This window comes from Microbacterium sp. OR16 (genome assembly GCF_047306725.1).
In the GTDB taxonomy this organism is placed as follows: Bacteria; Actinomycetota; Actinomycetes; order Actinomycetales; family Microbacteriaceae; genus Microbacterium.
Genome location: NZ_JAZEXK010000002.1, coordinates 57,672 through 173,014, shown reverse-complemented (window position 1 = coordinate 173,014; position 115,343 = coordinate 57,672). Strand labels below are relative to the sequence as shown.

87 protein-coding genes, 2 tRNA genes and 5 pseudogenes (2 of these 94 cut by a window edge) are annotated in these 115,343 nt (G+C 68.3%); 60 read left to right on the top strand and 34 right to left on the bottom strand.

The window, feature by feature from the left end:
* The 7 genes from V2S05_RS11390 to V2S05_RS11360 form a co-directional block, all read left to right on the top strand.
* On the top strand, positions 1 to 583 hold the 3' portion of the coding sequence (locus V2S05_RS11390) for an inositol monophosphatase family protein (RefSeq protein ID WP_271638496.1). Its footprint begins 212 nt before the window's first position; 583 of the gene's 795 nt are visible here — the last part of the coding sequence; the start codon falls outside the window, past its left edge; its stop codon occupies positions 581 to 583.
* Between the two features lie 199 nt (positions 584 to 782).
* The gene (locus V2S05_RS11385; protein ID WP_413635444.1) at positions 783 to 2,018 is read left to right on the top strand and encodes a M23 family metallopeptidase; all 1,236 of its coding nucleotides are present in this window, start codon (positions 783 to 785) and stop codon (positions 2,016 to 2,018) included.
* Positions 2,019 to 2,084: 66 nt separating this feature from the next.
* A tRNA-Thr gene (locus V2S05_RS11380) sits at positions 2,085 to 2,156 on the top strand.
* A 32-nt stretch (positions 2,157 to 2,188) separates the two neighbouring features.
* Positions 2,189 to 2,262: transfer RNA gene (locus V2S05_RS11375), tRNA-Met, on the top strand.
* A gap of 365 nt (positions 2,263 to 2,627) precedes the next feature.
* The gene (locus tag V2S05_RS11370; RefSeq protein WP_413635442.1) at positions 2,628 to 4,097 is read left to right on the top strand and encodes a DUF3375 domain-containing protein; all 1,470 of its coding nucleotides are present in this window, start codon (positions 2,628 to 2,630) and stop codon (positions 4,095 to 4,097) included.
* Positions 4,090 to 5,064: a DUF4194 domain-containing protein gene (locus tag V2S05_RS11365; protein ID WP_413635440.1), complete on the top strand. Its 975-nt coding sequence runs from the start codon at positions 4,090 to 4,092 to the stop codon at positions 5,062 to 5,064. The genes V2S05_RS11370 and V2S05_RS11365 overlap by 8 nt, the downstream gene beginning before the upstream one ends.
* On the top strand, positions 5,061 to 8,408 hold the full coding sequence (locus V2S05_RS11360; protein ID WP_413635439.1) for an ATP-binding protein: 3,348 nt from the start codon (positions 5,061 to 5,063) through the stop codon (positions 8,406 to 8,408). The genes V2S05_RS11365 and V2S05_RS11360 overlap by 4 nt, the downstream gene beginning before the upstream one ends.
* A gap of 213 nt (positions 8,409 to 8,621) precedes the next feature.
* Here V2S05_RS11360 and V2S05_RS11355 read toward each other — a convergent pair whose 3' ends face one another.
* On the bottom strand, positions 8,622 to 9,995 hold the full coding sequence (locus tag V2S05_RS11355; RefSeq protein ID WP_413635437.1) for a DUF222 domain-containing protein: 1,374 nt from the start codon (positions 9,993 to 9,995) through the stop codon (positions 8,622 to 8,624).
* 172 nt (positions 9,996 to 10,167) lie between these two features.
* Here V2S05_RS11355 and truA point away from each other — a divergent pair, with 172 nt between their 5' ends.
* The 6 genes from truA (at position 10,168) to V2S05_RS11325 (ending at position 16,471) form a co-directional block, all read left to right on the top strand.
* Positions 10,168 to 11,016 (top strand): tRNA pseudouridine(38-40) synthase TruA, encoded by an 849-nt coding sequence (truA, locus tag V2S05_RS11350; protein WP_413635435.1) that lies wholly within the window; start codon positions 10,168 to 10,170, stop codon positions 11,014 to 11,016.
* A gap of 64 nt (positions 11,017 to 11,080) precedes the next feature.
* Entirely contained in the window at positions 11,081 to 11,749 is a 669-nt protein-coding gene (locus V2S05_RS11345) for an endonuclease/exonuclease/phosphatase family protein (protein ID WP_413635433.1), read from the top strand.
* 177 nt (positions 11,750 to 11,926) lie between these two features.
* Complete coding sequence (rplM, locus tag V2S05_RS11340) at positions 11,927 to 12,373, top strand: 50S ribosomal protein L13 (RefSeq protein WP_182252391.1); 447 nt, start codon at positions 11,927 to 11,929, stop codon at positions 12,371 to 12,373.
* Between the two features lie 27 nt (positions 12,374 to 12,400).
* Positions 12,401 to 12,886, top strand: coding sequence for a 30S ribosomal protein S9 (gene rpsI, locus V2S05_RS11335; RefSeq protein ID WP_099195945.1), 486 nt, complete (start codon positions 12,401 to 12,403; stop codon positions 12,884 to 12,886).
* Between the two features lie 17 nt (positions 12,887 to 12,903).
* Entirely contained in the window at positions 12,904 to 14,268 is a 1,365-nt protein-coding gene (gene glmM / locus V2S05_RS11330; RefSeq protein ID WP_413635432.1) for a phosphoglucosamine mutase, read from the top strand.
* A gap of 430 nt (positions 14,269 to 14,698) precedes the next feature.
* Complete coding sequence (locus tag V2S05_RS11325; RefSeq protein ID WP_413635430.1) at positions 14,699 to 16,471, top strand: right-handed parallel beta-helix repeat-containing protein; 1,773 nt, start codon at positions 14,699 to 14,701, stop codon at positions 16,469 to 16,471.
* A gap of 78 nt (positions 16,472 to 16,549) precedes the next feature.
* On the opposite strand, the gene V2S05_RS11320 is transcribed toward V2S05_RS11325, so the two are convergent.
* Together V2S05_RS11320 and V2S05_RS11315 are read right to left on the bottom strand one after the other, a co-directional pair.
* Positions 16,550 to 18,286, bottom strand: coding sequence for a polysaccharide deacetylase family protein (locus V2S05_RS11320; protein WP_413635429.1), 1,737 nt, complete (start codon positions 18,284 to 18,286; stop codon positions 16,550 to 16,552).
* Positions 18,283 to 20,286, bottom strand: a complete 2,004-nt coding sequence (locus V2S05_RS11315) for a glycosyltransferase family 4 protein (RefSeq protein WP_413635428.1) — start codon at positions 20,284 to 20,286, stop codon at positions 18,283 to 18,285. The genes V2S05_RS11320 and V2S05_RS11315 overlap by 4 nt, the downstream gene beginning before the upstream one ends.
* A gap of 336 nt (positions 20,287 to 20,622) precedes the next feature.
* On the opposite strand from V2S05_RS11315, the gene V2S05_RS11310 reads away from it, so the two are divergent.
* From V2S05_RS11310 to V2S05_RS11295, 4 genes are all read left to right on the top strand, one after another.
* On the top strand, positions 20,623 to 21,357 hold the full coding sequence (locus tag V2S05_RS11310) for a CDP-alcohol phosphatidyltransferase family protein (RefSeq protein ID WP_413635426.1): 735 nt from the start codon (positions 20,623 to 20,625) through the stop codon (positions 21,355 to 21,357).
* Positions 21,357 to 22,274, top strand: a complete 918-nt coding sequence (locus V2S05_RS11305) for a glycosyltransferase (protein WP_413635425.1) — start codon at positions 21,357 to 21,359, stop codon at positions 22,272 to 22,274. The genes V2S05_RS11310 and V2S05_RS11305 overlap by 1 nt, the downstream gene beginning before the upstream one ends.
* 119 nt (positions 22,275 to 22,393) lie before the next feature.
* Complete coding sequence (locus V2S05_RS11300) at positions 22,394 to 23,020, top strand: hypothetical protein (protein ID WP_413635424.1); 627 nt, start codon at positions 22,394 to 22,396, stop codon at positions 23,018 to 23,020.
* Between the two features lie 187 nt (positions 23,021 to 23,207).
* Positions 23,208 to 28,907: a PKD domain-containing protein gene (locus V2S05_RS11295; RefSeq protein WP_413635423.1), complete on the top strand. Its 5,700-nt coding sequence runs from the start codon at positions 23,208 to 23,210 to the stop codon at positions 28,905 to 28,907.
* A gap of 62 nt (positions 28,908 to 28,969) precedes the next feature.
* Here the strand turns inward: V2S05_RS11295 and V2S05_RS11290 are convergent, their stop codons facing one another.
* The 4 genes from V2S05_RS11290 to V2S05_RS11275 are packed head-to-tail and all read right to left on the bottom strand — an operon-like array spanning position 28,970 to position 34,227.
* Positions 28,970 to 30,190: a hypothetical protein gene (locus V2S05_RS11290; RefSeq protein WP_413635422.1), complete on the bottom strand. Its 1,221-nt coding sequence runs from the start codon at positions 30,188 to 30,190 to the stop codon at positions 28,970 to 28,972.
* A complete protein-coding gene (locus V2S05_RS11285) occupies positions 30,187 to 31,503 on the bottom strand; it encodes a hypothetical protein (RefSeq protein ID WP_413635421.1) in 1,317 nt (438 codons plus the stop codon). The genes V2S05_RS11290 and V2S05_RS11285 overlap by 4 nt, the downstream gene beginning before the upstream one ends.
* Positions 31,500 to 32,978, bottom strand: coding sequence for a polysaccharide biosynthesis tyrosine autokinase (locus tag V2S05_RS11280; RefSeq protein WP_413635420.1), 1,479 nt, complete (start codon positions 32,976 to 32,978; stop codon positions 31,500 to 31,502). The genes V2S05_RS11285 and V2S05_RS11280 overlap by 4 nt, the downstream gene beginning before the upstream one ends.
* Positions 32,979 to 33,033: 55 nt before the next feature.
* A complete protein-coding gene (locus V2S05_RS11275; protein ID WP_413635419.1) occupies positions 33,034 to 34,227 on the bottom strand; it encodes a glycosyltransferase in 1,194 nt (397 codons plus the stop codon).
* A gap of 166 nt (positions 34,228 to 34,393) precedes the next feature.
* On the opposite strand from V2S05_RS11275, the gene V2S05_RS11270 reads away from it, so the two are divergent.
* Positions 34,394 to 34,987 (top strand): hypothetical protein, encoded by a 594-nt coding sequence (locus tag V2S05_RS11270; RefSeq protein WP_413635417.1) that lies wholly within the window; start codon positions 34,394 to 34,396, stop codon positions 34,985 to 34,987.
* 41 nt (positions 34,988 to 35,028) lie between these two features.
* Here the strand turns inward: V2S05_RS11270 and V2S05_RS11265 are convergent, their stop codons facing one another.
* From V2S05_RS11265 to V2S05_RS11255, 3 genes are all read right to left on the bottom strand, one after another.
* Positions 35,029 to 36,180, bottom strand: coding sequence for a glycosyltransferase (locus V2S05_RS11265; protein WP_413635416.1), 1,152 nt, complete (start codon positions 36,178 to 36,180; stop codon positions 35,029 to 35,031).
* A gap of 3 nt (positions 36,181 to 36,183) precedes the next feature.
* The gene (locus tag V2S05_RS11260; protein ID WP_413635414.1) at positions 36,184 to 37,716 is read right to left on the bottom strand and encodes a sugar transferase; all 1,533 of its coding nucleotides are present in this window, start codon (positions 37,714 to 37,716) and stop codon (positions 36,184 to 36,186) included.
* 234 nt (positions 37,717 to 37,950) lie between these two features.
* Positions 37,951 to 38,394: an adenylyltransferase/cytidyltransferase family protein gene (locus V2S05_RS11255; protein ID WP_413635412.1), complete on the bottom strand. Its 444-nt coding sequence runs from the start codon at positions 38,392 to 38,394 to the stop codon at positions 37,951 to 37,953.
* Positions 38,395 to 38,621: 227 nt separating this feature from the next.
* Between V2S05_RS11255 and V2S05_RS11250 the strand changes: the two are divergent.
* Positions 38,622 to 38,819, top strand: a pseudogene (locus tag V2S05_RS11250) (sugar phosphate nucleotidyltransferase); the annotation flags it as partial.
* Positions 38,815 to 38,925 (top strand): annotated as a pseudogene (locus V2S05_RS11245) (dTDP-4-keto-6-deoxy-D-glucose epimerase); the annotation flags it as partial. The pseudogenes V2S05_RS11250 and V2S05_RS11245, both read left to right, overlap by 5 nt.
* A gap of 142 nt (positions 38,926 to 39,067) precedes the next feature.
* On the opposite strand, the gene galE reads toward V2S05_RS11245, so the two are convergent.
* A complete protein-coding gene (gene galE / locus V2S05_RS11240; RefSeq protein WP_413635410.1) occupies positions 39,068 to 40,093 on the bottom strand; it encodes a UDP-glucose 4-epimerase GalE in 1,026 nt (341 codons plus the stop codon).
* Here galE and V2S05_RS11235 point away from each other — a divergent pair.
* Positions 40,086 to 40,535, top strand: a pseudogene (locus V2S05_RS11235) (VanZ family protein); the annotation flags it as partial. The gene galE and the pseudogene V2S05_RS11235 overlap by 8 nt on opposite strands.
* A 105-nt stretch (positions 40,536 to 40,640) precedes the next feature.
* Here V2S05_RS11235 and V2S05_RS11230 read toward each other — a convergent pair.
* From V2S05_RS11230 to V2S05_RS11215, 4 genes are read right to left on the bottom strand one after another with little or no spacing between them, the layout of a single operon-like run.
* Positions 40,641 to 41,321: a low molecular weight phosphatase family protein gene (locus V2S05_RS11230; RefSeq protein WP_413635409.1), complete on the bottom strand. Its 681-nt coding sequence runs from the start codon at positions 41,319 to 41,321 to the stop codon at positions 40,641 to 40,643.
* Positions 41,322 to 41,359: 38 nt separating this feature from the next.
* Complete coding sequence (locus tag V2S05_RS11225; protein ID WP_413635407.1) at positions 41,360 to 43,123, bottom strand: DUF4012 domain-containing protein; 1,764 nt, start codon at positions 43,121 to 43,123, stop codon at positions 41,360 to 41,362.
* The gene (locus V2S05_RS11220) at positions 43,120 to 44,010 is read right to left on the bottom strand and encodes a hypothetical protein (RefSeq protein WP_413635405.1); all 891 of its coding nucleotides are present in this window, start codon (positions 44,008 to 44,010) and stop codon (positions 43,120 to 43,122) included. The genes V2S05_RS11225 and V2S05_RS11220 overlap by 4 nt, the downstream gene beginning before the upstream one ends.
* Positions 44,011 to 44,016: 6 nt before the next feature.
* A complete protein-coding gene (locus V2S05_RS11215) occupies positions 44,017 to 45,444 on the bottom strand; it encodes a polysaccharide biosynthesis tyrosine autokinase (protein WP_413635403.1) in 1,428 nt (475 codons plus the stop codon).
* Between the two features lie 70 nt (positions 45,445 to 45,514).
* Between V2S05_RS11215 and V2S05_RS11210 the strand changes: the two genes are divergently transcribed.
* The 12 genes from V2S05_RS11210 (at position 45,515) to V2S05_RS11155 (ending at position 57,522) form a co-directional block, all read left to right on the top strand.
* Positions 45,515 to 46,270 (top strand): type II CAAX prenyl endopeptidase Rce1 family protein, encoded by a 756-nt coding sequence (locus V2S05_RS11210; protein WP_413635401.1) that lies wholly within the window; start codon positions 45,515 to 45,517, stop codon positions 46,268 to 46,270.
* Between the two features lie 133 nt (positions 46,271 to 46,403).
* Positions 46,404 to 46,955 (top strand): hypothetical protein, encoded by a 552-nt coding sequence (locus tag V2S05_RS11205; RefSeq protein ID WP_413635399.1) that lies wholly within the window; start codon positions 46,404 to 46,406, stop codon positions 46,953 to 46,955.
* 71 nt (positions 46,956 to 47,026) lie between these two features.
* Positions 47,027 to 47,692, top strand: a complete 666-nt coding sequence (locus V2S05_RS11200; RefSeq protein ID WP_413635397.1) for a CPBP family intramembrane glutamic endopeptidase — start codon at positions 47,027 to 47,029, stop codon at positions 47,690 to 47,692.
* 115 nt (positions 47,693 to 47,807) lie between these two features.
* Positions 47,808 to 49,700 carry a polysaccharide biosynthesis protein gene (locus V2S05_RS11195; protein WP_413635396.1) on the top strand — a complete coding sequence of 631 codons (1,893 nt, stop codon included), beginning with the start codon at positions 47,808 to 47,810 and terminating at the stop codon, positions 49,698 to 49,700.
* Positions 49,693 to 50,823, top strand: coding sequence for a DegT/DnrJ/EryC1/StrS family aminotransferase (locus V2S05_RS11190; protein WP_413635395.1), 1,131 nt, complete (start codon positions 49,693 to 49,695; stop codon positions 50,821 to 50,823). Before V2S05_RS11195 ends, V2S05_RS11190 begins: the two co-directional genes overlap by 8 nt.
* The gene (locus tag V2S05_RS11185; protein ID WP_413635394.1) at positions 50,820 to 51,437 is read left to right on the top strand and encodes a sugar transferase; all 618 of its coding nucleotides are present in this window, start codon (positions 50,820 to 50,822) and stop codon (positions 51,435 to 51,437) included. Before V2S05_RS11190 ends, V2S05_RS11185 begins: the two co-directional genes overlap by 4 nt.
* Positions 51,430 to 52,089: an acetyltransferase gene (locus V2S05_RS11180; RefSeq protein WP_413635393.1), complete on the top strand. Its 660-nt coding sequence runs from the start codon at positions 51,430 to 51,432 to the stop codon at positions 52,087 to 52,089. Before V2S05_RS11185 ends, V2S05_RS11180 begins: the two co-directional genes overlap by 8 nt.
* Entirely contained in the window at positions 52,086 to 53,213 is a 1,128-nt protein-coding gene (locus V2S05_RS11175; RefSeq protein WP_413635391.1) for a glycosyltransferase family 4 protein, read from the top strand. Before V2S05_RS11180 ends, V2S05_RS11175 begins: the two co-directional genes overlap by 4 nt.
* Positions 53,214 to 53,773: 560 nt before the next feature.
* On the top strand, positions 53,774 to 54,643 hold the full coding sequence (locus V2S05_RS11170; RefSeq protein WP_413635389.1) for an ATP-grasp fold amidoligase family protein: 870 nt from the start codon (positions 53,774 to 53,776) through the stop codon (positions 54,641 to 54,643).
* 27 nt (positions 54,644 to 54,670) lie between these two features.
* Complete coding sequence (locus V2S05_RS11165; protein ID WP_413635388.1) at positions 54,671 to 55,825, top strand: lipopolysaccharide biosynthesis protein; 1,155 nt, start codon at positions 54,671 to 54,673, stop codon at positions 55,823 to 55,825.
* Between the two features lie 154 nt (positions 55,826 to 55,979).
* Complete coding sequence (locus tag V2S05_RS11160; protein WP_413635387.1) at positions 55,980 to 57,179, top strand: hypothetical protein; 1,200 nt, start codon at positions 55,980 to 55,982, stop codon at positions 57,177 to 57,179.
* A gap of 40 nt (positions 57,180 to 57,219) precedes the next feature.
* Entirely contained in the window at positions 57,220 to 57,522 is a 303-nt protein-coding gene (locus V2S05_RS11155; RefSeq protein WP_413635385.1) for a transposase, read from the top strand.
* Here the strand turns inward: V2S05_RS11155 and V2S05_RS11150 are convergent.
* Complete coding sequence (locus tag V2S05_RS11150) at positions 57,506 to 57,760, bottom strand: integrase core domain-containing protein (RefSeq protein WP_413635928.1); 255 nt, start codon at positions 57,758 to 57,760, stop codon at positions 57,506 to 57,508. The genes V2S05_RS11155 and V2S05_RS11150 overlap by 17 nt on opposite strands.
* A gap of 139 nt (positions 57,761 to 57,899) precedes the next feature.
* Here V2S05_RS11150 and V2S05_RS11145 point away from each other — a divergent pair.
* Positions 57,900 to 59,101: pseudogene (locus tag V2S05_RS11145) on the top strand (IS30 family transposase).
* 54 nt (positions 59,102 to 59,155) lie between these two features.
* Positions 59,156 to 59,549: pseudogene (locus tag V2S05_RS11140) on the top strand (transposase); the annotation flags it as partial.
* A gap of 63 nt (positions 59,550 to 59,612) precedes the next feature.
* Here the strand turns inward: V2S05_RS11140 and V2S05_RS11135 are convergent.
* The 3 genes from V2S05_RS11135 to V2S05_RS11125 all read right to left on the bottom strand — a co-directional run bounded on the left by V2S05_RS11135 (position 59,613) and on the right by V2S05_RS11125 (position 63,320).
* Positions 59,613 to 60,845: a glycosyltransferase family 4 protein gene (locus V2S05_RS11135; protein WP_413635384.1), complete on the bottom strand. Its 1,233-nt coding sequence runs from the start codon at positions 60,843 to 60,845 to the stop codon at positions 59,613 to 59,615.
* A 24-nt stretch (positions 60,846 to 60,869) separates the two neighbouring features.
* The gene (locus tag V2S05_RS11130; RefSeq protein ID WP_413635383.1) at positions 60,870 to 62,135 is read right to left on the bottom strand and encodes a nucleotide sugar dehydrogenase; all 1,266 of its coding nucleotides are present in this window, start codon (positions 62,133 to 62,135) and stop codon (positions 60,870 to 60,872) included.
* Between the two features lie 696 nt (positions 62,136 to 62,831).
* The gene (locus V2S05_RS11125) at positions 62,832 to 63,320 is read right to left on the bottom strand and encodes a VanZ family protein (protein ID WP_413635381.1); all 489 of its coding nucleotides are present in this window, start codon (positions 63,318 to 63,320) and stop codon (positions 62,832 to 62,834) included.
* Between the two features lie 72 nt (positions 63,321 to 63,392).
* Here V2S05_RS11125 and coaA point away from each other — a divergent pair, with 72 nt between their 5' ends.
* Complete coding sequence (gene coaA / locus V2S05_RS11120) at positions 63,393 to 64,346, top strand: type I pantothenate kinase (RefSeq protein WP_413635926.1); 954 nt, start codon at positions 63,393 to 63,395, stop codon at positions 64,344 to 64,346.
* A gap of 519 nt (positions 64,347 to 64,865) precedes the next feature.
* A complete protein-coding gene (locus V2S05_RS11115) occupies positions 64,866 to 69,944 on the top strand; it encodes an isopeptide-forming domain-containing fimbrial protein (RefSeq protein WP_413635380.1) in 5,079 nt (1,692 codons plus the stop codon).
* Positions 69,945 to 70,047: 103 nt separating this feature from the next.
* Here the strand turns inward: V2S05_RS11115 and V2S05_RS11110 are convergent, their stop codons facing one another.
* Entirely contained in the window at positions 70,048 to 71,637 is a 1,590-nt protein-coding gene (locus tag V2S05_RS11110) for a response regulator transcription factor (protein ID WP_413635378.1), read from the bottom strand.
* Between the two features lie 155 nt (positions 71,638 to 71,792).
* On the opposite strand from V2S05_RS11110, the gene V2S05_RS11105 reads away from it, so the two are divergent.
* The 3 genes from V2S05_RS11105 to V2S05_RS11095 all read left to right on the top strand — a co-directional run bounded on the left by V2S05_RS11105 (position 71,793) and on the right by V2S05_RS11095 (position 74,846).
* Entirely contained in the window at positions 71,793 to 72,401 is a 609-nt protein-coding gene (locus V2S05_RS11105) for a hypothetical protein (protein ID WP_413635377.1), read from the top strand.
* Between the two features lie 124 nt (positions 72,402 to 72,525).
* A complete protein-coding gene (locus tag V2S05_RS11100; RefSeq protein WP_413635375.1) occupies positions 72,526 to 73,239 on the top strand; it encodes a fructose 1,6-bisphosphatase in 714 nt (237 codons plus the stop codon).
* Between the two features lie 128 nt (positions 73,240 to 73,367).
* Positions 73,368 to 74,846, top strand: coding sequence for a glycosyltransferase family 2 protein (locus V2S05_RS11095; protein ID WP_413635374.1), 1,479 nt, complete (start codon positions 73,368 to 73,370; stop codon positions 74,844 to 74,846).
* Positions 74,847 to 74,864: 18 nt separating this feature from the next.
* Here V2S05_RS11095 and V2S05_RS11090 read toward each other — a convergent pair whose 3' ends face one another.
* Together V2S05_RS11090 and V2S05_RS11085 are read right to left on the bottom strand one after the other, a co-directional pair.
* Entirely contained in the window at positions 74,865 to 75,908 is a 1,044-nt protein-coding gene (locus V2S05_RS11090) for a response regulator (protein WP_413635373.1), read from the bottom strand.
* Positions 75,909 to 75,989: 81 nt separating this feature from the next.
* Complete coding sequence (locus tag V2S05_RS11085; RefSeq protein WP_413635371.1) at positions 75,990 to 77,054, bottom strand: glycoside hydrolase family 6 protein; 1,065 nt, start codon at positions 77,052 to 77,054, stop codon at positions 75,990 to 75,992.
* Between the two features lie 90 nt (positions 77,055 to 77,144).
* On the opposite strand from V2S05_RS11085, the gene glmS reads away from it, so the two are divergent.
* Positions 77,145 to 78,992: a glutamine--fructose-6-phosphate transaminase (isomerizing) gene (gene glmS, locus V2S05_RS11080; RefSeq protein ID WP_413635369.1), complete on the top strand. Its 1,848-nt coding sequence runs from the start codon at positions 77,145 to 77,147 to the stop codon at positions 78,990 to 78,992.
* 251 nt (positions 78,993 to 79,243) lie between these two features.
* Here glmS and V2S05_RS11075 read toward each other — a convergent pair whose 3' ends face one another.
* Positions 79,244 to 80,080, bottom strand: a complete 837-nt coding sequence (locus V2S05_RS11075; protein ID WP_413635367.1) for an endonuclease domain-containing protein — start codon at positions 80,078 to 80,080, stop codon at positions 79,244 to 79,246.
* A 265-nt stretch (positions 80,081 to 80,345) separates the two neighbouring features.
* On the opposite strand from V2S05_RS11075, the gene V2S05_RS11070 reads away from it, so the two are divergent.
* From V2S05_RS11070 to tsaE, 3 genes are all read left to right on the top strand, one after another.
* Positions 80,346 to 80,705 carry a holo-ACP synthase gene (locus V2S05_RS11070; protein ID WP_271638443.1) on the top strand — a complete coding sequence of 120 codons (360 nt, stop codon included), beginning with the start codon at positions 80,346 to 80,348 and terminating at the stop codon, positions 80,703 to 80,705.
* Positions 80,706 to 80,844: 139 nt separating this feature from the next.
* Positions 80,845 to 81,948: an alanine racemase gene (gene alr / locus V2S05_RS11065; RefSeq protein ID WP_413635365.1), complete on the top strand. Its 1,104-nt coding sequence runs from the start codon at positions 80,845 to 80,847 to the stop codon at positions 81,946 to 81,948.
* Complete coding sequence (tsaE, locus tag V2S05_RS11060) at positions 81,945 to 82,427, top strand: tRNA (adenosine(37)-N6)-threonylcarbamoyltransferase complex ATPase subunit type 1 TsaE (RefSeq protein ID WP_413635363.1); 483 nt, start codon at positions 81,945 to 81,947, stop codon at positions 82,425 to 82,427. Before alr ends, tsaE begins: the two co-directional genes overlap by 4 nt.
* 202 nt (positions 82,428 to 82,629) lie before the next feature.
* Here the strand turns inward: tsaE and V2S05_RS11055 are convergent, their stop codons facing one another.
* From V2S05_RS11055 to V2S05_RS11040, 4 genes are read right to left on the bottom strand one after another with little or no spacing between them, the layout of a single operon-like run.
* Positions 82,630 to 84,303 (bottom strand): MFS transporter, encoded by a 1,674-nt coding sequence (locus tag V2S05_RS11055; protein WP_413635362.1) that lies wholly within the window; start codon positions 84,301 to 84,303, stop codon positions 82,630 to 82,632.
* A gap of 29 nt (positions 84,304 to 84,332) precedes the next feature.
* On the bottom strand, positions 84,333 to 84,950 hold the full coding sequence (locus tag V2S05_RS11050) for a response regulator (RefSeq protein ID WP_413635361.1): 618 nt from the start codon (positions 84,948 to 84,950) through the stop codon (positions 84,333 to 84,335).
* A complete protein-coding gene (locus tag V2S05_RS11045) occupies positions 84,947 to 86,470 on the bottom strand; it encodes a sensor histidine kinase (protein WP_413635360.1) in 1,524 nt (507 codons plus the stop codon). Before V2S05_RS11045 ends, V2S05_RS11050 begins: the two co-directional genes overlap by 4 nt.
* Positions 86,436 to 88,550 carry an MMPL family transporter gene (locus V2S05_RS11040; protein WP_413635359.1) on the bottom strand — a complete coding sequence of 705 codons (2,115 nt, stop codon included), beginning with the start codon at positions 88,548 to 88,550 and terminating at the stop codon, positions 86,436 to 86,438. The genes V2S05_RS11045 and V2S05_RS11040 overlap by 35 nt, the downstream gene beginning before the upstream one ends.
* Before the next feature lie 428 nt (positions 88,551 to 88,978).
* Between V2S05_RS11040 and V2S05_RS11035 the strand changes: the two genes are divergently transcribed.
* Genes V2S05_RS11035 through V2S05_RS10995 form a run of 9 tightly spaced genes read left to right on the top strand, consistent with a single transcriptional unit; the run spans position 88,979 to position 97,700 of the window.
* Positions 88,979 to 89,842, top strand: coding sequence for a response regulator transcription factor (locus tag V2S05_RS11035; RefSeq protein ID WP_413635357.1), 864 nt, complete (start codon positions 88,979 to 88,981; stop codon positions 89,840 to 89,842).
* Positions 89,843 to 89,886: 44 nt separating this feature from the next.
* Positions 89,887 to 91,515 carry a sensor histidine kinase gene (locus V2S05_RS11030; RefSeq protein ID WP_413635355.1) on the top strand — a complete coding sequence of 543 codons (1,629 nt, stop codon included), beginning with the start codon at positions 89,887 to 89,889 and terminating at the stop codon, positions 91,513 to 91,515.
* Positions 91,516 to 91,523: 8 nt separating this feature from the next.
* Positions 91,524 to 92,699: a hypothetical protein gene (locus tag V2S05_RS11025; protein WP_413635354.1), complete on the top strand. Its 1,176-nt coding sequence runs from the start codon at positions 91,524 to 91,526 to the stop codon at positions 92,697 to 92,699.
* Positions 92,696 to 93,283 (top strand): tRNA (adenosine(37)-N6)-threonylcarbamoyltransferase complex dimerization subunit type 1 TsaB, encoded by a 588-nt coding sequence (tsaB, locus tag V2S05_RS11020; RefSeq protein ID WP_413635352.1) that lies wholly within the window; start codon positions 92,696 to 92,698, stop codon positions 93,281 to 93,283. Before V2S05_RS11025 ends, tsaB begins: the two co-directional genes overlap by 4 nt.
* Positions 93,280 to 93,789 (top strand): ribosomal protein S18-alanine N-acetyltransferase, encoded by a 510-nt coding sequence (gene rimI, locus V2S05_RS11015; protein ID WP_413635351.1) that lies wholly within the window; start codon positions 93,280 to 93,282, stop codon positions 93,787 to 93,789. Before tsaB ends, rimI begins: the two co-directional genes overlap by 4 nt.
* Positions 93,786 to 94,853, top strand: a complete 1,068-nt coding sequence (gene tsaD, locus V2S05_RS11010) for a tRNA (adenosine(37)-N6)-threonylcarbamoyltransferase complex transferase subunit TsaD (protein WP_413635349.1) — start codon at positions 93,786 to 93,788, stop codon at positions 94,851 to 94,853. Before rimI ends, tsaD begins: the two co-directional genes overlap by 4 nt.
* A complete protein-coding gene (locus tag V2S05_RS11005) occupies positions 94,850 to 95,290 on the top strand; it encodes a hypothetical protein (protein WP_413635347.1) in 441 nt (146 codons plus the stop codon). Before tsaD ends, V2S05_RS11005 begins: the two co-directional genes overlap by 4 nt.
* A 3-nt stretch (positions 95,291 to 95,293) precedes the next feature.
* Positions 95,294 to 96,511, top strand: a complete 1,218-nt coding sequence (locus V2S05_RS11000; RefSeq protein WP_413635346.1) for a hypothetical protein — start codon at positions 95,294 to 95,296, stop codon at positions 96,509 to 96,511.
* A 4-nt stretch (positions 96,512 to 96,515) separates the two neighbouring features.
* Positions 96,516 to 97,700, top strand: a complete 1,185-nt coding sequence (locus tag V2S05_RS10995; RefSeq protein ID WP_413635345.1) for a hypothetical protein — start codon at positions 96,516 to 96,518, stop codon at positions 97,698 to 97,700.
* On the opposite strand, the gene V2S05_RS10990 is transcribed toward V2S05_RS10995, so the two are convergent.
* Positions 97,701 to 98,882, bottom strand: a complete 1,182-nt coding sequence (locus V2S05_RS10990; RefSeq protein ID WP_413635343.1) for a THUMP-like domain-containing protein — start codon at positions 98,880 to 98,882, stop codon at positions 97,701 to 97,703.
* A 185-nt stretch (positions 98,883 to 99,067) separates the two neighbouring features.
* Between V2S05_RS10990 and groES the strand changes: the two genes are divergently transcribed.
* From groES to V2S05_RS10965, 5 genes are all read left to right on the top strand, one after another.
* A complete protein-coding gene (gene groES, locus V2S05_RS10985) occupies positions 99,068 to 99,364 on the top strand; it encodes a co-chaperone GroES (protein WP_099196502.1) in 297 nt (98 codons plus the stop codon).
* A 221-nt stretch (positions 99,365 to 99,585) separates the two neighbouring features.
* Complete coding sequence (locus V2S05_RS10980; RefSeq protein ID WP_413635341.1) at positions 99,586 to 100,773, top strand: hypothetical protein; 1,188 nt, start codon at positions 99,586 to 99,588, stop codon at positions 100,771 to 100,773.
* Between the two features lie 94 nt (positions 100,774 to 100,867).
* Positions 100,868 to 101,080, top strand: coding sequence for a hypothetical protein (locus V2S05_RS10975; protein ID WP_271638396.1), 213 nt, complete (start codon positions 100,868 to 100,870; stop codon positions 101,078 to 101,080).
* A gap of 31 nt (positions 101,081 to 101,111) precedes the next feature.
* Complete coding sequence (locus V2S05_RS10970) at positions 101,112 to 102,980, top strand: dynamin family protein (protein WP_413635340.1); 1,869 nt, start codon at positions 101,112 to 101,114, stop codon at positions 102,978 to 102,980.
* Positions 102,980 to 104,611, top strand: coding sequence for a dynamin family protein (locus V2S05_RS10965; RefSeq protein WP_413635338.1), 1,632 nt, complete (start codon positions 102,980 to 102,982; stop codon positions 104,609 to 104,611). The genes V2S05_RS10970 and V2S05_RS10965 overlap by 1 nt, the downstream gene beginning before the upstream one ends.
* Before the next feature lie 463 nt (positions 104,612 to 105,074).
* On the opposite strand, the gene V2S05_RS10960 is transcribed toward V2S05_RS10965, so the two are convergent.
* The 3 genes from V2S05_RS10960 to V2S05_RS10950 all read right to left on the bottom strand — a co-directional run bounded on the left by V2S05_RS10960 (position 105,075) and on the right by V2S05_RS10950 (position 110,518).
* Positions 105,075 to 105,932, bottom strand: a complete 858-nt coding sequence (locus tag V2S05_RS10960) for an IniB N-terminal domain-containing protein (protein ID WP_413635336.1) — start codon at positions 105,930 to 105,932, stop codon at positions 105,075 to 105,077.
* A 147-nt stretch (positions 105,933 to 106,079) separates the two neighbouring features.
* Complete coding sequence (locus V2S05_RS10955; protein WP_413635334.1) at positions 106,080 to 108,623, bottom strand: LuxR C-terminal-related transcriptional regulator; 2,544 nt, start codon at positions 108,621 to 108,623, stop codon at positions 106,080 to 106,082.
* Between the two features lie 20 nt (positions 108,624 to 108,643).
* Complete coding sequence (locus tag V2S05_RS10950; protein ID WP_413635332.1) at positions 108,644 to 110,518, bottom strand: Hsp70 family protein; 1,875 nt, start codon at positions 110,516 to 110,518, stop codon at positions 108,644 to 108,646.
* A gap of 161 nt (positions 110,519 to 110,679) precedes the next feature.
* Here V2S05_RS10950 and rarD point away from each other — a divergent pair, with 161 nt between their 5' ends.
* The gene (gene rarD / locus V2S05_RS10945; protein ID WP_413635330.1) at positions 110,680 to 111,627 is read left to right on the top strand and encodes an EamA family transporter RarD; all 948 of its coding nucleotides are present in this window, start codon (positions 110,680 to 110,682) and stop codon (positions 111,625 to 111,627) included.
* Between the two features lie 119 nt (positions 111,628 to 111,746).
* Positions 111,747 to 113,009 (top strand): ABC transporter substrate-binding protein, encoded by a 1,263-nt coding sequence (locus V2S05_RS10940; protein WP_271638389.1) that lies wholly within the window; start codon positions 111,747 to 111,749, stop codon positions 113,007 to 113,009.
* A gap of 118 nt (positions 113,010 to 113,127) precedes the next feature.
* Here V2S05_RS10940 and V2S05_RS10935 read toward each other — a convergent pair whose 3' ends face one another.
* The 3 genes in view from V2S05_RS10935 to V2S05_RS10925 are tightly spaced (at most 40 nt apart) and all read right to left on the bottom strand, a layout consistent with a single transcriptional unit that may run on beyond the window.
* Positions 113,128 to 113,874 carry an ABC transporter ATP-binding protein gene (locus V2S05_RS10935; protein ID WP_413635327.1) on the bottom strand — a complete coding sequence of 249 codons (747 nt, stop codon included), beginning with the start codon at positions 113,872 to 113,874 and terminating at the stop codon, positions 113,128 to 113,130.
* Positions 113,874 to 114,830 carry an ABC transporter ATP-binding protein gene (locus V2S05_RS10930; RefSeq protein ID WP_413635924.1) on the bottom strand — a complete coding sequence of 319 codons (957 nt, stop codon included), beginning with the start codon at positions 114,828 to 114,830 and terminating at the stop codon, positions 113,874 to 113,876. The genes V2S05_RS10935 and V2S05_RS10930 overlap by 1 nt, the downstream gene beginning before the upstream one ends.
* A 40-nt stretch (positions 114,831 to 114,870) precedes the next feature.
* Positions 114,871 to 115,343, bottom strand: partial view of a branched-chain amino acid ABC transporter permease gene (locus tag V2S05_RS10925; RefSeq protein WP_271638387.1) — the 3' end only. 505 nt of this gene lie beyond the right edge of the window; the window shows 473 of its 978 coding nt (coding positions 506-978); its start codon lies off the right edge, out of view — the gene reads right to left on this strand; its stop codon occupies positions 114,871 to 114,873.

The window sequence follows — 115,343 nt, the reverse complement described above, 5'->3', positions numbered from 1 at the left end:
CGGCGCCGAGCGCGGTTCGAGCGGGCGCACGTGGGTGGTCGACCCGATCGACGGCACGGTGAACTACGCGTACGGCATCCCGGGATATTCGGTGAGCATCGCCGTCGTCGACGGCGAGCCCGATCCCGAGCGCTGGCAGGGCGTCGCGGCGGCCGTGTGCGCTCCGGCACTGGGCGAGCTGTTCACCGCCGTGCGCGGTGAGGGCGCCTGGCTCGACGGCACCCGCCTCGCCGTCACCACCGAGACCCCGGCCGGAGCGCTGCTCGGCACCGGATTCGGCTACGACCCGACGACGCACGACGGCGATCTGGCCACGGTCGGGCGCGCGATGACCATGGCTCGTGACCTTCGCCGCATGGGATCCGCGGCGATCGATCTCGCCTATGTCGCCGCCGGGCGCCTCGACGGGTTCTTCGAGCGCGGGCTGAATCCCTGGGACTTCGCTGCCGGAGCGCTCCTGGTCGAGGAGGCAGGGGGCGTGGTGACGCGCCTCGATCCTTCCGCCGCACGGCCCATGCTGGTCGCCGGCGGACCCGACGTGCATCGTCGGCTGTGCGAGGCGATCGCCGTCCCACATGAGTGAGCGATATGTCGGACTCATGGCTTTTTCAGCCTGAGCACGATAGCGTTTATCCGATCGTTACTTTCGTTGCCCGAACGGCGAGAGTGACCAAGCCCTTCCCCAGCTTGACCCGAACCCCGAGAGATCCGTTTTGCCCCCTGAGCACACTGAGAACGCCGCTGCCCCGACGCGTCGTTCGAATCGACTTCGCGCCGCCACGGTGGCCCCCGCGGATTCGACGACTCCGAACGCAGACCAGGTCGTCCCGACTTCGGCATCCGCTGTCGCCGCCGCTGCGGCCGTGACCGCCGCCGCCGTCTCAGCCGCCGCGACCAGCCGCCGCGCCCGCCGGATGGCCGCCAGCGCGGGCCCCGAGGCGCCGACCGTCACGGAGCCCGAGGCCGTGATCGCCGCGCCCGCCGCGGTCATCGCCGAGATCGTGGCATCAGTGGCATCCGCCGCGCAGCCTGCGCCCGCACCCGCGGTGCGCGACGAGCCCTCCGCCGTCGAGATCGAGCAGATCGCCGAACAGGTCGCACCCGAGGCCGAGCCGGTGGCAGCGCCGGTCGACGCGGATGCCTTCGCCGCGGCGTCGATGGCCTTCGGCTTCCGCCCCGTCGACGACCAGCCCCGGGTCGACGGCTCCGTCGATGACGTGCCCGTCGCCGACGAGCCGGTGTCGGCGGGCGTCGTCGCCTCGCACCTCGCTCCGCGGCGCCCGCGCGTCTCGCGGTTCGTCGCCGCCGGCGCAAGCCTCGGCATCATGGGCGTCGCCGGTCTCATCGCGGTGTCGATGACCCTGCCCGTCTCGGCCGTCGCCGCCGCGCAGGGCGGTGCCTCCGCATCCCTCGTCGCGGGAGCGACTGCCGCCGCGTCATCGGACAAGGTCGACGAGGGCGAGATCCAGGCGTTCGTCGCCCCCGCCGATGTGCAGGGCGAATCGCTCGCACGCTCTGACTCGTACTCGACCATCTCACTCGCGCAGGTCGCGGCCGAAGAGGGCATCAAGTTCTCCGAGAGCCTGTACACGAACGACCCCGAGGCGGCCATCCAGTGGCCGTTCAAGGTCGGCGTGGCGATGAGCTCGCCCTACGGCCAGCGTTGGGGCCGACTGCACGCCGGCATCGACCTCGTGCCCGGAGAGGGTGCGCCGATCCAGGCGATCGCCGACGGCACGGTGCGCATCGCGACCGAGTCGGGCGGCGCATACGGCGTGACGATCTACATCGACCACGTCATCGACGGCCAGGTGGTGACGAGTCACTACGCGCACATGCAGCACGGCTCGATGCAGGTCAAGGCCGGCGACAAGGTCAAGGTGGGCGACGTCATCGGACACGTCGGCAACACCGGCCGTTCGTACGGTGCGCACCTGCACTTCGAGATCATCATCAACGGCTCGACCGTCGATCCGCTGCCGTGGATGCAGCGAAACGCCGGGCGTTACGAGTACTGATCCTCGATTTCGCGCGAGACACGGTGAGGTGATAATCTCATCTGGTTGCCCGGAAACGGGCAGCACGCCCCGATAGCTCAGTGGCAGAGCACTTCCATGGTAAGGAAGGGGTCGTCAGTTCAATCCTGACTCGGGGCTCGCAGCATTCGCATTTCGATCGGATGCCCTGCGGCAGGGTAGCTCAGTTGGTGAGAGCGCACGACTCATAATCGTGAGGTCGCGGGTTCAAGCCCCGCTCCTGCTACAGAATGAAACCCCCGGTTGATCCGGGGGTTTTGTCGTATCCGGGATGCGTTGCTGCGGGCGGGGCCAATAGCCCGCGGCCGGTCCGGGGCTGCGCGGCCCGCCGCGAGACTTCCGTTCCGGCACGAGACATGAGACTTGACGGTCGGTCTCATGCTGCAACGCAAGTCTCGCGGCGGATGCGGCGGTCGCGGCGGGTGCGGCGGGTGCGGCGGATGCGGCGGATGCCGCCATACAGCCGCCGCCGTGCCGCCGCCGTGCCGCCATCGTCACCCCAGCTGCGGCGCCTCGCCGACCGGGCACGAAAGCCGGCCGGGCGCGCCGCCGGGCATGAAGCCCAGGCACCCGACCGATAAACTGGAGCGTGTGACTGGCGCGCGTGCCGAGGCGGCATACTCTCGCTCCCTCGCGGCGTTCCGAACGCCGACGCTGGGGCTGCTTCACGGTCGCCAGGCGCCCTTCGTCATCGCGGCCCTGTCGATGCTTTTCTCGGCCGAGCGGCCGTCCGTGCCCGTCGCCGACGCGCACGCCGAGGTCGCGGAGGCGCTCGACGAGCTGCGATCGGCCGGGCACGACGACGACGATCGCCGCATCCCCGCCGGTAGCGGCCGCGAGGTGTGCCGCACCTGGGCGAAGCAGGGCTGGCTCGTGCAGCAGATCGACGACGACGTCGAGGTCTACCGGCTCTCGGCGCACGCGGTCGAGGCGCTCGAGATCACCGGCCGCACCGGCGGCGGCCGCACCCGGGTGTCGAACTCGCGTGTGCGCACCCTGCTCGACGCGGTCGAACGGCTGGCCGACGAGGCCGAGGCCGACCCCGTCAAGCGCATCGCCCGTCTGACCGCCGAGAGGGATGCCCTCGACGCCGAGATCCTGTGGGTGCAGGCGAACGGCACTGTTCCCGTCGACGACGAGGAGCTGTACGAAGAGGCCGAGAACATCCTGCACCTGGCGCGCGAGCTGCCGGCCGACTTCACCCGCGTCGCCGAATCGCTCAAGGCGATGCAGCGCGACGTCGTCGCGCACCTGCGCCGCGACGAGCGCCCGACCGGCGAGGTGCTGCGCGAGTACCTGCAGCGCGCGAAAGACGTCATGCAGGCGACTCCCGAAGGCCGCGCGTTCGCCGGAGCGCTGCGGCTGATCGGAGACCCCGAGCGCATCGACGCTCTCGCCGAGCAGCTGCACGACCTGCTCACGCATCCGTTCGCCCGTCACCTCGATCAGACCCAGCGGGCGGAGTTCGACGCGATCGGCCGCCGTGTCGAGCTGGGCGTCGAAGAGGTGCTCGCCGCGCAGCGCCGTGCTTCGCACGTCATCACCGGGCAGGTGAAGACCCACGACCCGCTGCGCGACCGGCAGATCGACGACCTGCTGCGCGACGTCATCTCGGGCCTGCATCAGTGGGCGCAGTCGGCGCCGTCGAACGCGGTGGTCGACCCAATGCGCAGCCTGCCGCTCATCGACCTCGGCCGGCTCCGCCAGACCGTCGGCGATGTTCGCCCGCCCGGGGCTCCCGCGCCGCTGACGGATGCCGACGACGTCGAGTACCTCGAAGCCGAGTCGCGCTCGTGGGGCGGCCCCCGCTACGCCGAGCTCGAGACGTACGTGGCGGGCCTCGGTGCGGAGTTCGACCTGGCGGATGCCTTCGCCCACGCACCCGAAGACACGCGGCGCCCGGTGGACCTGGTCGGTCTGCTCGAGATCGCGCACCGCAATGGCATGACCGAGACCGACGGCCTGTCGACCGTCGAGACGCTGCGCCCCGACGGCACCACGAGGCGCTTCGCGTTCGTCTCGGTGACCGCCCGCACAGCCGAGGAGGATCACGATGACTGACGAGACTGCTGCTTCGGGCCCGGCCGCTGCCCCGGCGTCCGGGTCGGGGATGGGAAACGCCGGTGCGGATGCTGCGGAACCGGCGTTCGGCATCCCTGAGTCGTCGGCCGCGGGCCGGGCATCCGGGTCGGGGATGGGAAACGCCGGTGCGGATGCCGCGGTACCGGCGTTCGGCATCCCTGAGTCGTCGGCCGCGGGCCGGGCATCCGGGTCGGGGATGGGAAATGCCGGTGCGGATGCCGCGGAACCGTCGTTCGGCATCCCTGAACAAGCCGACGACCGCGACGACCAGCCGGACGCGCAGCCCGACGCGCCGTTCATCGCCCCCGTCGCGATGGAGGACGACCCCGACGAGCTCTTCCCCGGCGATCGCGGCACCCTCGATCCGGAGGTGCGACGTGTGCTCGTGCACGTGCTGCAGCGGCGATTCCTCAGCGCCGACAGTCGTTCCGAATGGGCGCTGCTGCTCGAGCACCAGCAGCTGATCGAGTCGCGCATGCACGACCTGTACCTGCGCCTGGTCGTCGACCTCGGGCGCGGCGTGGCCTACAAGCAGCAGGTGCGCTCCGACGAGTTCGACGTGCCGATCCTGCTGAAGGATGCCCCGTACAACCGCACCGAGACGCTGGTGCTCGTGCACCTGCGCACGGTCTTCCAGCGCGAGTCGGCCGCGGGCGAGCCGGCCCCTCGTATCGACGTCGAAGACATCGAGCAGACCGTGCTCAGCTATCTGACGGATGCCGACGGCAGCACCGCCCGTCAGCAGAAGGCGATCCGCGCCGCGCTCGACCGACTCGACCGCGAGGGCGTGATCGACGAGGAGACGTTCGGCCGGTACCGGATCAGCCCGCTGGTCGAGGTGGTGCTCAGCGCCGCGAAGCTCGCCGAGCTGCGCGCGTGGCTGCGTGAGCAGGCGGCGCAGCAGGCATCCCGTGCCGAGAGAGCCCAGAAGGAGGCAGCGCTGTGACGATGCTCGAAACGCTCTTCGGGCTGATCCCCGCCGACTCCCGTGGTCAGCAGTGGGTCGCCGAAGACCTGCAGCTGGTCAACTGGGGTGGCTACGACGGCGGCCCGCACCGAGTGCGCTTCTCGCCGACCGCGACCATGCTCTGCGGCGGGTCGGGGTCGGGCAAGTCGACCCTGATGGATGCCTACATCGCCCTGATGATGCCGCACACGACGCCGTTCAACGGCGCCTCCAACGGCGGGATCACCGGTCGCCCCCGAGGCGATGAGCAGCGCAACATCCTCTCGTACGGCCGCGGCAAGATCGACGAGTCGCGCACCGACGAGGGCACCAAGCTGCGCGTGCTGCGCGGCGACGGCGAAGACACCTGGACGGCCATCGCGATGACGTGGCTCGACCACGACGGCTCGCGCTTCACGGCGCTGCGCGCCTGGTACATCCCGGCCGGCGCGCGCATCCTCGAAGACACCGTGCGGGTGCGCGCGACGACCGACGGCTTCTTCGACCTCGCACGCCTGGAAGAGGCGGCCTCACAGCGCCTCGCCGACTCGGCGCTGCGCGCGCTGGGGCTCGAGACCCTCGGCACCGACCGCGAGTTCTCGGCCCGCCTGCACGCCGTGCTGGGCATCGGCGCGGCAGGCTCGGGTGCGAAGGCGATGAGTCTGCTCGCGCGCATCCAGGCCGGTCAGCAGATCACGACGGTCGACGACCTGTACAAGCGGCTGGTCCTCGAAGAGCCCGAGACGATGGCGACGGCGGATGCCGTGGTCGCGCACTTCGACGAGCTCGAGAGCACCCGGGCGAGCATGATCACCGCGCGCCAGCAGGTGAACGCGCTGGAGCCGATCGCGGGCATCCGGGAGCGGATCACGGCAGCGGCCGAGCAGGTGCGTCTGATCGACGAGGTGGGCGATTTCGCCTCCCCCGACTCGCGCGCGACCCTGTGGCGGGCCGAGCGCCGCCTCGATCTGCTGCGCGAGGTCGAGGACGAGCTGCGCGAGCGCACGCACGCCCTCGACCTGACCCTGCGTGAGAAGAAGGCGCTCGTCGACGCCGCCGAAGCCGAGCGTGACGGACTGCTCGACCTGCTGCGCCATTCGGGCGGCGACCGGCTCGAGACGGCGCAGCGCGAGCTGCGCGCGGCCGAGCGGCGCCTCGCCGAGGTGCAGCGTGAGCGCGACCGGTTCGACACCGTGCTGGCCGAGCTCGGGCTGTCGGCCAGCACGGCCGAGGAGTTCGCCGAGGTGCAGGCGGCCGCCCGCGCCGCGCAGTCCGAGGCATCCGCTCGACGGCAGGCGCGGGCGACGTTCGCCGAGGCCGAATCCGCTCGGCAGGCGCTCGCCAAGCGCCGGCGGGCGCTCGCCGAGGAGCGGGCGGAGGCGGATCGGCTGCGCGGCAGCATCCCTCCGGCCCTCGACCGGGCGCGCGTGCTGCTGGCCGAGGCCGCCGGTCTCGACGTCGACGACCTGCCGTTCGTCGGCGAGCTGATCGAGGTGCGCACCGAGTTCGAGCCGTGGCGCGAGGCGTTCAACCTCGCCCTCGGCGGGTTCGCCACCACGCTGCTGCTCGATGATGCGCATCTCGACCGGTTCCGTGCGGCGATCGACGAGGTGCGCCTGCCGATCCGGCTGCGCTACGAGGGCGTGCAGACCGGGCTGGCGTCGGCCGATCTCGCCGACACGCGCACGCTGCCGGGGCGGCTCGACCACCGCCCCACGCCGTTCACGGGCTGGCTGCAGCAGCGCCTCGACGAGCGCTTCGGGTTCGTGTGCGTCGACTCGTCGGCGCAGCTGGGCGCGCACGCGATGGCGCTCACGATCGCCGGTCAGATGTCGCAGGGCAGCCGTGGGGCGCACGGCGGGCATGGCCGCGAGAACGTGCTCGGCTTCTCGAACGAGCGGCGCGTGCGTGCGCTCGACGAGCAGGCTGCGGCTCTCGAGGCGGAGGTTGCGGCGGCGACCGCCGCGGTGACCGACGCCGAGGCGGCGATGGATGCCATCGAGCAGCGCTCGACGGCGTTCGCGATGATCCATGACCTGACCTGGGAGCAGGTCGACGTCGCCTCGCTCGCCGCGGAGGTCGAGCGGTGGCAGGCCGTCGAGGCCGAGGTGACGACCGCGGATCCCGAGATCGCTGATCTGCGCGAGCGGGTCGAGAGCCTCAAGGTGCGCGCGGCCGTGCTGCGGGACGAGATCGGCGCGCTCGGCGCGCAGCGCGCAGACACGCAAGAGCGCTGGGGCGCGGTCACCGATGACGTCGACGAGTGCCAGCGCGTGGTCGACGAGGCGTCGGAGATGTCGGTGGGCGACGCCCAGGCGGCGTTCCTCGATGAGCGCTTCATGCTCTCGGCGTCCGACGACGGCGATGGGCTGTCGGCGAGTGACCGGCTGGCCAGGCTCGACCTGGCGCTGAAGTCGGCGGCGGCGCGTCTGGCATCCGATCGCCGCGCGGCCGAGGAGGCGCACGACGAGCAGCGCGAGCGGATGCGGCAGTTGATGTCGTCGTTCCTCGAGAGGTGGCCGAACCTCAACCTGCTGCCGGACCCGGATGCCTCGGTGCCCGAGTTCCTCGGCATCCTCAAGGCGCTGCGCACGAACGGGCTGCACGAGCTCGAGAGCGAATGGCGCGACAGCCTGCTGGGCCTGTCGGGCAATGACCTGACCAGCCTCGATTCGACCCTCAGCCGAGCGGTGCGCGAGATCAGAGAGCGGATCGAGCCGATCAACAGCATCATGCGCGAGCTGCCGTTCTACGACGACCGGCATCGCCTGCAGATCTCGCCGCGCGAGAACCAGTCCGAGGCGCGCAAGCGCTTCCGCCGCGAGCTGCGCGAGGTGCGCGGGCTGATCGAGGCGGCGTCGACCGACGACGAGCGCGAGCACGCGTACAAGCGGATGAACCGGCTGATCGGGCGCATGCGCCGCACCGCTCCCGACTTCGCCGAGTTGATCGACGTGCGAAACCACGTGCGGGTGTCTGCCGAGCGGGTGCTCGCCGAGACGGGGGAGCACATCGCCCTGTACGACCACATCGGCGAGAAGTCGGGTGGCGAGTCGCAGGAGCTGGTCGCGTTCATCGTCGGCGCGGCTCTGCGGTACCAGCTGGGGGATGCCGGCGCCTCGCGCCCGCGCTACGCGCCGGTGTTCATGGACGAGGCCCTCATCAAGGCCGACGCGCACTTCACGAAGCGCGCGATCGGCGCGTGGCGGGGGCTGGGCTTCCAGCTCGTGATCGGCGCGCCGAACGACAAGTACAGCGCCATCGAGCCGCACGTCGACGTGGAGTACACGATCCTCAAGGACACCCGCGGGCGATCGTGGGCGAAGCCGAAGGTCGCGGTCTGAGCGTGTGGTCTGAGCGTGTGGTCTGAGCGTGTGGTCTGAGCGTGTGGTCTGAGCGTGTGGTCTGAGCGAGCGATCGCGGGGCAGCCCGGGTGAAGCGCCACTGCGCGGTCGAGTCGCACGGCAGGTCCGGGTCGCACGGCAGGTCCGAGTCGCACGGCAGGTCCGAGTCGCACCACAGGTCCGGGTCGCACGGCGGGGGCAGCGTTGCTGTGCTCAGGCGGCGATGTCGTAGCGGGCTCTGCCGCCGAGGCGGGGTGCGCGGGTGGGATCGATGTGTGGTGGTGGGATGAACCACACTCGTCCCCTGATGCTCGAGCGCGCATCGGTGTTCTCGATCCGGATCTCCCACCCGTTGTCATGGATGCGATGGTGACAGGTCGAGCACAGCAGGATCCCGTTGGCGAGGTCCGTCGGCCCGGTGTCTCGGTTCCACCAGTCGATGTGATGCACCTCGGTCATGCTGGGTGGGAGCCCGCACATCGCGCATCCGCCGTCTCGGTCGACGAGTGCGAGTTTCTGCGGTTTGGTGAACAAGCGCTTCTCTCGTCCCCAGTCGAGGATCTCGCCGGCGCTGTCGAGCACGCACGGGATGACACCGCCGCTGGCGGCCATGCGTCGGGTCGCGGCGACCGAGATCGGCTGATCGATGCCGTCGATCGTCCCGCAGCCGGTCCCGGCTTCCAGGTCTGACGCGTTGATGCGGACGATGACGGTGGCGCCGGCGACGGGCATCCGGCTGTCGCAGTCGAGCATGTGGGCGCAGAACAGGGTGAGTGCGTCGGCGCGCATCATGGTGACGGTGCGCTGATCGGCATCCGCGCCATCGGCATCCGCGATGCCCGCGTCGGCCAGATCTTTGCGTGCCTGGAACTGCGCGGTGACGTATCCGTCGATTGCGGCCTTGATCGGCGCGCCCTCTTCGGCCGGGGTGATGAGGTTCAGGTGCAGCATCCCGTCGCGTTCGAACATGCTCAGCGCCCGCTGCGCGCGGCGTTCTTCTTCTCGCGCTTCGAGCTTGTCGGCTTCGAGTACCGCTTCGGCGCGCGTGACGAGGCGGCGCACGTCATCCAGCGACAGTCCGACCGCCCGCTTCACCAGCTGTTGCTCGACATCCGCCACAAGGTCTTTGTCTGCCCCGATCCGCGCCCGGTCGAGGAACTCCACGATCACCGCCGCCCCGGCACCACCCAACCGGCCGGAGGTGACGGCACCCTGCACGGCCGGGTACTTCGCCGGCGCCGGCTCGCCGAGCAGGTTCTGCCTGGGTGCGATCGCCTCGCCGACTTTCACCAGCCGCGCCGCATCTCCCGCGCTCGTGCCGGTGGTCGTCGCGATGAGCTGCGCGGTGTTGCGGAATCCCTGCTGCTTCGCCAGCGACTCCGCACCCAGTTCCGGTCGGGATTCGTGCGCGATGGCCGCGGCGACGTCGGCCTGCAGGGCATCCAGCGCCCGCCGCGCCGACCCGATGGCGCGGGTCATCGACACGAGATCTGACCGGTCGAGGTCGGCCGCGGTCGCGGCATCCGCCCACACCCCGGCGAGGGCCGTGACGGCTTCTCGCAACGGGTCCAGAGCGGGTGCTGACATGTCAAAAAGCCTAAACGCCGGCCACCCGCAAGTCAAGCAAAACTACGAAGAAAACCGTACCACTTCTCCACAACTCTCGAAACTTTATGCGACTTGATGAAACGCGTCGGTCGGGCATCCTAGGCATCAACCGCCGACATCCGCGGCCGGCGCTCGCGTCTAGGCTGAACACGTGCGCATCCGCCTCGACATCGCCTACGACGGCACCCACTTCCGCGGCTGGGCGAAGCAGCCGGGTCTGCGCACGGTGCAGGGCACGATCGAGGCGGCGCTCGCGCGCATCCTCGGATCCGAGGCGCAGCTGGTCGTCGCCGGCCGGACGGATGCCGGTGTGCACGCTGCCGATCAGGTCGCGCACGTCGACCTCGATGACACCCAGTGGGCTCGGCTGCAGACGCGCCACGGCCACGCGGCCACCGATCCTGCGGGGTCGCTCGCGCGTCGCATCCGGGGTGTGCTCGGCAACTACCCGGACGTGACCGTCACCCGCACGAGCCTCGCACCCGAGGGATTCGACGCGCGATTCTCGGCCGTGTGGCGCCGGTACAGCTATCGTCTCGCCGACGCCACGGTCGGCTACGACCCGATGCGCCGCAACGACACGACGACGATCCGCGCAGCTCTCGACGTCGAGCGGATGGATGCCGCCGCACAGACCCTCATCGGCCTGCACGACTTCGCCGCGTACTGCAAGCCCCGCGAGGAGGCGACCACGATCCGCACCCTGCTCGACTACCGATGGACCCGCGATCGCGACGGCGTGCTGGTAGCCGAGGTGAAGGCTGACGCGTTCTGCCACAGCATGGTGCGCGCACTGGTCGGGGCATGCGCCGCGGTGGGGGAGGGGAAGCTCGAGGTCGCCGACGTCGCGCGCCTGCGTGACGAGCTCACCCGCACCAGCGCTTTCAAGGTGCTGCCGGCCAGAGGGCTCACGCTCGTCGAGGTCGGGTATCCGGCAGACGAGCTGCTGGCATCCCGCGCCGAGCAGACGCGCGCCCGCCGCGACCGCGACGAGGAATAGTCCCGCGCGAGTCTCTCGCGCAACCCCGATCGCGCGCTCGGATGGCGGCGGTAACGTGGCGGGCATGAGAGTGATCTCGTACAACCTTCGCAAGCATCGTGCCGCAACGGAGCTGGCCGCGCTCGTCGCCGAGCACGATCCCGACATCCTCTGTCTGCAGGAGTGCGACACCACCGCCCTTCCGGATGCCATCGGCGGACTCTCCCTTGTGCACACCACCAGCGGCAATCGGCTGGGCCTGGCGATGTACCTGCGCCGCAACACGTTCCAGGTCGAGCAGGTGCGCACCATCGGGCTGAAGAAGTCGCTGCACGATCGAGTGCTGAAGCCCGTGCACGAGCGGGTGCTCGGCGCGCAGCTGCGCGACATCGACACCGGACGGGGGCTGATCGTCGCGTCGTTTCACGCCGCGCCCCTCACCGCGCTCAACTCGTTGCGTCGCAACCAGATCAGGGCGGGTCTCGACGCCCTGCAGGAGCTCGGGCCCGGGATGCCCGTGCTCATGGTCGGCGACTACAACTACCCCGTGTTCAAGGAGAGCCTGGGCCAGACCGTGCGCGACCACGGGTACACGCTCACCCTCAGCGACGACCGCACGTACACCCGCTACCGGGTGTTCAAGGGGCACTACGACTTCGCGACCTCGGTCGGCTTCGACATCTCGAAGATCACGACCCTGCCGCAGGCCACGAGCGACCACCGCCCGATCCTGGTGACCGCTGAGGCCGAGTAGTTCGGTCTCAGCCTCCGGATGCTGTAAGCTTGACCCTTGGTGTGTGATCAACTGCGGTCGCACCCGCGAACGTGAGCCCTCCACTGGCGCGTGTTCCATCTCGGATCCTCGAGAGGGAACCCACCCCGGAGTGGGATTCACGAACCTCTCCGTTCGAATCAAGAAAGCAGCACTATCGTGACGCGCACTTACACCCCGAAGGCCGGGCAGGTCCAGCGTGACTGGATCGTCATCGACGCCACCGACGTCGTTCTCGGCCGTCTGGCATCGCACGCAGCAGCAATCCTGCGTGGCAAGCACAAGGCCACCTTCGCTCCCCACGTCGACACCGGTGACTTCGTCATCATCGTCAACGCCGATAAGGTCGCCCTCACGGGTCAGAAGCTCCAGAAGAAGATGGCCTACCGCCACTCCGGCTACCCGGGCGGCCTGACCGCCACGAGCTACGCCGAGCTCCTCGAGAAGCACCCGGTTCGCGCCGTGGAGAAGGCCGTGCGCGGCATGCTCCCGAAGAACACCCTGGGTCGTCAGCAGCTGTCGAAGCTCAAGGTCTACGCAGGTGCCGAGCACCCGCACGCCGCTCAGCAGCCCACGCCGTACACCCTCGACCAGGTCGCCCAGTAAGCGCCATAAAGACTTAAGGACATACTCGTGGCTGAAATCCAGGACACCACCGAATTCCCGCAGAACTTCTCGACCTCGAGCCCTGAGGCCGAGGTTCAGGAGTCGGCTCCCCGCCCCGTGCTCTCCGTTCCCGGCGCCGCTGTCGGCCGTCGCAAGCAGGCCATCGCCCGCGTGCGTCTGGTTCCCGGCTCGGGCACCATCACGATCAACGGTCGCACGCTCGAGGACTACTTCCCGAACAAGCTGCACCAGCAGCTGATCAACGACCCCTTCACGGTGCTGAACCTGCAGGGTGCGTACGACGTCATCGCCCGCATCTCGGGTGGCGGCGACTCGGGTCAGGCCGGCGCCCTGCGCCTCGGCATCGCCCGTGCGCTGAACAACATCGACGCCGAGAACAACCGCCCGACCCTCAAGAAGGCCGGCTTCCTCTCGCGCGACGCTCGCGTCATCGAGCGCAAGAAGGCCGGTCTCAAGAAGGCCCGCAAGGCTCCTCAGTACTCGAAGCGCTGATCCGTACAGTTCCTTCTATGGCACTGTTCGGAACGGACGGCGTGCGGGGGCTGGCCAACGGTCAGCTCCTCACCGCCGAGCTTGCGCTCCACCTGGCCCAGGCGACTGCTGTCGTCCTGGGCCAGGGCCGTATTGCCGACGCGCGTCGCGCGGTCGGCAAGCGGCTCACGGCCGTCGTCGCGCGTGATCCGCGCATCTCGGGGCACTTCCTCAGCGCAGCTGTCGAGGCGGGTCTCGCCTCGTCGGGTGTCGATGTGCTGGATGCCGGAACCCTGCCCACACCGGCCGCGGCCTTCCTCATCTCGGATGTCGACGCCGACTTCGGCGTGATGATCTCGGCCTCGCACAATGCGGCGCCCGACAACGGCATCAAGATCTTTGCCCGTGGCGGCGTGAAGCTGCCGGATGTCGTCGAGCAGCGCATCGAGGAGACCATCCACTCCCGCGAGAAGCTGCAGCCCACCGGTGGTGACGTCGGTCGCGTGATCCGGTTCGCGGATGCCGAGGATCGCTACGTCATGCACCTGCTGGCCTCGCTGCCGCACCGCCTCGACGGCATCCACGTCGTGCTTGACTGCGCCAACGGCGCGGCATCCGGAGCATCACCCGAGGTCTTCGCCGCGGCGGGCGCCAAGGTGACCGTCATCGGCGCCGACCCTGACGGTCTGAACATCAACGACGGCGTCGGATCGACCCACCTCGACAAGCTCGCGGCGGAGGTCATCCGCGTCGGAGCCGACGTCGGCATCGCCCACGACGGCGACGCCGACCGCTGCCTCGCCGTCGACGCCGAAGGCAACATCATCGACGGCGACCAGATCATGGCGATCCTCGCCGTGGCGATGAAGAGCCGCGGCAAGCTGGTCGACGACACTCTCGTCGCCACCGTGATGAGCAACCTCGGTCTGCATATCGCCATGCGCGAGCAGGGGATCACCGTGCGTCAGACGGCGGTCGGCGACCGCTACGTGCTCGAAGACATGACCGCCGGCGGCTACTCGCTCGGCGGCGAGCAGTCGGGCCACGTGATCATGAGCGAGTTCGCCACCACCGGCGACGGCCTGCTCACCGGCCTGCACCTGGTCGCCGAGATGGCGCGTCAGAAGAAGTCGATCGCCGAGCTCGCCTCGATCATGACGGTCTACCCGCAGGTGATGATCAACGTGAAGGACGTCGACAAGGACGCCGTCTCGGATCACGCCGGCGTGCAGGCGGCCGTGAAGGACGTCGAGTCCCAGCTGGGCCCCACCGGTCGGGTGCTGCTGCGCAAGTCGGGCACCGAGCCGCTCGTGCGTGTGATGGTCGAGGCGGCGGATGCCGAGACCGCGAACTCCCACGCCGAGTCGCTGGCGAGCACCGTGCGACAGCACCTCGCGCTCTGAACTCGAGCAAGTCGAAGAAGGCGGTCACCTGCGGGTGGCCGCCTTTCTCGTATTCACGGGCAGATGGCCCGTTGGCCGGGAAGACGGGCGCGGCCCCGGCGAGTGGGGACTCTGCGGGGGCCGCTGATGCGGGCCGCTGGGGACAGCTCCGCATCTGACGCGTGGCACTGGGGATGCCGTATCGCGCCAGCGACGCATGTGACAGCGTCGCGCTTTGACTCTATCGGTCAAGCGGGGCGGATGTGCCACCTTCGTGTGCATCCCGCCTGATCTAATATATCAGGATTGCGGTACACGCAAGCGACACGCCGCAGTGATACGGATTCGATACTCAGGTTCATCTGTTTTCATGGGCTCATCCGTGCGGTTCCCAGTTCCGGCGGATGATCGCTCCTCACCGCCCGACAGATCCCCGAAACAGGCTCCCCGTATGCGCTTTCTCCGACGCCGCCCTGCCCAATTGACCCTCGGTTTCGTCTTCGCTCTACTCGGTCTTCAGCTGTCGGCCGCGTCCGCGACCGCCGACGAGGCTGCCTCCGCTCCTGCTGCGGTGCTCTCTTCGTCTCCGGTCGTCGCAGGCTCTGTGCCCGTCGGGGAGGCGTCGTACGACGTGCCGTCCGACGCCGTGCACGTCGTTCCGGAAGGCTCGACGAGCAGCGGGGACGGCAGCGACTCCTCTCCGATCTCGGGCGCCCAGCGCGCGATCGATTCGTCGCCGAGCGGCTCCACCCTCGTTCTTCACGAAGGGACGTACACCGAGTCGCTCGCGGTGCCATTCTCGAAAACGCTCACGATTCAGGCGGCACCCGGCGAGGCCGTCTGGCTCGACGGTGCCAGGAATGTCGACGGATGGTCGCGCTCCGGAGATGTTTGGACGGCCCCCTGGAGCGCGTTCTTCGACTCGCGTGTCTCCTTCAGCGTCGACCAGGACGAGACCAGCTGGTGGGTGAACCCGGCTCACCCCATGGCAGGCCACCCGGACCAAGTGTGGGTCGATGGGGCACCTCTCACCCAGGTGGGCAGTCCCGACCTGGTGACACCCGGCACGTTCTACGCCGATCAAGCCGGCCAGAGGCTCGTCATCGGCGACGATCCGACAGGCCGCGTCGTCGAGGCGAGTGCGCTCGCCAAAGCGCTGAAGATCCAAGGTGAGGGCACCACTGTGCGCGGCCTCGGTGTGAAGCGCTACGGCACAACGACCGCCCTGCTGGGAGCAGTCAGTGCCGAGGTGGACGGAATCACGCTGGAGAACATGGTGATCCGCGACAACGCCACCGTCGGTCTGTTCATCTGGAACGATGACAAGACGATCAACAACCTCACGGTGACCGGCAATGGGCTGCTCGGCATCGGCGTCAACGCCAGTGAGAACCTCTCGGTCACGAACAGCCTGGTCACAGCGAACAACGCCGCGCGATTCAACCACAAGCCGGTCGCGGGAGGAATGAAGATCTCGCGCGGAACCAACGTCACTGTGGCGAACAGCATCTTCTCCGCCAACATCGACTCAACCGGGCTCTGGTTCGATGTCTCGAGCTCGAAGCTGCGAGTGTCGAACAACGTGCTCGCCGACAATGGTCGTGAGGGCCTGGAGGTCGAGCTCAGCAACTCGGCCATCGTCGCCGGCAACCACATCTCTCGCAACGGCAACAACGGCCTGTTCGTCTTCGACTCCGGTGACGTGGACATCTGGAACAACACCTTCACCGGCAACGTCAAGACCATCACCTACATGCAGGATGAGCGTCGACAGCCGGTCGAGGCACTGACGTCCTCGATCCCGTGGGTCACGAGTGACATCGTGGTGCGCAACAACGTCATGGCATACGGCGCCGGGCCCTGCCCAGTGCTCACCCAGGATCTGACCGGCCGCTGGTCCGGTCAGGACTTCGGTGTCGCGCAGGATGCGAACCTCTACCACCGCAGCTCCTCCGCATCGCCGGCAAACTTCGCCTGCTGGGCTGACGGAGCCAAGGGCACACGCGGCTTCCTCGACATCGAGAGCTTCCGAGCGCACACGGGGGGCGATGCTCGATCCGTGCTGCTTGAGGGAGGCGAGATCATCGATCCCGCCACCGGCGCGCTGACCGTGCCGAACCCGGTGTCCACTTATCCGCTGCCTGTGGCGATCGCCGAGTCGATCGGCGTGGAAGCACAGACACCCACCGTGGGCGCCGTGCTGCCTCCTCCCACCGCGCGCTGAAGCAGATGCGCGGCGCCACGATCTGTCCGTCGGCCCGGGGCGGGGCGCCGCGCGTGCGCCGGCTGAGATGACGTGCTTTCAGCCGACCAGGACCATGCGCCGTCGGGCGCGACCTCGGTGGAGGGCATCCTGCAGCGAGACCGCGTGCAGCCCTTGTCGGTGGTATTCGTCCAGGATGTCGGCGAGCAGGGCGGCTCGATCGAAGCGCGCGATTTCGGGGTCGTCGACCCCGTCGTCGGCCCCGGCTCTCGCATCGTGCGCGAGAAGCACAAGGCCTGGGGCGGCGCACGACGTTGCTCGCGCGACGCGCTCGTCGTTCGATGCATCTCTGCCGTCGAGTGCACTCGTGCCCCAGAGCACCGGCGTCAGCTGCGCTGCGCGCACCTCCCGCCAGGTCGACGCGGTGAGGGCACCGTAGGGCGGCCGATACCAGCGGATGCGGCGTCCTGTCTGCGTCTCGAGTTCGCGGCGGCCCTCGCGCAGCATGCGTCGCGCCTCCGCTCGAGGGAGAGCCGTGAGTCGACGGTGGTCGGCACCGTGCAGGGCGACCTCGTGCCCCTCGTCCACGATCCGGCGCAGAATGGCCGGATGCCTTCGTGTTCGGGAGAGCAGGACGAAAAAGGTCGCGGTCGCCTGTCGCTCGGCGAGCAGATCCAAGATCGCCGGTGTCCACTCCGGATCCGGCCCGTCGTCGAGCGTGAGGACCACGACGCGCTCGACGGTCCGCACTCCCGTGATCGAGCGGAACACGGGAGAAACCGAGCGGACGAACGCGGCGAGCGCCGATCGCGCTGAGTGGGTGTGATGTCCTGCGCGACTTCGCCCTTGGCCGTTTTCCGCTCGGGCATACTCCGGCCGCGCGACGCCCACCGCTCCTTCTGCCATCCCGATACCGCGCTGTATCTGGCGCGCGCCCCTCGCACGCATCGACAGCGATCCACGGACCGCACCGACGACGACCCGACCGAAGCCGCGCGCAGTCCACACCAGGCTCTTCCCGGCGGTGCGAAGTCGCGTGCGCAGTCGCTGACTCGCGGTTTCAGCCAGACGCAGATCGATGACGGCCTGCATCTGCCCGTGGTGGCGTGCGCGTGCCAGCGCGAACGCGCGGGTCGCGCGCGAGGGCTGGAGTGGGTCGTCGGCGATGGATGCCGGGCATGCGACCACGCGCATGCCTGCGCGAACGAGCTGCCGGGTGAAGAGTGTGTCCTCCCCGCCGAACAGTCCGAGGGTGATGTCGAAGCTCACGCCGGATGCGCGCACCTGCGTGAGGTCGAGAAGCAGGTTGCCAGCGCCTGCGGCCGCAAGACTCTCACCATCGCGATGCAACGGGCGTGAGAACAGCCCGGATGCTCTCACCCAGGGATCGGTGTCGTGAGGGAAGTCAGTGTTGACGTGACCGGCAACGGCAGCGGCGCCACTTCGCCGCCACGTCTCGATGAGCGCCGCGAGCCATCCCTCCCGGGGCGTCTCGTCGTCGTCCATGAAGGCCAGCAGGTCATCTTCGCGTGTCTCGTCGAGTGCCCTCTGCCGGGCGGCTGCGATGCCGGGACGCGGCTCGTGCACGTAGTCGCAGACGATCTCGCTGCGAGCCCGGCCGACGATCGGCTGCGCGCTTGCCTCGGGGTCGTTGTCGATGACGAGCACCCGGATCTGCGCGGTGAGCGTCACCTCCCCGAGCCTGTCAGGCAGCACCTCCAGCAGCCGGCGGAGCCGATCTGTCCGTCGGAACGTCGGGATGGCGACGACGATGCGCGGCCGGTTCAAACCGCAGCGCTCAGGCGACACGGCGGCGCGATCGCCACCGGCGTTCATCGTCGCCCCCGGCGCAGGGCGGCGGCATGCCGGAAGGCAACCGCATGCTGCGCCCCCACTGCGGTCCACTCCCGGCGCGTGAGGTCGGGCACCGATGTGCGGGGGGCGCGTGTCGCTTCCATTGCGAGCCGGAGATCGTTCGCCTGCAGATCACCCTCGAAGAGATGCACCCACTGGTCTCCGACTTCGTCTGCCAGAGCACGGTTGACGGCGTTGTCCGGAATCAGCACCGGTCGATCGAGGGACAGGGCGGCGAGAACGGTACCCGAGTTGTGCATGTGCCGGTACGGCAGGACCACGAGCTGGGATTCGCTGATCCTCGCGACGAGCTCGGCGTCATCGAGGAACCGGAACGCGAGGGAGATGCGCTCGTCGTCGCCGGCCAGTGACTGCAGCTCGTGCCGCAGCTCGTCGGTGGACGGACGTCCCGCCACCGCCAGGGTGGCGTCGGGGGAGTCCCAGTCGAGGAAGGCTCGGATGAGCTGCTCGACGCCTTTGTATCGGCGGATCAGACCCAGGTACGCGACTCGGCCGGTTCTGGCGTCGTGGCGCGGGTGATGCGCGAACCAGTCGCGATAGTGCCCATGCAGCACAGTGTGGTGCGCTTGCCCGCTCGACACGGGCGTGGTCTCGTTGAGCGTGACGGTGGAGGTGGTGAGCCGGTCTATGCAGGTCAGGAGCAGCCGGTCGATGCGACCCAGTCCCGACGGTCGCTCGAGGTTGTGAAGAGTGCGCACCACAGCCACCCGCGTGATCAGGATGCGCAGCAGGAATGCCGTTGTGAGGAGTCTTCGCGCGACGCGACCCGAACGACGATGCCCGCCCATGAGCAGTTCGGGCCAGTGCACATGGAAGACATCGACTTCTCCGAAGAGCGCTCGGCGCCAGCTGAAGTAAGACAGCTCTATGCCCGGTGTGCGCTGCAGCGACTGGCACAGCTGAATGAGGTAAGGATTCGTGGTCGGCCGGGGGCGGCTGAGCGACTCCATGACGGCGAGCTCGGTGGCCGGCCCAACGGCAACGGCGTCGGCGTACCAGCCCTCCACGAGGGAGGGCAGCCGTGCAGCGTCCCAGCGGTCGTGTGGACGAGCGGGGCTCGCCGCGGAATCTCGCAGCGCCGACGCCAGTCGCCCTGGGAGGTCCCCACCTCTCGCCGCGACCACATGTCCGTTGATCCCGGCGAGCGTAGGCGGGCCGCCGAGATCGAGACACACCACGGGCAGGCCCATTGCACTGGCCTCTCCTACGATCCAGCCGGCCTGATCGTGCATGGAGGGAAACAGCAGGGCATCCGATCCCGCCAGTGTCTGCAGCGTCACCTCGCGGCTCACATGTCCTCGGAAGTCGACGCGCTCGGGTACGCCGAGCGAATGCGCCAGCCTGCGCAATCGCGGCAGTTCGTAACCCTCGCCGAGGACGATCAATCTCCACCCCGAAGCGGCCCGCTGTGCGATCGCCTCGATGGCGAGGGCCGCTCCTTTCCACGCGAGAAGACGCCCGGCGAAGACGGCCGTGTGGCCGTCTTCGCTGCCACGATGCTCCGGAATCTCACCGGTGAATGCCGCGTTGGGCTCGACGACGACGGATCGAGCCCGACGGAACCGGCGAGCGACATCGGGGTTCTGCGCGACGACGATCGCGGCGCGGCGCGCGCTGGCATCTCCCCAGATCCGTCTCGGGATCGCCGTCAGCGTGGTGCGGGCGAGCTCGGTGAGCATGCCTCGACCGCCCAGCCATCGTCTCAGCGGCATGAGCGGCAGCCGGCTGGCGCCGCCCACGGGGCCCCACACCATGGGCACTCCCAGCTTCGCGACTCCGCAGGGCATCCAATCGTTGGCGAACGAGACATGGTGGACCACGTCGAACTCGACCTCGGCGTGCAGACGCTCTGCCGTGCGTCCTGCGAGGCGCTGCCACAGGGCGTAGTACCAGTAGAGATCCCATCCGCGCCGCTTCCAGCGCATGATCCGCTGAGGCAGGTCGATATGCACGACGGTCACGTGTGCGGCGAGGTCGGGGTCAGCAGCCAGAGTCCGCGTCAGCGCATCCCGGAATCGCTCGCGCGTCAGGATCCACACGTCTGCCGACTGCGCAGCCGCTCGAGCAAGTGCCCATCCCGCACTGGCTTCTGGTCCCATCCCCGCGCCGCACGCGTAGGCACTGATCAGCACGCGCCGTCGCGGCCGATGCCGCCTGTCATCCATGCTCACGCGAGGTCCCCTCCTCCGCGCCGGCAGTCCGCATCAGCAGTGCTCCCCAGCACTGCACGTCCTCCCGGGCAAGGCATACTCTATCTGGTGATCTCGCGCCGGCCACGCGGGGAAGGGAGCACGCCGATGGGTGACGAGACGATCGGGGCGATCATGCGGCGTCTCTCCACTGCGCAGAAAGGGCGCGCCAAGGGCGCGCCAGGCTACAGCGTGTATGTGAACAGGCCCGTCGGCCGGGTGTTCGCGGCGGTGGCTCATCGACTGCGGATGACACCCGATGTGGTGACGGGCGTGAGCGCGGTGTTCACCTTCGCGGGCATCGCGATCATCGCGGCCGCGCCCCCGAGCCCTGCCTTGGGGGTGCTCATCTGGCTGCTGCTCGCTGTTGGGTATGCGCTCGACTCCGCAGACGGACAGGTGGCGCGCCTGCGCGGGGGCGGATCAGTCGCAGGGGAGTGGCTGGATCACTTCTTCGACTCGCTCAAGATCGTTGCCCTGCCGCTCGCCACCGCTGTCGGACTGTTCCGCATCGACGATGTGTCTCGGGCATACCTGCTCGTGCCGCTCGGCTTCGCGGTGGTCGCGACCGCCACCTTCTTCGGGATGATCCTCAACGACCTGCTCAAGGTCGCTCACGGAGCAGCCACATCGGCTCAGCGCGGCGGCGGGGGTGCGCTGGCTTCGCTGCTTCGCCTCCCTGTCGATTACGGCATCGTGTGCATGGTCTATCTGCTGTGGGGATGGACTGATGCCTTCCTCGTCGCGTATGCGCTCTTCTTCGCCGCTGCCGTCGGGTTCTGCGCGCTCGCGGCTGTGCGGTGGTTCCGTCAGATGCGCGCTCTGTCACAGTCGGGGGCGTGATGACCGATCTCGCGTCCCTCTCGGTCATCGTCGTGAACTACGGATCGTCCGCGCTTCTCGAGCAGAACCTAGTCGCCACGGCGGCCGCGCTGCCCGGAGCCGAGGTGATCGTCGTCGACAATCGCACCACAGCGCAGGAGGCGGATCTCGTGACCGCGCTCGCCGAGCGGGAGGGATGGCGGGCGCTGCTGCAGGCCGAGAATCTCGGGTTCGGCGCGGGAGTGAACGCCGGTGTGGAGGCGGCCCGAGCAGGGGGGCGCACTCGACATCTGCTGCTGAACCCGGATGCCCGCATCGACGCGTCATCCGTCTCGCTGCTGCTCAACGCCGTCGTCGGGGATGCTCCCGCGATCGCAGCACCGACTGTGCTCGATGGTGCCGGGCGGGTCTGGTCGGCAGGTTCAGCCCTCGACCTGAGCGACGGGTCGACGCACGGCGCCGCCTGGATCGCTCGCAACCCGCACGCCCCCATGCGCCGATGGCTGACCGCCGCGGTGCTCATGGTGAACGAGGCGGCATGGGCACGGACTCGGGGCTTCGACGAGGACTACTTCCTGTACTGGGAGGACGTCGACTTCTCGCTGCGCGTCGAGGATGCCGGAGGCGCGCTGCGCCTGGTCGCCGAGGCGACCGCGGTTCATGACGAAGGTGGCACGCACGGTGGCGGGGACGCCTCTGAACCGGCGAAATCACCGACTTACTACTACTTCAACATCCGCAATCGCATGCTGCTAGCCGCCAAGCTGCTGGATGCCGACGCCGTGCGACGTTGGGATGCCTGCGCGACTGCCGCAGCTTGGCAGATCCTGCTGCGGGGCGGACGCCGACAGCTGATGCGGCCTTGGCGGGCCATTCCACCGGCCTGGCGCGGGCGCCGCGATGGCCGACGGATCGCGCGCGCTCAGCGCTCATCGTGACACGACCGCTGGACGACGCGACCCGGGCGAGAGGGAGCGAGTGAGCTAGAATCGCTCCACCGCTGGGCGCCAGCGCTGTGGGGCAGGGGACAGACGTGCGGGAAGTCGAAGATGCGTCGGTGCGAACGGACCGACGACGCAGATGGGTGTGGATCGCGGCGGTCGTCGTGGGCGCCGCTCTCATCGCAGCCGTCATCGCGTTCAACGCGATGAGCCGAGCTCAGCCAGACGCGGGGTCTCAGGCGAGCTCGAGTCCAGGTCCATCGCAGCCGACGCCGACGGTCACGCGGCCCGCGCCGCCATTGCCGACCTCCACCCCGCTGCCGTCGCGGTCGTCCGACACGATGCCCGAGCTCGCGCCGGTGGAGCCCACCGAGCCCTCCGACAACGATGCCGGACTGGTCGCCGAGATCGTGAAGATGGAAGCTGTGCAGGGCGAGGCTGTGCAAGCGGGAGACATCGCCGGCCCGGCTGTTCAGTTCACGCTGCGCATAGACAACCGGTCGGGTGAGCCGGTCGACCTCGGGCTGGTCGCGGTGAACGCCTACGTCGGTGAACGGCGCACCCCGGCCGTCGGGCTGTCTCGTCCCGGTGGAGCACCCTTCGAAGGCATTCTGCGCGACGGCAAGAGCGCCGAGGGTGTGTACGTGTACAACATTCCCGAGAAACAGCGCGACGACGTCACGGTGACGATCGACTATCGAGCCGGGCAGCCCGCTTTCGTCTTCCGCGGCGAGGTCGGCTGATCGCTGCAGCCTGGTGAGGTCTCTCGTCGAACGCCACGATCGGGTACGCGTCACGCGGAGAATTCGCGTCAGCTCTTGGTGAAACGGGTGCTGGGCTCTATGCTTGCGCTCGACACAGGTCTTCTGGGGGGAAGCGCCTGTGCTGGCGTGTTCATGGGGAACGCCACAGCGCATTCTGGGGAGAAAAGTGCACATCAAATGGGGCGGACGCGTTTCTGCGTCCGAGAACAAGCTCGTCGGACAGCGTCGTCGCGCCGACGGAAGAACGGCATCCACGAGAGGCGATCGCGCGGTATCGGTCATCTCGGTGCTCGCGATGGTCGTCAGCGGAATGCTGCTGGCACCCGCTGCCGCGTCGGCTGACACGGCCCCGCCCGCCGGTACGCCTGAGACGTACACCGCCGATGCGCTGCCGACCGTCCAGGTCGACGGTGTCGTGTACGCGCAGGAAGTGGTCGGTGACACGGTCTACGTCGGCGGCAGTTTCGCCAGCGCCCGGCCCGCAGGTGCGGCCGCCGGCTCGAACGAGACTGCGCGCGCGAACCTTCTTGCATACAACATCAAGACCGGAGCACTCATCGGGTCGTGGAACCCGGGCACGAACGGCACGGTGTTCGACATCAAGAAGTCGGCCGACGGGTCGCGCATCTATGTCGCCGGTCAGTTCTCTCAGGCGGCGGGGGCGTGGCGATATCGCATCGCTGCCTTCGACACCGCCAGTGGTGCACTCATCTCATCGTGGGCTCCGGACGTCAACGCCCGCGTCGACGCCGTGGCAGTGACTGCGTCGGCCATCTATCTCGCTGGAGAGTTCACGACTGTGAACGGAGCACAGCGCACGAAGGTCGCAGCGGTGTCTCCCGCCACCGGCGCTGTGCTCGAATTCTCTGCGAGTGTCGCCGGCGGGTACGGTGCGAAGGGCGTCGTCGTCTCGCCGGACGGCGGGAAGGTGGTCATCGCCGGGTCGTTCACATCTGTGAACGGCTCGACCAATCCCGGCCGCGGCATCACCGCGTTGGACACGGCCACCGGCGGCTTGATGCCGTGGGCGATGAACAGCGTGCTTCGCAACGGCGGAACCGCCGCAGCGATGTATTCGCTGTCGTCCGATGGTGACAGCGTGTACGGCACCGCATTCGACTTCGGCGGGACGAGCGAAGACGGCTTCGAGGGGTCGTTCCGCGCGGACTGGAGCGACGGCCGGCTGGTCTGGATGGAAGACTGCCACGGCGACACCTACGACGTCACCGCCACCGCTGACGCCGTCTACGTCGCCGGGCACCCCCACTACTGCGGCAACATCGGCGGCTTCCCGCAGACCGAACCTTGGAGCTTCCAGCATTCTCTGGCGTTCTCCAAAGAGCCGACTGGGCAGCGGATCACTCCCGACATCTACAACTACCGCAGCTTCACCGGGCAGCAGGCGCCGACGCTTCTGCAGTGGTACCCCAAGTACGTCCCGGGCAACTACACCGGCCAGTCGCAGGGGCCGTGGCAGATCACCGCTGCGGGCGACTACCTGCTCGTCGGCGGGGAGTTCCTCAAGGTGAACGGCGCGTCTCAGCAGGGCATCGTGCGCTTCGCCAGCAAGGCGGTCGCGCCCAAGAAGCAGGGGCCCCAGGTGCAGGGAGGTGCCTGGCCGCTCAAGGCGGTGTCGTACCAGACCGGTGTGAACCGGCTGACCTGGAACGCGAACTACGACCGCGACAACGCGAAGCTGCACTACCAGCTGTTCCGGCAGGACATCGGCATGAGCACGCCGATCTACGAGGCCGACGAGGTGTCGAACTTCTGGACCACGCCGGCGATGAGCCACCGCGACACCACGGTCACACCGGGGAACACCTACAGCTACCGCGTGCGGGTCACCGATCCGGACGGCAACTGGACCCAGGGCGACTGGACGCCGGTGACCACCGCGACGGCCGGAGTCTCCACCGCGTATGACGATGCCGTCCTCGACAGCGCACCGGTGGATTACTGGCCGCTCAACGAGACCTCGGGCACCACCGGGCTCGATTGGGTGGGCAGCGATGACCTCACGGTCAATCGCGCGACCCGAGGAGCGAGTGGTCCGATCCTCACGCAGCCCACCACGGCCACGACGTTCAGTGGCAGCTCCGGTTCGATGGCGGTCACGTCCACACCGTCGACGGGACCCCAGGTGTTCACCGTGGAGGCATGGTTCAAGACGAACAGCACCCGCGGCGGCAAGGTTGTCGGATTCGGGTCCTCCGCCACCGGGAACTCGTCGAGCTATGACCGGCACGTCTACCTCGACAACTCGGGGCGAGTCACCTTCGGTGTGTACCCGGGAACCGCGCGGACCATCACCTCGGCCGCAGGATACAACGACAACGCGTGGCACCACGTCGTCGCGTCGCTCGGCCCCGACGGGCAGCGGCTCTTCATCGACGGCGCGAAGGTGGGCGAGCGCACGGACACGACGTCCGCACAGGCCTACAGCGGGTACTGGCGAGTGGGCGGCGACAACCTCAACTCGTGGCCGAGCGCAGGTGCGAGCGCGTACCTGAGTGGAACCATCGCCGGGGTCGCGGTCTACGACCGGGTCCTCACGCGTGAAGAGGTCGATGCGCACCGGGTCGCCAGCGGGCGATCGTCGGCGCTGGCGACCGCTCCGTCCGATGCTTACGGCAAGGCCGTCTTCTCTCTCGACCCGACGCTGTACTGGCGACTCGGTGAGACGGGGACGACCGCCACAGCCGCCGATTCGGGGATGAACGGATCGACCGGAACGTACACGGGCACGAGCAGCCAGCTGGTTCGCGGACAGGCGGGCGCGCTGACCGGCGTCTCGGACACTGCGGTCCGCTGGGCACCTCCGCTGAGCACCTCGACGGTCAGGCTCGCCGGAACGCAGCAGTTCGTCAATCCGCAGATCTTCTCCGCAGAGGCGTGGTTCAAGACCACCACCACTGCGGGCGGCAAGATACTGGGCTTCGGTGACCGCAACACTGCGCTGAGTTCGAACAACGACCGACACATCTACATGTCGCCGGACGGAACCTTGAACTTCGGCGTCTACAACGGCAGTCAGCGTGTGATCCGCACGAGCGCGGCATATAACGACGGCTCGTGGCACCACGTGGTGGGGGTGCTCTCACCTCAGGGCATGTCGTTCTACGTCGACGGAGTGCTGGCGGGCACCGACCCCACCAGCACTGCCCAGAACTACAACGGCTACTGGCGGGTCGGCAATGACACGGGCTGGGCGGGCGCGACGACGTTCACGGGCACGATCGACGAAGTCGCCGTCTACAGCACCGCCCTCACACCCGATCAGATCGACGAGCACTTCCAGGTCGGGCGCTTCAGCACGGTGAATGAGAGCCCGAATGCAGCGTTCACCGCGATGCCGACCGACCTCACGGTTGCGTTCGACGCCTCCGCCTCGGCGGATGTCGACGGTTCGATCGCCTCGTACGCGTGGAATTTCGGTGACGGCGACACGGGAGAAGGCGCGACGCCGTTGCACACCTACCGCTCCGGCGGCACCTACGAGGTGACGTTGACCGTGACAGATGATCGCGGCGCGACGGCGACCACTGCGCAGACGGTCACGGTACGCGGTGCGAACACACCACCGACAGCCTCGTTCACCGTCTCGGCCACCGACATGAGCGTTGCGCTCGACGCGTCCGCGTCGGCAGACGCCGACGGCACGATCAGCACCTACTCGTGGGCGTTCGGCGACGGGCAGGTAGCGGCCGGCAAGACGGTGTCGCACACCTACGAGACCGCCGGGGACTACACGGTGACGCTCACCGTCACCGATGACCGTGGCGCCAGCGCCACCGCGACTCAGCCAGTGACGGCGACCCCTGCCCCGAACGGCGCGCCGGTCGCGGCGCTGAAGGCGACGGTCGCCGATCTGACGGCGGCGTTCGACGCTTCTGCGTCTCGCGATGCCGACGGCACGATCGTCTCGTATGCGTGGAACTTCGGTGATTCAACGCCGGGGGCGACCACGACGACGGCGAAGACCAGCCATGAGTACGCCTCTCCGGGCACTTACACCGTGACAGTGACTGTGACCGACGATCGCGGCGGCACGGACGCAGCCACGGTCGAGGTGACGGCGACAGCGCCGCCGCAGTTCACAGTGATCGCATCTGACGACTTCGACCGTTCGGCGACCGCGGGCTGGGGAACGGCTGACAAGGGCGGCGCGTGGTCGGCGGTCGGAGGCTCATCGAATTTCTCGGTCACCGGCGGGTCGGGCAGGATCGTGTCGAACAAGTACGACACGCGCACGGCTCTTCTGAACGGCGTCTCTGTTCGGGATGTCGACGTCACGGCCCGCTTCGCGGTCGATCGCACCGGAGCCGGGTACTCGTGGACCCTGCTGGGTCGGTACGTCTCCGGTGACAACTACGGCGCTCGCGTGCGGTTCGAGTCGGGCGACACGATGCGGATCTACATCCTCCGGGGAGAGAACGCCATCGGCAACTCGTACGTGCTCAGCGGCAAGTACGCCGCCGGCGACGAGCTGTCGGTGCGTCTTCAGGTGACCGGGGCATCGCCCACCACGGTACGCGTCAAAGTGTGGCGCTCCGCGGACACGGAACCCGCGGCGTGGCAGCTCTCCGGCACCGACTCCACGGCGGCGATGCAGAACAAGGGCTCGGTGGGTCTTCTCACCTATCTCGGCGGCTCTTCTGCAACGAACACAGCCACGATGGACCTGCACTCCCTGCTGGTGGTCGATCCCACTGCACCGGCCGCACCGAACAAGCCACCCGTGGCGTCGTTCACATCGGCAGTCGCGGGGATGAAGGTGAATGTCGACGGTGCGGCATCGTCTGATCCTGATGGCACGATCCAGTCGTACGACTGGTCGTTCGGCGACGGCGGAAGCGCCATCGGCGCACAGGCATCTCACGACTACACCACACCCGGCACCTACACGGTGAAGCTCACCGTGACCGATGACCGGGGCGGCGTCGCCGAGAAGACGGCCGAGGTGACTGTGGCGCCTGCGCCGAACCAGGCGCCCGTCGCGTCGTTCACTGCAACAACCAGCGACCTGACAGTCGCCGTCGACGCCTCCGCCTCGGCTGATCCGGATGGCACGATCCAGTCGTACGCCTGGGCGTTCGGTGACGACGGCACCGGCACAGGGCGCACGGCGACGCACACGTACGCCACTGCGGGAACCTATACCGTGACCCTCACGGTCACCGATGCGGCCGGCGCCACGGCATCCACCACTCAGCAGGTCGTCGCCACCGCACCTCCGGCCGTGACCACCCTGGCATCCGACGCGTTCGAGCGCACCGTGCCGGCGGGCGGTTGGGGATCAGCCGACACGGGTGGTGCGTGGGCTCTGTCGGGCGGCGCTGCGGCGTATTCGGTTTCAGATGGGAAGGGACAGGCCGCTCTGGCGCCGTCGCACACGCGGTGGGCCCGGCTGCCGCTGTCGAAGACCGACGTCACCGTGCGCGTCACGGTGTCGGCCGATGCGGTGTCGGCGGGCGGCGCGAGCACGGCCAACGTCATCGGGCGTCAGGTCGGCGCTTCGAACTACGCCGCTCGGGTGCGGTTCGAGGCCGGTGGGGCGGTGCGACTGTATCTGCTGCGAGATGAGATCTCACTCGGCTCGTACCTCATGCCCTCGTTCACCTACACGCCGGGCACGACGCTGAGCGTCGCTCTGAGTGTGAGCGGCACCGGGCCGACGACGCTGGGCGCGAAGGTGTGGAAGAGTGCGGAGCCCGAGCCGCCGGCATGGCAGCTGACGGCCACCGACTCGACTGCTGCGCTGCAGGCCGCGGGAACCATCGGCCTCATGAACACGGTGTCGTCTGCATCCTCGGTCGCGACGACGAAGTTCAGCTGGGATGACCTGACTGTCACCGCTCCGTGACAGCAGCGACGAAGCGGCCCGGATCCTCAAAACCGGGCCGTTTCGCTGTGGTCGCGCCTTCGTCAGCTTCTCTGGAAGCTGACGAAGGCGGATGCCCTTGTGCGCTCGGGGACGGCGCTGTCTGGGCGAGCGACGAGTGTGAGTGCTACGGCGAGCATGAGGGTCGCGCTCGACGTCGAGAAGAACGGTGCGAACAATGCATCCCAGAACACCTGGATGGCGAGAAAGACGGTGAGTCCGCCGGCCTGCCGCCGGGCGACGAGTCGCGCGGTGCCGACTCCGACCACGACGAGGAGAGTGAGCAGAAAGGCAGCCCCGAGTGGGCCGAAACGGATCCAGAGGTCTCCGAGCATGGAATGCACCTCGAAGCCGTTGCCGAACATGTACCGCTCGACGTAGCCGTTGTCGGGGTCGTAGTTCAGACGTGCCATACCCGTCTTGGCGGTGAGGAGATCGACGCCATTGGCCAGGGTGCCCGAACCGAGGCCGAACGGGTTGACCGCGATCAACTCGGTCGACGCGCCGATCTCGGGGCGACCTCCGAGCAGCAGCGATCCTGATTGGCTGATCTGCTCCTGAGACCTCACTGCCGCCGCTCGGCCGAACCAGCCGTCGAGAATGAACGCCTGCAGCGCCGAGTAGCCGATGACCCCGATGAAACCGAATACGGCGAGCGTGCGCACGGTGCTCGAGCGTGCGCTGAGCGCAGCACCGACCGCCTGCCAGAGCACCAACGCCGCCGCCAGAAGCAGCATCGAGCCGGCGGAGCGGGAGTCGTTCATCGCCGAGATCACTGCCAACCCGATCAGCGCGGCGACCTCGAGTGCGGGTCTGCCCGTCAGCCTGCAGGCGGCGAGCACGATCACCGTCACGGGCACAGACAGAGAGAATTTCCACACGTTGTCGAAGTCGAGTCCGTGCGTGACGACCCCGACGAGAAGCCCGACGCCGTACCAGAGGGCCATCGTCCACGGACCCAGCAGTGTGCGCGCCCAGACGAGCAGCCCGATGCCCCCGATCACGCCTATCACCGCCAACGAGTTCTGCTGCAGCAGCGACATGCTGGTCGGGTGATTCGCGGCGAAGAAGTCGGTCAGCACGGCGCCACTGACCACCGAAAGTGAGCCGAGCAGCAGCAGAGACATCCCGCCGCGCATGCGCCTCAGCACGACGATCCAAACCGGCAGCAGCAGGATGCTCAGCACGATGCCCGCTGTGAGGCTCTGCTGGATGGTCAGGCGCGATGCGACGATGAGGCAGGCGAGCGCCGCGATGAGCTTCATGCGGCACTCTGCATCGCTGTTGCGCCCAGCAGGCGAGCGCGATGCCGTGCGATGTACACCGCGAAGGGGACGATCTGGAAGACCAGCACTGAGACTGCGTTCGCCAACACGGGGCCTGGGGGGCCCAAAATCGGCGTGATGAGGACCGCCCCGACGACCGTCGATGCGGTCATCAGCAGCACTGGTGCCACCTGGAACCGGATGCCCGCATCGTCCATCAGGAACATGCCGAGCGGATACAGAGCAGCCTGACAGACCACCATGGCGCCGAACGCGAGCACGGTGCCCGGCGAGATCTCGACCGCTCCGTTGGTGATGAAATCGAAGAGCCAGGGCGAGATGAACCAGAGGACAGCGCACGCCAGGGCTGCTCCGGCCGCGAAGGCGGCGGAGAGGGCGTACGGGCCGGTCGTGAGCGTCCCGGCTGCGCGTCTGCGGGCGAACAGCGGCCAGAGAGCGAGCCCGCCTGCGGCGATGACGCCGTTGACGGCGAAGAACACCTGTGCCGCTGCACTGTACTCCGCGACTTCGTGGGTGCCGCCCGACTGCGCGACGACGTATCGCTGCAGCGCGACCGCCAGCGGCGGTGACAGAAGCTGTGCGAGCATGGGCCAACCGACATGCATCACCCTCGCGCCGCGTGCCGTGCGCAGTCGCGGAGCATCGGCGAGGGCGCGGCTCAGCAGCGGAGAGAGCGCGATGAGAGCGCAGACGAAGCCGATGGCGGCGATCACTGCGCCGGAGATCATCGATGACAGCGCGAGGAACGAATGCGCCGACGCCGGCGCCATCGAGAGGATGAGCCAGACCAGCAGCAGGTTCAGCGGCCCCTGGCCGGCTTGGATCAGGATGATCCAGTGGTTGCGGTGCAGCCCGAGCAGAACGCGCTGCCAGATGCCCAGAGGCACAGCCAGGCAGAAGATCGCGAGGGCCGTGAACGCCGCGAGTTCTGCTCCCGGAACGTCCGCGGCGTCGCCGAGCACGGCTCGCCATGTGCCCGTGGCGAAGAGGATCGCGTCGAGCAGCAGCGCGATTCCCGCGAAGCCGATCATGATGCGCCCGACCGTCGTCAGCTGAGCGCGCACACGACTGTCGTGCCGAGCGTCATCGCTCGTTGCGATGCTGTTCACGAGCACGGCTCCGGAGCCGAGATCGGAGAACGAGATCAGCGTGGGCAGCGATGCGATGAGGGTGTAGAGCGCGTAGTACTCGACGCCCGCCTCGCCCAGGATCAGCCGTACGGTGAGCACGCCGCAGATCAGCGACACCACCATCGAGATGACACGGGCACCGAGCGACAGCAGGACGGTCATGTCAGGTCGGTAGCGGTCGGCCGTCCGTTCGCCCGCACGGGCTCATCGTCAGTGCGCTTCGTGTCCGCATCGCCGCCGGTCGCCGAGGGCGTCGGAGCGGATCGCTCCCGCATGGGCCACAGCTTCGGACGCCGCGCGACCTCGGCGGCATAGTACGGGCTGCGCTCGCCGCGCTTGATCGCGTTGAGCACTACGCCGATGACATCCTTGCGCGTCGACTTCAGCGACTGCAGCACGGCTGTGACCTGCTTGCGTCGGGTTCGTCCGGCACGGGCGACCAAGAGCACGCCGTCGGTGAGATCAGCGAGTCGAAGAGCGTCCGAGACGGCCAGCGCCGGCGCGCTGTCAATGATGACGTACTCGTACGACTCCCTCGCCTTCTCGACCACGCCGGCGAGCCGCTGCGACGTGATGAGCTGTCCGGGGTTGGGCGCGGCCGCGCCGCTGGCGATGAGGTCGATGTCGAGCGGCTCGGAACGCTGCACGGCATCCTCGAACGACACATCCCCGACGAGGATCGAGGTGAGGCCCACCGACCCCTCCAGCTGCAGGCGCGTGGCGATCGATGAGCGCCGCAGGTCGGCGTCGATGAGCAGAACCCGATTCCCGGATTCGGCGAGGGATGCGGCCAACCCGATGCTCGTCGAGGACTTGCCCTCGCCAGATGCCGACGACGTGACCATGACGACTCGCAGATCGCGATCGACCGCGACGTACTTCAGGTTCGCTGCCAGGGCTCGGAACGACTCGGCAGTGCGACTGTCGCGGTTGTCGAGCAGAGTCGAGACGACTGTCTTCGCCGAGCGCCAGGCGACGATCTCGCCGATGACAGGCGCGTCTGTGACCGCGGCGATGTCGTCGCGCTCTGCGACGCGCGTCCGCAAGAGGCGGCGCACCAGCGCATACGCGATCCCCAGAGCGATGCCCGTGCCCACGCCGATCAAGGAGATGAGCCGGACGTTGGGGCCGATCGGCGCCTGAGGCATGCGCGCGGGCGCGATGGTCGTCAGCTTCACGGCCGGCGCGTTGTCGGCGTCCTTGGGTGACACCCGGTTCACCGCTTCGATGAGCGACGACGTGATTCCCGCGGCGATGCGCCGAGCCTGCGGCGCGTCGCCGTCAGTGACCGAGATCTCGATGATGACGGTGTTGAGGGTGTTGACCACCGATACGCGATCGGCGAGCCGGGTCGGCGTCTCATCGAGCTCGAGATCGTCGATCACCGGCGACAGCACGAGAGGCGATTCCGCCAGAACCGCATAGGTCTGCACCAGGTTCTGCACGTAGCTCGACCCCTGCACCAGCTCGTTGGTGTTCTCGCCGCGCTGCGGCACGACCATGACCGCAGCGGTAGAGCTGTACTCGGCGGGCAGTGTACGCGCGTAACCGTACGCCACGCCTCCGCCGACGACGGCGAATGCGAGGATCACCAGCCAGTACCGACGCAGAGCGTCGACGTAGTCCTGGATTGTCATATCGTTCTCCCCTTACGACACGAAATGGCGATGACTGTCTTCCCCAGAGACATCGCTACCCCATTCTGTCGGGTCGGGCCGACAATCTCTCTGATTTGTGCAGACTGATCTGTGCGAGGGTCGTGCGCAGAGCGTCACCGTACGCCTGCCGGGAGTGCTTCTCGGTCGCTCTCCTGGCCGCTGCGCTGACTTTCGAGCGCATGTCATCCCACTCGTCGATCAGCCCGTCGATCGCTTCGGCGACGGAGGTGCTGTCGCCGACTGGAACCACTCGAGCGGTGGGGTACTCGGCGACCGCTTCGCGTAGTCCGGTGAGGTCGCTGACGATGACGGGACGGCCGGCGAGCACCGCCTCGACGGCGACGTTGCCGAATGACTCGTCGACACGTGAGGTGACAGCGATCACGTCGGCGGCGATGAGATGCGGCAGCACATCGCTCGCATATCCTCGGCGACGCACGGCGTCCGTCAGATGCAGCGCTCGGATGCGGTCATCCAGTTCGGCGCCGAACCACTCGTACCCGCGGAACACGTCTCCGACGATCTCGAGCCGAGGGCGGTGGCCTCGAGCTCGCAGCAGCGGTATCGCCTCTACGACCACGTCCGGCCCCTTACGCGGCGACAGTCGCCCGATGAACGCGATGCGGATGCGATCGGGGCGTTCGCGCAAAGGCTGCAGTGTGCTCGGGCCCACCACGGGATTGAGGATGACAGTGGTGCGCTTCTGCAGAACCGGGAAGGTGTCGCGCACGACCTGCGCGGTGAACCGGCTGTTGGCGATCACCGACGACGCGGCGAGCAACGGCGTGTACAGCACTGCGCGCATCCACCACGGCGAGGCGCTCTCGGCTTCGTGCACGTGGGCGAGCGCGGGCGTGCGCCGCAGGCGCAGCAGCGTCGTCCACTGCGGGAGGATGACTGTGCTCACGTAGCCGATGTCGGGACGCACCCGCCCGATGAGTCTCCAGGTGGCGACCGCTCCGCGCAGCGTCGAGGCGATCAGCTCGGGCCACTTCCGCGGTGAGAGCAGCTGTTTGCGAAGAACGAACATGGGGACGACGGCGACGCGTGCTCCAGCGTCGGAGAGCGCTGCAGTGAGAGGCCCGTGCTCGGGGAGTGCGACTGTGACGTCGTGCCCGCCGTCGGTCAGAGCCCTTGTGCTCTCGAGCACGACGCGGTCGGCACCGTACATCTCGGCACCGGGATGAGCGATGAGGATTCGCACGCGGACATCGACCCCCTCTGTCACGCGGTCCAGGCTCTCTGATCAGCAGGAATCTGCTCATTCTTGCAGGCTCGTGTGCCCCTCGTGGACGAAGTCGTTCTTCTGTTGCAGATGTGCTTGATTTTGCGCGAATCGCTGGGATGATTGAAGCGTCCTACATGGTTGCATAACCACTGGGGGTAGGAGACCGATGATTGCACGTGTTCTTTTCGTCTGCGCGCAGAACGTCTGCCGCTCGCCGTTGATGGCGGCATCGTTCGCCGCAGCCGTCGGCGCCGGGCGTTCCGACGACGATGACTGGGTGGTGCGCAGCGCCGGCACGCACGCTCACACCGGGCAGTTCGCCTGTCCGGTCGCGGTCGAATTCGCGGAGGGCGCCGCAGGCCATCGCTCGGCGCCGGTCGACATGATGGGGATACTCCTGGCCGATCTCGTGATCGTCGCATCACGAGAGGAACGGTCGTGGATCGCTCAGGAAGTGCCGGAGTCTCGTCAGACGACGTTCACGCTGCGCGAGGCTCTGCTTCTCGACGAGAGGGTACGGCGCCGGGGCGCTGCAGGCGCGGTGTCGGAATACGTGGCGGCACTGAACGCGCATCGCGGCACCATCGACCTCACTGAGCCGAGTCCGTCGCTGTGGCGACGAGAGCCGGAGCACCCGCTGGACATCCGGGACGTCCACGGCGCGAGTCGCCGCGCCCACCGTCGCGTGCTCGCGGATGCGGCCAGGGAGGCTGCGGAATTCGGGCAGCGGATGCGCGAGGCTCTGCTGATCCCGGCGTGATCCGGGGCCGACGATCGCGTCTTCGCGCCAGCACACCTGGCTCACACCAAGACGGGATCCCGCGCATCGCGCTGGATGCTCGCTCCTGCCGCCACGCGTTCGGCGAGCTGCTCGTAGGCGTCGGCGACGTCGTCCCAGCGGAACTCGTGTCGCGCGCGCTCGCGGCCGGCTGCGCTCAGCGCGGCGACTCGAGCAGGGTGTGCTTCGGCCTCGGCGAAGGCCGCCGACACGTCGCGCGTGGTCTCGAAGAACCACCCCTCGTCGTCGAGCACCTCGCGGTTGAACGTGACGTCGTACGCGATCACGGCGGTGCCGGCACCCATCGCGCGCAGCAGCGACGGGTTGGTGCCGCCGACCGAATGGCCGTGCGCATAGGTCATCGCGTCTGCGTAGAGGGTGTCGAGCAGCTCCTGATCGTAGATGCCGCCCAGCATCCGGATGCGAGGATCGGATGCCGCGATCGCTGCGATCCTGCTGGTGTACTCCGCGCTGTAGGGGGCTGAGCCGACGACCAGCAGCGGATGCACGGCGTTGCTGCGGTGGTAGCCCTCGACGATCTCGAGCACGTGGTTCTCGGGCTCGAATCGGGCGACGATGAGGTGGTACGCCCCGGGGGTCACGCCGTACTGCTCCAGTGAGCGGCCGGGCGAGCGATCGAGGATCGGCGCTCCATACCTGATGAGCTCTGTCGCCACGCCGAACTGCTCGGCGTAGTAGTCGGCGATGCCCGGCGCGTCGGCGATCAGCGCGTCGGCGGCGCGCACGCCGAAGCGCTCGGCCCAGCGGTAATAGGCCCGACCGCGCGGGCCCCACTTCGACCTCTTCCATTCGAGCCCGTCCATGTGCAGCGCGACCGGCACTCCTCGTAGCCGCAGCAGGGGCACGAACGGCGAATTGGCGGCGTTGAAGACGAACGCCGCGTCGGGGCGGCGGCGGATCATCAGATGCAGCACAGACAGCCCGGTGTGACTGAGCGTCTCGATCTGCTTCACGGGCAGCGCCGGCAGATGCACGACCTTCATGCCGAGGTGCTCTCTCGCGGCGTTCTTCGAGCCTCGGGTGTATACGACGACCTCGTGGCCGCGTTCGACGAGCCGTCTGCCCACCTCTTCGACGGCCGTCTCGAATCCGCCGTACGCGGCCGGCACTCCGCGAGTGCCGATCATCGCGATCGTCAGAGCCCTGTGCGGCATGAGTCAGTACGCTCCCTTCGGCCTGAGCACGACCTTGGCCGTGCGCCAGATGATCTGCAGGTCGCTCATCACCGACCAGTTCTCGACGTAGCGCAGGTCGAGTCGCACGCTCTCGTCCCACGACAGGTCGCTGCGCCCCGAGACCTGCCAGAGGCCCGTGATGCCGGGATTGATGTAGAGCCGGCGGAACACCTTGCCGTCATAGCCGGTGACCTCGCTGGGCAGCGGTGGGCGCGGTCCGACGACGCTCATGTCGCCGGTGAGCACGTTCCAGAACTGCGGCAGCTCGTCGAGCGACAGCTTGCGCAGCACCCGGCCGACGCGGGTGACGCGTGGGTCTTCCTTCATCTTGAACAGCAGTCCCGAGCCTTCGTTCTGCTCGCGCAGCGCGGCGAGCTGCTGCTCGGCATCGGTGCGCATCGAGCGGAACTTCGCCATCGTGAACAGCCGCCCGTCGCGCCCGACCCGTTCCTGGAAGAAGAACACGGGGCCGGGGGAGTCGAGCTTGATCAGCAGCGCGAGAACGGGATAGGCCAGGGCGATCGGGATGAGCGCGCAGCAGGCGACCACGATGTCGAGTGCGCGCTTGAGCAGGTGCTGCCCGCCGGAGTAGGTCGGGATCTGCAGGCGGATGAGAGGCAGCCCGTCGAGGGCCTCGAACGACAGGCGGGGCCCTGCGACGTCGGCGAGCCTGCTCGAGAGCACCAGCTCGGCGGCGGTTCCCTCGAGCTGCCAGCTGAGTCTCTTCACGAACTCGGCGTCGCCGCGCGGGCGGCTGGCCACCACCACCGTGTCGGCGCCGAGCTCTCGAGCGGTGGCGCCCACCGAGTTCACGCCGCCCAGCACGGGGTACGCGCCGTCGCCGACGACGATCTCGTGCGCGTCGCCGTCGAGCAGCGTCACGCCCACGACGCGCAGGCCGGCGGAGTTCGGACCGCTGAGATTGGCGATCACGTACTCGACGTCGTCGCGATGGCCGACGACCAGCGTGCGAGAGGAGAACACTCCCTGCGCGCGCTGCGCCATCAGCCACCGACGCCACGACCACCGACTCAGCACCAGCAGCCCCAGCCCTGAGGGGAGGGCGACGAGCAGGAGCAGCTGCATTCCATGCAGGCTCATGAGCGCGTCGCCAATGGCCAGAGCGCCGAATGCCGAGCCGGTGGCGCGCGCGACGCCCCGGTACTCCACCGCACTCGGGCGGAAGAGGGCGGCGTCGCGTGTGTGGGTGCCCCCGAGCATCGCCAACCACACAATGCTCAGGAGGGAGGCCCGAGCGGCGGAGTCGAGCAGGCTGGCACCCAGCTGGATCTGGATGCTGACGGTCAGCCCTACGGTGAGAGCGATCGTGCTTGCATCCGTGAGATGGAGGAGCAGGCGGTAGTGCCGTTCCCAACGGCGCCGCTGCTCGAGAGTGGATGTGGCGCGCGGTGCCACGACGAGGTCGGGCACCGCGCGCAGAGCTCGAGGAGCGGCGACCGCAGGACGATCGATCCCGCTGCCGCTCAACCCCAGAACGTCTTCAACGGAAGTCATTCCGAGGCTCCCCGAGCCGTTTTCATACGCAAACCCCAGTGCGTCATGTCCCCAGACTTTCCCCAGTGCCTGCCGCAGCGACGGCAGGCGTTCTCTCTGGGCCCGTTTCCCGGGCCAGAGATCCGTGACCCCAGATCACGGACCGGATGCCACTCCCCAGCGGCATCCAAGTTTCATGCGACAGTTCGGTCGCGCAGCGTCATCCGCCGGGCGGCCCGCGCGATTCTCCACGGTTCATCGCGACATCACCATGGAATTATGGTTCAGCGTGTCGAGAGCTCGCCGGAGGCTTGTGCTCGAGGTGTGAACCGTATACGGGAAGTAGACGACTTCGACGCCCACCTCGGCGAACTCGCTCTCGAGCGCGATGCCCTTGTCGGTGCCGCGCCAGTCGTCGCCCTTGAAGAAGTGGGTGAAATGCAGCTCGCGCCAGGCATCCATCTTCGTCGGCTGAGTCTCGATGTAGACGTCGTCGACGTAAGAGATGTGCCGCACGATCTCTGCGCGCTCTGCGGTGGGCACGACGGGGTCGATGCCCTTCACCGCGCGCAGCATCTCGTCGCTCACGACACCGGCGATGAGCACATCGCAATGTTCGCGTGCGTGGCGAAGAATGTTCAGGTGCCCGACGTGAAACAGGTCGAAGGCTCCAGCGGCATAGCCGATTCGCGTCCCCATGATCTCCCCAGATCAACTCCCTCAGTACGGATCCCCATCCGCATACGGCTCCCCAGTGGCCGTGGTTGCGACTCTACAGATGGTTACGCGCGTAACGCAAGCAGACCGCCCAAGAAAGTTGCGCGTGTCGCCGAGATCCGAGTCAGGATGCGCTGCCGAACCCGTTCGGGTTCCCGGCCCGACTGCAGCCTCGCGTGCAGCCGTCGTCCGGATGCCATGACGAACCTATGAAGGGGATCATTCTTTCTGGGGGATCGGGCACGCGGCTTCATCCGGTCACGTTGGGTGTGTCGAAGCAGCTGGTGCCGGTGTACTACAAACCGATGGTCTACTACCCGCTGTCGACGCTGATGCTCGCGGGCATCGATGTCATCCTGATCATCACCACGCCGCACGACGCCGCGCACTTCGAACGCCTGCGCGGTGTGCACCACAGAACTCGACCCCTCGAAGGCGATCTTCGTGCCTCGCGGCGTCGGCAACGCCTACCAGACGCTCGAACTCGACACCGCCTACTTGTATCTGACCAACCCAGCCGAGTGATCAACCCAGCCGAGTGATCAACCCGGAGAGTGATCAACCCGGAGAGTGATCACCCCGGAGAGTGATCACCCCGGCAGGTTGATCACCCCGGCAGGCGCCCAAGAAAGTCGCGCGCCTCGCCGAGGCCGCGTTAGGATGCGCTGTCGAACCCGTTCGGGTTCTTCACCTGCCACGCCCACGAGTCGCGGCAGGCGTCGGCCAGCGAGCGCGTGGTGCGCCAGTCGAGCTGCTCGTTGGCCTTGGCCGGATCGGCGATGGTGGTGGCGAGGTCTCCCGCACGCGGTGCGACGATCTCGTAGGGGATCTCGCGTCCACTCGCCTCGCCGTACGCGCGCACGACCTCGATCACGCTCGATCCCTCGCCCGAGCCCAGGTTGTACGCCTCGACGCCGGGGGAGAGGTGCTCGAGCGCCGCGACGTGGCCCTCGGCGAGATCCATCACGTGGATGTAGTCGCGCACGCCGGTGCCGTCGACGGTGGGGTACTGATCGCCGAACACCGCGAGCTTCTCGCGGCGGCCTACCGCGACCTGCGCGACGAACGGCATGAGGTTGTTCGGGATGCCGGACGGGTCTTCACCGATCTCGCCCGACGGGTGCGCCCCGACCGGGTTGAAGTAGCGCAGCAGCACGGCTTCGAGTTCGGGCCAGGCGACCTGCACGTCGGCGATGATCTGCTCGATGAACGCCTTCGTGCGGCCGTACGGGTTGGTGATCCCGAGCCCGACCGGCTGCGTCTCGTCGAGGCGCTCGACACCAGCATCCGGAGTGCCGTAGACCGTCGCCGACGAGCTGAACACGAGCCTGCGCACGTCTTTCTCTCGCATGATGTCGAGCAGGTTGAGAGTGGAGTTCAGGTTGGTGCGGAAGTAGCGCGACGGCTGCGCCACCGACTCGCCGACGGCCTTCAGACCGGCGAAGTGGATGACGGCGTCGAAGTCGACATCGCGAAGCGCGGCCTCGGCCGTGGCGCGGTCGGCGAGGTCCGCCTCGATCACCTGCAGCGTCTTGCCGGTGAGCCGCTCGACTCGTCGCAGCGACTCGGGGCTGCTGTTCGAGAAGTCGTCGATGACGACGACGTCGGCACCGCGCTCCAGCAGCACCAGGGCGACGTGGGATCCGATGTAGCCGGCACCGCCGGTGAGAAGAATGCGCACCTCTCGAGCCTATCGACCGTCGGCGGGTTCGACCGACTACGCTCAGGCTGGGATGCGGGGACTCATCCTGGGGAAGCTGGGGACAGGGGAGATCATCGACGATTCGGACGAGCGTCGATCGCGCGCGGGCATGTGGTCGGCAGCGGTCGGTCTGACGCTGTACTGCGCTCTCATGCTGCTGGTCGTCTTCTGGCCAGTGCCGGTTGATTCCGGTGCTCAGGCGCGAGCGGTGGTGCGGTGGATCATTCGCGCGGTGCCCGAGCTGACGTACACCCGCCTGGAGTTCCTGACCAACATCGCGATGTTCGTGCCGTTCGGCGTGGGTCTCGCGGTGCTGATCCGTCGGCCGGGGCCCTGGGTCGTGCTGCCGCTGGCGCTGCTCTCCGCGGTCTCGATCGAGCTCGTGCAGGCGCTGCTGCTGCCCGCGCGCACAGCCAGCTCATCCGACGTCGCGGCGAACGTCATCGGGGCGACGGCGGGCGTGGTGCTGGTGGTCCTCTGGCGGTCGGTGGGCGCGCGTCTGCGTGCTGGCGACGGCCGCGCGTGCTCAGCTGACAGCGGCCCGCACGAACCGTTCGACCTCGGCGAGCGCGGGGCCGAGCTGGGCCGTCGCTTCGTCGTACACCTCCTGCGGCCGACGGTACGGGTCGACCACGTCGTCGTCCGCAGACTGCGCGGCGCCGTGCGCTCGATTCGCCGTCAGGGCAGCCAGAGCGCCCGAGATGCGTGCGCGGCCCCCGCCGGGCACTGCGGCGGCTGCCGCGCGGATCTCGTCATCGCTCAGGGCTGAGGCGAGTTGCGCGAACTCGCGCACAGTGAAGGTGCTGCGCACCCTGCCCGGCATCAGCGACACGGCATGCGAACGGTGCCGGCGGGTCATGGTCAGCACGAGGTCGGCGTCGCGCAGCATGGGCTCGGTGAGAAAGCGGGCGGTGTGCGCTGCGGCATCCGCCGGCCGAGCCCCGGCGCCGATCGCGAGGTCGGCGGCCTCCGGCGTCATCGAGTGCCCGACGAGGGCGTGCGTGCCGGCGCTGTGCACGCCGACGCCCAGGGCATCCAATCGCGCACGCAGGATCACCTCGGCCATCGGCGAGCGGCAGATGTTGCCCGTGCAGACGAACAGAAGAGAGGCCGGGCCGTCGTCGGGGACCGCGACGGGGTCGGTGCCGAGCAGGCGTCTTTCGCGCCGTTCTCGGCGGCTCATACCCTCAGCGAAACCGGCAGTCACGCCCTCAGCCTAAGCGCCTTCGGTCTGAGCGGCCGCGCTCAGCGCCCGCACTGCGCCACGACGGAGGTGTCGCCGAAGGCTGGCGTCAGCTCGGCGATCACCTCATCGGGGTTGGCGTTGGGCAGCGAGACGACCATCGTCGCCGTGGTCGACTCGCCGGGTGCCAGATCTGTGCCGAAGCTGAGCACGCGGTGGTCGCGGTCACGCCCGCCGCCGAACTGCAGCTCGCCCGAGAGGCCGGCATCGAGCAGGTTCGACCCGGCGGGCAGATACACGAACGTCACCACACGCAGTGTCGCGGCTGGCACGCCGTAGCTGCCGCCCACGATCGAGGGGGGCAGGCTGGTCGCGGCATCGGCGGGTGCGGTGTTGGTCAGCGTCAGCGTCAGCTTCGCCTCGGATGTCACCTGCTCGGGGCCGCACCGGTTCCACGACAGCTGCGTGTCGACGTCGAGGTAGTAGCCGAGCTTCGAGCCCGTGCCGTCGTTGAGGTAGACGCCGAACCGCGCGGCTTCGTCGTCGGTGACGGGCAGGTGGCCCGAGAGGGTGGTGTCGGCGAGGATCCGCTGTTCGTCTTCATGCGAGCTCCACAGCAGCAGGCGCCGGTCGTCGGCGGCGTGCGCCAGAGCCGCGAGCACCTTGCCCGGATCGGCGCGACCCGACATCAGCGTGTCGAGCACCGTGCTCGCCGTCTGCGCGAACACGACGTTCTGCATCTCGGGGTCGGGGTACTCGAGGTAGACGCCGTTGAGCAGGAAGTCGACGGCGGTGTCGGCGGTGAGCGTCTGCCCGGTGGGCAGCTGGATCGGGCCGGTGGCGTCGAGCAGGTACGACAGCGCGATCGGGTCGAGCGAGACGACGCCGTCGGCGTCGGTGCCGTGCTCGCGCTGCCACATCTCGCGCGCGAGGGGAGCTGCGAGGGTGAAGTCGGGCAGCACGGTGGTTCCCGAGAAGTACACGGCGGGGCGCTCGCCGTACAGCGCACGAAGCTCGGGGTCGAGCTCGAGCACCGGAGCGTCGAACCGCGGCATCGAGGCCGTGCCCTGCTCGAGCAGCTGCACCCTGCCGTTCTCTGCGCTCAGCACCGCGGTCGCGCCCGGCATGCCGCCCAGCGAGCGCAGCTCGGACGGGTTCTGGAACAGCAGCAGCCAGGTGCGCTTCTCGTCTGCGCCGAGCATCGTGGGCAGCAGCTCGGCCGTGCGGTGCAGGGCGTCGGCGGCGCCGGCGGCGGTGTCGACCTGAACCCGGGCGGCCTCGACCACCTCGCGCAGCGGGCGCAACAGGGGAGTGGTGTCGATCGCGTTCAGCGAGTCGGAGGCGGATGCCATGGCGCGCGCTGCCTGTTCGGCGGCATCGCGCACGCCGACGAACACGGAGAGATCGATGCCGCCGTCCTGAAAGCGGAAGGCGTCGAGATCGACCGTCGAGAGCACATCGGCCAGCGGCGTCAGCGCGTCGGTGCTGACGTCGTCGAGCGTGGCGGCGATGGTCGACACGGCCGCGAGCTGCGGCCCGACCCACGGCAGCTGCGATCCCAGCCACCAGACCGGGTCGCTGGTCAGCGCCCGGGCAGCCTGCGCATCGCTGCGGATCTGGCGGATGCTGACCGCTGCCGCCTCGGGGTCGTCGATCACCTCTGCGGTGCGCTCGACCTGTGCGCTGGCCGCCTGAAGATGCCGTTCGGCGGCGATGCCGCGGAAGACGATCCACAGCGATGCGGCGATCGCCGCGATGAGGATCACGCCGACGATCCACGCCACGGTGGTTCCGATCCGCCTCTGCGTCGACTGCGGGAGGCTCATGGCGTTCTCACCTCGATGATGTCATCTGCAGCCCAGACGACGATGTCGTCGCCACGCGGGGCGATGGCCACGGGAAGAGAGCTGTCGACGCCGGGGGCGCAGCCTGCCGCGCTGCTCGCGTCGCCCGACACGCGCGTGACCGCGAGCCCCGCGCACTCGGGCGAGCGGTGACCGATCAGGATGTCGGTGTCGTCGACCGCCACGGCGACCGCGTCGGCAGGGGCGAGGGGCTGCCACTGGTCGCCTGTGCGCGACCACGCTCGGCCGTCGCAGATCAGTGCGACGACCTCTCCGCGTGCGCGCAGGCCCGACGCCGCCGCGCACGGGGCGGCGACGTCGCCTGTGCGCGTGTGCACGACATCGGCGGCGCCCGGCGTGATGTAGCGCGAGCGCGCGAGGGAGTCGGGTCGCGGCGCCCACGCCTCGCCGGCGGTGAAGGTGCGCAGGGCGACGGGCGTGCAGGCGGTGTCGACGCCGGCGACGAACTCCGCGCCGTCGGCGTAGGCGTCGAGCGACACGATCTCGCCGATGGCCTGCCCGCGCGGCGCGATGCCGACCCACTCGCCCCGGCCGTCGAGGCGCTGCAGCACGGGCGCTGCGCCCTCGCACGATCCGGCCGTCGCGCGCCACGCGCTCGCTCCGGAGAACGAGAGGAATCGCTCCTCGGCCCGCGGCGCGGCGGCTGGGGTCGTCGGCGTGGGGGTCGTGCTGGGGCTGGGCGACGATGTCTCGCTCGGTGCGGGCACGGGCATCCGCTCGTCGGCGGCAGCGACGCGCGCGGTGCGCGTGTGCGACAGGGCGAGCGTGCTGAGCGCCACCACGGCGACGCTCAGCACCACGATGGCGGCGATGCCGACGGCCCTGCGGCCCGTGCGGGTCGAGCGCATCGGATCTCAGTCCTGGTTCTCAGCGGCGGCGGCGCGACGCCGGCGTCGGCGGGGCTGCTCATCCGGTTCCTCGCCGTAGCGCTGTTCGCCGTATCCGTACCCGTATCCGTAGGTCGCAGCATCCACCCCCCGGGTGGGCACCTTGGTGATCACGATGCCGGCCTGATCGGCGTTGACGTTCTCGAGCGCGGTCATGGCCGCGGCCAGCTGCTGCTTGGTCGTCTCGCCGGCGGCGACGATCGTGATCATGCGACCGGTGATGCGCGACAGCACCGCCGCGTCGGTGACGGGAAGCAGGGGCGGGGAGTCGCAGATGACGACGTCGAAGTCGCGCTCGAGCACCTCCATCAGCTGCCGCATGTGCTGCGAGCCGAGCAGTTCGCTGGGGTTCGGGGGAATGCGGCCGGCGGGCAGGATGAACAGGCTGCGATCGCCCCAGGGCAGCATCACGTCTCCGAGGCGCACGCTGCCGATCAGCACATCAGAGAGCCCGATCGCGCCGTCGATTCTGCAGTACTCCGCGACCTTGGGCTTGCGCAGGTCGGCGTCGAGCAGGGCGACCCGCTTGCCCGCGTCGGCCAGGGCGATCGCGAGGTTCACCGCCGTGCTCGTCTTGCCCTCCGCCGGCATCGACGACGTCACGGTGAAGCTGCTCTTGTCGTCGAAGTCGACGAACTGCAGGTTGGTGCGCAGCGAGCGGAACGCCTCGGCCCGGGGGCTCAGCGGGTCGACGTCGATGATGAGCGGACGCTGCTTCCACTTGGCGTCAAAGGGGATCGCGCCGAGCACGGGCGTGTCGGTGATGAGCTGCACATCGCGCTTGGTGCGCACCCGCGTGTCGAGCACCGTCAGCAGCATCGCGATGCCGATTCCGGCTGCGAGGCCGAGCAGAAGACCGAGCGCGAGGTTGAGGGTGACGTTGGGGCTGGATGCCTGTGACGGCGGCAGTGCGTTCTGCACGCGCTCCAGGCGCACGGGACTCGTCGACTGGCCCTCGAGCGTGTCGAGGCTCTCGACCGTGGTGGTGAGGCTCGCGGCGATCGCGTTCGAGATCTCGGCGGCCTGAGCGGGGTCGGGATCGGTGACGGTGATCGTGATGAGGTTGGTGCCGGTCTTCGCTGTGGCCGAGACCTGCTTCGCCTGCGCCGCCGCGGTGGTGTCGATGTTCAGCTCGGTGATCACCGGGTCGATCACGACCGGGGTGGTGGCGAGGGCTGCGTAGGTGGCGACCCTGGCCTGCGTGAACGTCTGGCCCTGCTGCAGCTCGGCCACCGACTCCCCGCTCTGGGTCGACACGTACACCGTGCTCGATGCGGTGTACAGCGGCGTGCGGGTCAGAGACCAGACAGCGGCCGCCCCGACGCCGATGAGGGTGGTGATGACGATCAGTACGGCGTATTTCCGCAAGACGTGCAGATAGTCGCGCAGTTCCATGGGCTCCCTGTCGATGTTCCGGTCAATCCTGCCACAGTGGCCGCCGCCGCCCCCGGGATAGCCTGGCTGCGTGACAGACGCACCTGCAGCAGCAGTCAGATCTTCCGCGACCAGGCGGCGCCGCGACTGGCGAGACGGCGGACGCACGGTCAAGCCGTGGGACGAACCGGTTCTCGCGATCTCACTGGTGACGCTGGGGCTCAGCCTGCTGCTCGCCGCCGTCATCCGCGGGCTCAGCCCGGCACCCTCGGCATGGATCGTCGCCGATCTCGTCGTGCTGCTGGGGCTGGTGGTCGCCAGCGTGCTGGCGTTCATGAAGGCGAGGCCGCGCCCGCTGCTGACCCTGCGCCCGGTGGATCTCGTCTTCGGGCTCGCGGCGGGCCTGCTGCTGCGCGTGATGCAGGGCGCGCTCGCGGTGGCCGCCGGGGGCGACGGGGCGTTTCCCAGCTACGCCCCGCTGGTCGAGAGCACGGGAACGGCGTGGTCGGCTGTGGCGGTGCTGGCCCAGGTCATTGTCGCGCCCACGGTAGAAGAGGTGTTCCTTCGCGGGGTGCTGCTGGTCACCGCCTATTCGGTCGCGCGACGCGTGGGCGGCCGAGCCGCAGCAGTCTGGGCGGCGCTTGCCATCAGCGTGCTCGGTTCGATCGCGGTGCACTCGTGGAACTCGGGAGTGTCGTGGGAGGCCTGGGCGACCCCGCTGGCTGTCGGGCTCGTGACCGGCATGATGGTGCTGCTGACCGGACGGCTCGGTGCCGCCGTCGTCGCGCACGTCACGTTCGCCCTGTCGTTCGCCGCCCTCGCGCTGATCGGGGCTGTGGTCGGCTGAACCACCGCAGACTATGACACCGCAGTCGCATAAGAGCCGGTTCTGTGGCAGACTGCAAGCGAACCGGGGGGATTTGCGATACGTCGCCGTCTCAATCGAAGATGTTCGCCCCACATCGAGACTAGGGATGACTATGAAGAAGACACTCACGAGTATCGCACTCGCCGGACTGCTCGTCGTCGGCGGCTCCACCGGCGCCTTCGCTGCGACCTACCCGGTCGACGAGCCCGACATCACCGTGAGCGACACCACTCCCACGGCCGGCCAGCCCGTCACGATTCGCGTGACCGTTCCCGACGGCATCGACGCGGTGACCTTCACGATCAACGGCGCCCCGGCGGGCTCGACCCTCGCCTCGGCCGTGTTCGCCGCGGCCAGCACGGTCAACCTCTCGGTCGACAAGACCGTCACGAACAACACCGCCTCCGCCGTCTTCACCCCGTCGGCCCCCGGCACCTACACCGCGGTGGTCACCGCAGATGGCATGGAGCCGATCTCGGTGCAGATCGTCGTCGCGGCAGCCGCCGGCGGATCCGGCGCTGCAGGCGGCAGCTCCGACCCTCTCGCCACCACGGGTAGCGATGTTCCCGCCGGCATCATCTGGGCCGGTGTCGGGGCCCTCGGTCTCGGCGGAGCCGTCATCGCCGCATCAGCCGTGCGCCGTCGCGCCAACAGCAACAGCTGAGACAGGATCACTTCCTGAACCACGAGACACCGATCGGCCCGGATCATCCCCCGGGGCGATCGGTGTCTTCTGTGCGTTCTCGGGGCGTCTACGAACGACCGTGGCTCGCTGTCGGGCTGGCTCTCGCGGCTGTCGTCGTCAGCTCGATTCTGACGGGGGCGGCATCGGCGACGACACTCGACGGCGTGGCGAAGACCGGGCTGATCGCCCTGGCGGCGACAGGCCCGCTTCTGCTGGCCGCGATCGTCGTGCCATGGGTGACCACGTCTGCACAGCTGAGCACCGCGGTCGGACTGCACCGCTTCTCTGGCCTCGACCTGCTGCTCGGCCTGAGCGCAGGCATCGTTCTGCGTGCTGTGGCAGAGCTCAACACGCCCACGAGCGGTGGCTGGTCGATCGGCCGCGCGGGGGCGGGGGTGCTGCTCTCGCTCGTCATCGCCGTGGCGGTGTCGCCATTCGTCGAAGAGCTGTTCTTTCGCGGCGTGCTGCAGCGGGCGCTCGGTGACGCGCTGCGGCCGTCGGGCCCCGCGGTCGCCGCGTCGATATCGGTGGTGTCGAGCTCTGCCGTCTTCGCCGCGTTGCACTCAACGACCGGAGCCTCGGTCGCAGCGCTTTCGACGCTGCTCTTGGTGGGGTTCGGCTGCGGGGCGCTGGTCGCGATGACCGGTCGGCTGGCTGCGGCGGTGATCGCGCACCACGTGTACAACCTCATCGGCGTCGGGCTGCTGCTGCTGTGATCGGCGAGGCCGGCTGACCCCGAACCGCCGTCACAGAGTTACGCGCGTTGGGTAGACCCGAAACGTGTGAGAAAATGTTTCTGAGAGTTTGTCGTGAATATCGGGGGGATGGCTCATGCAGGGTGAGCACCGGGGAACCGCCGCACCGGACACCGGTGAAGTCGGAGTCGTCGGCAGCGCGCGTGCTGAAGCGACGGTGCCGCAGCGCCGCCGGCGAGCGGCAGCGGCTTTCGTAGACGCCTTCGCGTGGGAAGCGGGGGTGCTGCTCGCGGTCGCGCTGCGCTTCGAGTTCGAGATGCCGCTGCCGGGCTGGCTGGCCACCCTCGCCCTCGGCACGGTCGCGGCGGGCATCCATGTCGCGAGCGGCTACGCGAGTAAGCTCTACCGCGGTCGGCACACCTACGGCTCGTTCGACGAGGTGCGGCTGCTGGGTGTGATCGTGCTGGCGATCACGATGGTGCTGGGCCTGATCATCGTCGTCTTCGGCGGCGCCGTGAACGTGCCGCGCGGAACGATGTTCCTGGCCGCGCCGATCGTGCTGCTGCTGACGTTCGGCGTTCGCTACATGGCTCGACTCATGCTCGACCGCTCGCGCAAACCGGGCGACGACGCCGAACCCGCGCTGATCATCGGGGCCGGATATCTGGCCGACCGGCTGCTGCACAACATGACCACCGACCCGACCTCGCCCATCCGGCCCGTCGGGCTGCTCGACGACGACCCCGCGAAGAAGAACCTCGTGCTGCGGGGCGTGCCCGTGGTGGGGCGCACGTCGGGCATCGCCGAGGCCGCAGAACGTACCGGCGCCACCATGGTGGTCGTGGCCATCGGCCAGTCCGACAGTGTCATGCTTCGCACCATCAGCGACCGCGCCGAACGCGTCGGACTGCGGGTCGCCGTGACGCCCTCGCTCAACGCCCTCACCTCGGGCGAGAAGGCGGCGACCGATGTGCGTGACATCAGCATCGAAGACCTGATCGGCCGCCACCCGGTCGACACCAACGTCGAGCTCATCGCGGGGTACATCACCGGCAAGCGCGTGCTCGTCACCGGCGCCGGTGGGTCGATCGGTTCGGAGCTCTGCCGTCAGCTCGCGAAGTTCGGTCCGAGCGAGCTGATCATGCTCGACCGCGACGAGACGGGTCTGCAGATCGCGCAGCTCGCGGTTTCGGGGCACGGTCTCCTCGACACGAGGGATGTCGTGCTGGCGAACATCCGCGACGCCGCGGTCATCCACGAGATCTTCGACGACCGTCGCCCCGAAGTGGTGTTCCACGCCGCAGCGCTCAAGCATCTGCCCATGCTCGAGCAGTATCCCGATGAGGCGTGGAAGACCAATGTGCTCGGTACCCTCAACGTGCTGAACGCCGCGATGAGCGTCGGCGTCGAGCACTTCGTGAACATCTCCACCGACAAGGCCGCCAACCCGACGAGCGTGCTCGGGCATTCCAAGCGGGTGGCCGAAAAGCTCACCGCGTGGGCCGCAGCAGAGACCGGCGCAAACTACGTGTCGGTGCGGTTCGGCAACGTGATCGGCAGCCGCGGATCGATGCTGCCGACCTTCCAGACGCTGATCCGCGAGGGAAAGCCGCTGACAGTGACGCACCCCGAGGCGACGCGGTACTTCATGACCATCCCCGAGGCCTGCCAGCTCGTGATCCAGGCCGGTGGCATCGGGCGGCCCGGTGAGGTGCTGATTCTCGACATGGGCGAGCCGGTGTCGATTCTCGAGGTGGCCAAGCGCATGATCGCGATGTCGGGCAAGCACATCGAGATCATCTTCACCGGGCTGCGCAACGGCGAGAAGCTGCACGAAGAGCTCGTCGGTGACCGTGAGAACCTCGCACGCCCCTTCCACCCGCAGGTGTCGCACACGCGCGCCGACCCGATCAGCCCCGAGCGTCTGGACAAGGCGGGGTGGCACGCACGTATGGCGACAGAGCCGCGCAACAACGACACCTCGGTGATCGAGCCCCTCAACCTGGACAAGGCTTCATCGAATGGCTGAACGCATCTACATGTCGTCTCCCGACATCACCGATCTCGAAGAGCAGGCGGTCGTCGCCGCCATGCGCTCGGGCTGGATCGCCCCGCTCGGCCCCGACGTCGACGCCTTCGAGCGCGAGGTCGCCGAGCGTGTCGGCGTCGCGCACGGCGTCGCCCTCAGCTCGGGAACAGCGGCGCTGCACCTCGGCCTGCTGACGCTCGGCGTGGGGCCTGGAGACGTCGTCATCACCTCGACGATGACCTTCGCTGCAACAGCCAACGCCATCGTTTACACCGGTGCAGAGCCGTACTTCGTGGATGCTGAGCTCGCCACCGGCAACATGGATCCCGACCTGCTGCGGCAGGCGCTCACCACGCTTCGCGACACGGGAGAGAAGGTCGCGGCGATCGTGCCCGTCGATCTACTGGGCAAGGCCGTCGACTACACCCGCATTCTCGCGATCGCCGACGAGTTCGGCGTGCCAGTGCTCGCCGATGCCGCCGAGTCACTCGGCGCCACGCATAAGGGGAAAGCCGCCGGCAGCTTCGGTCGCGCGTCGATCGTGTCGTTCAACGGCAACAAGATCATGACCACGTCGGGCGGCGGGATGCTGCTGACCGACGACGAAGACTTCGCGAAGCATGTGCGCTACCTGGCCACCCAGGCCCGGCAGCCCGTGGTGCACTACGAGCACACGGATGTCGGTTACAACTACCGCATGAGCAACCTGCTCGCGGCCCTCGGGCGCGCGCAGCTTTCGCGGCTTGACGAGATGATCGCGCGTCGCCGCGAGATGCGTGAGCTGTACAAGCAGCTGTTCGCCGACGTGGACGGCGTCGAGGTGTTCGGCGCCGCGGGCGACGAGAACGACAACGTGTGGTTGACGTCGATACTCGTGGATTCGGCGGTCACCGGCTGGGAACCGGCAGAGTTGTCTGCCGCACTCACCGCAGAAAACATCGAGAGCCGCCCGCTGTGGAAGCCGATGCATTGCCAGCCGGTGTTTAAGACACGCCGAGGTCTGACAAACGGGGCGTCCGAGCAGCTCTTCCGTCGCGGTTTGACGCTGCCGAGTGGTTCTGCGCTAACAGCGGAGCAGCGCGCGCATGTGATTGCTGCCGTCGTGGAGTTCTTGCAGGGATGACCGGACCATGCTCGTACGATGCGATCAAGCGTGGACTTGACATCATTGCCTCTGCTGCGGGTTTGGTCATCCTTTCGCCAGTGATCGCAGCTACTGCACTGCTTGTCGCGGCGAAGCTCGGCAGGCCGGTGATCTTCGCTCAGGAACGGCCCGGCAAGGACGGGCGCATCTTCACGCTTTACAAGTTTCGCTCCATGCGCGCCATCGATGAGTCACTTGGTTGGATGACGGATGCTGATCGACTCACGCCGTTCGGTATTCGCCTTCGCTCGACAAGCCTCGACGAGCTGCCGAGCTTGTGGAACGTGCTGCGCGGTGACATGAGCGTAGTGGGGCCCCGGCCCCTGCTGGTCGAGTATCTCGCACGGTACACACCCGAGCAGGCGCGCCGCCACGAGGTCCGGCCCGGTATCACCGGTCTCGCACAGGTGACCGGTCGCAACGCCATCTCCTGGGAGAACAAGTTTGAGCAGGACGTGCGCTACGTTGACCGGCGCAGTTTGGCTCTCGACCTGCGCATCGTGGCAGCCACTGTGCGATCCGTGATCAAACGAGAGGGCATCTCCGCGAAAGGGCATGTGACGGCGAAGAAGTTCGGAGATCATGATGACTGAGCAGATCGTCGTGATCGGGGCCGGCGGCTTCGGACGCGAAACGCTCGACGTAATCGAGGCTTCGCGCGCGGCGGGAGCGAACATCGTGCTAAGTGGCGTTGTAGATGCCAGCCCTCGAGCCGTCGATCTGCAACGCCTCGCCGACCGCAACGTGCGCTTTATCGGCGATGAAGAGGCGTTGCTCAATGAGGCTTCGAACGAGACACGTTTCGTGGTCGCGATCGGCAGACCTGCACTTCGCAGGGCAGTAACAGCGCGGTTGCTTGCTGCAGGGCTGCAAACAGCGACTGTCATCCACCCGAAAGCGGTCGTCGGCTGGGGTGGATCGATCGGGCTGGGAGTCGTCGTGGCCTCGGGGGTTCAGATCTCGACGAATGTGACGATCGGCGATCATGTGCATCTCAACCCGGGAAGCATCATCGGGCACGATGCGGAGCTACGCGACTACGTGTCGGTCAACCCGGGTGCCGTTGTGTCGGGCAACGTCGTCGTTCGGCGCGAGACAATGCTCGGGGCAGCTTCCGTGGTCCTTCAGGGAATCGTCGTAGGAGCGGAAGCGACCGTGGGAGCAGGGGCGTGTGTGACCAAGGACGTACCGGCCGGTGCCACAGTAGTCGGGATCCCCGCGCGCCCAATGGGAGCGTCATCATGAGCGAAAACTTGAGAGTGCTCCTCGCGGTCCAGCCCTCGGTCAGCCACTACCGTGCACCGTTCGTGCGTGCGCTTCTCGCTCAAACCGAAATCGACTTCGAGCTCGTCGGACGGGTGAATCATTCTGCCTCTGCGACGGCTGATCCCGTCGCAGCATCGGACGCGGTGCTCGAGCACGTGCAGGAACTGCGGAGAGTTCCAGTGCTTCGCGCACTATATTGGGATCGCGGATTGGTGGGAGCGGTATGCCGGACATCCGCACGGGCGATCGTCATCGAGGGGAATGTTTACGGGCTGTCGAACTGGGTCGCAATCGCAATCGCCCGCATCCGTCGTCGCAGGGTGGTGTTCTGGGGCCACGCTTGGAAGCGCCCGGAGTCTGGCGTGAAGCTCGCATTGCGCAAGTTCTTCTATAGGTGTGCAGATGCGCATCTCACCTATGGAAACTGGGCTGTCGCATATGCGGCCTCCGTGGGGCTCGAGTCAAACAGATTTATTCCGGTCTACAACAGCATCTATCCTGGAGACGTTATTGCGGCCCAGAAGGTTCGTGATTCGCGGCGCACGCAAAGTAACACTCTTCGGCTGATGTACTCTGGTCGCCTGACTCCTCGCCACTGTGTTGACCGTCTGATTGTTGCTGTCCGCGCCCTTTCCGCAGAAGGATACGGTGTTCATCTCGACATCGTCGGCGATGGGCCTGAAGCCACGCGATTGCAGGAGCTCTCGAATGGCTCTATGTGCATTACCTTCCACGGCGCTGTGTACGATCCGTATAAACTGCAGAAGTTGTACGGCGACGTAGAGTTTGCCGTTTCGCCCGGGGCTTCTGGGCTCAACGTGATTCAGGCACTCGGTTTCGGTGTGCCGGTTGTCGCGGCGGAGGGCGATCCACAGAGTGGGCCGGAGCTTGAGGCAGTGCGACATCGTGAGACCGGCATTTTGTACTCGGCCTCGCAAGGCGTGAATGGGCTCAAGCGAGCGCTGGTTGTTGCCAGCCGGACTGACAGCTTGACATACCGGCGGCTCTCGGAGAACGGGATTCGCGTAGTGAAATCTCGCTATTCCGCCGATATTCACGCGCGAGCGGTCGTGGCTGCCCTCGTTTCGATGCTCGATGAGTGAGTCGGAGGATCCGGTCTCGGTGGAAGGACAGCGCAGTTGCGCAGCTCGCGCCGACGAGGAAATAAACCGCTACTTGGGCCTTGCGCGAGGATCTTATTCACTGCCGGACCCTGATAATGAACATGTGTGTAGCCGAGCGTCACGACTCCTGCGAACGGGCGTCGCCCATGGAGGAGGCGTAGGCCAGATGACTGACGTTGCTCAACGACAGGGTGGACTATCCTCAACGGTCGGCATTTCAGCCTTCCTTCTAGTGCGTCTACTCCTAGTGTTTTTAGGCTCTACATGCCTCATTCTGTTCATGGTCGGGTGTCGCGACTATGTGGTGCCGCCTTATGACTATTTCAACTTCGGGAGGCTGGGCTTCTCTGTCGAATACACTAAAATCGCTGTCCTATCGATAATTCCGATGGTGCTTGCCCCTGAGTAGAGTGGACGAGGGTAATGACGAATCTATACCTAGCTATTTTTGGACGATCCTCCAGCTGCAATGTCGATGCATCTTATTCGTGGCTGGCTGGCGGAATCCGCCCAGCTATCATTCACGCGGAGGCGTGCCCATGAGCTTCTCTTCGCTGATCCGCCGGTTGATTGCGGCGCTTCCCGCGCCAGCGGCGCGCCGGTTGCTGTATCTCCACCGGTTTCATCGATTTCCGAACACGCGGTTCCCGCGGACTTTTCAAGAAAAACTGAATGTCCGCATTCTTCGCGACCGCAGAATGCTTCTGGTGGAGGCTTCGTCCAAGGTTCTGTCGAAGGAATACGCCTCATCGAAGAATATTCCTGGTTTACGGATCCCGCGTACCTACTGGCATGGCCGCAATATCGGGGACATGCATGGCCGTGAACTCGATTTCAATTGGGTCTTGAAGCCCAGTCATCGCAGTGGCGGCGTCGAGCTGGGTCTGCGAGGCAAGTTCGATGTCTCGGCGTTGCGCTACGCGCCAGAAAAGCTGCTGAGAGAGAGAGAGTATCGCACGTCGAAGCTTTGGGCGTATCGGGAAGCTCCTCGGGAGCTGCTCCTTGAGGAGAGGATTGGAGGCCCCGAAGAGTCTCTTTCCGACTACAAGTTCTTCGTGTTCGATGGCCGAGTCCAGATGATACAGCTCGATTCAGGAAGATTCGGGTCGCACACGCGAGTGCTGTATACACGAGAATGGGTTCCTCGTCCAGAGGCTTTTGGTGTGCCTCGGGGTACTCCGCAAGCGCCTCCACCTATTCTGACGAAGTTGTTGGATATTGCGGAGGCGCTGGGTGAAGACTTCGACTTTGTTCGCGTCGATCTCTACGTCTGGGAGGGGGAGGTTTACTTCGGCGAATTGACGGTCTATCCCGGCGGTGGATTGTCGCCGTGGCCTGAAAAGCTCGATGCGGAGATGGGGTCTCACTGGATTCTGCCGCAGTCGTTGACAAGCTCGCCAGAGAGGTGATGGATCGTGCGGAGATTGGTGGCGTCCGTGGCGACCATCCGGGTCATCTCGTCGTTGATTCAAGCGGTCACTTTACTTGCACTTACTCGCGTTCTAGGTGCTCAAGAATTTGGGCAGTTCGCCGCGGTGAGCGCGAGCGGCGCTATGGTTGCGGTGCTTGGCGGATTGGGGTTGAGTTCACTCGCATTGCGAATCTCCGCTTTTGAAAATCCGCGCGGGGTTGCCGCCTCTATCGCACTGTTGCGTTGGCCGATCGTGTTCAGCAGTGCCACTTGTACGGGGTTGGTGGCGTATGTACTTCTTGGACATACAGCGCTCCTCGCCATCACGGCTGCTGTCCTGTACGCGGCCTCAGAGTCGATCGGTGAAGCGGTCGAGTCTCTGCTGTACGGTTCATCTCGTGCTGCACGAGCGCAGGTCGCCATGGTCGCGCGGCGTCTGATCATGCTCCTTGGTGTAACCTGTGGTTTTCTCATGAACGAGACACTGGTGGGGGTAGTCGTGGCCGCCTCCACCATCTGCGTCATAGCCGGCGTGTTCTTGAAGGGCACACTAGCGAGTCCTGTCCCATTTCGCCTTATAGCGCGCGCGTCAGTTCCGTTGTGGTCTGCAACTGTGTTGGCAAAGCTCCAAACGTTGGATGTCGTTGTGGCGTCGATGGCCCTGAGTCCCGCGCAGGCCGGTATCTACTCGGCGGCGGCAAGAGTGTCGAGTCCTCTCAATACGTTCGCAGTAGCGGCGTTGTCGGTGCTCACGCCGCGGCTCGCAGATCGTCACGCCGTCGACGCGCGGGAAGGACTATTCCGGCAGTCGCGCCGGTCCATGTGTATTCTCGCTATGCTCTTGGGTGCGCTCAGTCCGGTAGTTGGGTTTACCGCCGAGTTCGTGCTGGGCCCCGACTACATCGGCGCTGCATGGGTGGCGACAGTCCTCACCATCTCCACCGCTGTCGCAGCAATCACACAAGTGTACGTTTCTCACTTTTTCGCTGCCGGCGACGGCTTCACCGTCGCGAAAATCAGAGCTATCCTGATGCCGAGCGCTCTCGCAGTCGGATTCATTGCTGGCGCTGTTGTCGGGCCGCTTGGGCTGGCCGTCTCCATGCTAGGTGCTCAACTCTTGCTCTGGCTGATGCTCGCGTCGGCTCATCGACGGACTCAAGGCGGCACCCGAGAACGGTAGATCGCTCTGCTCATCGCCTGCTCACGGGGAGGGTGATCGCTCTGCTCCTGACTACGTTCGTCAGCATCATCGAAGAATAAGAGTCAGACGAGCACGCGGTCGCCAGTACGATGATCGGGTGACGCGAACCACTGATTCCATCGGGGATCGACCCGTGAAGACTCAGCGACATCGATTGCCGAAGGACGAGCGAACCCGCGTCTCCCTTGCGCCCTACTTCCTGCTAGGGCTGGTGCTGCCGATCGACACGGTCACGGGTGTCCCGCCTATCCTGTTCGACCTGCTCCGCTACGGATTGGCTATCGTGATTGTGCTGTCCGCCCGATCACGCCCCCGCGGGCGCAACTTGAACACCCTGCTGAGCTTCGTGACCCTGCTGCTGATGACCTCGGGCGCGCTCGCGATCGTCAAGAGCATCGTTTTCGACAGCGATTTGTTCACAGGTGCCGTGGCTTTCGTTTCGCCGCTCGCGGCGTTCCTCGTGGTCAGAAAGATGTATCACCACCGTTGGATCATGCTGGGATTCGTGGCCGGTTGCGCGCTGAGCGCCATCGATATCATCCTTCAGGTCAATGGGCTCCCGTACTTGGGCGTCCCAAGTGACTGGGGCTTCCGGTACTCAGGGTTCAGCTTTAGTAGCACGAAGGTCGCGCCCTTCCTCGCGGTCGCCCTTTGCGTCGTCATCACGCGCTGGGCGTGGGCCGAGCAGCGAGCTGTGCTGCGGGTGCTGTTGGCGACGCCGCTTCTCGTGGCCTTGTTCTTCTCTCAGGGCCGGGTCGGTGTCGCGGGCCTCCTTGCGGCGCTGACGGTGTTTGGGTTAACGATCCTGGCTCGCCGACCTCTGGCCGGACTCGGACTTCTGCTTGTCGGAATCCCCGCCCTCCATTTCAGCGGCGTGTTTTCCGCACTGCTCGACTACGTCTTACGATCTGACGTGCCAGGGGTGACCGATTTGTCATCCGGGCGCGGCATCCGCAACTCAGCAGCCTGGGATGCCTTCTCGGCCGGCGGGCTTCTTGGCGTCGACCCAGCGACAAGGCAGTACCTCAACCCACACATCGCGCCATTGACGTCAGGAGTGGACGTCGGCCCATTCGGCTTCTTCGCCACCAGCGTCGTGTGCCTCTTCCTCGCCTACATGATGTTCTTCGCTTCGAAGCGAATCCCCATGGTTTTCCGAATGATCGCCGCCGTCGCTCTGGCTACGGCTTTCATCGAACCGAACGGCTTCTTCGTAGGCTTCAGCGGCACTCTCCTCGTCGCTCTGTGCTTCGCACAGTTTGCGCACATGGGCGAAACTAGCAACGGGTGGGCCGGGCCAGCGGGGACTGCTGCACGAATAGGTGACATCTGATCTGGCTTGCCCGTGGGGGTGGGCCTGGGAGGATGTTGCTGTGCCCAAGCCCTACCCGAGCGAGCTCCGTGACGACGTGGTTCGCGTTGCCCGGGGTCGCGAGCCTGGCGTGACCATCGAGCAGATCGCGAAGGACTTCGGTGTCCACCCGATGACGCTGCAAAAATGGCTGCGCCGCGCCGACGTCGACGAGGGCGCCAAGCCCGGTCAGACCCGCCCCGAGGCTGCCGAGATCCGTGAGCTGCGGAAGCGGAACCGGCTGCTCGAGCAGGAGAACGAGGTGCTCCTGACTCGCCCCGGCATGTCCGGAGAGTGTTTTGCTGGTGTCAGCCGGCTCTCGTGACCGGTTCGTTGCGAGCGTAGTCGAGTTGCTCGACCTCGAGGGGTGTGAGGTCGTCGATGGAGCCGTGGGTGCGTTCAGTGTTGAACCAAAGCGCCCAGGACGCGGTCGCCGCCTCGACCTGATCGACGTCCCGCCAGGGACCCTCGTGGTGGATGAGTTCGGACTTGTAGAGCCCGATCTGCGACTCCGCGAGCGAGTTATCGTAGGCGTCACCGACGGACCGGACCGAGGGGTCGATGCCTTCGTCGACGAGCCGATCGGTGAAAGCTATTGACGTGTAGACGCTGCCCGCATCGGTGACGGCGCTCGCTGAAGTTCCTCAGTTTTGCTCGGCGGGTTCCAGGGATCGTCGCTACACCTGAGGTAAATGGGTGGGTATGAGATCTGGTTCAACGCGTCGTCCAGGACGGCAGCCGATGGTGGACAAGCAGCGGTCGTTCACGAAGTTGCTTCAGCAGGGAGTGTCGATCTCGGAGGCGTGCCGGCGTCTCGGGATCGACCGCAAGACTGGGCACTGGAGGAAGAACGGCGGCGCAATCGTCACCTCCAAAGGCACGCGGATCGTCGAGCCGGTCATCGGGCGGTTCCAGGGCAAGGCCGAGTCCGACCGGTATCTGAGTGAAGCCGAGCGAGTCGTCATCGCCGACGGCCACCGGGCGGGGAAGTCGGCGCGCGCGATCGCGACGGAGCTGGGGCGAGCGGTCTCGACCGTCGCTCGGGAGCTGACGCGCAACCGTGCCAGCGATGGTGTCTATCACCCGATCGCGGCGCACGCGCTCATGCGAACTCGCCGCCCGCGTCCGAAGCCTCGAAGGCTGGAGATGGACGCCGCGCTTCGGGGCTGGTGCAGAAGCATCTCGACGAGCATTGGAGTCCTGAGCAGATCGCGCACGAGCTCGCGACGCAGCATGGATCGCCGATCGCGGTGGAGACGATCTATCAAGCGCTTTACGCGCCGACCCGCGTGATCGCGCGGGATCCGCGGACCGTGCTGCGCACCGGGCGCCCGCATCGACGTCCTCGCCGCCGCGGTGATCAGCGCCGGCCACGGTTCATCGTGCCAATCACCCCGATCGACCAGAGACCAGCCGAAGTGTTGGAACGGGTCGAGCCTGGCCAGTGGGAAGGCGACTGCATCGTCGGCGCGTACAACCGGTCCGCGATCGGCACCCTCGTCGAGCGCACTTCCCGGTACACGATCCTGCTCCACCTCGACGGCGAATCCCGATCGGGCGCCGTCCGGGACCAGCTCATCGCAACGTTCAGCGCGCTCCCGCCGCAGATGCGGCGGTCGCTGACGTGGGATCAGGGCAGCGAGATGAGCCACCACCACACCGTCGCGGAAACGGTCGGCATGCCGGTCTACTTCTGCGACCCCGGCAAGCCCTGGCAAAGGCCCTCGAACGAGAACACCAACGGGCTCCTACGCGACTACTTCCCGAAGGGCACGAATCTCCGCGTCCACACGGCCGAGGACCTCCAGCAGGTCAGCGGTGAGCTCAACCGGCGACCCCGCAAGACGCTCGGCTGGAAGACACCACACGCACTCTTCGCTAGCCGTCAGCAGAGAGCCGTGTAGCGACGACCGCTGGAACCCGCCGAGCAAAACTGAGGAACTTCAGCGAGCGCCGACAACTCGAGGATGAAGTCCCGACTGGCCGTCCAAGCGCTCGAGAACGCGGTCGCGATGCGCGGTGATGTCGCCGGTTGCGTGGTTCATTCGGACCGAGGATCTCAGTTCCGAAGCCGAAAATTCCGGCGCGCGCTCACCCGTCATCACATGGTCGGAAGTATGGGCAGAGTCGGGTCGAGCGGAGACAACGCCGCCATGGAAAGCTTCTTCGCGCTGCTGCAGAAGAACGTCCTCAACCGCCGCTCCTGGACCACTCGCCGAGCAACTGCGCATCGCCATCGTCACCTGGATCGAACGGACCTACCACCGCCGCCGACGCCAGCCCCGCCTGGGCCGTTTGACGCCCATCGAGTTCGAGACCATCACGAACACGACCGTCGCACTGGCGGCGTGACTACAACCTGTCGCCTATTCGTGCAGCAGTCCCTAGTGATAGTCGTGCGCAGTAGGAGCGGTCCTACCCGGTGAGTCGGTTATCGCGTGACGAGCTCACGCTCTCCAAAACATCAGCAAGGCGAGCGGCCAGGTCGTCCCTTGAGAATTGGCTCTTGGCAAGCGCCAATGCTTGCTGGCCGGCCTCGAGGAGACGTGAGGAGTCCTCAACGAACTCGACTAGCTGTCGTGCCGCCGCCGAATAGTCATGCCTGTCGAGAACAAGGCCGACGCCCCGCTCCTGGATCAGCTCCGCCTGCCAGCCTCCATGGTTAATAGCAATGGAGCGCCCGGCAGCGAGAGAGTCAAAGAACTTATTAGCGCTGTTCGCGTTCATTGCTGCATTGTCTGTGACGACTGATGTGGTGATGTCCGCGGCAGAGAAGAATGCCGGGATCTCGTTCTTGGGCACGGGCCGCATAAGCCGCACAGTAGTGTTGAGGAGACCCTTACGGGCCGCAAGGTCGCGAATGTTCTCCTCCCGGGCACCGGTCCCCATGATCGCGAAGACTACTTGCGGGTTCAGGGATCGCGCCTCGGCCGCGACGTTGACCAGGTACTCGACCTCGTTCGCGGCACCTAGCGTCCCGGCGTAAACCACCAGTGGGACGTCACGAGCAATTTCGTGGGAATCACGCCAAGCAACACCGGCCGACTGATCGACATCGAAAAGGCCGACATCGGCGGCGTTGGGGATGACCGTCACGCGATCGGGCCGAGCTCCGTGAAGACAAGCCTCTTCTTTCATGCCGGGGGAAAGGGCGATGATGTGGGCCGAGCGGCGGTAAGCCTTGCGTTCCAAACACCGCGCCAGGAACTGAGCGACGGGATTGCGGAGGTAACCCAGAGCTATTGGGACACTTGGCCAGGAGTCGCGGATCTCAAATACTAGGGGAGTTCGACGAAAAGCGACCGCATACCACGCGGGCACGAAAATCGTCAGAGGTGTGCTTGTCGCGAAGACGACGTCTCCTCGTAAGCGTCGGGCTTGACCTGCAGCCGCCATCGCGAACGTCGCGAAGGCCTTCAATCGACTCGCGGCGCTCATGTCGTTGCTGTAGGGCACATGTCGCCAATGCACAGTGAAGCCCTCCACCGCGGTCGTGGACCATTTACCCGACGTACGTTCGCCGCGCTCGGATGTGACGATGTGAACATCGTGCCCACGCGCGGCCAGCCGTCGCGCGAACTCGTATGAACGCGTGCTTCCGTGCTGCTCGGGCGTGTTGAAGTACTGGTGCAGGTAGACGATCCGCATAGAACCTCCTCTATTGCGGAAAGATCAGAGACGTGTCACACGATCGCCCGCGGCGACGTTGCGGGTGTCGAGAACCGGGGTGGTCGTTCCGGAGATCACCGACAGATCGAAGTCGTCATGGTCGGTGACCAGGACAGCGACATCCGCTGAGTTCAGTATGTCCTGACTGAGGTCGACCCGCTCGACGTCCATCGGCCAACGGTGTTCCACGACGTGCGGGTCAGCCGCGATCAGGGTTGCGCCGCGCTGCTGCAACAACGGGAGAAGCCGAAGACCCGGCGCCTCTCGCACGTCTCCGGTGTTCTTCTTGTAAGACAGTCCGATGATCAGGACCCGAGCACCGTTGAGAGCCTTCTTGTCGTCGTTCAACATGTTCGTGAGACGTTCGACAACGTAGTTGGGCATATGCTCGTTCACGTCGTTGGCTAACTCAACGAACCGGAACGACTGTCCAAGCTGCTGACGCACTTGCCAGGAGAGGTAGCTGGGATCTACAGGAAGGCAGTGGCCGCCCACGCCGGGGCCCGGGGTGAATTTCATGAATCCGAACGGCTTCGTGGCGGCGGCGTCGATCGACTCCCACACGTTGACGCCGAGCTGATTCGCGAACACCGCCAGCTCGTTGACGAGGGCAATGTTGACGTGACGGAACGTGTTCTCAAGCAGTTTCGTCAATTCTGCCTCGCGGGTTCCCGAAACCGGCACAGTCTGATCGATGATGCGGTCGAAAAACCCCTTAACCCGCTCGAGGGACTTCTCGTCGATTCCCGATACAACCTTCGGCGTAGTCTTCAGATTCCAGCGCTGGTTGCCGGGGTCGATCCGCTCCGGAGAGTAGCCAACATGGAAGTCGCGACCAGCGGTGAGCCCGCTACCTTGCTCGAGGATCGGAATCAACAGCTCTTCGGTGGTCCCCGGATATGTCGTAGATTCGAGGATCACTGTCGCGCCCGGCGTCAGGTGGTTCGCGAGCGAGCGGCCTGCCTCCTCGATGAAGGAGAGATCGGGGAGCGTCTCGCGCAGCGGGGTCGGCACGCTGATGACGGCCACATCAAAGCTGGCCGCGTCCTCGTAGCTTGTAGATGCGAGGTAGCGGCCGGTGGACAGGGCCGCAGACAGCTCTTCGTTGCTAATGTCTTCGACAAAGGAAACCCCGGCTGCCAGCGCAGTGACGCGTCGCTCATCGATATCCAGGCCTACGACGTTAAAACCCGCGTCGACGGCTCGCATGGCGACGGGAAGGCCCACATATCCTTGACCAATGACGACGACCTTCTGAGGCTCGGACATGAACACCTTTCGGTAGGAGCGTGCGCTGCAGCGTGCGGGACAGCATACGCCAGCATATAGAAGCGGAAGAGTCGCTCGTGCACGTCGGCGCAGAAGGTGCGAAACCGCCGATGTCGCTCGCAGCGGCCGTGACCGTTGCAGTTCGGCGCAGTTGCTGCTCGGCACGTCATTGCCGGAGAAACTGCTTAGACAGAACCAGTTCTCACTGCGCTACACCTCCACTGGAAGTCTGGTCCGACGCGGGTGGTACGACTTCGCTCGATGAGGTCGCGGTCTGCGTCGCTCCTGTCAACGCCATGACCAGATGACTGTGCCGCAATTTCGTCCAATGCACCATTCCGGCGGAAGAGCCGGCGACTGGACTTCGGTTGCTGGCTGGCTGGCTGGCTGGCCGGCTGCGCGATGCTATCGCTGCTTACTTCCGTTGTTTCGTCCTCGTGAGATCAGCGCCTCCGGCCATGCGCTAGAGCCTCGAGCGGGGCTACTCTCGATCGGTGCGCACGCCGTAACAGGGCTCGGCGCGGGTCGAGTTCGGCGGCGTCGAAGGTGACCGCCGATCCGTACGCGATCGGGGGCCCGCAACGTGACTTATCGGCTTGATTAAGCGGACCTCCGGGGCATTCGCCCGGCTCCTTGTCGGACTCGCTACTCGCTCGACTCGGAGGCGTGTGCGAGGAGCGGTGTGGGCGCGCTGCCTCAACGCCGACGGAACACTTTCGCCTGAATCGTGACCAACAGCCCTCCGACGGCGGTACCCGCGGTGTTCGCGATGACATCCGAGATGGCGGGGAACCGCGAGGGCAGCATCGTCTGCACTGATTCGATCGTCACCGTCATGGCGAGGCCCACTAGGGTGATCATCCACCACGGCACCCGCGGCCAGCCCCAGCGCAGCAGCACGCCCAGCGGCACGAACAGCGCGACGTTGGCGAGGAACTCCAGGAGGGCATAAGACTGAAGCTGCGGCACTCGCGCATCGATCCAGCTGGCGAGCGCGTCGACGACGCCCGTGACTTTGCCTGCCTGTGAGGCAGGCAGCAGGGTGATCAAGAAGACGCTCAGCGCATAGGGCCCGAGCAGCAGGTTCGGCAGCACGCGCATCACCGGAGGGCGGCGTCGTGCCGGGGGTGCCCACGCGTAGACCCGTGCGCGCTGGCGCTCGGGCGTTCGGGTGGGGGCGGTCATACCGTCGAGCGTAGCGACGGTGCCTGAGCGTTGTCGCCGCGCCCCGGCATCCGTCGCCCTGCCGCCGATACGATGTACCGCGTGACCGCCATCGATCCGACGCTGCCGCTGTCTCCGTATCGCGAGATCGACCGCGCCGATTGGGCGCGCCTCGCCGCGGGGATCGATCAGCCACTCACCGAGACCGAGGTGGTCGGCATCCGGGGTATCGGCGACCGCCTCGACATCACCGAGGTGCGCGAGGTCTACCTGCCGCTGAGCCGCCTGCTCAGCTTGTACGCCAGCTCGACACGTGAGCTCGGCGCGGCGACCAGCGCGTTTCTGCAGGAGAGCGACACGACGACCCCGTTCGTCGTCGGCGTGGCAGGCTCCGTCGCCGTCGGCAAGTCGACCATCGCCCGACTGCTGCGCGAGCTGATGAGCCGGTGGCCGGGCACCCCGCGCGTCGAGCTGGTGACGACCGACGGCTTCCTCTACCCGAACGCCGAGCTCGAGCGGCGCGGGCTGATGGATCGCAAAGGCTTTCCTGAGTCGTACGACCGTCGATCGCTCATCTCGTTCCTCACCGAGGTGAAGAGCGGCGCGGCCGAGGTGCGCGCTCCGTTCTACTCGCACATGCGCTACGACATCGTGCCCGACGCGCACGTCGTGGTGCGCCGCCCCGACGTGGTGATCGTCGAAGGGCTGAACGTGCTGCAGCCGCCGCCCGCCCCCAACGACGTCGCGGTCAGCGACCTGTTCGACTTCTCGATCTTCGTCGACGCCGACGTCGCGCACATCGAGCGCTGGTACATCGACCGCTTCCTGGCCCTTCGGCAGAGCGCGTTCAGCAACCCGTCGTCGTACTTCAACGTGTTCGCGCATCTCAACGACGACGAGGCGGTCGCGACCGCGCTGGGGTTCTGGAACGAGATCAACATGCCCAACCTCGTCGAGAACGTGATGCCCACCAAGCACCGCGCGACGCTCGTGCTGCGCAAGGGCGCCGAGCACGCCGTCGAAAGTGTGCAGCTGCGCAAGGTGTGACGCACCCGCCTCGGGCTGCGCACGGCCCTCTGGCCCCCAGCTGATCATCTGAGTCTCGGGCGACTCAGCCCCAGGATCATCGCCCCCACCAGAGGGCCGTATCGCACCAATCACGCTATTCGCCAATGAGCGCCGGCGGGAGCACCCTGACGAAGTCCTCATGATTTCTCGCGCTGATCTTGCGCTGATCTTGAGGAACGGCACTTCGTCCGTTGCATCTGCCCGGTCTGCCTCGCGACGTCATCCATAAACGGGTGATTTGCGGGGTGAATTCCTCCGCCGTGCCCCGATCCGCTGCGCGCTGTCGTCCACCCTTGCTGTGACCCCGAGCGCCCTGCGTCAGCACCCGACGCCATGGCGGTCGCCTGCGCTGGGGGTCTTTCCAGCGCGCCCACGCGCGTGACACCAGGGGAGGCAAACTTGAGATCTCGTGCTGCCTATGCACACCACCAGCCGGACCACGGCTCGCTGAGACCGCACCAGCGTTGGCGGGCGCGGATGAAGAAAATCGTCAGCGGAGTGGCGAGCACTACCCTCGTCGCCTCGTCGTTCATCTTCGCCAGCACTGTCGCCGCCCCTCCGGCGGCGGCGGCCTCGCCCTTCGTGTGCGAGGCAGGCTCGGTGTACGTGCAGAGCGACTCCGAGGTGCGCGAGTTCCGGGTGAATCCCGCAGGGGGCGGGCGCCTCGACACCACCGGCATCGGCACCGGCCACTCCGACAACGGTCTGGGCATCTCGTCCGGTGGGCGTTACGCCTATACCGTCACGAACTCGGCGCGTAACAAGACCCTGGCCAAGCACGACACGGTGCAGAACGAGACGTTCCCGACACGGTTCACACTCGATTCCGCTGTGTTGCGCGGTGCGGTCAACCCCATCACCCAGGTCTACTACTTCGCCAGCAGCACCAGCGATGGCGCGATCAAGCTGTTCGCCTGGAACGAGCAGGTCACGCCGGCCGCAGTCGTGCAGGTCGGCACGCTGCGCCCGTCTGCCGGCAGCGCGGCGTTCGGCCGCAACGGCGACATGGCGTTCAGCGCATCCGGGCAGCTGGTGCTCGTCGCCGACCAGTACATCTACTCCGCCGACGTCCCGCGCACGCTCACCTCGAGCACCGCGAGGATCGACGCCAAGCAGGTGCACGACATGGGTAAGGGCGTCGAGGGCAACGGCATCGCCTTCGGCAATCTCGGCCGCATCTTCGTCTCGGTGCAGTTCACCTCGACCAGCGGTCGCATCATCGAGGTCGACTTGCCTCGCGGCCGCGAGGTGAGCAAGACCGACATCGCCTTCGGCCCGACCGATATGGCCAGCTGCACCTTCCCCAACACGCTGACTCTGAAGAAGGATCTGCCCGGTGGGCGCCAGGCAGCGACCGACCAGTTCGGCCTGCGCATCGACTCCCCGGCCGGCTACCTGGTGCCCCGCACCACGGCCACCACCCGTGGAAACACGAGCGGGCTGCAGCCCGACTACGCCGGCCCCGTCTTCGTCAACCAGGGCGACACCTTCACCCTCACCGAATCGGCGGTCGGCACCACCGACCTCGACCGGTACGATGCCTCGCTGACCTGCGAACAGGTGAGCGACCGGGGCACCGTCCGAATCCCCGTCAGCGGCAACACCGTCACCCAGCCGTCCGGTCCGCTCGGCACCGACGTCGTCTGCACCTACACCAACGCCAAGCTCACCCCCGACCTCGCCCTGCGCAAGAGCGCAGACCCGGCGTCCGGCACCGCCGTCGTCGCGGGGCAGACGATCACGTACACCGTCGAGGCCGAGAACACCGGCAACACCGTGCTCGACCCGGTGCGTGTCACCGACGACCTCGCGGGCGTGCTCGCGAACGCCGAGTACCAGAACGACATCGTCACCACGATCGACGGCACCGCCGTCAGCACCGGCGAGGCTGCCGTCACCGGCGACACGCTCTCCTGGACGGGATCGCTCGAGCCCGGACAGATCGTCGCCATCACCTACTCGGTCGTCGTGAACGACGACGTCGAGGGTGAGACCATCGCCAACCGGGTGACCGCGTCGGGAACCCCGCCCGGGCCTTTCGCCCCCATCGAACCGCCGGCCGTGACCACCGAGCACCCGGTCGCCGGCTTCGAACTCACCAAGACCGCCGACCCGGCATCCGGCTCGGTCGTCCAGCCGGGTCAGACGATCCGCTACACCGTGACCGGCACCAACACCGGTGCCACCGCGCTCGCACCCGCACGCATCACCGACGACCTCAGCGACGTGCTCGCGCATGCCACCTACAACGACGACATCGCCACCACGATCAACGGCGCTCCGGTGACCGAGGGCGCGGCGACCATCTCCGGCCCGGCGCTGAACTGGGACGGCACGCTGCCGGCCGGCGCGACGGTCACGATCACCTACTCGGCGACCGTCGCCGACGACGCCTCAGGCGAGGTGCTGCGCAACACCGCCTCCGGCACCGCTGTGCCCAGCACGCCCGACCCGGCCGACCCCGACGGGCCGCCGCTCACCGGCGAGCCCATCGAACCACCGGCGGTCACCACCGAGCACCCGGTGATCGGATCGGGCTTCACGATCAGCAAGAGCGCCGACCCGGCGTCCGGCACCGCAGTCGAAGCCGGCGACACCATCACCTACACGATCACGGGCACGAACACGGGCGACACCGTGCTCAAGCCGGCCGAGATCGTCGATGACCTCTCGAAGGTGCTCGACAACGCCACTTACAACGACGACGTCACCGCCAGCGCGGGCGACGTCGAGGTGGCGGGCGACACCCTCACCTGGAGCGGGTCGCTCGCGCCGGGCGCATCGGTCAGCATCCGCTACACCGTCACGGTGAACAGCGGCGTCGACAGCGCCCTGCTGAAGAACACCGCGACCGGTTCGGCCACCCCGCGGATCCCCACCGACCCGTCCGACCCGAACAGCCCCACCACACCGGGCACGCCGATCACCCCGCCGCGGGCGCAGACCGTGCATCCGGTGGTCGACACCGGGCTCACCGTCGCCAAGACCGCCGACCCGGCATCGGGCACGGCCGTGCAGGCCGGCGACAGCATCCGCTACACAGTGACCGCGGTGAACACCGGCAACACCGTGCTCGACCCGGTGTCGATCATCGACGACCTCTCGACAGTGCTCACCAGCGCCGACTACAACGGCGACGTCGCGGCCACGCGCGGCACCGCAGCTGTGAACGGCAGCGTGCTCGATTGGACCGGCGCGCTCGCCCCAGGTCAGCGCGTCAGCATCACCTACTCGGTCACCGTGCACGACGGCGCCACCGGCGTGCTGCTGCGCAACACGGTGACCGGCGAGGGCACGCCGCTGATCCCGGAGGACCCGACCGACCCGGACAGCCCCACCACCCCCGGTGAGCCGGTCGGCCCGCCGCCCGCCACCACCGAGCACCCCGTGGTCAACCCCGGCTTCACCGTGACCAAGACCGCCGACCCGGCCTCGGGCACGCGGATCGACCCGGGAAGTGTCATCACGTACACCGTCACCGCCACCAACACGGGCGACACGGTGCTCGACCCGGCGAGTCTCACCGACGACCTCTCCGAGGTCACGGCGCACGCCGCGTACAACGGCGACGCCACCGCGTCGATCGGCAAGGTCGCGGTCGCCGGCGACGCACTCACCTGGACGGGCGTGCTGGCTCCGGGTGCGCAGTCGGTCATCACCTACTCGGTGACCGTGGACGGCGCTGCCGGCGGCGAGATCGTCCGCAACGCGGTCGACGGCACAGCGACCCCGCTGCTGCCGACCGACCCGACCGACCCGAACAGCCCGGTCGCCCCTGGCACACCGCTGAAGCCCCCGACGGTCGTGACGGAGCATCCGGTCAACGAGCCCGGATTCACCTTCGCCAAGACGGTCGACCCTGCCTCGGGCACCGCGGTCGACCCCGGCCAGGTGCTGACCTACACCCTCACCGGCGTGAACACCGGCGAGACGGTGCTGAACCCGGTGCGGATCGCCGATGACCTGTCGAAGGTGCTCGCAACCGCCGTCTACAACGACGACGCGGTCGCGACCATCGACGGCGACCCGGCCCCGGCAGCAGCCTTCGACGGCAGCGAGCTGAGCTGGGCGGATGCGCTCGAGCCCGGGCAGACCGTCACCGTGGTCTACTCGGTGACCGTCGGCGCGGATGCGATCGGCGAGGTGCTGCAGAACACCGCCACGGGCACGGCCACACCGCCCGGCGGCAACGAGCTCACCCCGCCGCCCAGCACCACGCTCACCCCGGTGAACGTGCCCGGCTTCTCGGTGTCGAAGAGCGCCGACCCCGCCAGCGGCGCCCGCGTCGACCCGGGCAGCACCATCACCTACACGGTGACCGGAGTGAACACCGGTGAGACCGCGCTCGACCCGGTCGAGATCGTCGACGACCTGTCGGCCGTGCTGACGCACGCCCGGTACAACGGCGACGCCTCGGCGTCGATCTCCGGTGGCGCGAGCACAGCGCTCGACCTCGTAGGCGACACGCTCATCTGGCGTGGCGCGCTCGCGGTGGGAGAGAGCGTCACGATCACCTACTCGGTCACCGTGAACGCGGATGCCGGAGGAGAGCTGATCGAGAACACCGCGACCGGCACCGCGACCCCGCCCGGTGGGGTTCCGCCGATCGAGACGCCGCCGGCGACCACCGTGCATCCGGTCAACGAGCCCGGATTCACCGTGGCGAAGAGCGCCGATCCCGCGACCGGGACGCGCGTCGACCCGGGCAGCGTCATCACCTACACGGTGACGGGCGTGAACACCGGTGAGACCGTTCTCGAACCGGTGACCCTGACCGACGACCTCAGCGGAGTTCTCGTCGGTGCCACCTACAACGACGACGCGATCGCTCGCATCGACGGCGCGGATGCCACGGCTCCGACGGTCGTCGACGGCACGCTCACCTGGCAGGGAGCCCTCGGAATCGGGGAGCGGGTGACGATCACGTACTCGGTGACAGTGCAGGGCGACGCCGGCGGCAAGACGCTCGGCAACACCGTCACCGGTGTGGCCGAGCCGCCGGGTGGTGCTGAGCTCACCCCGCCGCCGGCGGTGACCGAGCACCCCGTGGGCATGCCCGGCTTCACCTTCGCGAAGACAGCTGATCCCGCATCCGGCACGGCGATCGCGACCGGCAGCACCGTCAGGTACACCCTCACCGGGGTGAACACCGGCGAGACCGGCCTCGACGAGGTCGTCATCACCGACGACATGTCGGATGTGCTGCGCCACGCTGCGCTGCGCGGCGAGGTGAGAGCCGTCGTCGGCGATCGCCTCGTGGCAGCTCCCGTGGTCGAGGGCAACGTGCTCACCTGGCGAGGAGCACTCGGCCTGGGCGAGACCGTCAGCATCACCTACGCAGTGACGGTGCACGACTCGGCAGCGGGCAAGACGCTGAAGAACGTCGCCGCGGCGGAAGCGACGCCTCCCGGTGGAGACACCATCAGCCCGCCCGAGAGCGGCACCGAGCACCCCGTGCTCACGCCGCTCGCGCTCACCGGTATGCAGCTGACGCCGTGGGCCATCGGCCTCGCGATCCTGCTGCTGCTCGGCGGGGGAGTGCTGCTGGTGATGCGTCGCCGCGCAACTCACGCCTGACCCGAACCCGAATCGGCCCCGGACTGCAATGCAGACCGGGGCCGATTCGGCTGTCGGCGGCCGAGCGGCTGCGGTCACATACGGCCGGCCGGCCGACTCGAGCTCAGATGAGGCCGCGCGTGTGGGCTAGGGCCAGCAGCTCGGTCCGACTGCTCGCGTCGAGCTTGCGGTACAGGCTCGACACCTGCGTCTTGACCGTGTTCTCCGAGACGAAGAGCTTCTCGGCGATTTCTCGGCGGCTGATCCCCGCGGCCAGATGCTCGAGCACCTCGAGCTCTCGCGGCGTCAGCACAAGGGCGACGCTCTCTGTCATAACTGCCTCCTCGCCGCGAAGCAGGGCATCGATCTGCGTGCGCACGGCATGGCCGACCACCGTCGTCGTCACCGTCCCCAGCTTGTCGGCGAGGCGCAACGCCTGGTCTCGCACAGCGACGGCGGCGGCGTCTTCACCCTTCGCGCGATGGACGAGCAGCAAGACGGACAGGCGCCACAGCTCCAGCTGGCGCAGACCGACGGTGCCGTCCCCGGTCTGCACGGCGAGCGCGCCTGCCCGTGCCGGGGAGCCGCCGTCGAGAGCGAGACCGGCATTCGCCAGACGCACCAGCACCATCTCATGGTCGGCGGCGGCAAGCGCGGTCCGCGCGGCGGAGATGTGTCCTGCGTGCGCCGCGTGTGCGGCGCGCACCAGCGCGAACACGCTGCCGGTCAGGCCCTCGCCCTTGCTCGCACCGGGAAGATTCGACGACTCGAGCGCGTCGAGCAGCTCCGTCGCTCCGGGCGCGCCGGCACACACGGCGGTACCGAGCGCCATCACGAAGAACGGCCACATCTCGCCGATGCTCTGGCGTGGGAGCGCGGCGAGCTCGGCCGGCGCCTCCGGACGGTGCGCGCCGTCGAGCGCGACCTGAGCCAACCGGACCGTGGTGTCGACGAGCGGCTCGGCCCAGCTGGCGGTGCGGGCGATGCTCTCGGCCTCAGCGAGCTCTCGCCGCGCCAGATCAGGGTCGCCGACCAGCGCGTGGATCAGCGCTGCCTTCGCGTGTGCATCGCGCACGAAGAATCGCAGCGCGCTCGGCGGGCTCGTCCATTTGACGCGCTCGAACGCGCCGAGCGCGGCGGCGAAATCACCGGCCAGCATGCGAGTGATGCCGGCCTGCGTGAACAGGAAGGAGGCGTTGCCACGCGAGCCGTCGAGCAGTGCGTTACCCGGCGCCTCCAGCGCGATCTGATCCGACAGCTCGATGGCGGTGCGCAGCTCGCCGTGCAGGCGCGCCTCGAGCACCGCCATCGCGAGCATCGTGGTGTGCACCACGGGGTCGGACGCCTTCAACCCGCCCTCACGCGCGTCACCGAGCAGCGGCACGCTCTCACCCCGCAGCAGCGCCCTGATGTACGCGAAGACCGGATGCGCCTGCGCGTGCTCATCGGGCGCTGCATCGAGCACCGTCTTCAGCTCTGCGGGCGGCAGCGTGAACCACGCCTCGATGTAGTGCTCTTCGAAGCATGCGGCGATGCGGTCTCGGGGCCCTCGGTCGCGCAGGTCGCGCAGTGCAGCCGAGACGTCGTCAGGTGCGAGGGAGTCGGCCTCCCAGGTCGCCTCGTCGGTGTCCGGGATGCCCGGATACCGGACGTCGAGATCAGGCGTCGTCGAGGGTGCTTCTGCCGCAAGGTCTCGTCTTTCGTGCGCAGTCATGTCCGGTTCCCCTTTCATCACGCCCTCACGCTATCGGAGGTGATTGCCCCTCGTGCGAGCCGGGCGGTGGCGGAGCGCGGGGGAGCCATAGGATTAGAGTGACCTGTCGAGCAGCGGGTCGATGAGCGTTGTCTCAGTGCTGACGAGGGGAACAGATGCGCAAGAGCGGGGTACGGGGCGTCATCGCCACGCTGGGCGTCGTCGGTGCTCTCGTCCTGACAGGATGCGGTCCGGCGCCGTGGACGGTCGGTGACGCGGAGGCGACGCCCTCGGCATCCGCCACCGTCGCCCCGCCCGTGCCGAACGACCTCTCGTCGGGCAGCACGCAGCGCGAACTGGTCGCCGGCGCGGTCACGGCGAAGGTCGACTACTGGTCGACCCTGTCGATGGACCGGTGGACGGCGGGAGCGGTGAAACCGCTCAGCATCTCGCTGGTCACCAACGTCACGCCCGACGACGGACAGAAGGTGTATCTGCAGAAGGCCACCGTGACGGCGGTCGGCGCCGCAGGTGACCGCGCTCTCGCTCCGCTCGAACCGCAGGCCGACGCGGCGACCGTCGCGCCGGGCTACCTTGTGCTCGCGCCGTACAGCTACTCGCAGACCTTCAACGTCGGACCGGTCGATCAGAAGGCCACCTCAGTGTCGCTGCAGATCACGTTCGACTTCCTCGTGCAGACCACACCCACGTCGGCCGAATACGCCAAGCAGACCGCGACCGACACGCTCACGGTCGCCATCGCGCAGCCCGAATCCGACGACTGAGCGACGAACCTCAAGATCAACGCAAGATCAGCGCAACGGCATCCGAAGCCGCCCGAAACGGCTCTGCGGCACGGCTAACGTACCGACGGGCGTGCCTTCCGGCAGCAGCCCAGGAGGGCGTTTCATGACTTACCGACCGACCCGCGCCACGATGCGCGCTGCGGCCGCGATCGCTGCGATCGCCGCGATCGCCGGGCTCACGGGCTGCAGCCAGCTCATCGACACGCTCAATGGGGCGCAGAAGGTCGAGGCGGTGCTGCCCACCCCGCAGGCCACGGTGAACGACGACCTCGACGACGGCAGCGGCTTCGAATCGCAGTTCACCCGCGACGGGTCTGTCTCGCTGTCGAGCGACGTGGCCGACGGGCTCGAGGTGCGCCTCGACGTGTGGGCGTATGAGCCGAAGCGCACGATGCAATGGCATCCCGACGGCGAGAAGAGCCTCGGCTTCGCCGTCAACGTGTACGACCACCGGGTCGACGAGAAGGCGGTGCTCACGCAGAAGCGCCGGGTGTACCTGTCGCAGATCGCCATCACCTCGCAGACCGCGCAGGCATCGAACCAGACGTCGTCCCCGTTCCAGTTCACCGCCGACCCGCGAACGCTCGTACCCACCGACACGCTGCGCTCCGACCGCGGCCTGCTGCTGAACAGCTTCCAGGGCGGTCTGCTCGTGCCCGAGACGACGATCCATCAGCTGCCCCCCGATACTCAGGGCATCACGCTGCAGTTCGCGCTCACGATCGCCGTCGAGGGGGCCGCGAACGATGATGCCAGCTTCCAGCAGCAGACGGTGTATCAGGTGCTGCCCATCCGCATCCATCCGGTCGAGAACTGACCACAGCAGATCCTTCAGCCGATCTTGAGCAAAATCGATGCCCGCCTGGCGCGATTCCCGCGATTGATCGACCAGGATCGTTCTGTCGGATAGCGTATCCAGCGCACCGCAGACCGAGGGGGCCCGTTGTGACGACCGAGTATGTGCACTCGCCGCAGGACTTCGACCGCAGCGCAGTTGGCCACAGCGCCGAGCTGACGCCGGTCGAGCACGCACCGGGCTTCGCCGACGACTTCGATGACGTGCTGGAGAGCGCGTCCGGACACCGTTCGACGATCGGATGCATCATTCCGGCGTACAACGAAGAGGACTCGATCGCGGGGGTGCTCACCTCTCTGCTCGCGCAGACGCGCGTGCCCGACGTGATCCACGTCGTGGTGAACAACAGCACCGACAAAACGGTGAAGATCGCCTCGCAGTTCGCCGGCCCGCACGAGATCACGACCGACCTCGGCGAGCAATTCACCGAAGTGTTCGTGCACGACATCGGCAAGAACCCCGACAAGAAGGTCGGCGCCCTCAACTACGGCTACTCGCTGGTCGAGGGGTACGACTACCTGCTCGGCGTCGACGGCGACACCATCGGCGAGGAACGGGCGGTGGAGTACCTCGAGACCGAGGCTGTCTCCGACTCGCGCATCGGCGGCATCTCGGCCATCTACTCGATCGACACCGCCCCCATCAAAGGCGTCATCGCGAAGTTCCTCATCACCGGTCAGCGCACCCAGTTCGCCGCGTTCAACCTGCAGAACCTGCTGCGCGGGCGCAACATGGCCGTGCTGGGCGGGCAGTTCTCGATCTTCTCGACCACGGCCCTCCGCGACGTCATGAAGGCCAACCACCAGCGCACGCCGTGGGTGCGCGACAGTGAGGTCGAGGACTCGCTGCTGTCGCTGCAGATCAAGAGCGCCGGCTACCTCACCAAGATCAGCCCGTATGCGCGAGCGGATGTCGGTGGCATGACCACCATCCGCGCCTACGACGCCCAGCAGGTGAAGTGGACCTTCGGCGCCATCGAGCTGATGTGGCCAGGCCAGCGCGGCGACACGAAGGGTCAGCCATTCCACCCCAACCTGCGCCTGCGGTGGTTCGAGAACTTCGGCATGCTCACCAACCTGCTTGTTCGCATCGGCTTCGTCACCCTGCTCGCGGCGTCGCTCTCGATCGGCGCGTTCGTCTTCTCGCCGTGGTGGCTGCTGCCGCCACTGGCAGCGGTGCTGCTGAACGTGCGCATCGCGATGACGATGAAAGACCGCGACTCGCGCGACATCCTGTTCGCCGCACTGGTGTTCCCAGCCGAGATCTTCATGTGGATCAGGCTCAGTCACTTCGTGCGCTCGTGGTCGCGGTTCCTCTCACGGAAGAAGGTCGACAACTGGGCCATGCAAGCTCAGGCCGAGCGCGGCAGCGGCAGCGCGCACTGGATGCCGCTCGTGCTGCTGATCGTCGTTCTCATCGGTCTCGCGGTGGCGTGGAATCTGCTCACCCCGGCGATTCAGTCGGCCATCCTCTGGATCGGCTGGCCGGTGCTCGGCGTCGTCACGGTCACGCAGACCGTGCTGATGGTGTTCAAGCTGCTGCGCCGTTACCAGGGGTACAAGGTCTGAGCGGACTGGCCGGAGTGGTCAGCTGGTCACTTCGGTCGTGAGCCGGTAGCCGACTCCGCGCACCGTCTCGATGTATCGAGGCTGCACGGGGTTGTCGCCGAGCTTGCGGCGCAGGTTGGTCATGTGCGCCTCGATCGCACGCTTGTCGGCCTCGCCCACGAAGTAGCTCGTCACGTACGACTCGCCGCGCAGCACCAGCGTCAGGTCGGCCTTGCTGCGCACCCGCCGCTTCGACTCCATCAGGGCACAGAGCAGATCGAATTCGGTGCGGGTGAGCTCGACGTTCTTGTGCTGGATGAGCACGGTGCGGGTGTCGGCGTTGAGGCGCAGGTCGCGATGCGCGACCCAGGTGCCCTCTTCGAGCTCGGCATGCAGCACGTGCGGCACGACCGCGCTACCCGGCTGCGCCGGAGGGGCCGGGTGCGCCGAATCGGTGACCGATGTGAACCGGCCGTTCTCGTCGTAGTGCAGCACCACGTCTTCGTGCGGCGTCGCCGTCGTCGGCGCCGACTGCTGCGGTGATGCACCCGGCCACCCTGCGCGAGACGCGGCGGGAGAGCCGGTCTGGCCCTCCCGCTGCCCGTGGGCGCTCGCGCCCGTGGGCGCGAAGCCCTGCTCGCCACCGCGGGAGGGGAATGAGCGCCCGGACTGCTCCTGGCGCGGGGAGACGGCCGGCGCCTGTCGCGGTCGACGCAGCATCGCCTCGATGCGGGCTCGCAGCTCGCGCGGACGGAACGGCTTGTGCAGGTACTCGTCCGCGCCCGCTCCGAGGCCCATCACCACGTCTGCCTCTTCGCCGAGTGCGGTGAGCATGATGATGTAGGTGTCGCTCTGCGCGCGGATGCGTCGAGCGGCCTCGATGCCGTCGATGCCGGGCATGTTGACATCGAGCGTCGTGATCAGTGGCTGATAGGTGAGCACGGCGCGCACGCCGTCGATTCCATTTCCGACCGAGACGGTCGAGAAGCCGGCCGCCTCGAGCACCTCGGCGAGCAGGTGTCGCACGTCGGGATCGTCTTCGACGATCACCGCTGTCTTCGGAGTAAGGCCGTCATCCAGCATGCAGCACTCTCACATTCCAGGGAGGGGGAACCGGCATATTGGAATTCATGCTAGCGCGCACGCGCTCGAAGGCTACCCGTGTCACCTGGCATCCCTGGTCAGCTCCTCGGCAGCCTGCGGCCACCACACGCCTGCGTTCGGGCCGCCCTGACACGGGCCGTCGCTCTCGCCCGGCGGCTTGATCCACAGATTGGTGTCGATCACCTCGTCGCCGTACGTGCCGCCCGCATCCCCGACGCGCTGGCCCGGGGGATTGCACCACTCCGACCCCGCGCTCGCCGCGCCGTTGCGGGAGGTGTCGACGATCGCATGCATGCCGTCGAGTTCTGCCGCTACGGAGCGGGCGTAGGCGAATTCGTCGTAGGTCGACTGATAATTCGACACGTTCGTGGCGAACCCGCGCACCTTCCCGGCCACGTCGACGCGGGCGATCAGGCCCGCCATCTCCGATGGGTTCAGCCACGAGCTGTGACCGCCGTCGAGGTAGATCCAGGTGCGGGCGACCTGCAGGCGCCCGACCGCGTCACGCAGCTGCGTGACGCGCTGGTCGATGTTGTCGCACTGTGGAGCAAGCGCGAGGCTGTCGGGCTCGAGCACGACGATCTTCTGCACGTCAGGTGCGGCCGCCAGCGCGGTGGAGATCTCGTCGATCCATCGGCGGTACTCTCCCTCGCTCAGACCGCCCGCCGAGTGGTTGCCGCAGTCGCGGCCAGGCAGACCGTAGATGACGAGAGCGAGCGAGACGTCCTGGTCGCGCGCAGCAGAGGTCAGCGCCGACACGGTGCGCCCGGCGCGCCCGAGCGGATCCTGTTCGGGCGTGAGCCAGTACGCCGTCGGCTGCTCGGCGAGATACTGCGTGGCGTCGCGCTGCTCGGCATCCATCCCAGAGCCGTCGAGCGCAAGACGCGCTTTCGACAGCGGGGGCGCGAGCACCACCGTCCCCACACCGGGAGAAGCGGCCGTCGCCGAGAAAACCCATCGCTGCACCGTACTCACCGCCACCACGAGACCGACGATGAGCGCGATCACCGTCGCGATCAGCAGAACCAGCAGGAGGCGGCGGGGTCGCCGTCGCGGAGGACGGATGCCCGGCGTGCCGCGCTCCGATCCCGCCGTGTCGCGGGTGCGCTCGGAGCGGCGTGTCATGATGCTCAGCTTATCGACGCCCTCGCCCCGGGGTCGGCGTGCGGCTTTCGTACGGCATCCTCGCAAATCCCGCCGCTTATCCTGGCCTTTATGTGTGGAATCGTCGGATACGTGGGCCCGCGGCCCAGCCAGGACATCCTTCTCGCGGGCCTCGCCCGTCTCGAGTACCGCGGCTACGACTCTGCCGGCATCGCCGTCATCGACGAGCAGGGCGACCTGGGCATGCGCAAAAAGGCCGGCAAGCTCGCCGTGCTGCGCGACTCGCTCGCCGAGCATCCCCTCAACGACGGCACCACCGGCATCGGGCACACCCGCTGGGCGACCCACGGCGGCCCGACCGATGTGAACGCCCACCCGCACCTCGCTGACGACGACAAGCTCGCCGTCATCCACAACGGCATCATCGAGAACTTCAGCGCCCTGCGCGACGAACTCATCGCCGAGGGCGTCACCTTCCGCAGCGAGACAGACACCGAGGTCGCCGCGGCTCTGCTGGGGCGCGAGTACCGGGCAGCCGGCGATCTGGCATCCGCCTTCCGCGCCGTCGTCAACCGCCTCGAGGGCGCGTTCACGCTGCTCGCCATGCACCAGGACCAGCCCGGCGTCGTCGTCGGCGCTCGCCGCAACTCTCCGCTGGTGATCGGCCTCGGCGAGGGCGAGAACTTCCTCGGCTCCGACGTCGCCGCGTTCGTCGAGCACACCCGCAAGGCGCTCGCGATCGGGCAGGACCAGATGGTCTCGATCACCCCCTCGTCGGTCGAGGTCACCGACTTCGACGGCAACCCCGTCGAGGCGCAGCCGTTCGACGTCTCGTGGGACGCCGCTGCCGCCGAGAAGGGCGGCTGGGCGTCGTTCATGGCCAAGGAGGTCGCCGAGCAGCCCGACGCCGTCGCCAACACCATCCGCGGGCGCGTGCAGGGCGACCAGGTCGTCATCCCCGAGCTCGACGGCCTCGACGAGCTGTTCGTCGGCATCGATCGCGTGATCATCACCGCCTGCGGCACCGCATCGTACGCGGCGCTGGTCGGCAAGTACGCGATCGAGCAGTGGGCGCGCGTGCCCGTCGACGTCGAGCTCGCGCACGAGTTCCGCTACCGCGACCCGGTGATCGGCGACAAGACGCTGGTCATCTCGATCAGTCAGTCGGGCGAGACGATGGACACCCTGATGGCGGTGAAGTACGCCCGCGAGCGCGGCGCGCGCACCCTGTCGGTCTGCAACACGCAGGGCGCGACGATTCCTCGCGAGTCGGATGCCGTCGTCTACACCCACGCCGGCCCCGAGGTCGCCGTCGCATCGACGAAGGCGTTCTCGGCGCAGATCACCGCGCTGCTGCTGCTCGGCCTGCACATGGGTCGGGTGCGGGGCACCCTCTCTGCTTCTGCCGCTGAGGATGTGGCCGAGCTGCAGGCGCTGCCCGAGAAGATCGCCCAGGTGCTCGCCGAAGAGCAGGAGCACGTCTCGCAGCTGGCGCACTGGATGGCGGACACCCGCTCGGTGCTGTTCCTGGGCCGCCACGTGGGCTACCCGATCGCCCTCGAGGGCGCGCTCAAGCTCAAGGAGATCTCGTACATCCACGCCGAGGGCTTCGCCGCCGGCGAGCTCAAGCACGGCCCGATCGCGCTGATCGAGCCCGGTCAGCCCGTGTTCGTGATCGTGCCGTCGCCGCGGCACTCGGCACTGGTGCATTCGAAGGTCGTCTCGAACATCCAGGAGATCCGCGCCCGCGGCGCTCGCGTGATCGTCATCGCGGAAGAAGGGGATGCCGCCGTGCTGCCCTTCGCCGACGAGGTCATCCGCATTCCGCTCGCCGGGGCGATGTTCGAGCCCGTGCTCGCGGTCGTGCCGCTGCAGATCTTCGCGATGGCGCTCGCCACCGCGAAGGGCCTCGACGTCGACCAGCCGCGCAACCTGGCGAAGTCCGTCACCGTGGAGTGAGCCCGGCGCGCCGGAATCCCGCCGTCCCGCACCCTGCCACTCCGCCACCCCGCCACTGCCACTCCGCCACCCCGCGCGGATGTCGGCAGGATTCACGGATGTCGGCAGAAATGGGCGGATGCTGCTGGCATCCGGTCATTCTGCCGACATATGTGCGCGGGGCGAGGCGCGCGGACGGATGTCGGCAGGATTCACCGACATGTGTGCGCGGGGCGAGGCGCGGAAAGCCGACCTTCGGGCCGAGGTGGGCGTCAGTCGCCGATCCGGCCGATCGCGGCGATGATCGCCGGCACGACCTGGTCCCAGTGGTGTACTACGAGCGAGTAGTCGAAGCGCAGTGTCTCGTACCCGAGGGCGGATGATGCCGCGTCACGAACGAGGTCGCTGTGGCGCCTCTCGGCGCTGTGATGGTTCTCGCGGCCGTCGACTTCGAGGATGAGGCGGCCCCCGGCCACGAAGTCCACCCGCCCGACCTGCCCGATCTGCACCTGGCACTCCAGCCGGATGCCGAGCAGGTGCAGCCGGAATCGGAGCAGCGACTCCAGCCCGCTCTGCGCATCTGACCGGGCGAAGCGCAGCATCCACTGGGCAGCCTGCGGCAACTCGGTGGCGATTCGACGCCGATCGGATGCCGTGAGAAGCCGGCGGTTCCAGGCCGACTCGTAGGCGGCGAAGAACTCCTCTGCCGGGAGACAACGGTAGGCGTGAATCAGCGCCGTCGCGACCGAGGCGTATCCGACGCCGGAGGTGCCAGGGGAGTGGTGCACCACGCAGGCGCACCTGTCGTGCGGATGCCGTCGGCCGGCGCGGCCCAGCCACACGTGCACCACGTCGTCGGGGTCCGACAGCACCCATACGCGGTTCGCGCGGAGGGCATCCGCGCAGGTCAACTCCCCGCCGTGCGCTGCCGCCGTGACGACCTTCCGGTCGGTGGTGGGCAGCGCGAAGACGCCGGGGCGGACGCGCCGGATGGTGCCGCGGGCGGCAGCATCCGCGAGCACGCGCCGGCTGCACCCGTACTGCTGCAGCAGAACTCCGCGCGCGACTCCGCCGAAGCGGGCGAGAAGTTCTGCGGGTGCCAACATCATTCGAGCATGTTCGGATGCCGGGTCGCGCGGGCCCCATTCCGGCTGATTGTGGATGGGCCGGCCGAATCAGGCACCTGTGGAGGAAGAATGCGCGTCGTGTCGACCGCACGGATGTCGGCGCGATGGACGGATGTCGGTGCGGATGAGGGTTTTCCGGCCGACATCCGTGTTCTACGCCGACATCTGTGCGGGAAGGGTGGTGACCGGGGATGGATGGCATGCCGGCGACAGGATGAGCGCGGATGCCGCCGAGTAGGCTGAGGGGGTGATCCTCGGAACCGGCATCGACCTCGTCGACATCGCACGGTTCGAGCGCTCGGTGGCGCGCACGCCGAAGCTGCTGCCCCGCCTGTTCACCGACTCCGAGCAGCGGCTCAGGCTGCACTCGCTCGCCGCGCGGTTCGCCGCGAAAGAGGCGCTCATCAAGGCGCTCGGCGGCAGCGACGGGGTGCACTGGACCGAGATCGAGATCGGCGCCGAGCCCTCGGGCAAGCCGCTGTTCCTGCTGAGCGGGTCGACCGCGGCGGTCGTCGCCGAGCGCGGCATCACCGCGCTGCACCTGAGCATGACGCACGACGCCGGCCTCGCCATCGCCTATGTCATCGCCGAGGGGACGGACGCATGACCTCCCCTCACTTCTCTACCGCCGACACCCCCACTTCCTCGCGACACCCCCAGGTGCGAACGTCCGCGGGCAGGGGTGTGGGCGCGAAGTGGGGGTCTCGGCGAGAGAGGGCAGGCGCGAGCAGCAGAGGAGTGCGCAGATGAGCGTTCCGTTCCGTGAGGCATCCATCGACCTGAGCGCGATCGCGCACAACGTCGCGCGGCTGCGCTCGATCACCGGCGTCCAGGTGATCGGCGTCGTCAAGGCGAACGGGTACGGCCACGGCGCCGCCGAGGTGGCCACCGCGGCGCTCGCCGGCGGAGCGACCCGGCTCGGCACGGCCACCATCGAAGAGTCGCTCACCCTGCGCCGGGCGGGCATCACCGCGCCGCTGATGGCCTGGCTGCACGCCCCCGACCGACGCTTCGACGACGCCGTCGAGGCCGGGATCGAGATCGGCATCTCGTCGTACCGGCAGCTGCTCGCGGCATCCGAGGCGGCGAAGCCACCGGCATCCATCCACCTCAAGGTCGACACCGGGCTCTCCCGCAACGGGCTCGCACCGGCCGAGCTCGACCGCGTCTTCGCCGAGGCCGCACGCCTCGAGCGGCTCGGACGCGTCCGCGTGCTCAGCATCTTCAGCCACCTCTCGGGCGCGAGCGGCGACGACGATCGGGCGCAGCTGGCCAGGTACGAGCAGATCGTCGCGCAGGCCCAGGCCCACGGCATCCGCCCCGAGTTCCGCCACCTCGCCGCGACCGCCGGTGCGATCGACATCCCCGAGGCGCGGCTCGACGCGGTGCGCATCGGGATCGGGATGTACGGGCTCTCGCCGTTCGCCGACCGCACCTCCGCCGACCTGGGCCTGCGCCCCGCGATGACCCTGCGTGCATCGGTCGCGGCGGTGCGCCGCGTGACCGCGGGCACGGGAGTCTCGTACGACTACGCGTACCGGTGCGAGAACGACACGACCCTCGCACTCGTGCCGCTCGGATATGCCGATGGGGTGCCGCGGCAGGCATCCGGAGCCGGTCCGGTGATGATCGGCGACCGCCGCTTCACCGTCTCGGGGCGCGTCGCCATGGATCAGTTCGTCGTCGACGTCGGCGACGCGCCGGTGCGCGAAGGCGACGAGGTGGTGCTGTTCGGCGACCCGGCGGCGGGTCTGCTGAGTGCGACCGAGTGGGCGGATGCCGCGGGCACGATCAACTACGAGATCGTCACGCGCATCGGCGACCGGGTGCCACGGAGGTGGCACTCATGAGCCTCGATCCCACCCTGCTCGGTCGCCGCGAGATCCGCACATCGGATGCCATGGAGAGCCTCGGCGTGCGGATCGGCGAGCAGCTGCAGCCGGGCGACCTGCTGATTCTCACCGGTCCGCTCGGCGCCGGCAAGACGACGTTCACCCGCGGACTCGCTGAAGGCCTCGGCGTGCGCGGACCGGTGCAGAGCCCCACGTTCGTGATCGCCCGCACCCATCCGTCACTGGTCGGGGGAGCACCGCTCGTGCACGTCGACGCCTACCGGCTGGGGTCTGCCGCCGAGCTCGACGACCTCGACATCGACTTCGCGCGGTCGGTCGTGGTGATCGAGTGGGGCCGGCCGATGGCATCCGCCGTGGCCGACGCATGGTGGGACATCGAGATCGAGCGGCCCGTCGGGGGCGACGGCGAACTGAGCGACGAAGACCTCGACGCCGACGCGCCGCGGTTCGTGACGGTCACGCGCGTGGAGCGCTGACGCGAGATTTTCTCGCGCTCTCGCTCGGGCCTCTCTCGGCTCGGCTCGGCTCTCGCTCGGGCCTCTTTCTCTCGCGGGTGGGCCCATAGGGCCGCCTCGTGCGCGCGGATGCGGCCATGTGGGACCAGCGGGCGTGCGTGGTCGCGCACCCGCAGGGCCCCGCGCACATGCGCGACTACCCCCGCGCGCGGCGCCCCCGCGCCTACGAGCGCTCGGCGGCGCGCTTGAGGCGCAGCGCCCCCACGAAGCCGAGCACGAGGAACACCGTGGCCACAAGCAGAGCACCTCGCGTGGCGTCGGCGAACCCGCCGGTCAGCGCGTCGATCACGGTGGGCGTCTGCTCTCCGTATGCGGAACCCGCGCCCTGCGCGCGCAGTTGGGCGATCGTCGTCCCCGCCGAGAGCCGCGTGGATTCGGCGAGTCGATCGGCCGCCGCACCGGTGATCCCCGCGCCGTCGAGCGCGGCGGGCAGCGAGACAGCGAGCCACACCGACAGTGCGGTGCCGGCCATTGCGGTTCCCAGCGCCGAGCCCACCTGGCGAACCGTGCTCTGGGTGGCCGAGCCCTGCCCCGAGACGGCCACCGGGATGTCCTGCAGGACCGTGCCGGTCAGCTGCGCCGACGCGAGCCCGAGGCCGAGTCCGTAGATGACCAGCGGCAGGGCGACGAGCCAGCCGGCGCTGTCGGCGCGCAGCAGCAGCGCCAGTGCCAGCGTGCCGACGATCTCGAGCCCGAGGCCGAGCAGCACCGTGCCGGGTGCGCCGAAGCGCGCGGCGAGGTGACGTGCCGAGGCGCCCGAGAAGAACGCTCCGATCGCCATGGCGGCGAGCACGAGGCCAGCGCCCATCACATCCAGGCCCAGCCCGTTGATGAGGAACAGCGGGAGCACGAAGATGATCGCGAACTCGCCGATGGCGACCATCGCGGCGGTCAGGTTGCCCCACGAGAACGTCGAGAACGTGAACAGCCCGAGATCCAGCAGCGCCTCGCGCTGCACCTTCTCGCGGTGCCGCTCCCACACGACGAACAGCACGAGAGCGATGATCGCGACCGCCAGAGCCACCGGGACGGCCGAGATCGGGGCATCCTGCGACCACGTCCAGCCGAACAGGGTCAGCTCGCTCTTCGGCGTCCACCATCCGAGGTCGGGCCCCTCGACGACGGCGAAGACGAGGGCGCCGAAGCCGATCGCGCTGAGCAGTGCGCCGTCGACGTCGACGCCGGGGCGGGTCTTGCGCCCGCGCGTCTCGGGCACGACGATCGCCGCGGCGACGAGAAGCAGCAGGCCGACGGGCAGGTTGACGAGGAAGATCCAGTGCCACGACGCCCACTGCGTCAGCGCCCCGCCGGCGAGCGGACCGATTGCGGCAGCGCCCGAGATCACCGCGCCCCAGACTCCGAACGCGGCCGCCCGGTACCTGCCGCGGAAGACGGCGTTCACCGTCGACAGCGTCGAGGGCATGATGAGCGCCGCGCCGACCGCCTGCACGGCGCGAGCGCCGATGAGAGCGCCCGCGCTCGCGGAGACGGCGGCCAGCAGACTGCCGCCCATGAACACCACGAGGCCCGCCAGGAACAGGCGCTTGCGCCCCCAACGATCGGCCAGACTGCCCGTCGACAGCAGCAGCGCCGCGAGCACCACCGCGTACAGGCTGTTGACCCACTGGGCGTCGGTGAGGTCGAGATCCAGGTCGCGGATGATGGCGGGCAGCGCGACGCCGACGATCGTTCCGTCGAGCACGATGAGCCCGAGCCCGACCGAGAGCACCGCCAGGGCGATCCACTCCCGACGGGTGGGCGCGGCAGGCTCAGCCGCGGCAGGCTCAGCCGCGCCGAGCTCGGCCGCGGCGGCATCTCTGTGGTGCGGTCTGCTCATGGCGGATTCCTCTTCACGATTCGGGCGGGTCACAGCAGACCCACCTGCTGGGCGACGTGGATAGCGCGGGAGCGGCTGTCGACGTCGAGTTTGGTGAAGATGTGGGCGATGTGGCTCTTCACGGTCGCCTCGGTGACGAAGAGCGCCTTGGCGATCTCGCGGTTGCCGGCGCCGGTGGCCAGCAGCCGCAGCACCTCGACCTCGCGGTCGGTGAGCTTGGGCAGCGGGTTGCGCATGCCCTGCAGCACCCGGGCCGCGAGTTCGGGGGAGAGGATCGTCTCGCCCGCATGCGCACGACGGATGCCGTCGATGATCACCTCGGGCGCGACATCCTTGAGCAGATATCCGGCGGCGCCCGCCTCGATCGCGCCGAGGATCTCGGCGTCGCGATCGAAGGTCGTGAGGATCAGCACGGCGGGTGCGGGGTCGAGGCGGCGCAGCGCCGCCGTGGTGCGGATGCCGTCGATGCCGGCTCCGAGGCGCAGATCGCACAGCACGACGTCGGGTCGCAGATGACCGGCCAAGGCGATGGCCTCTTCGCCCGTCGCCGCCTCGCCGACCACACGGACGGTGTCGGTGTCGAGCACGCTGCGAAGACCGCTGCGCACGACAGGGTGGTCGTCGACGAGCAGGACGGTGGTGGTCACGGGATCTCCTTCGTCTCGGGGGACTCAGCGGGTGCGGGCGCTGTGGAGGGCGCGGGCGCGGGTCGCTCGGATGCGGGTGCGGCGGCCTGAGCGGATGCCGGTGACACCCGCTCGGGGTGGATGGGCACCGACACCGAGATCGCGGTGCCCTCGCCCGGTGCGCTCTCGATGTCGAGGCCGCCGCCGAGCTCGCGCAGCCGGGCGCGGATGAAGCGCAGCCCGTAGCTCGAAGAGCCAGACTCGACGTCGCGCTCCCAGCCCGGCAGGTCGAATCCCACACCGTCGTCGATGATGTCGAGCCGCACCGATCCGTCATCGTCGATCAGACTGACCACGACCCGGGATGCCCTGGCGTGCAGGCGCACGTTGGCCAGCGCCGACTGCGCGGTGCGCAGCAGCGCGACCTCGACGGGCGTCGGCAGCGCGGGCAGTGACTCATCGACGTGCAGCTCGGTGCGCAGCGGCGACTGCTGCCCCGCCTCCTGCTCGGCGCGCTCGAGCATCCGCTCCAGTGCTTCCGCGAGCCCGTTGCCCTCCAGCTCGGCGGGCGCGAGCGCGGCGACGATGCGCCGTACATCGCCGAGACTGGCGCCCGCGAGGTCCTCCAGCTGCGTGAGGGTGCGCGCCGCTTCTGCGTCGGTGCTGCGTGCCGCGCCGGCGTGCGCGAGCAGCCGGATCGATGAGAGCCCTTGCGCCACTGTGTCGTGGATGTCGCGCGAGATGCGCGTGCGCTCGGCGATCGCACCGGCCTCGCGCTGGGCGAGAGCGAGCTCGTCCTGCAAGTCGGCCATCTCGTGCTGTGCTCGGGTGAGCGAGTCGAGCAGACGCTCGCGCTCGGCCGCATCGCGCAGCAGCTGCAGGTAGCCGCGCGAGATGCCGAAGGCGAAGATGCCGCCGATGAGCGGCCCGAAGATGTTGGCGTAGCTGGTGGTGCCGTGATGCAGGACCGGCCCGACGGCCACGACCCCGAACACCACGCCCGAGAACACCAGCCCCCATCGCAGCGGCAGCAGGTGACCGGCGAGCAGCCAGAGCAGGAAGGCCACCCAGACGAACTCGGACGACACGGCGACCGCGGCGATCCACACGGCGGCGAAGCCGGTGAGCCACCAGACGGCCGCGCTGTGCGCACGAGCGCGCAGGGGCAGCAGTGCTCCAGCGGTGTGCCAGGCGAGGATCGCCACGCCCGCGATGACGGCCGCCGCCGCGGGCGTGCCGGCAGCGATGGCGCGGATCACGCCGATCGCGGCGAGCCCTGCGGCGATGACGTGCTGGCCGATCTCCATCGCGCGCACCGTCGGAGCGGTGGACGCCGGGCCCATCCGGCCCCCGTGCCCGCGCTCGCGGCGGCCGTGGCCGGGCCTGCGGCCGCCGCCGGGCTCGTCACCCGCGCCGCCCCCGTGACCGGGCATCCGGCCGCCGTGCTCCGGCTCGTCACCGGATCGGCGGCCGTGGCCGGGCCTCCGGCCGCCGTGCTCCGGCTCGTCACCGGATGACAGCGGCATGCTCACGAGGCTCATGGGTCGATTCTTCCTCCGAACCGCTCTCGCGCGAAGAGCTCGGGCGGCTCGGCCACCAGATGCGATCACCGACGAGGGCGAAGATCGCGGGAACGATCACGGTGCGAACGACCAGCGTGTCGACGATCACGCCGACACCGACGATCAGCCCGAGCTGTCCGAGCGTGACCAGGGGCAGCACTCCCAGCGCGGCGAAGACGGCTGCCAGCACGATGCCCGCGCTGGTGATCACACCGCCGGTGTGGGTGACCGCCTCGACGACGCCGGTGCGCGTGCCGTGCTTCGCCGCCTCGCCCCGGGCGCGGTGCACGAGGAAGATCGTGTAGTCGATGCCCAGTGCGACGAGGAACAGGAAGGCCAGCAGCGGCACCTGCAGGTCGAGTGCGTGCTGGCCGAGCAGCACCCGGCTGAGCCACGCTCCGGCGCCGATCGCGGCGAGCGCGCTGGCGAGGTTGACCAGAAGCAGCAGCACCGGCGCCACGACCGATCGCAGCAGCACGAGCAGCACGATGAAGCTGACCGCCAGCACGAGAGGTGCGATCAGCAGCAGGTCCTGCTGGTTGCCGGTGCGGGCGTCGAGATCCGTCGCGACGGCGCCGCCGACCAGGGCATCCGCGCCGGGCACGGCGTGCACGGCGTCGCGCAGCTCGGCGATCTGATCGAGGCTGTCCGTGGTGCTCGGGGCGTACTCGCTCGTGACCATCAGCTTCGTCAGCGAGCCGTCGGCCGTCTCGCCGGCCGGATGCGCCCGCACCACGCCCTCGACGTCGTCGATCGCGGTGAGCACGTCGTCGGCGTGGTCGCTGTCGGCGACGATGAGGATCGGCTGCGCCTCACCGGCGGGGAAGTGCTGCGAGAGCACCTCGAGGCCGGTGGCCGACTCGGACTGCACGCGGAACTTCTCGATCTGGTCGAGTCCGACAGAGGTGCCGATGAGGCCGGTGGCCATGACTGCCAGCAGTGCCACGCCGCCGATCAGGCTCAGGGCGGGCCGGCGCACGACCCGGCTGGCCAGTGCGCGCCAGGCGCGACCCTGCGTGCGGGTCTGGCCCGGTCGCGGCACGAACGGCCAGAAGACGCCGCGGCCGCAGACCGCCAGCAGCGGCGGCAGCAGGAACAGCACGGCGGTCAGGGCGATCAGCAGGCCGATCGCGCTCGAGACGCCCAGGCCGTGCGTGCCGGGGATGACGGCGAGCACGAGGGTGAGCAGCGCGAGCACCACGGTGACGTTCGACGCGAGGATGGCGGGTGCCGTCCGCCGCCAGGCGATGCTCAGGGCGTGCCGGTGGTTCTCGTTCTCGAGCAGCTCCTCGCGGTAGCGCGAGATGAGCAGCAGGGCGTAGTTCGTGCCGGCTCCGAAGACCAGCACGCTGATGATCCCGGCATCGAACTGCAGGTTCCAGGCCGCACCCGCGGCCGCGGTCATGCGCCCCGCGAGGCCGTCGGCGAGTGCGACGACGACGAGCGGGATCAGCCAGAGCACGGGGGAGCGGTAGGTGATGATCAGCAGCACGGCGACGATGAGGATCGTCACGAGCAGCAGCGTGAAGTCCGCGCCCTCGAAGGCGGATGCCACGTCGGCGCCGAACGCCGGTCCGCCGGTGACCTGCGAGCTGAGCCCGTCGATCGGGTTGTCCGCCAGATCCGCTCGGATGTCGCCGACCACCTCGGCGGTGGCGGTGTTCGTCTCGCCGACGGTGATCGGGGCGACGAGCAGAGCGGCCTTGCCGTCCTCGCTCACCAGAGGGCCGGTGGCATCGGCATCCGTCCGCTCGTCGAGCACGGGCAGCAGCTCCGTCAGACCGGCGAGGTCGGCGTCGGTGAGTGCCGCGCCGTCGTCGCGCGTGGTGACGACGAGCACCGACTGTCGATCGGCGTTCGGGAACTCGTCGAGCAGGGCGCTCGTGCGCGCCGATTCGGAGTCGCTGGGGGCTGAGGCATTGCCCTCGGGCGCCTTGGCCGAGCCGAACGCGCCGAACAGCAGCACCATCACGAGCAGGACGAGACCGAGCGAGACCCACGCGCCTCGGCGCGAGGTCAGCCGGTCGGAGAAGGAGGGGCGAACCGCAGAATCTGGCATGACATCCACTCCACCAGCGCGGCGCGCGCGGCACATCGCGAGCAAGGGTGAAGTGCATGTCAGCCGAAAGGATGAGACGGCGGACTCCCTGACGCGGAGGTCGTGCGCCGTGTGTCGGACGAAGCGTCCATCCGCGTCGACACCGACGTGCCGCGGTGTTCGGTAACCGCGGCACGTCGGTGTCAGGAGTGACGACCGGTGCCGCGAGCCCCGTCCCCGGCGCGAAAGTGGCCATCGCAGCAGTCGCCGGTGGTTTCCGTGCCTCCTGAGCCTGTAGTGTCATCACTGCCGACGCGAGCGGATCAGAACCCGAGTCCAGCTCGACGCCACGACCATTCGGTCGCCCCTGTGCGGGCGACGGATCGCGTCGGTGACGCCGGGGGGTTCGTGCAGCGGCGGAAGCCGCTCGACGCTGGGAGCTGGCTGCTGTGACTGATTCAGAGTCGAATACAACGATCGTCGGCGGCGCCCCAGAGCTCGCTCGACTACTCGTTCAGGCCAGTCGGGATCTGGGATTCACGCCCGTCCAGCTGCCGCCGACCGAGGAGTCGGTCGCCCTCATCCATCAGAGCACTCCCGATCTCGTCGTGGTCGTCGGAGACGAACCGGGCGCTGACGTACTCGAGATGACCCGTCGCATCCGAGCAGTGAGCACCGCGCCTCTCGTCATCCTCTCCGTTCTGATCGATCCAGCCGACGTGCTGCGCGGCTTCGATGCCGGCGCGGACGACTACATCACGCTGCCGATCGGATCGGGTGAGCTGAACGCCCGCTTCGCTGCGCTGGTGCGCAGGTCGGCGCTGCGACCGTCTGGAACACGCGCCGCACCGGCTGGCGCGGCTGCGACAGCGGAGCTTCAACGCGACTCGCGTGAGCCGGTTCGCGACCCATCGGCGGTTCTCGGCGGAACAATCTCGACGAGCGGAGAACGGTGGCTGCGGCACGACGGACTCGCACTGAACCTCGACAGTCGCGCAGTGCTCGTCGAGCAGCGGGAGGTCGAGCTCACGGGGTCGGAATTCGCTCTGCTGGCCACTCTGCTGCAGTCGAGGCGACGCGTGCGCAACAGGTCGGATCTCGCCCTCGTGCTGCGGGGCGACCCCCGGGAACAGTGGTACGAGGTGAGCGACGCCGAAAAGGGTCACGTCGATCGGTGCATCGGTGAGTTGAGACGAAAACTCGGAGACGCACCAGACGGATCGCGGTACATCGAGGGCAGCGCCGAAACCGGATACCGGCTCGCGGGAGACGAGGGCCGGGCGGCGGCACCCGATGCGTCTTCCGGTCGTTGACGCGGGTAACCTATCGACAGACTGATCAAGGGGAGACACCACACATGCGACGCAGTCTGTCGATCCTGCGCTGGCAGCTGGTCTGCACGAGCTGCATGGTCAGCGTCGCTCTTCTCGTCGCTCTGCTGAAGCCGTCGGCTTTCGCCCATCCGCTGTTTCTCATCGGGGTCGGCCTGACCGTGCTCGCGGCCATCGGCGTTCTTCTCGTGCCGTGGTCTCGTGTGCCGAAACGCGCGGCGATGGTCGTTCCCTTCGTCGACATCCTCGCCATCGGATTCGCCTCCGCCGTGCAGGACTTGCGCGTGGGCTTCCTCTGGGTGATCCCGATCGCATGGCTCGCCACCTACTATTCCGCAGGCGCCATCGCCGGTGCGGTGGCCTTCGTCTGCGTCAGCCTGATCATCGTCGCGGCCCAGCAGGGCACACCCTCGGACACGGCCGTGCGAGTCATGATCACGGTGCTCGCCCTGAGCTTTCTCGGGACGAGCATTCGCGTCGGAGCGAAGCGGAGCCGAGCCATCCGGCGTCTGCTGCGACGCCAGTCCGACCAGATCAACCGCGCCGCAGAGCGGGCCGCCGGTCATCAGCGTCGCGTGACCGACATCATCGATGCGCTCGACACCGCGCTCGTGGTCGTCTCGAGCGAGGGCGACATCCTGAAGATGAACGAGGCGTACCGGGCCCTCTACGGCAGGGACCGGTACGGCGCGCAGCTTCCCGCGCAGGCGGTCGAGTACGACGATCATCGAGGCGAACCACTGCGGCGCGGACGCACCGTGCTCGCCCGCGCCGCGCGAGGCGAGCAGCTGCACGGCGAGCGGGTATGGCTCTACGACACGTCCGGCCGGTGGCGCGCCCTGAACGCGACCACGCACCGCACCGCCCGTCTCGGAGACGGTGCCGAGAGCACGCTGCTCGTGCTCGACGACATCACGGATCAGCTCGAGGCGAGCGAAGAGAGGCGGAGGATGGTCGCGATCGTCTCGCACGAGCTCCGCAATCCCCTCACCGCACTCATCGGCCACGTCGACCTGCTCCTCGACCGGGACGATCTCCCAGCGCGCGTGCACGATCAGCTCGAGGTGATGGCCCACGCGGGTGAGCGTATGCAGCGCTTGGCCAAGATGGCCCTCGACACTGGTCGATCCGCGTTCATCGAACCCGAACCGGTCGATCTGCGAGTGCTCGCCGACGCCGCCGTCGAGCTCTTCCTGCCTACGGCGGTGGGCAAGGGGCTGAACCTCTCGGTGGTCGGGCTCGAGACACTGATGACATCGGGGGACGCCTTCCGGCTTCGGCAGGCCATCGACAACGTGCTCAGCAACGCCGTGAAGTACACGCCGCGTGGCGGAAGCGTCTTCATCCGCCTCGGTGTCTCGCGCGACGAGCGTGCCCAGGTGACCGTGTCGGACACCGGTCCCGGCATCGCGCCGGAAGACCTGGAGCGCCTGTTCGAACCGTACTTCCGCGCAGCTGACGCCGTGCACAGCGGCATCCCCGGCACGGGGCTCGGCATGGGGATCGTGCGAGCGATCGTCGACGAGCATCACGGCGAGCTCACCATCACCAGCAGGCCAGGCGAGGGCACCCACGTCGAGATGCGGTTCCCCCGAGGCGCGCGACTCGGCGGCTCGCCCGCGCTCAGCGCACCCCGTACCGAGATCGCGATTTAGGAGAACCGATGAACGAGAACGTTCAGGCGATCGCCGGACTGCAGGCCGGTCTACCGCAGGCACTCGTGGCCGTGGTCACGATCTGCGCCGCGACTGTCATCGGTCTCGTCGCGCTTCACCGTCCTGACCGTGCCGCGATCGCATGGGCCGCCGCCTTCGGGCTCGGTCTGCTCGGGACCTACGCGTGGGTGGCAGCCGTCGAGCTGGAGCTGCCGGCGATGCGTTCGCTGGCCTCCGGTCTGATGCTGTGCGCCGAGCCGCTGATCTGGCTGGGTGTGCGCCTTTACGCCGGCCGCCGATCGACATGGCAGGCTGCGGTCATGTTCGTCGCCCTCGTGCCGATCACGCTCGCGCTGACCGCCGAGAGCGAGGTCTTCCCGGTGTTCTTCCGCATCTGCTTCGCCGGTGCCGGAGTCTTCGCCGCCCTGATCACCTTCGAGCTGCTGCGTCTGAAGGGCGTGCCCCGCGATGTCCTGCTGCCGCTCATGCTCGCTTCTGGTGCCTTCGCTCTCACCGCTGCGCTGACCGTGATCTGGAGCTTCGCCGCTCCGAAACTCGACGGCGACGCGCAGATCGCCGTTCTGCGTGACTTCAACGTGATCGGCACGCTGGTCACGAGCGTCGCGGCGATGGTCACCATCCTGCTGCTGGCGCGCATGCAGTCTCCGAACCGGGTGGGATCGTCCGCCTCACCCGACGCGGTGATCCGCGGGCGGATAGAGCGAGTGCGCGCACACCAGGAGGCGGCATGGTCGCTGCTCGACGTGCGGTTGGACGGCATAGTGGATCTGCGCGAATCGACCGCACCGTCCGACTTCGCCCGGATGCTCAAGCGGTTCACCACCAGGGTCGTGGCGGCCCTTCCCCCGTCCGCCGATGTGGCTCCGATCGACGACGGGCGTCTGCTGGCGCTGGTGCCCGGCAGCGAAGAGGCCGTCACGCATCATCTGCGCAATCTGCTCGGGCGGGTGTCGGCGATGGACGAGCGCGATGACTCGAGCGCCATCAGGATCTCGGCCAGCGTGGGCTGGGCGACGATCCTGGAGGCGAGGTTCGACTACGACAAGCTGCTCGCACTCGCCGATGAACGAGCACAGCGCGCCGTCGGGCTCGGCGGCGACCGATGGGAGCGCAGCGGCAGCATCGCAGCCGCGACGGACGACCCGACTACTCTGAGAGGGTGATCCTCGCCGTCGACACCTCGCTCGGAACGACCGTCGCCGTCAACGACTCCGACGGCCGCACCGTCGCTGAGGCGAGCACGCCCGATCCACTCGGTCACGCCGAGGTGATCGGCGATCTGCTCGTCCAGGTGGCGCGTCCCGGGATCACGCACGTCGTCGCGGGCATGGGGCCCGGCCCCTTCACCGGGCTGCGCATCGGCATCGCCGCCGCGCGCGCGTTCGCGCTCGGCCGGGGCATCCCGCTCGTCCCGATCCCCAGTCACTTCGCCATCGCGCTCGACGCGGAGGCCGCAGGCCCGTTCGCCGTCGTCACCGACGCCCGTCGGCGCGAGATCGCGGTGAGCGTCTTCGACGGGCTGGATGCCGACGGCATCCCGAACCTGATCCGGCCGACCCGTCTCGAGAAGCGCGGCGTCGAGATCGACGGACCGGCCCTCGAAGCGACCGAGTTGTCGGCGGCGGCGCTCGCCAGGGTCGGTGCGCGGGCGCTCGCGGCCGGCCGCACCCTGGCGGACGCCGAGCCGCTCTATCTGCGTTCGCCTGATGTCGTGCAGCCGGGTGCACCGAAGCGGGTCGGCTCATGACGCTGCGCACCGCGACCCTCGACGACCTCGCCGCCATCATGGACCTCGAGCGGCGCGGGTTCCCTGCCGACGCGTGGAGCGAGCAGACGATGGGCACCGAGATCGCCAGCCTGCACAACGTCTATCTCGTCGATGTCGAAGCCGGGCGAGTGGTCGGCTACGGCGGTGTGCGCGCCCTGCAGGGGTCGGCGGACTCCGACATCCAGACCATCGCGCTGGACCCGTCGATGCGCGGTCGTGGCAGGGGTCGGGCGCTGCTGCGCGCGCTGATCGGGATCGCCGTCGAGCGCGGGGCGCGCGAGCTGTTCCTCGATGTGCGCGACGACAATGCGGTGGCGCGGGCGCTGTACTCGTCGGAGGGCTTCGTCGAGCTGGGGCGGCGGCCGGGGTATTACCAGCCCGGCAACGTGGATGCCGTCGTGATGCGCCTCGACCTGCGGTCGTGGGCGCCCGCCGCCGAACCGGATGCCGCCCGACCGGATGCCGCAGAGGAGGCGAGCGCATGACCGGCCCCCTGGTGCTCGGGATCGAGACGAGCTGCGACGAGACGGGCATCGGCATCGTGCGTGGTCGCCGGCTGCTGTCGAACACGATCGCGTCGAGCATGGACGAGCACGCCCGCTACGGCGGCGTCGTGCCCGAGGTCGCCGCTCGCGCGCACCTCGAGGCGCTGCAGCCGTCGATCGATCGCGCGCTCGCCGAGGCGCAGGTCACTTTCGACGAGCTCGACGCCATCGCCGTGACCAGCGGTCCCGGCCTCGCCGGAGCCCTCATGGTCGGCGTCGGCGCCGCCAAGGGCCTCGCCGTCTCGCTGAGCAAGCCGCTGTACGCGGTGAACCATCTCGTGGGGCACATCGCCGCCGACATCCTCACCGCCGACGATCGCGCGACCGCGCCGCTGGAGTATCCCACGATCGCCCTGCTGGTCTCGGGCGGGCACACGTCGCTGCTACACGTGCGTGACCTGACGACCGACGTCGAGCTGCTCGGCGAGACCGTCGACGACGCGGCCGGCGAGGCCTTCGACAAGGTCGCCAGGCTGCTCGGTCTGCCGTATCCGGGCGGACCGCAGATCGACAAGGCGGCGGCCGCCGGCGACCCGAGGGCGATCCGCTTCCCGCGCGGGCTGTCGAAGGCATCCGACATGGCGAAGCACCGGTACGACTTCTCGTTCTCCGGTCTGAAGACGGCCGTCGCGCGCTGGGTCGAGCGCGCCGAGGCGGCGGGTGAGCAGGTGCCGGTGGCCGATGTCGCGGCGAGCTTCCGCGAGGCCGTCGTCGACGTGCTCGTAACCAAGGCACTCGCGGCGTGCGAAGACCGCGGCGTGCCGCGTCTGCTGCTGGGCGGCGGCGTGATCGCCAACCGGCGGCTTCGCGAGGTCGCCCTCGAGCGTGCCGCGGCCGCAGGGGTGGCCGTGCGCATCCCGCCGCTGTCGCTGTGCACCGACAACGGGGCGATGATCGCGGGTCTCGCGGCCGAGCTCATCGCGAGCGGCCGCGGGCCGTCGACACTCGGCTTCGGCGCTGACTCGACCCTGCCGGTGACCGAGATCCAGGTGAGTCCGGCATGAGCGATCCGAGCACCGAGCAGCCCACCCCTGAGGTCGAGAGGCCCGACGGCGGTGCGGCGGTGCCCGGTGCGTCGAAGGGCTACGGCAGGCTGCCGACCGCCCCCGTGCCCGTCGAGCGCACCGAGGCCGCCCATCCGGATGCCGAGCAGACGTCGAGCGTGGAATGGGAGCCGACCACCGGATCGGCACCCGTCGACGACGCGCGCCTCGCGCCGTGGGCGCTGGTGGCGGCGATCGTCGCCCTCGCCGCGTCGATGTTCGTGGGCTGGGGCATCCCGGTCGCGATCATCGCGGTGATCGCGGCGACCATGTCGCTGCGCCGCCCGATCGAGAACCGCGCGGTCGCCATCTGGGCACTGGTGCTGGGATCGTGTGCCACGCTGTTCAGCGCGGGGTGGCTGCTGTGGGCGGCGATGCAGCTCGAGAATCTGGGGTGAGGAATGCTGAACCAGGCGGAGAGCTCACGACGACGTGAGCTGCAGCGCCGGGCGTTCGCCGCGGGCGGGGGAGCGACCGACGCCGAGCTGGCAGAGCTGAGGCATCTGGATGCCAGGGCCGCCGCGCACCGGGGGGTCGAACCGCCCCTGATTCCTGCGACCGGCGACGTCGCTTCGACGCCGGCGGGGGCCGGGCAGCGCGCGAACGAGAACGCTGCGTCCGCCTCGCCGGTGGCAGACGCGGACGGGCACGCGGCGTCAGCGTCGCCGGTGGCAAGAGAGAACGGGCCCGCGGCATGGCGTGACGCGGGCGACGGTGGGACGTTGCAGGAGCCGGCGCAGAGGGGGCACGAGGGGCCCGCGTCATCCGCGCCGGTCGCCGCCGGAGAGACGCCGACGGGCCGGCGCACCGGCGTCTCGCCGACCAGCCGGCCAACCGAAGAGACGCCGATGAGCCGGCGCACCAGGCGAACACCGACGAGTCGGCGGCCGAGCATCCCGGTGCTGGTCCTCTCGGCACTGATCGCCCTGCTGCTCGGCTTCGGCGGGGCGTGGCTGGTGCTGGGCCGCGACAGCACGCCGGCCATGACGGCGGAGCAGGCGAAGGCCATGGCCGAGATCGAGAAGACCGCCCGCTTCGACCCCGGCTCGGTCGTCTACCTCGGCGAGAAGTACGACGCATCCGTGTGGCGCGCCACGTCAGAGGGCGGCGAGCGGATCTGCCTCGCGATCCAGGTCGGCGACCGCAATCAGTATCAGTGCACACCGCCGCCCGACGACGACACCGCGTTCGCCGAGCCGGTCGGGGTGTCGGTGAGTCACGCCGACGATGAGGGCGACTGGTCGTACTGGGCGACCCTGCTGAACGACATCTCCGGACGTCAGGCGGTGATCATCCAGCGCCACGACATGTCGGCGGCCTACGGCTGGGAGTCGCAGTACACCGACGAGGAGCTGCGGCAGATCCGGATGCTCGAAGCAGAGGGCATCCTGCCGAACTACCTGCAGATCATCGGCTACGACGGCGATGTGCCGGTCTTCATCTCGCAGGACGGGCGCACCTGCATCCATGTCGTCGATCCGGCGTCGAACGCCGTCGTGCAGTCATGCGAGCCGTCGGACGACGGCGTCTACACGCTGCGGGTGAACGGCGCCACGTATGAGGTGCGCGAGTCGAGCATGCGTGGTCCGGTGCTGACCGTGGTGCGAAACGGCGGGTGATCGCGTGCGCGAAGCCGCTGACGACGCCCGGCGACGCGAGTTGCAGCGACTCGCGTTCGCGCCCGGCGGTCGATTGACGGATGCCGAGGCAGCCGAGCTGCGCGACCTCACCGCGCCATCGGCGTCGGCGCCGGCGTCGGCGTCGGCGCCGGAGACGGCGGCGCCTTCGTCGACCGCATCCGACCATTCGTGCATCTCGTCATCGGCGGCATCCGCAGCGCCGGCGTCAGCATCGCGTCGGTCCGCGTCCGCGTCAGACGCACCGGCCTCCGCAACCGCTGCGCTGGGTCCGCCAGCCGTACCGCCGGCAGCAGCCGCACCGCCGGTGTCACCCTCCGCAGCACCGGCCTCTGAGTCCCCGACGGGGCGAGAGCGCGCACGCCGGCTCCAGCGCATCCCGGTCGTCATCCTGGCAGCTGTCGTCTCGGTGCTGCTGGGGGTAGGGGCCGGATGGCTGCTGTTCGGTCGCGCCGACGGCGGGCCGGCCCTGACCGATGCGCAGCGCAGCACGATGGTGCAGCTCGATGCGTCCGAGGAGTTCGATCCGGGATCGATCCTGCTGGTCGGAGCGAGAGACGGCGCCGAGGCCTGGTACGCGACCAAGGATGCCGACGACAGCGAATGCCTGGTGCTCATCGCCGGCGACGAGCGAACGACGGCGTGCCAGCGCACCGGCCGGGCGAACAGCTTCGGGCTGCAGGCGAACGTGAACGCGACGATCGACGACGAGCAGGTCATCGTCTGGGCCGTGCTGCTGGAAGGCGCCGATGGTGAGATGGTCGCGGTGATCCAACGCGAGCAGAACGTGGTCGAGTACGACTGGCGATCGCAGTACAGCGGGCGCGATCTCGAGATCGCCGAGTTCATCGACGCGAGGGGATACTCCGGCGACAGCCTGCAGGTGGTGGGATACGACGACGCGCTGCCCGTGTGGATGACGTTCTCGGGTGCGGAGTTCTGCATGATCGTCGCCGAACCTACCGCCCTGCTCGCCGACGCGTGCTCGTCGTTCGACCCGGCCGGGGGAGGCCGGATGGACCTGCGCACCGATCGGGCGACGTACCAGCTGAACCTGTCGAGCAGTGCCGAGCCGACGCTGACGATCATCCGCACCCCCGACTCGATCGTCTGCGACGTCGACTCGGGCTACTGCGGTGTCGACGACAAGACGGGCGAGCCGTCGGGCTGATCAGACCCGGTCGGCGAGGATCGCCACGCGCCCGGCCGCCGTCCTGGTGAGGATCAGGGTCGCAGCGTTCGAGCCCTTCAGGCTCAGCTTCTTCCGGAACGCGGCGGGGTCGATGTCCATGCCGCGCTTCTTGATCTCGAGGCGCCCGATGTCGTGCGCGCGCAACACCTGGCTGATCGTCTTCACGTGCGCCGGCATGGTCTCGCGCACGCGGAACGACTGCACGAAAGGGGAGGTGAGCGCCGCGTCGCCGGTGAGGTACGCGATCTGCTCGTCGATCATTCCGGCATCGAGCATCCGGGCCGCTTCGCCGATCAGCCGCGCGCGGATCACCGCTCCGTCCGGCTCGTGCAGGTACGCGCCCAGGGCGCGCACCGGCTCGTCGGCGGCGTCGGCCGGCGCGGTGATCTCGTGCGCCTGCCCGGCCTGCATCACCAGGGCCGAGCGACGGATGCCCTCGCGGGCCAGCTCGCCGCTCCACAGCACGAGCTCGACGACGCTTCCGTCGGCGCTCACCCACTGCGCCTCGACGTCGTCGGGGATCAGGTCGCGGTCGAGGCCAGGGCCGAGCTTGATGCCGGTGGGATGCCGCCGCGCGACGTCGAAGCACCAGTCGAGCGACGGCGACCAGTCGGCGGCGGACGTGCGAGTCGTCTCGCTGTGCCCCGCGGTGCGCCGGGCGGGATCGAGCCAGACAGCACCCTGCTCGGGAACGCTGTCCTCGGCGGCCCCCTGGCGCACGCTGGCTCCGGGGAAGGGCGCCAGGTTGTAGGCGGCGATCGCCGAGGTCACCTCATCGGCATCCACCGCGTCGACTTCGAGGCCGGCCCCGGCGAACGCGAGGCTGTCGCCGCCGATGCCGCAGCCGAGGTCCGCGACGCGGGTGATCCCAGCGCGCCGCAGCCGCACGGCGTGCATGGTCGCGACGCTCAGGCGCGTCGCCTGCTCGAGCCCCGCCCGGGTGAACAGCATCCGGTCGGCGAACTCGCCGAACTTCGCCCTGGCCTTGACCCGCAGGTGCGCCTGGCCGACCACAGCCGAGACCAGGTCGGGGGAGTGGCCGGCGGCGCGCAGCCGCGACACCGACCGGGCGACGTCAGCCGACGTCTCGACGGCACCGATCTCATCGAGCAGTGCGAGGCCCTCACGCGTGAGCAGCGCAGTCAGCTCGGACATCTCCACCTGTCCAGCCTACGGCGCGTGCCCGTCGCGCCGGTGTCGTCGCCCGGACCCAGCGCGCAGCGCCTGCCGGAGGGCTGGCACTCGCATTGCATGAGTGCCAGCGCTCGGCATACACTGGAGTTAGCACCCTCACCTCGAGAGTGCTAATGATCTTCTGAACTCAGTCACGAAAGAAGAGGTACACCGTGTCGGTTTCCATCAAGCCGCTCGAGGACCGCATCGTCATCCAGCAGGTCGAGGCAGAGCAGACCACCGCAAGCGGTCTGGTCATCCCCGACACCGCCAAGGAGAAGCCCCAGGAGGGCCAGGTCGTGGCAGTGGGCCCCGGCCGCATCGACGACAACGGCAACCGCGTTCCGCTCGACGTCGCCGTGGGCGACCGCGTGCTCTACAGCAAGTACGGCGGCACCGAGGTCAAGTTCGGCGCCGACGAGTACCTCGTGCTCTCGGCTCGCGACGTGCTCGCAGTCGTCGTCCGCTGACGCGGTTCGACACCAGCTCCCAGAGGGCCCGGATGCATGGCATCCGGGCCCTCTGTCATGCCCCGGCTTCTCAACCCCTATCGATCCCCGAGCCGAACCCGCGGATGCCCCCGATGAGCCCCTACAGGCCTCGGGGCGGCCCCCGATGCCGCCGACGAGGGCTGGCCGCACACTCGTAACACGCGCCACCTGGCGCATACACGATGAAGGGGTAATCGATCATGGCTCTCGACGGCAACGCCAACACATCCGGAGCCCAGTGGAACCTGGGTATCGCCAACTCCGGAAACACCGACGACAACTCGGACAACTCGGTCACGGACAACAGCGACAGCTCCGACAACTCGGTCACTGACGACAACTCGGACAACTCGGTCACGGACAACAGCGACAACTCGGTCACGGACAACAGCGACAACTCGGTCACGGACAACTCCGACAACTCGGACAACAGCGACAACTCCGACAACTCCGACAACTCGGTCACGGACAACTCGGACAACTCGGACAACTCGGACAACTCCGACAACTCGGACAACTCCGACAACTCGGACAACTCCGACAACTCGGTCACGGACAACTCCGACAACTCGGACAACAGCGACAACTCCGACAACTCGGTGACCGACAACTCCGACAACAGCGACAACTCGGACAACTCGACCAACGACTCGTACAACGACAACTCCGACAACTCCGACCACTCGTGGCGGGACAACTCGGATCACTCGGTGACCGACTCGTACAACACGCTCTACGACAACTCCGTCACCTCGGGGGTGCGGCAGTTCAACACGGGCTTCGGCGACGTCAGCATCGGCGCCGGCGGCGGTGGGCTGGGAGCGATGGCGGGAACGGGATCGCTCAGCATCGACGGACGGACCACGCTCAACGACCAGTCGGTCAACCAGAGCATCTCGGCGGGCGGCGACGTCGGTCAGCACTTCGGACAGAGCAGCATCATCGCATCCGGAGACGGCTCGGCAGCGGCAGGCGGTGACGCGACGGTCATGAACGTCAGCACCGACATCAGCATGGGCGACGTCTGGACGGGCAACACCTGGAACACCGATTCGTTCAACGAGGACTACTCGCAGGACTGGTCGTTCACCGACTCGTTCAACGACAACTCCGACAACTCCGACAACTCGGACAACAGCGACAACTCCGACAATTCGGACAACTCGGTGACCGACAACTCGATGACGGACAACTCGATGACCGACAACTCGCAGGACTGGTCGTTCACCGACTCGTTCAACGACGAGTCGATGGTCGACAACTCCCACACCTGGACGGCCGACGACTCGTTCAACGACAACTCGACGGTCACGAACGACATGGACATGACGCTGAACGACTCCAACGTCGACAGCCCCTTCGGGGACGCGTCCGACGTCGCCTTCTGACAGATCGAGCGGGCGCACGACCTGCCTGGCCGTCCCTCTGGTGGGCGGCCAGGCACACCACTAAGCTCCTGAGCACTCGAGGGGAGTGAGAGCAATGTCTGACGAACCGGATGTCACCCCGTCGGACGACGGCGCGCCCTGGGGAGACGCGGATCTTCTCGATCCGTTCGGCGCCGACGCCTTCACTCAGGAGATCGCGAACATCTCGGAATCCGATTGGGACCTGAACGCCGACGAGATATGGGGAGATCTCGACGGCGGCCAGGGCGACGGGACAGACCTGCCCGGGCCCGAGCTGTTCGCCTGATCCGCATCGGACACGACAGAAGGGGGCGCACGTGCCGGGAGAGCATGCAGCTGGGGAAGCGAAGATCGTCGACGTCATCCACGACGTCGGCGATCTCGCCGCGTCTTCGGGGAGGAACGACCTCGCCGCTCGACTGGCCAGCACCAAGCAGCGGCTGGACGACCCGGCGGTGCGCGTCATCGTGGTCGGCGAGTTCAAGCAGGGCAAGAGCAAGCTGATCAACGCGCTCGTCAATGCTCCGGCCTGTCCGGTCGACGACGACGTCGCCACCAGCGTTCCGACCACGGTCGGCTACGCCGAGCAGCCGTCGGCGTGGGTGATCGAGCGACCCGCCAGCGGGGCGGGTGAGCCGCAGCGCCGCCAGATACCCCTCGAAGACCTGGCACAGTACGTCTCCGAGCGCGGCAATCCCGCGAACGAACGCGGCATCCTCTCCGCCGAGGTGCTGCTGCCCCGCGAGATCCTGCGCGGGGGCCTCACGCTCGTCGACTCGCCGGGTGTGGGCGGTCTCGAATCGTCGAACTCGCTGGCCACCCTCGCCGCGCTCTCGTCGGCGCACGCAGTGCTGCTCGTGTCGGACGCCTCTCAGGAGTACACCGAGCCCGAGGTGCAGTTCCTCCGGCACGCCATGCGCATCTCGCCGAACGTCGCCGCGGTCCTTGCCAAGACCGACCTGTACCCGGAATGGCGACGCATCGAGGAGATCGACCGCGCGCACCTCAGCGGCGATCAGGACATTCCGATCTTCTCGGTCTCGAGCGATCTGCGGCTGCTGGCCGCCGAACTGCAGGACCGCACCATGAACGACGAGTCGGGCTTTCCCGCTCTCGTCGCGCATCTGCGTCGGGAGGTGCTCGGCCGCGCCGAGACCATCCACACGCGCGGCGCCGTGCACGATCTCATCTCGGTCGTCGAGCAGCTGGAGATGTCGCTGCGCGCCGAGCTGAACGCGCTGCTGAACCCCGAGGACACGCCCCGCATGATCGCAGAGCTCGAGGCGGCGAAGGCGAAGGCGGACGACTTCCGCGGGCGCTCCGCGCGCTGGCAGGTGCTGCTGACCGACGGCATCGCCGACCTCGTGGCCGACATGGAGCACGACGTGCGGGATCGACTTCGCAAGGTGCAGCGAGAGGCGGAGCGCGCCATCGACGAGGGCGACCCCGGCCCGATCTGGGACCAGATCCGCGAGTGGCTGGATCAGCGCGTCACCGCCGCGGTGTCGGAGACCTTCGTGTGGACCGACGAGCGCTCCCGGTGGCTCTCGGAGGAGGTCGCCGAGCTGTTCAGCCAGGACCAGGCCGACATCCCGGTCAGCGATGTGTCCGACATCCGCGGCGTCCTCGACCCGGTCGAAGACATCGCCGGCCTCGAAGCGGGCCAGCTCAGCGCGGGGGAGAAGATCTACATCGGGGTGCGCGGCTCGTACGGCGGCGTCCTGATGGTCGGCCTGGTGACCGGGCTCGTCGGCATGGCCCTGATCAACCCCCTCTCGCTTCTCGCGGGCGTGCTCGTGGGCCGTCGGGCGTACCGGGAGGACATGGGCAACAGGCTGAGTCGTCGCCAGCAGGAGGCCAAGATCATCGTCAGGCGCTACATCGACGAGGTCACGTTCCAGGTGGGCAAGCAGCTCAAAGACCGTCTGCGCCTCGTGCAGCGCACCGCGCGGGATCACTTCGGCGCGCTCGCGGAAGAGCTGCACAGCTCTTTGTCGGATGCCCTGCAGCGAGCCCGTCAGGCGGCATCCGGCTTCACGTCCAGTCGAGACCAGCGTGTCATGCTGCTCAAGAAGCGTCTGGCGGAGCTCGAGCGGGTACGCCGGAGCATCCCCGCCCTCCCGCCGGCTCCGGCGGCGATCGGTCAGCCGCAGCGCGCCGCCGTCGGCGAGAGGGCGCGAGACTGATGCCCGCCGACGTCATCGCCGACACCGAGCAGCTGCTGCGCACCGCGCGGTCGGTGTACGCCGGCGACCGCGACGCGACCGCACTGGTCGACGACCTCGAGGTGCGGCTGCACGAGCCGCTGCGCCTGGCCATCGCGGGGATGGTGAAAGCGGGCAAGTCCACGCTGCTCAACGCGCTGCTGGGCGAGCGCATCGCCGCGACGGACACGGCCGAATGCACCCGGGTCGTCACCTGGTACCGCCACTCGCCCACGCCCAGACTCACCATGCACCTGCGCGACGGGACGGTCGCCCGGATGCCCGTTCGCCGCGAGCGCGGCCTGCTCGCCTTCGATCTGGGCGGGCGCGCCGCCGAAGACATCGAGTGGATCGACGTGGGCTGGCCGCTCGAGGGACTCACCTCCCTCATCCTCATCGACACGCCGGGCATCGCCTCCCTCTCCACCGAGACATCGGCCCGCACCGCGCGCTTCCTGACCCCGGACGACGCGCCGTCGGCGGCCGACGCCGTCGTCTACCTGATGCGCCATCTGCACGGCTCGGATGTGCGCTTTCTCGAGGCCTTCCGCGACACCGCGGCAGGGGCGGGAGCGAGCGTCTGCGCCCTGGCCGTCCTGTCGCGCTCGGACGAGGTGGGCTCCGGCCGCATCGACTCGCTGCTCTCGGCTCGACGGGTCGCACGCCGGTATGAGCGCGACGGCGCCCTCGGTGCCCTCGCTCTCGGCGTCGTGCCGGTCGCCGGCCTGCTCGCCGAAGGGGCGCGCACCCTGCGCGAGAGCGAGTTCATCGCTCTGCGAGAGCTCGCCGGCCTGGAGAGAAGAGAGCGCGAGAGCCTGCTCGTCTCGGCAGACCGCTTCGTCCGAGAGAGCGCGGCCACCGGCCTCAGCGTCGCTGTGCGCGAGGAGCTTCTCGGCAGGTTCGGCATCTTCGGGGTGCGGCTCGCCACTGCCATCATCCGCGGCGGCGTGACGACCTCCTCCGAGCTGTCGGACGCCCTGATCCAGCAGAGCGGGCTCATCGAGCTGCAGGAGGTCGTGCAACGGCACTTCCGGCCCCGCGCCGATGTGCTGAAGGCCCGCAGCGTCGTGCTGCAGCTGCAGGCGCTGGTGCGGCGGACGCCGAAGCCCGGATGCGAGGCGGTTCTGGCGGGGATAGAGCGCTTCACCGCATCCGCCCACACACTGCGCGAACTCGCGCTGCTCGCCGAGGCGAGAGCCCACGGCCTGCCGCTGCCCGCGCCGCAGGCGCGGGAGGCCGAACTCATCCTGGGCGCCGCCGGTGTCACAGCATCCGCTCGCCTGGGTCTTCCCGATGACGCATCGCCCGATGAGATCTCCCGGCGCGTGCTCGAGCAGATCGACCACTGGCGCGGGCTGGGGGCCGATCCGGGCGCGGATCGGGTCAGACGCGACGTGATCAGCGCCGTGCTGCGCAGTCTCGCCGAGATGGCGTCAGAGTCCGGCGCTGTCCGAGCCCTCCGGCCCGCGTCGCACGTCGACCCGTCGGGCCGACCAGGCGATGCCCTTGGGCAGGATGCTGCTGAGCAGGGCGAGCAGCACGAGGGCCGCCTGCCCCGCAAGAAGAGGCTGCAGTGGCTCTCCCTGGGCGCCCAGCGCCACCCACTCCGGTGAGAGCACGACGAGAAGGCCGAGCACGGCGAAGGTGAGCAGCTGCCACCAGCGCATGTGAGGGCGCCGGCCCATGAACGACACCAGCAGCGTGATCTGCACGAGCAGCACGGCGATCAGCGCGCCGAACACCACCCAGAACACGATGTCCGCTGCGGTCTCGTACGTCTGCTCGCTGCGACCGGCTGTCACGGTCTTCGCCGACTCGGTGATCAGCGGCAGCAGATCCTTGCGGATCACGAAGAGGTACACGGCCGTGAAGCCCCCGAGGGCGAAGCTGGCGATCCACAGGAACTGACTGAACCGGATCGAGAACGGCGGAGTGGCCTTCACCATCACCGGCGCCGCGTTGGGGTTCGTCAGCGGGGGACGCGCCGGCAGCTCGCGGGAGCCGTACGGCGCGAACGCCCCCGCTGCGGCATCCCGTGGACGGGGGGCCGCAGCGGGATCCGAGCGCCGCGCCGCGTCAGTCATCCTCGACCGGGATCTCGACAGGCTGGTCGTCGATCGCGGCGCTCGCCGCGTCGGAATCGTACGTGTCCGCTCCGCCCGCGGTCATGTCGCCCTCCAGCAGATCGGCCGGTTCGGGGACGTCGGCGGGAGCCGGCGCCGGCTGCGCGGCGACCGGTGCCGGCTGGCCACCGGTCTGCGCTGCCGTGTCGACGGCCGCGCCCGCAGCCGCGGTCGCAGCGTCAGCAAGGTCGGAGCCGCCGTCGGCGGCGTCGTCGGGCTGTGCAGCATCCGGGGTCTCGCCGGATGCGCCGGCGTCGTCGCCTGCGGGCACATCGTCGGGCGTCTCGCCTTGCGTGCCGGTCTGATTGAAGCTTCCGTCGTTCGTCTCGTTCCCGATCGACACATCACCCATGGTCACGTCGACGTCCGAGTCGACCACGGTCGCGTCGCCGCCTGCGGCGACGGCGTTGTCGCCGGAGGCGACCACGGCATCCTGATCGAACACCTGGGTGACGTCACCGCCCTCCGTCCAGATGTTCTGATTGACCGACTGGTCGAGGATGGTCGAGCGCGCGTCGATGTTGGTCGTGTACTGCTGGATCATCCGCACGATCTCGCGCACGGCGACGTCGCCGGAGTGCTCGGCGGGCGACGGCGGGGGCGGCGGGCTCGTCTGATTGATGACGTGCGGGTGATCGATGATGACCGGCCTGACCGCGGCGACGTCCGCCATGCACACGTCCTCCAGCCCGTTCCGCGCCAGCGCGGCTTCTGGCGAGGCCACGAAGCCCTCGGCAGCGTCGGGATCGCGCAGCAGGCTCAGGATGAACGCGACGAGCGCATCCGCGATGGTCTCCACTGGCGATGTCATCTGCAGCACCCTTCGGCTTCAGTCGGATCAGCGTCACCGCGCCCGACGACAAGGACCCCGAGCAGTCGGGAACGATCGGTGAATGGCATGCTATGCGGGGCCGAACCCGCACGGCATCGGGGGTTTGCCCGATACCCGGATAGGGGTTCACGGGGGTTCGGTCGTGTGCCCCGCCCGAGCGTCGTTCTCACCGAGCAGGACGCGCAGCCGCGCGAGCATCTCGGAGCGCGAGGTGGCGCCGAGCCGTCGGCGGATATGGGCGATGTGGTGCTCGGCGGTGCGCGGCGAGATGAAGATCGATTCGCCGATCTCGGCGTAGGTCTTGCCCTGGAGCACGAGCCGCGCGACCTCGATCTCCCGGTCGCTGAGCACCTCCTCGGCTGCGGTGCGATCGACGGCCTCCGCGTCGCCGCCGGCGGTCGGCTCGGGGCGTCTCGTGCCGTCGGTGGGATGCAGTTCGCGCGCGCATGCCAGCAGCTGGGCGGCGATCCTGCGGTCGGGCGTTCGGGCGGCGCCATGACCCGCGAGGCGCGCCGCGTCCCACATCAGACCGACCGCTGCCAGCCCCTCGGCGGCGGCCATCACCGCATCCGCCGCCACCGAGCCTGCGAGCACATCCGTCCAGACGCGGCCGGCCTTGGCCATCCCCGCCGCCACGCGACTGTGCGGCGCGGCGGCGACGAGCGCCTTCGCATGCGGCGTCAGCCGATCGGGTCGGCTGAGCAGGATGCCCTGCTGGATGACCGCCCAGTGCAGGTGCGCGGTCCACAGCGGGGGACTGCCCAGCGCTTCGACCATCTGCAGCGCCGTGCGCACCTGCGGCTCGACGCGATCCGCGTCGCCGGCTCTGGTGCCGGCGGTGATCAGCTCTGCGACCGGATGCAGCAGGTACAGGTCGATGTCGGCGCGAAGCAGCACCGCTCTCGCACGCTGCCAGGCGGCATCCAGCCCCGACGCGTCTTCGTACCTGCGGGCGATGGCGACGCGAACCGCCTGGAGCAGCAGTGCATCGCGGGTCGAGAGGCGGGCGATGCCGGTCGTCTCGACACGCCGCAGCAGCTCTCGCGCCTCGGCCGGATGCGCGCGCTGCACGGCGACCCAGGCGCTCCACAGCAGCAGGCGCGTCTGCGCCCACGGGCCCCCGTGGCCGCCCTCGACAGCCTCATCGAGCACCGACTGCGCCGTGACCAGACGGCCGAGGTTCAGCGCCACGACCGCCGCGACCACCGCGGGCAGCTCGCACAGCGCATCGCTGCGCCCGGTTCTGGTGTACATCTCGGCTGAGCGCACCAGATCTGCAAGCGACGACTCCATGGCATCCGGAGCTGTCGTGGCCCGCAGGCCGCGGCGCAGCATCGTCGCCGAGACGGCGATGGCCGTCGGCAGCGGGGCCGGCGTCGAGGAGGAGGACGGATCCGCTTCGCCGACGCCCAGGGCGGCGACCGCCGCATTCGCCAGCGTCACCTGATCTGCGGGCGGGATCGCCTGATGCACGCGGTGCGCTTCGCGCATCATCGCCCGCGCCGACCACGTCGCCGCGGCGACCGCGCTGACCTCGGCCGGCACGTCGTCCGCAGAGCAGGCGATCGCGTCCTCCACGGCGGTCGACGCCTCGTCGAGGTCGCCGTTCGACCAGGCGGCCGCGGCGCGCCGCGCAGCCAGAGGGAGCTCCGGAGCACCGCACCGCAGCGCGGCGGTGTACAGCGCGGAGGCCCGGCGAGGATCCGTCCGCAGCATCCGGTCCGCGGTCGAGACGAGGGCCTCCGCCACTCGCGCGTCGCGCAGGGCGGGCAGCCCGTCGGGGTCTCGTAGGGATTCCGGGTGACGGATGCACAGGTCGATCAGTCGCCGCGTCGGCATTGCCCGGCGCACGGCGGTGCGCACGATGGGGGCGGCTTCGCCGCTGCGCACCAGCAGGCCGTGCGCGTATCCCCGCAGGGCCCAGTCGTCCGGCTCGCCGTCGGCGGAGTGCACGGTGCCGGGGGCGGCGATGCACACCTCCTCGATCCGCTCGCGCAGCCGCTCGTCGATCATGTCGAGGCGATGGATGATCAGTTCCGCGACCGAGTCGTCGAGGCTCTCGTGGTTGCGATCGTGAGCGCAGTCGCGGGAGTCGTGGTGCTGCACAGCGGCGGCCGCGAGCCAGGCCACGCCGCGCGTCGTCTGCACGATGTGCTCGATGCAGGTCTCGGGCAGGCGCCGGCCCCGCGCGTCGAGATGATCGATGATGTCGGCTCGGGTGACATGCCCGAGCACGATCGCCGGCGCATGCTGCTCGAGTCGTGCGGTGATCGCGCGAAGTGCGGGTCGCGCGGGCCACGGACGCTGCGCGATGATGAGCGAGGCCTCCGGATCCCGCGCGCGTTCGCCGAGATGCTGCAGCTGCGCGTCGGAGAGCAGGTGGGCGTCGTCGACAAGAAGGATCTGCTGCGCCGGCGCATCGGCGACCGTCGTCGGGTCGTCGTGCAGCATCCGCGCGTCTCGGGACTGCGACCTGAACAGCTCGTACAGCCGCTGCAGGCCACTCGATTTGCCTGCACCCGCTGTGCCGACCAGCACGACGCGCGGGGCGGTCTGGCCGATCGCACCGCGGACCGCCCCCATCTGGCGCTCCCAGCTGATGGGCGAGACGACCGGATCCGCATCGTCGAGCATGGCGATGGGCCGGGACATGGCAGCGGGCGGGGTCATGATCGGATGCCGGTCTCGGTTCAGAGGACCGCGTTCTCGGCTGAGGGATCGGATGCCGTCTGCGCCGGCTGCACGGGTGACTCAGCGGGCGCGGGGCCGGCACTCGTGTCTGCGGCTGCTGTCGCGACGGGCGCGGCGGCGGGCTCGGGTGCGGCCGGCTCGGGTGCGGGTTCAGTCCCGCTTCCCGGGGCGGGTTCGGGGGCGGGGTCCGGCGCGGGTTCCGGTGCCGGCTCTGGTGTCGGGTCGGATGTCGGCTCGGGGTCCGGTGCTGGGTCCGGCTGCGGCGCCGGCTCGGGCGCCGGCTCCGGTGCGGGAGCCGGTTCGTCGGGCTGGGTGGCCGGCGTGCCGGACGACGGCGGAGGCGCAGCCGTTCCGCCGCGCGGTGCCGACGGGGTGCTCGACGAGACCGGACGGGTCGAACCGCTGGCGTAGTCGGTCGTCGGCGGTTCGACGGTGCGTCCGCCGCTGCGTGGCGACGGCGCTGCCTCCTCGTCCCGGGACTCGCCGTCGGAGGAGTCGTCCGGGTCTGCCGGCGTGCCCGCGCCGTCTCGAGCACCCGACTCGGCGGCGGCTCCCGCGGCGGCTGCGACGGAGTATCCGGATGCCGGTCGCTGCACCGACGGCGATCCGCTGCCCGCCGGCTCGTCGGAGGAGGCTCCCTGGGCTCGGTCCGAGCCGCTGCCGAGCGGGGTCGTCGCGGCGAAGACCATGCCGGCGGCGACGATCACGGCGCCGGCGGCCAGGGTCGCAGCCGCACCGTACGGGATGCGCACGCGCACCGGGCGGCGTCTGACCGTCTGCGGCACCGGCGCCGGCTCGGGCACGAGGGGTGCGGCGAGCTCCCGCTCGGTCTGCAACGCGTGCCAGACGCGACTCGCGGCGGCCGACGCGGCGGCCAGCCCCGGATCGTCCGGCACGGTGAGTGGCACATCCAGCCGCGCTGACAGCATCTCCGCGACGAGCGGGATGCGGGCGCAGCCGCCGATCAGGATGACCTCGTCGAGATCCGCGACCGACAGGTGCTCGCCCTCCAGAGCCTGCTCCACCTCTTCCACGGTCCGCGCGATGGGCGCGGCTGCCAGGCTCTCGAGCTCAGACCGGGTGACGCGCACCGAGGTGCCCTGCCCGCCGAACGAGACCGGCACCGAGACGTCGGAGCTGTGCGACAGTCTCTCCTTCGCGGCGACCACGGCGTGACGAGCCGCGAGCATCTCGGGGCGCGTGCCGTCGACCACGGCGGATGCCGGAAGCATCGAGAGAATGTGCTGCAGCAGGGCGGAATCGATGTCGACCCCGCCGATGTCGCTCACCCGCGGCGCGCCGAGCATTCGACCGCCGCGCAGCAGCGAGGCCTCGAACGACGTGCCGCCGAGGTCGTATACGCAGACGGTGTGCGACCTGGAGTCGGCGCTCGCGTGCTGCTGCACCACCACCGGGGCTGCAGGCACGAGCATCGCGTCGAGGTCGAGTTCGCGCAGGCACCCGCGCACGGCATCGGCTCGGTGGCCGCACCACGACGTCGGGTGCACCAGGACGATGCTCGCGGGACGCGCGCCCTGCTGCGCCGCCACGGTGCCGACGATCCACAGCACCATTCGGGCGAGAAGCTCTTCGGATCCGATGGCGAAGCCACCCACCACGAGCGGCACCGCATCGCCGATGCCGCGGGTGAACCCGTGCACGGCGCGCTCAGGCCGCTCGCGTTCACGCTGCTCGGCCTCTGCGCCGAAGACCGCATCACCGTCCGCGGTGATGAAGGCGAGCAGGGGTATGTCGACCCGCTCGCCTCCCACAGCGAAGGGTGCCACCTGCAATTCGTCGTGCGCAGCGCCGCCGGCGATGACCGTTCTCACTCCGGTCGTGCCCACGTCGAGCGCGAGTACGTACTCGCCCATCAGATCCGCCGATTTCCCCAGTATCCATCCTTGGATGCCGCTCACCATACGCCGATCCTCGACCGAGTGGAAGGGCGATCTACTCGGATGGGCGGATCCCGCCCGCGCGCAGCGGAGCGCCGGATCGCGTCGTCGGCGTCGACGCGGAATAGGGTTCTCAGGTGACCTCCGATCTCCCCACCCGCACTGCCGCTCTCGCGAACGCGGCACGCGGCGGGATCGCCTACACGGTCGGCGCCTATCTGCTCTGGGGAGCCCTCCCGCTGTACTTCCTGGCGCTGGTGCCGACCGGTCCGTGGGAGGTCGTGGCCTGGCGGGTGCTGCTCTCGTTCGTCTTCTGCTGCATCCTGCTCACGGTCATGCGCGGATGGCCGGCCCTCATCGCCGTCGTGCGTCAGCCGCGACTGCTGTGGTGGACAGCACTGGCCGGGGTGCTCATCTACGTCAACTGGCAGACATTCCTCATCGGCACGCTCACGGGCCACGTCATCGAGACCAGTCTCGGCTACTTCATCAACCCGATCTTCACTGTGCTGCTGGGCGTCTTCGTGCTGCGCGAGCGGGTGCGTCCGCTGCAGTGGATCGCGATCGGCGTTGCCGCGCTCGCCGTGATCGTTATCGTCGTCGCGTACGGGTCGTTCCCGTGGATCGCGCTGACGCTCACCGCCTCATTCGGCATCTACGGGCTCGTGAAGAAGCAGATCGGCGCGGCGGTGGATGCCACGAGCGGGCTCACGCTCGAATCGTTCTGGCTCATCCCGATCGCCGTCGTGACGCTCGTCATCGTCGGCCAGACCGACGGCATCACCTTCGGTCAGGTCTCACCGCTGCACACCCTGCTCGTCGCCGGCGCCGGCATCGCCACCGCAGTGCCGCTGCTGCTGTTCGCCGCCGGCACGCGGCGGATCGACCTGAGCCTGGTCGGGATGCTGCAGTTCATCACCCCGATCATGCAGTTCGTCGTCGGCTGGGCGCTGCTGGGCGAGCCCATGCCGCTCGAGCGATGGATCGGCTTCATCATCGTGTGGATCGCAATCGCCGTGTTCGTCGCCGACCTGCTGCTGCACGGTCGTCGCACACGCGCGGTGGCAGTCGCTGACACCGTCTGAGCGGGGTCCGCCACGCCCGGGACGATCGTTAGGCGACCGAGACAGAACGCGCGCATGCGAACCAATAGGGTGAGATCACCCGAAGTGGAAATCCACGTTCAGTTACGCAAGGGAGCAACATGAACGCAATGAAGGGCTCGCGTCCCGCGAGGATCTTCGCGGCGGCCGCGATGGTCAGCGCCTCCGCACTCATCATCGCCGGCTGCAGCAGCACGCCCTCGGACAACTCCTCCGACGACGGTGGCAAGAAGCCGTCCGCCGACCTCACCCTGAAGCTCGGATCCCTGCTGCCGCAGACCGGCTCGCTCGCCTTCCTCGGCCCGCCGATGTCGTCCGGCGTGGGCCTGGCGGTCAAGGAGATCAACGAGGCGAACGCCGGCATCAAGGTCGAGCTCACCGCCGAAGACGAGGGCGACACCGACACCAAGGCGTACGAGACCTCGATCACCAAGCTGCAGGGAGCGGGCGTCACCGCGATGGTCGGTGCCGCGGCATCCGGTGTCTCGCGACTGATCCTCGACGGCAACGTCAACGCGGGCATCCTGCAGATCTCGGCGTCGAACACCGGCCCCGACTTCACCGACTGGGACGACAACGGACTCTACTTCCGCACCGCGCCCAGCGACCTGCTGCAGGGCGAGGTGCTCGGCAACCTCATCGCCGAGGACAACCGCAAGACGCTCGGCATCATCTACCAGAACGACGCCTACGGCACCGGTCTCGACGCTGCCATCAAGGAGACGTTCGAGAACGCCGGCGGCAAGGTCGTCGCCGAGGCCTCGTACAACGTCGGCGACGCGCAGTTCGACGCTCAGGTCGAGACGATCAAGGCGCAGAACCCCGACGCCGTGGCGATCGTGTCGTTCGACCAGTTCAAGACGATCGGTCCGCTGCTGGTGAACGCCGGCATCACGGCCGACAAGTTCTACATGGTCGACGGAAACCTGTCGGACTACGGCGACGAGATGCCGGTGTCGCTCGAGGGCGCGCAGGGCACCAAGGCCGGCCCTGTACTCGAAGACGATTTCGTCGAGCGCCTGCAGACGTACTGGACGGGCGAGGGCAACCCCGAGGTGAAGGACTTCACCTACGCCGGTGAGGCCTACGACGCAGCCGTCCTGGTCGCGCTCGCGTCGCTCGCCGCGGGCTCGACCGAGGGCGCCGACATCGCCGCCAAGATGCAGGAGATCTCGGGCGGCTCGGGCGACGGTGAGAAGTGCACCTCGTTCGCCGAGTGCGCCAAGATCATCAACGACGGAGGCACCGCCGACTACGACGGCTACTCCGGTGAGGTGACCTTCGACGAGGCGGGCGACCCGCAGGGCGCCACGATCGGCATCTACAAGTACAAGGCCGACAACACCATCGAGCGCACCAACTGACATCGCTCACGAAGAAGGCCCCGGGTGCTCGCATCCGGGGCCTTCTTCACGCCCGAAGCGTCGGGCGGGCATGGATGAGGGGGTGGATGCCCGGGCATCCACCCCCTCATCGGTCGTGTCAGGCGGCGTCCTGGCCCAGGGTTCCGAGATACAGGCCGATCACCTTCGGGTCGTTCAGCAGGTCGCGGCCGGTGCCCTCGTAGGCGTCGCGGCCCTGGTCGAGCACGTATCCGCGGTCGCAGATCTGCAGGCAGCGACGCGCGTTCTGCTCGACCATGATCGTCGTCACGCCGGCCTTGTTGATGTCGGAGACGCGGATGAACGCATCGTCCTGGCGGACGGGGGAGAGGCCGGCCGAGGGCTCGTCGAGCAGCAGCACCGACGGGTCCATCATCAGCGCGCGCGACATCGCCACCATCTGGCGCTCGCCGCCCGACAGCGAGCCGGCTCGCTGGTTCAGGCGCTTGCCCAGCTCGGCGAAGATGCTGCTGACGAACTCGAGCCGCTCGGCGTAGATCTTCGAGTTCTGGTACAGGCCCATCTGCAGGTTCTCGGCGATCGTCAGCGAGGGGAAGACGTTGTTCGTCTGCGGCACGAAGGCCACTCCGCGCGCCACGAGCTTGTCGGCCTTGAGGCCGACGATGCTCTCCCCGTTGACGGTGATGTCGCCCTGACGCACGTTGACCATGCCGAAGATCGCCTTCAGCAGCGTCGATTTGCCCGCGCCGTTCGGACCGATGATGCCGATGAGCTCACCCTGGCGTGCGACGAGATTGGCGCCGTTGAGGATGTTCACCCCCGGCAGATATCCGGCGTGCACGTCCTTCAGCTCGACGACGACGGAGGCGTCGGTTGAGGCATCCATCACTTGTCCTCCTCTTCGGCTTCCAGCTCGGCCTCGGTCTCGATCTTCTCCCGGATGCGGGTGGCGGCGGCGGTGTCGCCTGGCATCACCGGGATGCGGCCGGTGACCACACCCAGATCGACGTCCTGATGAGCGCCCAGGTAGGCGTCGACGACAGCGGGGTCGTCCATGACGGTCTCGGGCGGGCCCTCGGCGACGACGCGGCCCTCGGCCATGACGATCACCCAATCCGCGATGTGGCGCACCATGTGCATGTCGTGCTCGACGAAGAGCACGGTCATGCCCTGCTCCTTCAGATCGAGGATGTGATCGAGCAGCGACTGCGTCAGCGCGGGGTTGACGCCCGCCATCGGCTCGTCGAGCATGACCAGCTGCGGGTCGCTCATGAGGGCACGTGCCATCTCGAGCAGTTTGCGCTGTCCGCCCGAGAGCGAGGCCGCGAAGTCCTTCTCCTTGGCGTCGAGCTTGAAGCGGCGCAGCAGCTCGCGGGCGCGCTCCTCGATCTGAGCCTCCTGGCGGCGCCAGAGAGCCGGAATCAGGCTCGCCCAGAAGCCCTCGCCCTTCTGCTTGGTGGCGCCGAGCTTCATGTTCTCGAGCACGGTCAGCAGCGACAGCGACTTCGTGAGCTGGAAGGTGCGCACCTGGCCCATCCTGGCCACCTTGAAGGAGGGGATGCCAGACAGGTTCTTCCCGTCGAAGCTCCACGTGCCGCTGTTCGGCTTGTCGAAGCCGCACAGCAGGTTGAACAGGGTCGTCTTGCCGGCACCGTTCGGGCCGATCAGTGCCGTGATGGCGTTTCGAGGCACCTCGACGTGCTCGACATTGACTGCGGTCAGCCCGCCGAAGTGCCGCTCGACGGCGTCGACGACGAGGATCGGGTCGACCTTCGCCACGCCGGGAGCCGCGGGGCCCTTCGCCAGTCCGGTCGTCTTCGGACGCCGGACGCTGCCGGTCACCGGCGCCGCATCGGCGCCGGGAACCTGCTCGGGGGTGTTCTCACTTGACAAAGGTCATCTCCCTCTTGTCTCCGAGGATGCCCTGCGGGCGGAAGATCACGAGCAGCATCAGCGCCACGCCCACGAAGATGAACACGAGGGTCGAGGCCTGGCTCGACGACATCGGAAGGATGCCGGTGCGGGCCATGCTCGGCAGCAGGTTGGCGAGGAACGCGAAGACGACCCAGAAGAGGATCGCACCGAGCGTCGGGCCGAAGACGGTCGCGGCGCCGCCGAGCAGCAGGATCGTCCACAGGAAGAAGGTCAGCGACGTCGTGTAGCTGCCCGGCACGACGGCTGAGGGGAGCACGAAGACGATCCCGCCCGCGGCACCGATCACGCCGCCGACCACGAGCGCCTGCATCTTGTAGGCGAACACGTTCTTGCCGAGCGAGCGGACGGCGTCCTCGTCTTCGCGGATGCCCTTGAGCACGCGGCCCCAGGGGCTGCGCATGAGCGCCCAGACGAGCAGCA

Bases quoted from the DNA above. Each gene is read 5' to 3' on its own strand.
- V2S05_RS11025 (WP_413635354.1), top strand. From the start codon at position 91,524: ATGAACGAGAACGTTCAGGCGATCGCCGGACTGCAGGCCGGTCTACCG.
- V2S05_RS10965 (WP_413635338.1), top strand. From the start codon at position 102,980: ATGCCCGCCGACGTCATCGCCGACACCGAGCAGCTGCTGCGCACCGCG.
- V2S05_RS11260 (WP_413635414.1), bottom strand. From the start codon at position 37,716: ATGACTTCCGTTGAAGACGTTCTGGGGTTGAGCGGCAGCGGGATCGAT.
- V2S05_RS11290 (WP_413635422.1), bottom strand. From the start codon at position 30,190: ATGAAGCTCATCGCGGCGCTCGCCTGCCTCATCGTCGCATCGCGCCTG.
- V2S05_RS11185 (WP_413635394.1), top strand. From the start codon at position 50,820: ATGACCGGACCATGCTCGTACGATGCGATCAAGCGTGGACTTGACATC.
- V2S05_RS11130 (WP_413635383.1), bottom strand. From the start codon at position 62,135: ATGTCCGAGCCTCAGAAGGTCGTCGTCATTGGTCAAGGATATGTGGGC.
- V2S05_RS11345 (WP_413635433.1), top strand. From the start codon at position 11,081: ATGAGAGTGATCTCGTACAACCTTCGCAAGCATCGTGCCGCAACGGAG.
- V2S05_RS11365 (WP_413635440.1), top strand. From the start codon at position 4,090: ATGACTGACGAGACTGCTGCTTCGGGCCCGGCCGCTGCCCCGGCGTCC.
- V2S05_RS10980 (WP_413635341.1), top strand. From the start codon at position 99,586: ATGGCTCTCGACGGCAACGCCAACACATCCGGAGCCCAGTGGAACCTG.
- V2S05_RS11110 (WP_413635378.1), bottom strand. From the start codon at position 71,637: ATGACTGCGCACGAAAGACGAGACCTTGCGGCAGAAGCACCCTCGACG.
- V2S05_RS11320 (WP_413635429.1), bottom strand. From the start codon at position 18,286: ATGAACGCCGGTGGCGATCGCGCCGCCGTGTCGCCTGAGCGCTGCGGT.
- V2S05_RS11325 (WP_413635430.1), top strand. From the start codon at position 14,699: ATGCGCTTTCTCCGACGCCGCCCTGCCCAATTGACCCTCGGTTTCGTC.
- V2S05_RS11170 (WP_413635389.1), top strand. From the start codon at position 53,774: ATGAGCTTCTCTTCGCTGATCCGCCGGTTGATTGCGGCGCTTCCCGCG.
- V2S05_RS11040 (WP_413635359.1), bottom strand. From the start codon at position 88,550: ATGCCAGATTCTGCGGTTCGCCCCTCCTTCTCCGACCGGCTGACCTCG.
- V2S05_RS11090 (WP_413635373.1), bottom strand. From the start codon at position 75,908: ATGCTGGATGACGGCCTTACTCCGAAGACAGCGGTGATCGTCGAAGAC.
- V2S05_RS11205 (WP_413635399.1), top strand. From the start codon at position 46,404: ATGAAGAAGACACTCACGAGTATCGCACTCGCCGGACTGCTCGTCGTC.
- V2S05_RS11055 (WP_413635362.1), bottom strand. From the start codon at position 84,303: ATGAGCAGACCGCACCACAGAGATGCCGCCGCGGCCGAGCTCGGCGCG.
- V2S05_RS11125 (WP_413635381.1), bottom strand. From the start codon at position 63,320: ATGACCGCCCCCACCCGAACGCCCGAGCGCCAGCGCGCACGGGTCTAC.
- alr (WP_413635365.1), top strand. From the start codon at position 80,845: ATGAGCGTTCCGTTCCGTGAGGCATCCATCGACCTGAGCGCGATCGCG.
- V2S05_RS10940 (WP_271638389.1), top strand. From the start codon at position 111,747: ATGAACGCAATGAAGGGCTCGCGTCCCGCGAGGATCTTCGCGGCGGCC.
- glmM (WP_413635432.1), top strand. From the start codon at position 12,904: ATGGCACTGTTCGGAACGGACGGCGTGCGGGGGCTGGCCAACGGTCAG.
- V2S05_RS11220 (WP_413635405.1), bottom strand. From the start codon at position 44,010: ATGCGCTCGACCCGCACGGGCCGCAGGGCCGTCGGCATCGCCGCCATC.
- V2S05_RS11190 (WP_413635395.1), top strand. From the start codon at position 49,693: ATGGCTGAACGCATCTACATGTCGTCTCCCGACATCACCGATCTCGAA.
- V2S05_RS10960 (WP_413635336.1), bottom strand. From the start codon at position 105,932: ATGACATCGCCAGTGGAGACCATCGCGGATGCGCTCGTCGCGTTCATC.
- V2S05_RS11270 (WP_413635417.1), top strand. From the start codon at position 34,394: ATGATTGCACGTGTTCTTTTCGTCTGCGCGCAGAACGTCTGCCGCTCG.
- V2S05_RS11195 (WP_413635396.1), top strand. From the start codon at position 47,808: ATGCAGGGTGAGCACCGGGGAACCGCCGCACCGGACACCGGTGAAGTC.
- V2S05_RS11100 (WP_413635375.1), top strand. From the start codon at position 72,526: ATGACTTACCGACCGACCCGCGCCACGATGCGCGCTGCGGCCGCGATC.
- tsaD (WP_413635349.1), top strand. From the start codon at position 93,786: ATGACCGGCCCCCTGGTGCTCGGGATCGAGACGAGCTGCGACGAGACG.
- rimI (WP_413635351.1), top strand. From the start codon at position 93,280: ATGACGCTGCGCACCGCGACCCTCGACGACCTCGCCGCCATCATGGAC.
- V2S05_RS11255 (WP_413635412.1), bottom strand. From the start codon at position 38,394: ATGGGGACGCGAATCGGCTATGCCGCTGGAGCCTTCGACCTGTTTCAC.
- V2S05_RS11280 (WP_413635420.1), bottom strand. From the start codon at position 32,978: ATGACAATCCAGGACTACGTCGACGCTCTGCGTCGGTACTGGCTGGTG.
- tsaE (WP_413635363.1), top strand. From the start codon at position 81,945: ATGAGCCTCGATCCCACCCTGCTCGGTCGCCGCGAGATCCGCACATCG.
- V2S05_RS10950 (WP_413635332.1), bottom strand. From the start codon at position 110,518: ATGGGCGAGTACGTACTCGCGCTCGACGTGGGCACGACCGGAGTGAGA.
- V2S05_RS11355 (WP_413635437.1), bottom strand. From the start codon at position 9,995: ATGTCAGCACCCGCTCTGGACCCGTTGCGAGAAGCCGTCACGGCCCTC.
- V2S05_RS11305 (WP_413635425.1), top strand. From the start codon at position 21,357: ATGACCGATCTCGCGTCCCTCTCGGTCATCGTCGTGAACTACGGATCG.
- V2S05_RS11085 (WP_413635371.1), bottom strand. From the start codon at position 77,054: ATGACACGCCGCTCCGAGCGCACCCGCGACACGGCGGGATCGGAGCGC.
- coaA (WP_413635926.1), top strand. From the start codon at position 63,393: ATGTACCGCGTGACCGCCATCGATCCGACGCTGCCGCTGTCTCCGTAT.
- V2S05_RS11000 (WP_413635346.1), top strand. From the start codon at position 95,294: ATGCTGAACCAGGCGGAGAGCTCACGACGACGTGAGCTGCAGCGCCGG.
- V2S05_RS10975 (WP_271638396.1), top strand. From the start codon at position 100,868: ATGTCTGACGAACCGGATGTCACCCCGTCGGACGACGGCGCGCCCTGG.
- V2S05_RS11265 (WP_413635416.1), bottom strand. From the start codon at position 36,180: ATGCCGCACAGGGCTCTGACGATCGCGATGATCGGCACTCGCGGAGTG.
- V2S05_RS11285 (WP_413635421.1), bottom strand. From the start codon at position 31,503: ATGACCGTCCTGCTGTCGCTCGGTGCCCGTGTCATCTCGATGGTGGTG.
- V2S05_RS11030 (WP_413635355.1), top strand. From the start codon at position 89,887: ATGCGACGCAGTCTGTCGATCCTGCGCTGGCAGCTGGTCTGCACGAGC.
- V2S05_RS11225 (WP_413635407.1), bottom strand. From the start codon at position 43,123: ATGAGCCTCCCGCAGTCGACGCAGAGGCGGATCGGAACCACCGTGGCG.
- V2S05_RS11105 (WP_413635377.1), top strand. From the start codon at position 71,793: ATGCGCAAGAGCGGGGTACGGGGCGTCATCGCCACGCTGGGCGTCGTC.
- V2S05_RS11180 (WP_413635393.1), top strand. From the start codon at position 51,430: ATGACTGAGCAGATCGTCGTGATCGGGGCCGGCGGCTTCGGACGCGAA.
- V2S05_RS11075 (WP_413635367.1), bottom strand. From the start codon at position 80,080: ATGATGTTGGCACCCGCAGAACTTCTCGCCCGCTTCGGCGGAGTCGCG.
- V2S05_RS11215 (WP_413635403.1), bottom strand. From the start codon at position 45,444: ATGGAACTGCGCGACTATCTGCACGTCTTGCGGAAATACGCCGTACTG.
- V2S05_RS11175 (WP_413635391.1), top strand. From the start codon at position 52,086: ATGAGCGAAAACTTGAGAGTGCTCCTCGCGGTCCAGCCCTCGGTCAGC.
- V2S05_RS11310 (WP_413635426.1), top strand. From the start codon at position 20,623: ATGGGTGACGAGACGATCGGGGCGATCATGCGGCGTCTCTCCACTGCG.
- V2S05_RS10935 (WP_413635327.1), bottom strand. From the start codon at position 113,874: ATGGATGCCTCAACCGACGCCTCCGTCGTCGTCGAGCTGAAGGACGTG.
- glmS (WP_413635369.1), top strand. From the start codon at position 77,145: ATGTGTGGAATCGTCGGATACGTGGGCCCGCGGCCCAGCCAGGACATC.
- V2S05_RS11045 (WP_413635360.1), bottom strand. From the start codon at position 86,470: ATGAGCCTCGTGAGCATGCCGCTGTCATCCGGTGACGAGCCGGAGCAC.
- V2S05_RS11135 (WP_413635384.1), bottom strand. From the start codon at position 60,845: ATGCGGATCGTCTACCTGCACCAGTACTTCAACACGCCCGAGCAGCAC.
- V2S05_RS10955 (WP_413635334.1), bottom strand. From the start codon at position 108,623: ATGACCCCGCCCGCTGCCATGTCCCGGCCCATCGCCATGCTCGACGAT.
- V2S05_RS11005 (WP_413635347.1), top strand. From the start codon at position 94,850: ATGAGCGATCCGAGCACCGAGCAGCCCACCCCTGAGGTCGAGAGGCCC.